The sequence below is a fragment of the Pedobacter sp. MR22-3 genome, assembly GCF_026240075.1.
Taxonomy (GTDB): Bacteria; Bacteroidota; Bacteroidia; order Sphingobacteriales; family Sphingobacteriaceae; genus Pedobacter.
In genome coordinates, this window is record NZ_JAPIVF010000001.1 from 1 (window position 1) to 115343 (window position 115343).

Sequence of the window (115343 nt, forward strand, 5' to 3'; positions counted from 1 at the left end):
CCTAAATAAAAAACCCGATGAATAGCCTTACAACTATCCATCGGGTCGAATTTTAGATGAGAATCTTAGTATCCAGGATTTTGTTCAAGTAAATTATTTTTATTCACCTCATCACGGCTAAATGGCCTGAAATAAAGCTTATTGTCCCAACTGCGATTTTCCTGTGCATTTTCAGTAATTGGGGTATAAGTATAGTCGTATACCGTAGCATCATAATGGTAAGGCGCCGACATGGTTTTACCTGCCTTAAATTTACCGGTAACCTTAATATAAGTAACTTTTCTGCCTAATGTTTCTTCTGCAATTAACCAACGGCGGGTATCGTGATAACGTTGTTCCTCATAAGCCATCTCAATACGGCGTTCGTGACGGTAAGCTGTGCGAAGATCTGCCTGACTGGTTGCAGTTACAGCCGGCATCCCTGCCCTGAAACGGATTCTATTTAACCAGGTGGTAGCATTGGTTAATTCTCCAAGTTCTATACTCGCTTCAATATAATTAAATACGGCTTCGGTGTACCTGAAAAATGGCCATGGAATGGTTTGAGGTGCAGAAGCATCTACAATATTCGGATCCGGATCAATAAATTTATGGTAGTAATAACCTGTCCAGCTGCCATTCCAGTTTTCAATTGAACTGGCCCTGGTATCTAAACCTTTAAAATCGATGACGCTGCCGTTGCTCACCAAATCATATACGCCGGTTTGAATCTGATTGGCCGGATCTACATTACCTGATGCTTTATCGCGTGGTTTCCAGCCAGCACCATCATATAAAATGGTGGCATAAAAGCGTGGATCCCTGTTTTGATAAGGGTTTGCCTTCTGTGCCGCATTGTTCCAGCTGAATTTACTTCCGTCGCTCATTTCATAATCATCAACCAGCAGACCAATCGGGGTATTACCGGCCCAGTTATGGTAACCGTTGGGGCCATTCTGCTGTGCATGCCTGTTATTGCTCAGGGTGATGAAATATCTTCCAAAAATCAACTCTGAAGCGGCTGATGCATCAATACCTGGTGCCTTACTACCTCCGCCCATGGCGATGCTTTTAAAGTTTAGCTGCCCGTCAGCAGCCGGAGCAGAAAGTGTTAGCTTATAACCTGTACCCGCATCCAACACTGCTTTTGCAGCTGTTTGAGCCAAACGATAACGCTCTGTTTGATTACCGGAAGCATAAGACAAAAAATCTAATTTCTGTGCTGGTATTCCATTGATTTTTGCTGTAATCTTTGCACGGTCATGAAGATCACTTGCTGCATAAATCAACACCCTCGATTTTAGTGCCAGCGCGGCTAAAGCATTTGTACGGCCCTTATCTAATGTTTTGCCGGTAAGTAATTTACTGGCTTCATCACAATCTTTAACAATAAAGTTAACACACTCTTCATAAGTATTACGCTTAATGTTAAAATCATCATTTAAGCCATAGGTTTTAGTGATAATGGCTACCGATCCATAATAGCGTAAAAGTTGCTGGTAAAAATAAGCCCTTAAAAAATAGGCTTCTCCTAATAATTGGTCTTTTAAATTCTGGCTGCTCAACCCGTTATCTCCACCAGTAATTCTTTCAATGGTGATATTGCAGGCCCTTATTCTATTATACATTTGTTTATATCCCCAGGTATCATCTACCCATCCTAATGTAGAGGGGTTAATGGTTGCATTATTGACCAGGTCGATTCCTCGGGTAGGATGTGTAAACAGGGCTTCATCAGATACTGATGCCAGCATTTGTTCAGAAAAACCACCGTTACTTAAACCGTTATAGATATCATTGACAAAAGCCTGGGCCAGCGCCGGATCCTTCCAGACAAGATCAGCAGATATTTTATCCGGTGGCGTGACATCCATAAAATCTTTTTTACAGGACAATGCAAAAAGGGTGATCAAAATTAATATATATAAAATTCTATGTTGACTGATTGTTTTCATATTTTTCATGATTATTGATAAACGGTATAGCTAAAAAGAGGCTTTTATACCCATATTGATTACCCTGGCCTGAGGATAATACTGTCCGCTTGAATTTCTCGATTCCGGATCCCAGATCTTAATTTTATCCAGTGTAGCCAGGTTAAGTCCGTTAGCATAAATTCTTACGGCATTCAACCCTATTTTTTCGACCAGCTTATTTGGAATGGTATAACCTAACTCCACATTTTTAAGCCTGATATAATTGTTGCTGCGTAACCAGTAGGTATTGTTTAAGGCATTATTACTATCGGTATAATAAGTAGCACCCCTGTTAGATAAGCGTGGATCTACCGAACTTGGGTGATCAATACTCCAACGGTTTTGGTAAGACCATTCCAAGAAATTCCCGATATCGCCGGATTCCGTTACACCTACAATCTGCATTCCTCCTGAGGCACCCTGAATCAATACTGATAAGTCAAATCCTTTGTATTGAACATTAAAATTTACACCACCTGTAAATGTAGGCGTATCATTTTTATCCAAACGGATTTTATCATCAGCATTTATCTTCCCGTCGCCATTAATATCTTTAAACCTCATATCACCCGGACGCAGATTATTGGTTAAAGCACTGTAGTTTATTGTATTGGCATTAATTTCTGACTGATCTTTAAAAACACCATCATAATCGTATACTAGCCAAGAACCAGTTACCCGTCCGGTAGAACGCTGCCATTCCGGGGCACCTGGGGTTTCATCCCAGAAAATAATTTTGTTTTTGGCATAACCCCCGTTAACACTTACACCAAAATTTAAATCGCCCACCTGATCATTGTAACTTAATTTAAATTCGAAACCTTTATTATTTACCTTCCCTAAATTTACAGGAGGCAACTGATCCGTAATCCCCGAACTTTCTGGAACTGAGCTACCACGACTAATTAAAATGTTTGTTCTTTTGTTATAGAAATAATCAAACTCCAGTGCTAATTTATTATCCAAGAAAGAGGCGTCTAAACCAATGTTGGTGTTATTCGCAACTTCCCATCCAAAATTTAAATTCGGAACCTTACCTTCATAAATGGATTTGGTTACTGCATCATTTAAAATATAACTTCCAAAGTTCATTAAACTTAAATACTGATACTCTTGCAGTACATCACCAAAATAGGCTTCCGCACCCATCTGACCATATGAAGCCCTTATTTTTAAGTTGTTAATGAAGCTGACATTGTTTTTAAAAAAATCTTCTTCTGATAAACGCCAGCCCACTGATACGCCAGGAAAGAAACCAAACCGCCTGTTGGTTGGAAAAATATAAGAACCATCTACGCGCCAAAGAAACTCAGCCAGGTATTTTTCTTTATAGTTGTATCCCGCTCTTCCAAAATAACTTAAACGTGCCCTGTTATATAAATTATTAGGATCACCAGGATTGTTACCTAATGATTGCTCTCTCTCATCGCCGCCTAATAATTGCTCAATAGCTGATGAAAGAAAATATCTTCTGAAAGCTGTAAAACCATCATTAGCAACTTGTTCTCTTGTAGTACCAGCCATTAAACCAATGGTATGTTCACCTATTTTTTTATCATAGTTAATCATTCCGGTTAGGTTAGTCGCCAGCTGCCCACCTGCGGTTTCTCTAAGCCTTGGATCGGTATACTGAGAACGTACCGATCCGGCTAAAACCGGTGTTACCCCATCTGCCTCGAATGTTTTCTTATCCCAATCATAAAGGGTCCATGGCAATTGCCAGTTTTTCTGCCGTCCGGAATATTTATCAATGGCAGCCGTTCCGGTTACTTTTAAGCCCTCTACTCCAGGTATTTTAACCTCTACCTTACCGGTAGTCTGGAAGTAATCTCTCACATCCTTGTTGTAACCGGTTAAATCGGTAGTAGAAACCACCGGGTTATAGCCATACTCAATATCTCTGCCCGGTAATCCGTTTGGCCATATGGCAATTTCAGTTGGCCTTCCCCGCATTAAAAATCTAAAGATATCTCCCGCACCAACTGTTGGAAAATTACGGTCTTCCTCTCTGGCAGTTACACCTAATGTAGTAGTAATGTATTTATTCAATTTTGCTTCCAGGTTAAAACGCATATCGTATTGCTTATAACCTGTGGCAGAATTCTTATAATAGCCATCCTGATTAAGATAACCTAAGGAAACCAGGTATTTTACATTTTCAGTACCGCCGTTGATCTGAACATTATGCCTTTGTTGCGGAGACCATTTTTGAAATGTAGTATCAAACCAATCAGTATTTGGGTAACGTAATGGATCTGAACCATCACCAAATTTTCGGATCTCATCAGGCTTATACGTAGCATTGATGGTTTTCCCTGCAGTTGATTGATAAGTACCCGTTGATTTAAAACTATTCCAGGCCGCCGACCATTCATTTGGATTAAGGTCAGAGCCAAAAATATTGAGTTCATTTAGTATTTCAGCATATTGAGTGGAATTGGCCATTTTTGGAATCCGTGTAGGCTGTTGCAGGCCATAGCTAAAATCATAAGAAAACTGAGGTTTCCCTGATTTCCCTAACCTGGTGGTGATGAGGATTACCCCATTTGCTGCCTGTGAACCATAAATAGCGGCAGAAGCATCTTTCAAAACGGAAACACTTTCAATATCGTTTGGATTAATCCTTTCAATTCCACCCGCACGGTTAGGAATTCCATCAATTACAATCAGGGCATTGTTATTCCCAAGGGAATTAATACCACGAATCCGGATCGTGGATCCGTCGTAACCAGGCTCACCACTACCTTGCAGAGCCGTTACACCGGGTAAACGTCCGGCCAATGAATTAGATAAATTTACAGACGATGATTTGGCCAGTTCTGTACCTTTTACAGATGCCACAGCACCGGAAACAACAGCTTTCTTTTGTGTGCCGTAACCTACTACAATTACTTCTGATAAGTTCTGATTATTTTCCAGTAAACGAACGGTAATACTGGTTTGATTTTTAACCTGCACTTCTTGATCGGTATAACCTACGTAGCTAAAGATCAAGGTAGCATCTTCAGGAACTTTTATACTAAATTTACCGGTGCCATCTGTTACCGTAGCTGCTGTACCTCCCTTTAGTTTGACACTTACACCTGGGATAGGTCCTTTGGCATCATTCACCTGCCCTTTCACTACAATATCCTGTAGTAAAGGCTTGTAAAGGTAGAGACGTTTTTTTTCCGGTAATGTCTCAGCAGAAAAAGTCATAAATGGTGAAAAAACGAAACAGCTACCATACGCAAGAAACATGCTTTTTCTGGCAAAATTCTTCCATAGATTTTTTTTCATGGGATTTGATTTATTTGGTTAGGGAATAGTTACAATGCAATCTAATATGAATGATTTGTTAATAAGCAAATGCCATTCATGACTAATTGATATAATTACTTACACCACACCACCAAAAAAATAAGCCCCCTTATAGAATTATATCAATCATCATTCAACCATATGATTTATTTGCAAACAGCTTTACACTGTATTTGGGTAGAAAAACTGATACATACCGAAGCAACTGTATCATATTCCCGACTAATAGTTCATATCTGGTTTTAACGCAAGGTAAACATATTATATATTAAATCGGAAAAGTAAGCGTAACTATTTTGCGAAAAAAATGAGATTGAAAGATACTTTCATTCAACTGCCAAACTAATCATACACAGACTTTTAATTATGTATAAAGCCTTAAGAAATGATGATAAGTATTAATAACTGATCAACTAATCTTATCAAAAGAAATGCCCTTTTCCAACTTATTCAGGTGAGTTTTCAGAATAGCATTTTCTGGCTTTTCCAGTTTTGGATCAGCTTCAAAAATTTCGATTACGGTATTTCTGGCTTCGGCTAATATAACTTGATCGGTTGCCAGATCAGCCAGTTTCAGATCGAGTACGCCACTCTGCTGCGTACCGGTAATATCACCAGGCCCCCGAAGTTGTAAATCAATTTCTGAAATTTCGAAACCATTATTGGTTCTCACCATGGTTTCCAACCTGACCTTACCTTCTTTACTAAGTTTATTACCACTCATTAAAATACAGAAAGATTGCTCCGCCCCGCGTCCTACACGGCCACGCAACTGATGCAACTGAGAAAGCCCGAAGCGCTCCGCATTTTCAATTACCATAACCGATGCATTTGGTACATTCACGCCTACTTCGATAACTGTAGTAGCGACCATGATCTGACTTTTACCCTCAATAAATTGCTGCATCTCAAATTGCTTGTCGGCATTGGGCATTTGCCCGTGTACAATGCTAATCTGGTAATCCGGACGCGGAAACTGATAACTTAACTGTTCGATCCCGGCTTCCAGATGTAACAAATCAAGTTTTTCACTTTCTTTAATCAGGGGGTAAACAATATATACCTGCCGGCCCTTGGCAATCTCCTGCTTCATAAATCCAAACATGCGGAGCCGCTGCCCTTCAAACAAATGCCTTGTTTCTATAGGTTTTCTACCCGCCGGAAGCTCGTCAATAATCGAAACATCCAGGTCGCCGTATAAGGTCATGGCCAGCGTACGCGGTATAGGCGTAGCCGTCATCACTAAGATATGTGGTGGGATAACATTCTTACGCCAAAGTTTAGCACGTTGTTCTACCCCGAAACGATGCTGCTCATCAATCACCACTAAGCCTAAATTACTAAACTTAACCTTGTCTTCAATTAAAGCATGTGTACCAATTAAGATATCAATTTCGCCATTTTCCAGCTGCTCATGTAGAATGGTTCGCTCTTTCTTTCTGGTATTTCCGGTGAGGATAGCCACCTTAACCAGATCATCTGTTACCAGTTCGGTAACAGATGCATAATGCTGACGGGCGAGGATTTCTGTTGGCGCCATCATACAGGCCTGATAACCATTATCATTTGCCAGAAGCATGCTCATCAGTGCAACAGCGGTTTTTCCGCTGCCCACATCGCCCTGAACAAGCCGGTTCATCTGAACGGCCCTTTGGGTATCTAAGCGAATCTCTTTAACTACTCTTTTTTGCGCATTGGTAAGTTCAAAAGGCAAAAACTCTTTATAAAACCGGTTTACCTTTTCTCCAACTTTATCAAAACGGGCACCCTTAAATTTCAACTGCCGAAGTTGCTTATTATGCAATAACTGGAGCTGGACAAAAAATAATTCCTCAAACTTTAACCGCCTTTCCGCATCATTTAATTCCTGCTGGTTTTTGGGGAAATGGATATTCAGCAATGCCCTTTTTTTATCAGTCAGTTGATATTTATCGATGATATATGCCGGTAAGTTTTCCTGAACCTGAGGGATCACCTGATCCAGCAGTCCGGCAATCAGCCTTTGGATACCTTTAGAGTCAAGTGTGAATTTTTTGAGCTTTTCCGTAGAGTGATAAACGGGTTGTAAAGTCAGATTGCCTCTTCCGGCAGGTTTATGCTGATACAGCTCCATTTCGGGATGCGAAATGCTGAATGTTCCATTAAAAAGAGTTGGCTTGCCGAAAGCAACATAAGCTGTACCCACTATAATATTTTCATCTACCCATTTTAAACTCTGAAACCAAACCAGTTCCATAATCCCGGTTTCATCTTTAAAGGCTGCCACAATCCGTTTGGCCCGTTTATCACCAATTACCTTTTTATGAATCACCCGACCAATAATCTGAATATAGGATGAGTCGGGGCTAAGCTGATTGATTTTAAAATACTTGGTACGGTCAATGTAGCGAAAAGGATAGTGCGACAGCATGTCCCGAAAAGTAAACAGACCCAGGTCTTTTTTCAAAACATCCGCCCGACCAGGCCCTACGCCTTTTATAAACTCAACAGGTGTATCTAAAATCGGATTCGACAAAACTTTTATACTTTTTTAGCCATCATGCCCTTTAACAAATGTGCATTAAAAATAACAATCGATAAGAGTAAAAGCAAATAGGCAAAGAGCTGGTGAACATCAATATCTTCTTTAAAATAAGCAAATGCCACAGCAAACGCAACGATGGGATTAAGATAGATTAAAATACCAAGCGCAGACGATGGCATCCCCACAAGTGCATAGGCATTCAAAAACAGCGGGATAATGGTAAATACGATTGCAATAAGAAAGATATGTAACCAAAAAGATGTTGCAGCCGGAAAAGGAGCTGAACTTGTGAAATATAGCGGTAAAATGATCAGACCTGATAAGATCAGCTGGATGCCTAATAAATTAAACTTATCTACATCCTTAATCACTTTCAGCAGGATAATATAAAAGACATAAAATGAGGCAATTAATATGGCCCATAAAACTTCATGAACAGAGCCTGCTGCCAGCAGGATGATGCTGATCAGCGCAACTCCAAGTGCAATCACCTTAATTCTGCTGAGTTGCTCCTTTAGCAGGATAAAACCACAAAGTGCTGTAATAAGCGGGCAAACCATATAGGCAAATGCGGCTGCCTTTAAGCTTACACTGTTTACTGCATAAATATAAGTAAACCAATTACCGGTAATGAGCACAGCAGAAAGAACGGTCAAGAGTAATAATCTGCGTTTTTTAGCAGATGGCAGCGCTTTGAAATGCAAGTAATCTTTTTGCAGGTTTTCTCGTCTAAAAAGTAAAATACTGGCCCATACTACAATGACAGATACAAATATCCTGTAGTATAAGATTTCCTGCGGAGGAAATGCTTTCAGGTTGCGAAGTGGAATAGACATTGTTCCCCATATGATATAGGGAACAATACCTGCTATAAAAAATCTGCTTTTGCCTTTTTCCAATTATCCTGCGATGGCAATGACTGAGATTTCTACATTTACATTTTTAGGCAATACCGATACCTGTACCGTTTCACGCGCAGGAAAATCTGCTGTAAAATATTGACCATAAATTTCGTTCACCTGTGCAAAGGTACCCATATCACTTAAGAAGATGGTTGATTTAACTACATGATCGAAAGTTAATCCTGCTTCTAATAAAACAGCTTTAAGATTCCGCATGACCTGATGGGTTTCCTCCTCCATATTTCCAATGTTTAATTCACCGTTTTCAGGGTTAATGGCAACCTGGCCGGAAACAAAGAGAAAGTTTCCTGCTTTTACGGCCTGGCTGTATGGCCCGATTGGTGCAGGCGCATTAGTTGTGGTAATAATTTGTTTCATAAAATAGATTTATTTAGCAAGCCATTGTATAAGCTTGTAGATGATCCCTGCAAGAAAGATGATAATGGCCAATGCATTAATAAAATGCATAATCCTGATGTTAATATTATCAGGTCGGTTTGGATCTTTTTTACGGAAGAAGTACATCACACAAACTTAATTAAAAAGCCTAACATCAAAAACTAAAAGGCACAAAAAAAGTCCCGATTTGCATCGGGACTTTTTTTTAAACTTTATATTGAAAGACTAGTTTCTAGCTGTTTCAACACGACGGTTTTGGATACGACCTTCTTCAGTATCGTTAGAAGCAATTGGATTAGCTTCGCCTAAACCTTTAGTAGCAACTTGACTAGCGTTAACACCAGAGTTTACTAAGTAAGTTTTAACAGAATTTGCTCTGTCTTTAGATAACTTCATGTTATATGCAGCAGTACCTTCGCTTGAAGCGTAACCGTTTACAGTTACTTTACCACCGTTTTCACGTAACACTGAAGATAATTTATCTAAAGTTGGATAAGATTCAGTTTTTAATACAGATGAGTTAAAATCGAAACCGATTTTTTCGAAACCTGTTACGTTAGTGTTAGTTGAATCAGCAGTGAATTTAGGAAGTGGACATCCTGAACCATCAACAGCAGTACCTGCAGGAGTTCCTGGGCATTTGTCGAATTGATCAGCAACACCATCACCATCAGTATCTTTTTTCAAATCTTCAACAGATTTTTCTACGTTAGATACACGGTTTTTCAATGCTTCAACTTCTTGACGTAAAGTTGGATCTTTTAATTCATCATACATTGTAGCTAATGGGTTAGACCACTCTAAGCTTGGTTTTGCAGAAGAACCTAAAGAGAACTCTAAACCAGCATAACCGTAAGAGAATTTATCTTTAGTAGTACCTTTTGCATAAACTCCATCAAAGTTATCAGCGTCAACAAAGTTCATTGTGTAACCTAAGTTAAAGTTAACACGCTCAGAAACTTTGAATTTAACACCAGCACCAACTGGAATGTAGAAACCTTTTACATAGTCTTTAGCTTCGTGTCTGTCACCTACTGGACCGATAGCATTACCTTTCCAGTCAATAGTTTGACCACCTGTAGTTACTTTTGGAGCATAAGCTAAATAACCAGCACCAGCTGTTAAGAAGAAACCTACTGAATTCTCACGACGTAAGAAATCGATAGAACCTAAGTTAACCACACCACGTAAATCAACAGCATATTGTAACTGAGTTTCAAAATCACTAGCAGTTGAAGCTACTGGACCTGCAGTTGCATCATTTGAACCAGAAACTTTACCACGTACACCAGCTAATTCTAATGCGAAAGAGTGACCTAATTGTTTACGGATATTTAAACCATAACCTAAGTTAACGTCCCATTTGTTAAAGTCATTCGAACCACCAATGGCAACAACCGGAGCTAATACACCAGCGTTAACACCAATTGACCAAGTTCTGTACTGTCCTCTTCCACCAAATACCTTGGTAGAAGAAGTAGTTGCAGGAGCATCCTGAGCGACAGCAAGAGAAGCAACTCCTGTTAATGCCACTAAAGAAAGTGCAACACTTTTCTTTAAAGTAGAATAATTCATAATCTTTTTTCTTTTTTAAGGGTTAAACAATTTAATTGATTAATTTTTTGTAATCGCAAAATTAAACAAATTTTTAAATTTTCAAACATTTACACAAACTCCGTTCCAAACTTCAGGAGAAATAGGGATTTTATTACATTTGATCTCTTTACAATTCTTAATGCAACATTTATGAAATATCCACAAATTGATCAGTCGCTTTTCATTTTAAACAGGAAAAACTTTATCAAACAGCTAAAAGACAATTCATTAGCTATATTTAATGCCAATGATGAATTCCCCAGAAGTGGCGATCAGAACTTTATCTTTAAACAAAATCCCGACTTATTTTATTTATCAGGAATCGATCAGGAGCAAACTATACTACTCATTTATCCTGATTGTCCTAATCCTTTGTATAGAGAAGTCCTGTTTTTAAGACAGACCAACGATCACATCAAAGTTTGGGAAGGCTATAAATATACCAAAGAACAGGCTAAATCGGCATCGGGCATCACCAATATTTACTGGCTGGAAGATTTTGATAATATATTGCACAGCATTGTACATTATGCAGACCATATTTATCTTAATTCTAATGAAAATGATCGCTATGCCCATACGGTGCCACATCGTGACCTGAGGTTTATTGATCAAATGCGTTCTAAATATCCTTTACATCGCTACGAACGATCCGCACCGATTATGCGTCATTTACGGGCCGTTAAATCTGATGTGGAAATTGAACTGACTAAAAAGGCCTGTGCCATAACAAGGGATGCCTTTATTAAAGTATTAAAGTTTACGAAGCCCGGCGTAAAAGAATATGAGATAGAAGCAGAAATCATTCATGAGTTTATTCGCCAGGGAGCAACAGGACATGCCTATACGCCTATTATTGCATCGGGGCATAATGCCAACATCCTGCACTATAATGATAATAACCAAACCTGCAATGCAGGCGATGTCATTCTTTTTGATTTTGGTGCGGAGTATGCCAACTATAACGCAGATATGAGCCGGTCAATTCCGGTTAGCGGACGTTTCACAGTGCGGCAGAAAGAAGTTTACAATGCGGTATTACAGGTGATGAAAGCAGCCACCAACTTATTAACTGCCGGTACCGTATGGAATACCTATCATGAAGAAGTGGGCGAACTGATGACAGAACAATTAATTAATTTAAAATTAATCTCTGCCGGTGATGTTAAAAATCAAAATCCCGCTTACCCGGCCTACAAAAAATACTTTATGCATGGCACCTCTCATCACCTGGGTATAGATGTTCATGATTTTGCTGGCAGATACACCCCATTTGCTGATGGAAACATTTTAACTGTTGAACCCGGAATCTATATTCCTGAAGAAGGATTAGGCATTCGTCTGGAAAATAACATCCTAATAACAGCAAATGGCAATATTGACTTAATGGCTGACATCCCGCTGGAAGCGGAAGAAATTGAAGATATCATGAACAGTTAAGCTGGTATATCCAATATGACTCATGAAGCTGTCCAACGAGATTAAAAATTAAAAAGCAAAAAAAAGATCCTGACGCGAATCAGGATCTTTTTTTATGCTAATTAAGTTTCTAACTACTGTGCCGGAAAGCTAAAGTTAAATGTACTCTGACCGGTTACACCAGACATGTAAACCATTCCATTTCTGGTTTGAGGCAAGGCTTTCTGAACATCGGTCACGCTGTTTACAGCTTGTCCGTTTACTTTAGTAATGATTAAGCCTTTCTCTACACCAATGTTATCAAATGCTTTTCCCGTAGTAACCGAAGTAACAACTACCCCGCTATTAATGCCCAGTTTGGATTTCTGAGCCGGAGTTGCAGGTGCAAACGTTGCGCCCAGTTTTGATATCTCTACAGATTTTGTTGCAGCAGTATTGGCATTAGGGTTTATACTCGCCTCTCCTTTTAAGGTTACCGTATAGTCTTTTAGTGAACCATCTCTCAATACCGTTAATTTAACTTTATCACCCGGATTCAGACGACCAACCCTTTCCTGTAAATCAGGAGAATCATTGATTACAATACCATCAACCTTTTTAATTACATCACCAGGTTTTAAACCAGCAGCCTCTGCAGCACCTTTTGCTACCACATCGTTTACATATAGGCCGCTAACTTCGCTCGTTTTGATACCTTCTGGTTTATCATCACCGCTAAGCGGAACGAAGTTTACACCTATATAACCACGTTTAACCGAACCATACTTCATAAAATCATCTACAATTTTACGTGCCAGGTTAACCGGAATAGCAAAACCATAACCCTGGTTGTAACCGCTTTGAGAGGCAATTGCAGAATTGATACCTACCAGTTCACCATTAGTATTCACCAATGCCCCGCCACTGTTACCCGGATTAATGGCTGCATCAGTTTGAATAAAGGACTCAATACTGGTGTTTGCCGGACGTTCTGGCCTTTTACCTGTACGCTGATATTCCCTGTATTCTTCTTCAGTAATCTCGTTTCCCTGTTGTTCTCTTCCTATGATACCAATACTACGGTTTTTTGCACTTACAATACCGGCTGTTACTGTCGTCTGTAAATCCAGTGGGAAACCAACGGCCAAAACCCACTCACCCACCTGAACATTATCAGAATTACCCATTTTAACAACAGGTAAACCAGTAGCGTTTACCTTGATTAATGCTAAATCTGTATTCGGATCGCGACCAATCACCTTTGCCTCAACTTTACGCCGATCGGTTAAAACCACCTCCACTTTCTCTGCATTTTCAACCACGTGATTGTTCGTAACGATGTAACCGTCCTGACTGATAATTACACCTGATCCTGAAGCGGCTCTGGGTTGACGCTGCATCTGACGGCCACCACCGCCAAAGAAATCTTCCATCATATCAAACGGCGAAGAACTTCCCTCACTTTTGCCGGAGGCTGAATAGGTGGTCTTAATGTGAACCACACCCGGAGCAACCGCTGCGGCAGCCTGCGTAAAATCAGTTGCACCGGCCGAAGTAACCTTAAGCGGGTTGTTTGCAAAATATAGATTCTGTTTTTCTGAAATCGTATTTCCGGTTTGGTTACGCTCAAATAGCTTATAACCTCCAATTGCTGCTGCCCCACCTATAAAAGCAGCTAACACGGTAATGCCTAATATTTTTTTCATGTGTTTATATATTGTTTTTAATGGCCATGAAGCTATCAAAAGCTGCCTTCTGAATCCTATCCAAAAGCTTTTAATGGTTTCATGAGTGTGTATATTGTTTCTTACTCCTCACAACTGATTATAAGTTCCATTGCCGGCAAATTGTTTGGTTTACCTATAACCACTTGTGCTTTAATGTTTGACAAGAGCGCTGTATTTTCTTTGTTTAAGCAGAACGCTCCAGCAGTTATTTATCTGCCTAAATTTTCTTTTGTAAGTTTATTCAAATTTAATACCATATCAACGATATTTGCATCACTAAAGCATTGACATCGGTGTTAAAAAATGTTAAAATGATTTACACCAGATTACTTTTAGCATCTGCAACTCAAATATTGCATTAAAAAATGAAGATCCAATGAAAATTAATTTCTTTAAATATCAGGGTGCCGGAAACGATTTTATTTTGATTAACCATATGGACAGTCCTTTAAAAAATATTGATAACGACCTGATTAAACAGCTTTGCCACCGCAGATTTGGTATTGGGGCAGATGGGTTAATGTTTATAACAAAGCACGATGACTATGATTTTGAAATGCACTACTTCAATGCGGATGGCCAATTGGGAAGTATGTGTGGCAATGGCGGAAGATGTATCGTTGCTTTTGCTAAACACCTGGGGATTATCAATAAGGAAACTAACTTTTTGGCAGTGGATGGTCCGCATTATGCCAGAATTTCAGAAAGCGGCGCGTGGATTGATCTTCAAATGATTGATGTAGAGATGATCACGCGTGATGGTGATGCCTATGTTTTGAATACCGGATCCCCACATTTTGTGAAAATACAGGAAGATCTAAAAAATTTCGATGTATTTAATGAAGGTAGAAATATTCGCTACAATGAAATTTATAGCGAGAAGGGCATCAATATAAATTTTGTAGAAGATTTTGGCAATTATTTGTTTGTTCGTACTTATGAGCGTGGCGTAGAAGATGAAACGTATGCCTGTGGCACTGGTGTAACTGCCGTAGCCATGGCTATGGCCAAACATAAAAATCAGCGCGGACATATTGAAACCAACATTAAAGTTTTAGGTGGAGATATTAAAATCGACTTCGATTATGATGGACAAAAATTTACGAACGTATTTTTATGTGGTCCGGCAAAATTGGTTTTTGAAGGAGAAACAGATCAATCAATATAAATTAATTACTTTTAAACTGATGTTGCTGAGGTGGTCAGATCAGTACCTTATTCTTTTATCGGATTGACCATAAATAATCAAATTATTACATGAATAAATAAGTGTGTACAATATACACTATTGTAGTGTATATTGGTGGCCAATTCAGCTACATGATTCGCTGAGAAATCATAAAATATACACTATTTAACATCTGTCTCAACATAATTACACAGCATTTATTTAAGTTCAAATAATGACTTAAACAGGCTTCTGACAGCGATTTAGGCCAATCAGAAACAGATTTAGCCTCAAAAATAAATCAATCGATTGATTAAATGACAGAAATTGGACAGATTTATTCTTTTTTAGGCGCTATTTTTGGGCATCAGTTGCAAATTCAAAATCTATATTTTGACAAAGCTTCAACCCGGAAATTTAATATTAAACACACACACGAATACTCCATGAGAAAAGGAACAACTCTCTTCTTCAGTTTGAGCATGGGAATGCTTTTGGCATCCTGCGGAAATAATGATGATGCCAAAAAAGCAGCTGCGGCTGCAGCGGCCGGCCCTCAGGCCTATCCGGTTTTTGCCGTTAAATCGCAAACTACAGAATTAAACTCTGATTACCCCGCAACAATCGAAGGCATTCAGAATATTGATATCCGCCCTAAGGTTGATGGTTTTATTGATAAAATATTGGTTGATGAAGGCGCTGTGGTTAAAAAGGGACAGTTGCTTTTTACGATCATGGCACCACAATATGAACAGGAAGTTAGAACAGCGAGAGCTGCCATCAGCAGTGCAGAAGCGGATGTACATGCCGCTCAATTGCAGGTGAACAAAACTAAACCGCTGGTCGAAAAAGATATCATCAGTAAATATGACCTAGATGCTGCTCAACTGACACTCCAAAGCAGAAAAGCAGCTTTAGCACAGGCAAGAGCTACCTTAGCAAACGCACAGGTAAACTTAGGCTATACATCCATTACCAGTCCTGTTAGTGGGATCGTAGGTAGCATTCCATTTAGAAATGGAAGCTTAGTAAGCAGCTCCAGCACAGAACCCTTGACAACCATTGCCAACACATCCAAAGTTTATGCCTACTTTTCTTTAAATGAGAAACAGCTATTGGATTTCTCTAAAACTTATAAGGGAAATACCCTGGCCCAACAAATGGCGAATATCCCGGCAGTAAGCCTGGTATTGGCTGATGGAACGGTTTACGCTCAAAATGGTAAAATTGAATCCATTAATAGTCAGATTAATACCAATACAGGTTCGGCCAGCTTAAGAGCAACTTTCCCCAACCCGATCGCTTTATTAAAATCCGGTGGAAGTGCATCGGTAAGGATTCCTCAGAAAGTAGAAAATGCCATTTTAGTTCCTCAGAAATCAACTATTGATTTGCAGGGTAAAAAATTCGTGTATGTTTTAGGCGATTCAGCTAAAATTGTCAGCACCGAAATTCAGATCATGGATTTAGCGAAAGATAAATTTTATGTGGTAACCAAAGGACTAAAGGCCGGCGATAAAATCGTACTGGAAGGTTTCCAATCCTTAAAAGACGGCGTTAAAATTAAACCACAGGAAACAAGTGCCGATTCAGTTTACGCGGAGATTAAGTAATAGTAATATCATCAGTGCAATCACACGATCATCAGTGTAATCAATATTAATTATGTTTAAGAAATTCATAGAAAGGCCGGTTTTATCAACGGTTATATCCATTATCATCGTTATTCTCGGTGTTTTAGGTTTAGCTACCCTACCGGTTTCACAATATCCCGAAATTGCGCCACCAACGGTGCAGGTTTCCACGTCATATCAGGGCGCAAATGCCGACGTGGTGATGAACAGCGTGGTTGTGCCGCTGGAAGAACAAATCAATGGAGTGGAAGACATGACTTACATGACTTCGACCGCAAGTAATGATGGAACAGCAGCCATAACCATCAACTTTAAACTGGGAACCAACCCCGATCTGGCTGCAGTAAACGTTCAAAACAGGGTGGCGCGCGCCACCAGTTTACTACCTGCAGAGGTTACAAAATCTGGTGTAATTACGGCCAAAAGACAGGCCAGTAACGTATTGATCTTTGGTCTTTATAGTGATGACCCATCTTATGATCAAAAATTCTTGCAAAATTATGCCAACATCAATATCATCCCGCAAATTAAGCGTATTAATGGTGTAGGTGATGCAAGTGCCTTCGGAACTCTTGATTATACCATGCGCCTTTGGTTAAAGCCTGATGTGATGGCTACTTATGGTTTAGTGCCAAGTGACGTGAATACGGCCCTTGCAGATCAGAACGTGGAGGCTGCTCCAGGCCAGTTTGGAGAGCAGGGCGATCAGGCATTTCAATACACCTTAAAATATACCGGTAGGTTAAAAGATGAAGCGCAGTTTGGTAACATCATTATCAAAACAGCAGCTAACGGACAAATCCTTCGGTTAAAAGATATTGCCCGAATTGAGTTGGGTGCACAAAGCTATGCCAGTGCGGTGAATTTTAATGGTAAGCCGGCATTGGGTATCGCCATTAATCAAACGGCAGGTTCAAATGCAAAAGAAGTAATCGAAAACTCTATTAAAACGCTGGATGAAGCCCAAAAATCTTTTCCAAAAGGCGTTCATTATTCAACACTGGTAAACGTTAATGACTTCTTAGATGCATCAATCGAAAAGGTTATTCATACTTTAATCGAAGCATTTATCCTCGTATTCCTGGTTGTATTTATTTTCTTACAGGATTTCCGTTCAACCTTAATACCGGCAATCAGTGTTCCGGTAGCAATTATTGGTACCTTCTTTTTCTTAAGTCTATTCGGTTTTACGATTAACTTATTAACCTTATTTGCCCTCGTACTCGCCATTGGTATTGTGGTGGATGATGCGATTGTGGTAGTGGAAGCGGTGCATGCTAAACTGGATGAGGGTTATACCGATGCCAAAAAAGCAACCATAGATGCGATGGACGACATCAGTGGCGCAATTATTTCGATCACTCTAGTTATGGCCGCGGTATTTATCCCGGTAAGTTTTATCCAGGGATCTTCAGGTGTATTTTATAAACAGTTCGGTTTAACACTTGCGATCTCAATTATCTTATCTGCAATCAATGCATTAACCTTAAGTCCGGCGTTATGTGCGTTGTTTTTAAAACCCCATGCGGATGACCACGGAAAAAAGAAAAACTTTTTAGAGCGTTTTTATGCCGCATTTAACACTTCATTTGATGCCGTAACCAATAAGTATAAAAAATCTGTTAGCTTCCTTTCCCATAAAAAATGGATTGTAGGTTTAGGTATTTTATTATTTACAGGAATTTTGGTTTGGACCATGAATACCACACCAAAAGGTTTCGTACCGAATGAAGATTTGGGAACGATCATGTCTGATATCTCTCTACCTGCAGGTACATCGCAGGAGGAAACCAATGTTGTAATTGCAAAAATTGACAGCATTGCACATGGAATTCCTGAAATCAAAAATACATTAAGGGTTGTTGGCCGGAGTATGATCAGTGGTTCTGGTAGTTCTTATGGTATGGTAATTTCCAGATTATCTCCATGGGATGAACGTAAAGGCCGCGATGTAAAAGTGATTATTGGCGAGCTATTTGCCAAAACCGCGAATATTAAAGGTGCAAAAATTATCTTCTTTGCCCCACCAACTATTCAAGGTTTCGGAACAAGTGGTGGTTTTGAATTCCAGCTGCAGGATAAAACCGGTGGGGACATCAAAAAATTCAATGATATTGGTAATGGATTCCTGGCAGCTTTAAGTAAAAGACCAGAAGTTCAATATGCTTCTACGTCATTCAACCCTAATTTTCCTCAATATCAAATTGATGTAAATGTGGCAAAAGTGAAACAAGCCGGCTTAACCGTTGCCGATGTTCTGGGTGTGATGCAAGGTTATTATGGTGGGGTTTATGCCTCTAACTTTAATAAGTTTGGTAAACAATTCAGGGTAATGTATCAGGCAGATGCGCAGTATCGTTCCAATGAGCAAACCTTGACCCGAATCTTCGTCCGTAATGGAAGCGGACAAATGGCGCCAGTATCTGAATTTATTACGCTAACTAAGGTATATGGTCCACAAGCCATTTCACGTTTCAACTTATTCACTTCGATTTCAGTTACGGGTAATCCAAATGCTGGTTTTAGTTCCGGAGATGCCTTAAAAGCAGTACAGGAAGTTGCAGCGCAAACATTACCTGCTGGCTATGGATATGAATTTTCAGGTCTGTCACGCGAGGAAATTAGCGGTGGAAGCCAGACGGTATTTATCTTCTTACTTTGTATTATCTTCGTTTACTTCCTGTTGGCGGCACAATATGAAAGTTATATTTTACCTTTAGCGGTACTAATTTCTCTTCCTATCGGTTTAGCTGGTGTATTTATTTTTGATAAGATTTTCGGTGTAGATAATAATATCTATACACAAATCACCCTCATCATGCTGGTTGGTTTATTAGCCAAGAATGCCATTCTGATTGTGGAGTATGCAGTGGATAGACGGAAAAAAGGCATGAGTATTGTTAATGCGGCCATAGATGGTGCTACCGCCCGTTTACGCCCGATTTTGATGACCTCTTTTGCATTTATCCTGGGTTTATTACCATTGATGCTTTCTTCAGGCGTTGGTGCATCCGGTAACAAATCAATCGGTACAGGCGCGGTAGGCGGCATGCTGATCGGAACATTATTCGGTGTATTTGTCATCCCGGCATTATTTATTGTTTTCCAAAGTTTACAGGAACGAATCAGCGATAAATCTCCCTTTGAAGAAGGAATTGAAAAGGAGCAAACACCAGAAGAATACGAATTGGCGACCAGTCAAAACAAACATTAATTTTTAAGAAAAATATGAAACTTAGATATAAGTATTCCATTTTAATCGGCTTCACCATCTTAACCTTAAGCGCTTGTGTGACTAAAAAATATGAGCGGCCTCAGGTTAAAAGTGAAGGATTATACCGGGATCAAAATACAACTGATACCACCACAATGGCAGATTTGCCGTGGAAGACACTGTTCTCTGATACCACTTTGCAATCTTTGATTCAGCAAGGAATAAATCAAAATCTAGATTTAAAACAAGCTATCGAGCGCATTAGAATTTCAGAGGCAACATTAAGACAAAGCCGTGCCGCATTTCTGCCAAGCTTACAGGCTGATGTTTCAGTTACTGATGCTAAACAAGCCGCTGCTGCATTAAATTTTCCAGCCGGGATTAACATCAATTTAGAAACACAAACCTACAGGGCACAGTTAAGCACAGCCTGGGAAGCAGATATTTGGGGAAAACTAAGTAGTGCCAAGCGATCTGCATTCGCTACTTTACTACAAAGTGATGCTGCAAAAAGAGCTGTTCAAACACAGCTAATTGCTACCATTGCGAACAGTTATTACACTTTACTGGCTTTAGACAAACAATTGGCCATTACTGAACAAACCATCAAAATCAGGGCACAGGATGTAGAAACCATGAAAGCACTGAAAGAAGGTGCAGTTGTAAATGGTGCGGCTGTTGTACAAAGTGAGGCCAATCTATATGCCGCCCAGGTGACCTTACCAGATTTGAAACGCAGTATTAAAGAAGCAGAAAATGCATTAAACATTGCGCTGGCGCAGGCACCCGGAACAGTAAACCGTACAACATTAGACCAACAAGTTGCATTTTCAAATTTACACACCGGAGTTTCTGCTCAGTTGTTGCAAAACCGTCCCGATGTTATTGCCGCTGAATTTGGTTTCAGAGCCGCATTTGAGAATACCAATGTTGCCAAAACATACTTCTACCCTGCCTTAACCTTAACTGCGGCAGGTGGCTTAACCAGTTTACAGTTGAGTAACTTCTTTGATAATTCCATTTTCTACAACCTGGTTGGTGGTTTAACACAACCCATTTTTGCCAAAGGGGCAAATAAAGCCCGTTTAACTACTGCACAGGCAAATCAGCAAATTGCATTTTACACCTTTCAACAAGCCCTTTTAACCGGCGGACAAGAGGTTTCAAATGCATTGTATGCTTATCAGACTGCAGAAGAAAAAGAAGCAACAAGAGCCAAGCAAATTGCTTCCTTAACTAAGGCCGTAGATTTTACAAAAGAACTATTACGTTATAGTTCAGCCACGAATTATACTGATGTATTGACTTCAGAGCAAAGTTTATTAACTGCTCAATTGAGTGGAATTAATGACAGATTACAAAAGCTACAGTCAGTTGTAAATTTATATCGTGCTTTAGGCGGCGGGTGGAAATAACTTATTTTAATATTTAGTTACGCAAAAAGCATCCTGAAAATCAGGATGCTTTTTGCGTTTATTTTAATTATTTTACTGATACATTCCTTTGCTATCGATGAAACTGATCACCTTATCCGGGAGAAAAAACTGTACGTTTTTCTTTTCTTTGATAGATTTACGAATAAATGTGGAAGAGATTTCCATTAGCGGCGTATCTGTAAACATGATGGACGGATGATCTTTCCATTCACTGATATCAGCGCCGGGTCGCGGATAAACATAAATCTGATAATTCTTCAAAAGCACCTCATAGTTTTTCCATTTTTTGAAAGAGACCAGGTTATCTGCTCCCATGATCAAAATAAAATCTTTTGACGGAAACCTTTCGTGAAGATAAGTCAATGTATCAATAGTATAGGATGGTTTAGGAAGCGTAAACTCAATATCGCTTACGCGAATATTTTCCGAATTCTCGGTAGCCAGATTGGCCATCTCTAGCCGATCGTACATGTTGGCTAGGCCACTTTTTTCTTTTAGCGGATTATGAGGTGAAACCACTAACCACACCTCATCAAGTTCGGTATGATTGGCCATATAGTTGGCAATAACTAAATGCCCGGTATGGATGGGGTTGTAAGAGCCAAAGAAAAGACCTGTTTTCAATTGACGGTTTTTAGTTGACATTTTTCAGTTAACAGTTTAATATGCAAATATTAGATGGATCCGTATTTCTCAGGATGATTCATCATATGATTTAATAATTTAGCCAGCCTTTTGTCTCCCTATTTTCCATATCACGATCAGAAATTTTACGAATAAAATGTGCTTTATACCTTCGCTTTCTGCAGGCTTCAACTAAACAAATATTTGTTGACCTTGAAGCTCTCCTGATTTGATCGGTAAGAGAGTACATTTCATCTCGGGGAAAAGATTTGCTCAACTCAAATATAAACATAGATAATTCAAACGATTTTTATAAACCAGTAAGTCATAGAAATCACCCATATATTTATAGCTTAAATTATCTTATCAGAATAATATACAGTTAGCTATTTATGTCCAAAACTGAAAGCTACAGATTGCTAACTGCTAGTGATTCAGAAATTCCTGCACCAATCTTTCGGCTTCAGCGCAAGCTGTTGCTAAATCAAAGTTTTTTAAGATCACATCAAACTTATCTGCGTAAAGCAATTCCTTTTCTGCTTTGATAAAGCGTTCCTGAAGTTTTTCCGGACTATCTGTTCCTCTACCACTTAAGCGCTCTTTTAACACCTCTAAAGATGGTGGCTGGACAAAAATAGCCAAAGCATCTTCTTCATATTTTCGTTTTAAACGAATGCCGCCTTCTACATCGATATCAAAAATAACATGCTGATTATTTTCCCAGATACGTTCAATTTCCGAACGCAAGGTACCATAGAATGTGCCGTTGTAAACTTCTTCAAACTCTACAAATTCCTGGTGGGCAACTTTATGTAAAAACTCTTCTTTCGTGATAAAGTAATAGTCATTTTCATGCGTTTCATCGCCTCTGAGTTCTCTGGTGGTGGCAGAAATGGAAAAGCTTAGCTCAGGAAACTTTTTGAGGAGGTGGTGTACAATTGTAGTTTTGCCAGCTCCTGATGGTGCCGAAAATATGATTAATTTGCCTTGCATTTTTAAAAGTTTTGCGATTGGCATTAGGCGTTAAGCGATTGGCGCTTTCCGCCTAACGCTACAACACGTTCAGTAATTGTTCTTTTATCTTTTCTAATTCTTCTTTCATGCCCACTACAAATTGTTGCATTTGTGCATCATTGGCTTTAGCACCCATGGTATTAATTTCTCTTCCAATTTCCTGAGAGATAAAACCCAGCTTTTTACCGTTGGCCTCTTTACTGCCCAATGTTTGAAGAAAATAATCACAGTGACTTTTTAACCTGGTTTTTTCTTCTGTAATATCAATTTTATCGATGTAATAAATCAATTCCTGCTCAAACCGGTTCTGATCGATATTGACCTTACCAACTGCATCATCCAGAAATTGTGCAAACTTATCACGGATGGCCGTAATCCTTTTAGGTTCTAATTCTTCAACAGATTTGAAGTACCCTAAGATATTTTTAATCCGGAGTTCAAGATCTGCTTTTAAAACAGCACCTTCATCTATTCTGAATCTATTAAAATTAGCCAGGGCAGTGATAAATATCTGATATAAATGATTCCATTCATCTTCACTTACGCTTTCTTCCTTATAGCTGATGACTTCCGGAAAAGTTAATGCCGTCTGAAGTAAATTGCTACTCCCGGCATTGAGTTCCTGATTGACAGCCACCAGCTGATTATAGTAATGACTAAGCAAAGCGGTATTGATGGTAGCACCGGTTACTTCTCCGCCTGTGCGCTCTACATTAATGCTGAGGCTAACTTTTCCGCGCTCAATATCTTTACTGCAAACATTACGTAAAATCAATTCCTTATCAGAAAAAGCTTTTGGATATTTTAAATTGAGCTCAAGAAATTTACTGTTAAGCGATTTGATTTCGACACTATACTTTGCATTCGCATAATCGGCTGTTGCCAGGCCATATCCTGTCATGGATTTTATCATGCGCAAAGATAGAAAAATTAGTTTACAGTTTGCAGACTGCCTTTTAGGTTTACCATTTACAAATTACATCAAATATGATGTTTCAAAGCATATCCTGACCTTATCTTAACTTTATTTAACAACTAAAAAGGTTAATAAATGCTAATTTTACAATCTGTTTTTAAAATGATCATTGTAATTTATGAAATGCACTGCTGGAGTGGTTATAACAAACAAGATAACTGATTAGCTGTTAAACCAGAAGAATAAAGGAAATATATTTTACAGCAGCCGAAAATAACACAACATACCCATAATGTATCATGCCACTGCAAAATCAATTGTTTTATACCGATACATTAAACATAATAAATTAACCTTAATGAAAATTTTAAAATTATTCTTATTTCTATTATTGTTCCTTTTTACCGGGAATATACTGAAAGCACAAGAACTGATCATTAAGGGTGTAGTTTTTGAAAAGGGAACTAATTTACGTGTAGCACTGGCCGAAATTACCAACCAGCGAACCCAATTGGGCGTTGGCAGCAATGACCTTGGTTTTTTTCAGATCAGGGCAAATATTGGTGATACATTGTTAATTACCAAACGAAATCTTATTGACCAGCAGATTGTGGTGAAGGGCACTCAGGATATTCTCATCTATTTGGTAAGAAACAGCACTATGCTTGAAGAAGTGACGATTGTTGGAAGCACCAAGAAACAAGATTTAGAAGACCTTAAGCGTGACTTTAGAAATAAAGGCGTTTATAACGGTGGTAAATCATCAGTTTTATCAGCTGTTTTTAATCCTTTAAATGGATTGTATAACTTAATTGGTAAAGATCCAAAAAATGCGCGAAGGTTTAACCGTTATGCAGATAATGAATTAAAGCAGACGCAGATTGACCAATATTTTAATGGTACCATCATTCAAAACAATACCGATTTAAGGGGAAAAGACCTCGAAACCTTTATGCTGAATTATCGCCCCGATTATGAAAAGGCGCAACACTGGAACGTGTACGATTACATTAAATACATTAAGGAATCTGCAAAGAAATTTAAAGAAAACCCGGTAAAAGCAAATGATTTAAAACCTTAACTAAATAGATAAGGCTTCGCAGGCTTTTTCTGCGGCTAATTTTTCAGCGTTTTTCTTATTGTAATCCCTACCTGTTCCAAATTTTTCACCTTCAACCAAGGCACTGATGGTGAATAGCTTTGCACTTTCTCCTTCCCCATTCTGAACCAGTTCAAACATGACATCTTTACCATGGCGCTGGCACCATTCGATGAGTTTACTTTTGAAATTCGTTTCGGTAAGTTCTAAGGTATGGATATCGATATGTGGTTTAACAATTCTACGCAGCAAAAATTCCTTTGTAAAATTATAGCCTTTATCCATATAAATGGCACCTACAATTGCTTCAAAGGCATCACCAAGCATAGAGTTATGTTTGGTTTGAATACTTACCGATCTTTGGTCAAACTGAATGAGTTTATCAAAGCCTATTTTCTTGGCCAGCTGGTTAAGATTTGCCCTGTTTACAATTTTCGACCGCATTTCAGTCAGAAAACCCTCTTCCTTATAAGGATAGTGCTTAAAAAGCAATTCGGCAATCACTGATCCCAGTACGGCATCCCCCAGAAATTCAAGACGCTCATTACTGCTTCTGCTCCCATTCTTTAAAACTTTCGCAACAGAACGATGCCTGAACGCCATTTTATAAAGCGTTACATTGCCCGGTACAAAGCCTAAAATATTTCGCAGCTTTTTAACAAACTCCTTTTCTGGAGAAAGATAAAGTTTATATAATTTTAATATCGGCATTAAATAAATAACACAATTAACGGCTAATGAGCATATTTAACTAAGTTATCTATTTTTACTTAGCATACAAAATTATATAACAATGCTGTTTTAATTATTCTTCGTATTTCTTGAAAATTACAGAAGCGTTATGGCCTCCAAAACCAAAAGTATTACTTAACGCGGCCCTTACTTCACGTTTTTGCGCTTTGTTGAAAGTAAAATTTAATTTCGGATCAAAAGCAGGATCATCTGTAAAGTGATTGATTGTTGGGGGAACAATATCATTTTTCACAGCCAGAATTGCAGCAATTGCCTCTACAGCACCAGCCGCGCCTAAAAGGTGGCCTGTCATTGATTTTGTAGAGCTGATATTTAACCGGTAAGCATCTTCGCCGAATAAAGTACCAATGGCCTTGGTTTCACTAATATCACCCAATGGTGTAGAAGTGCCATGCACATTAATATAATCAATATCTGCAGTAGTTAAACCGGCATCTTTAAGCGCATTTGTCATTACCATTCTGGCACCTAAACCTTCAGGATGTGGTGCGGTGATGTGATTTGCATCAGCACTCATTCCACCACCTACCAGTTCAGCATAAATTTTTGCACCTCTGGCTTTAGCGTGTTCAAGTTCTTCCAGGATAATGGTTCCTGCACCTTCACCAGCAACAAAACCATCGCGATCCTTATCAAAAGGACGGGATGCCGTTGCCGGATCATCATTACGTGTAGATAATGCATGCATGGCATTGAAGCCACCCATTCCTGCCTCATTAATAATGGCTTCTGAACCACCACTGATAATAACATCAGCCATACCCAGGCGGATATAGTTGAAGGCATCAATCATGGCGTTGGTTGATGAAGCACAGGCAGAAACGGTTGCAAAATTTGGCCCACGCAGACCATATTTAATAGAGATATGCCCTGGAGCAATATCTACAATCATTTTAGGGATAAAAAATGGATTATATCTTGGAGTTCCATCTCCTTTAGCGAAGTTGGAAATTTCATCCAGGAAAGTTTTCAATCCACCAATGCCTGCACCCCAGATTACGCCGATTCGGTTGGTATCTAATTTTTCAAAATTAAAACCTCCGTCCTTCACAGCCTCATCTGTAGCTACCAGCGCATATTGTACAAACGGATCAAGCTTGCGGGCTTCCTTTTTTTCCAGAAAATCTTCCGGATTAAAGTTTTTTACCTCACATGCGAATTTGGTTTTGAACTTCTCAGTATCAAAACCCTTAATAGGAGCAGCGCCACTCACCCCGTTAGTCAATCCTTCCCAAAACTCGGGAATATTATTGCCTATAGGAGTGAGCGCACCCAACCCTGTTACTACTACTCTTTTTAATTCCATTTATACTGAAAAAGCGTAATTCTATTTAACGTTTTTTTCCAAATAAGCAATTGCTTGACCAACTGTACCGATGGTTTCAGCCTGATCATCAGGAATAGCTACATTAAATTCTTTTTCAAATTCCATAATCAATTCTACGGTATCTAAAGAATCTGCACCCAAATCGTTGGTGAATGAAGCCTCTGGCGTAACTTCGCTTTCGTCAACACCTAGTTTTTCTACGATAATAGCCTTAACTCTTGAAGCAATATCAGACATAATTTTATAATTTAATGGTTAAATAATTCTGTGCAAAGAAAAATAAATTCTTACAATTTTCAAATGTTTTTATTTCTCTACCCTAATTTGGCTCTGAAATAACAAGCGAATATAGAATTAGTTTTTTAATTTCGTTCTGTAAATAATTTATTTCGACTTGAACAGAACTTACCTGAAATTAACCTTAGACCTTGATTTCATACTCATTGCGATTACCGCACCGCTTAAAGACTATGTATTGTGCCACAAAATTAATACGCGGTTAAACACCCAATTTGAAAAAATCGAAGACCATGAAATATTTTTTAACATTGATGAACCTGCCTGGTGTTTCTCTAAATATTACTTTTTTGTAGAGCAGGGCGAGATAGAATATTACCTGATCAGCAACCGAAGCAGCGACGGATTGCTGGTTCCGGAAATGGGAAATGTAGATTTTTTTATCATCATCAAAGAATTTATTGATCAGGAAGATTTGAATTATTTAATAAACGGCCTCAATAAACTACCTGATATTCAGGTCGCTGCAAAGATAGATCCAACCAAATTAAAGAGTAAGGAGAATTTGGTAATATAAAAATTATATACTTGGTGTATTAAATACACTATATTTGAGGGTTATAAACGACGAAACAAAGAACAAAATATATAAAACTTAATGCAGTTTAATTATTTTTGATAATAATTAGCGCTACAATTAACTGCATTGTTAAAATCAATTAATTAAATGAAACCTTTTCATTCGAGAACCAAAATTGTTGCCACGCTTGGCCCTGCATCGGCAAAACCAGACGTATTATATAGTATGTTTAACGCTGGTTTAGATGTTTGCCGTTTAAACTTTTCACACGGATCTCAGGCAGATCACCAGGCTGTTTTAGATACCATCAAAGATCTGAACAAAAAATATGACTATAATGTAGGAATCCTTGCCGATTTACAGGGACCAAAAATCCGTATTGGTTTAGTAAAAGAAGGCGGCATTAACCTGGTTAATGGCAAAACAACTGTTATTACAACTAATGAATGTATTGGTAATGAAGAAAGAATTTACATTACCTACCAAAACTTTCCTCAGGATGTACAGGCTGGCGAAATCATCCTTTTAGATGATGGAAAGCTCCAAATGAAAGTGATTTCAACCAACTTGAAGGATGAAGTGGTTTGCGAAATTGTTCACGGTGGGATTCTGACTTCAAGAAAAGGCGTAAACCTTCCAAATACAAAAGTTTCAATTCCATCTTTAACACCAGAAGACAGGGAAAACCTTGAATTTGTTCTTCAAAATGATGTAGAATGGATTGGTTTATCTTTTGTGCGTAAAGCGGAAGATATTATTGAGCTTAAAAAGATCATTGCTGAACGTGGTAAAACTGCGCGTGTAATTGCTAAAATAGAGAAACCGGAAGCCATTGCAAACATTGATGAGATTATTGCAGTGACCGATGGAATTATGGTTGCCCGTGGCGACCTGGGTGTTGAATGTCCGATGGAAGAAGTGCCATTGTTACAGAAAATGATTGTGGCTAAATGTAGAGCAGCATCTAAACCTGTAATTGTGGCAACTCAAATGTTGGAAAGCATGATTACGACTCCCCGCCCTACCCGTGCGGAAGTAAATGATGTGGCTAACTCTGTTTTGGATGGTGCTGATGCGGTAATGTTAAGTGGTGAAACTTCGGTTGGAGAATTTCCATTGATCGTTATCGAAACCATGCAGAAAATTATCCAAAACATTGAGCAAAACAATTATCCTTTTAATCCGGATAAATTCTTAAAACCAAAATCTCCGTCTTTCTTAAGTGACGCGATTTGTGACTCAGCTTGTTTCTTAGCTAAACAAACCAATGCCGTTGGTATTGTATCAATGACTTTAAGCGGTTATACTGCATTTGAAATTTCAAGTCACAGACCCGAAGCCTTAACCTTCATTTTCACCAGTAACAGATCTTTATTAAATGCAGTTAGCTTACTTTGGGGAGTTAGAGGTTTTTACTATGATAAATGGGAAAGTACAGATAATACCATCATTGAGGTTAACGAATTCTTAAAAAGCAAGAAACTGGTTAAACAGGGTGACATCATTATCAATACCGCTGCGATTCCGATCGATGCAAAAGGTAAAACGAATATGTTAAAAATTACCGTTATAGATTAAGTATAACTAATTTACTGCAGGGTGCTTCATTTAAAATGAAGCACCTTTTTTTATGCCCATCCTCTACAGATCCTGCGAATTGCTTATCCTTATCTACAGCTATAAGAGGGACTTAAGCCGGACTTTGGTCGGATATGATTGTCATAAGTCCGACGAAACCCCGACTTAAGTCCGTCTAAAGTCCGTCAAAACAGTTAAGCTTTTATAATGCTCTATATAGCAATAAGTTTATAATATGTCCGATACTATTTATACGGCTTTAGCTTTCCAAAAAATTAAGCAATTAAACAAACATCGCTTTACAGAAGAATAAGTTCATCAGATCGAATTTATTGTCATTAATTTTTGTGGAGATATGAATAAAAAAATTACTTTTGCAGTCCGACAGACATGGAGAGGTGTCAGAGTGGTCGATCGAGCACGCTTGGAAAGCGTGTGTACTGCAAGGTACCGCGGGTTCGAATCCCGCCCTCTCCGCATAAAAACGGTCAGTTTTGATCTGGCCATTTGTTCTTTTGAAACTATTTGTAATAACAATCAGGGAGTTATAGAAATATAACTAAAAAAACGGTTAGTTATGCGGATAAACGAGATATAGTTTCTATGTTTGCATCCCCGATAGGGAAATAAATGCCAAAACGGAGTGGTAGTTCAGCTGGTTAGAATGCCTGCCTGTCACGCAGGAGGTCGCGGGTTCGAGTCCCGTCCATTCCGCGAAAATAGTTTTAAATTCAACTAAAAACCTGTAAATTAAATATTTACAGGTTTTTTCGTTTTCTGGAAGCACCAAATTATTCATTTTTTCGCAAGAAAAAGGTGAGCAATTCGGTGAGCACATTAAACGGTATCAATACTCACCAATTATAGCTTAAACAGTTGTTTATAAGCTAGTTCAATCATTAAACATCTTGACTGTAAGTGACAGAATTAACAATTTTGTTTCATTTTATTCATTTGTCATGAGAACAAACATGAATCTGCTTTTTTATTTAAAAAAGCGCTCCACTTACAAAAACGGCCCAATAACCATTTACTTACGGTTTACAGTTGATGGACGACGAGCAGAAACCTCAACAGGAAAATCTTGCGATCCCAACCGCTGGAATGTACAGGCTGGGCGGGCCGCTGGTACCAAAGAAGATACCAGGGTTTTAAATGCTTATCTAGATAAGTTACAATCAAGGGCTCACGAGCTTCACCATTTAATGACATCAGGAGAAGAAACCGTATGAAATAGTTCACGCTGTGTCTTGACATGATTTTTTGCATATACATCTCTGCTGTTTAAGACCTTTAATTGTCTATCAACCATCTCAAAGAAATTTTTGAAGAATAACTCTTCAGTACTGTTATCAGTATTTTTTAGATAATAATCCAGATGGTGCTGATAAAACTCCTGAAATCTCAGCGGTGGTATTGCAAAAATTCTTTTGAAAAGATGCTTTAAAAAATGTGATCGGCTCCAACTTATTTGGTTTCCAATATCCAAAGTATTGACCGAAAAGTCAAAACGATCACGGGGTTTGAAATAAATGATGCTCATAATGTATCGATTTATTCAAATATAATATTTTGGATGATGTGATTATTTTTCTAAATGTCATGTCAACTTGTGGAAATTCTAAGCTGTCCTAATGTTTGACTCATACATTTTACCAAAATTGAGCTTTTGTATTTCGCGAGGTAAAAGTTTTTTAAGAGAGAGGATAGATTTGCTATTTAATTAATGATCTCGCAAATAGTCAAAACATTTTTGGGGATAGCTATTTATGTTCTAAATAAAATAAAGTTATTAACTTTTCTGATATAATCTTTACTTAATTAGACTGTTTGCTTTCAATAACTTACCTACGCTTAAAGGCATATTTAAGAAAGTGAATTTTTTAAGTTTTAACTATGGGTATGAAAAAAACATTTTCGCACTAATAAAAACGACTAAGCCAATGTGATCAACCCGACTGGCTAAATCTATTCCTGAGATATCAGGCATATTTATGTCAGTAAATATAATATTGGGCTTTAATTCTTTAATTTCGACTATTGCTTTTCTAGGATCGGTTGCAGCACCGATATCTTAAATGATTTTGTTTCCTTGATAAGATCAGTAGTTGAGGCGATACAATGATTTTCATCATCAACAATGTAGCAGGTTATTTCCATGATTAAGTCTATGTAAAAAACAACAAGATATTTTATAGCTAGTTGCAGGTAATGCAAACATTAATTTAAATATCATCAAACCCATCGGATTTTCCAATTGATACAACTATGATTGTAATTAAATGTGTGTACCACTATTTTCAATAGCTTAAGTTACAAAAATCATTTTTTAAATATAACATTTTTTACAAACCAGTCGAATTTCTGTTTGTAGGCTGAACTAACATTCAACTCCTTCCCATTAGACATTAAGATTTTATAACTTGATACCGACTTTATATGATTGGCAGATATGATATTAGACTTATTAATTCGTAAAAAATAGGGATGATCTTTGAGGTCTTCGTCGATTACTGATATTTTATAGTAAGGTACGTAGGTTCGAGCTATCGTATGTATTTGGATATAATTCGATGCACCTTCGATAAAGATGATTTCGTCTGTGTAAATTTTGGCCATATCATTCTTTGCGCCAAGTTTCATCATAATAAATGGCTTATCAATTATAAATCTTTGAATTACAGAATGGACCAGTTTGCTAAATTTTTTAAAGTCAAATGGCTTAGTCAAAAATTGCTTTGCCTCTAGTGAATAACCCTCTGGGGCATATTTAACATGGGCACTAACTAATATCAGATTTTTAAACTTAGAAAGGATTTGTTTTGATAATTCTAGCCCATTCAACTTAGGCATTTCTATATCAGTAAAAAGAAAGTCTACCTGACCATTTATCTTTTTTATTTCTGTTAAAGCCTCAACGGAATCATTAAAACAATATAAAAGTTTGAGAGCTGGTGTGTCCGAAATATACTCCTTAAGCTGTTCAGTAGAATAATGGTCATCATCAACAATAATGCAAGTGAAAGTGTTCAAAAAGAATAAATAAAGAAGTTAGCAATCGTTAAATTTTAGAATAAGGAGATCGATGCAAAGGTAAAGGTTTGTTTATTTAAATAAAGCGTGTTTTTCTTCGTTCACATAATATTTTGTGGAGGCTTACATAATAAATGTACTTCATTCATGAAAAAGCTACACCTTTATGCTCACAGTTTGCACCTTTTCGATATTGTGTAATTGTGTAGAAGATTCTGCTTCGACAAAAATCAGCCTAAAACGAGATTTTAAAAACAAACAAAAAAAGAATGGAAAAGAAACTTTCAAAATTAACACTCAACAAGGAGACCATTGAAACACTTGATGTTGCTGAAATGGCGCAGACCAATGGTGGTTTTACTTACTCATTGTCATGGGGAGAAATCTGTAGAAGGTCAAAAGAGCTTGGAGCTTCAAATGCTTTTGAATGCGGGCAAAAGGAACCGGTAGAGGAGGAAGTCGATCCGGAAACAGCTTACGCTTAGTTACTGCTATGTGTTTGTTGACTCTAAGGGGCTCTTCTACATAATCAAGGAATTCTTTAGATGTAGTGGGCTACGGTGTAACAATGATCGCAACACAAAGGGATTAAAATTTAAATTAACAAAAATGAAAAAAATGATTTCAAAACTATCATTAAACAAAGAGACTATTGAAACTTTGGATGCTCAAGAAATGAATGCAGCCAACGGTGGATTCACTTACTCTTTATCCTTAGGTACGGTTTGCAAACAATCAAAATACCTTGGAGCTGAAAATGCATACGAATGCGGAAAACTGACACCTTCTGTTGAAGAAGAAGTTGAAGAAGACAATAATTAAATCAAAAATTAACTTTCAAAAATCATTATGAGAAATAACCTATCAAAACTTGCGCTTAATAAGGAAACAATTGAAACTTTAGATAACGCAGAAATGAATCAAACTACAGGTGGGTTTACTTACTCACTTTCTTTGGGCGCTGTATGTAAACAATCAAAGTCTTTAGGTGCAGACAATGCCTTTGAATGTGGTAAATTGTCTGCCGAAGAGGAAGATCCAATCTACAATGAGGGCTAAAAGTAAGATAAACAAATTGGATATGAGAAATAAAATTTCGAAACTTGTTTTAAATAAGGAAACAATAGAAACGTTGGATAGTATTCAAATGGGACAAACTAACGGAGGTTTCACTTACAGTCTTTCATTAGGTTCCTATTGCAAAAACTCCAAATCATTTGGTGCAGAGACAGCTGAAGAATGTTCCGCACACCCACCTCATGTAGTTGACGAACAGGAATCTATTGAACCATAAGAATAGTTCTTGGAATTTTAGGCCGAAGAATATTTCTTTGCAGAATCTTAATACCCCATTTGCAATAAGGCAAATGGGGCTTTTGTATCATATGAGGTATCAAAATTTGCAGCGTACAATTAAAATTTGCTTTCTCCTATCTTTGCTACTAACTTTTAACGTAGTTCATGCTCAGGTACGCCAAATTGAAAGTATTGACCCGGATAACAAAGAATACAGTGATCTGAACTTCCTTAGACAAGAGCTTAGTGATAAAACCGTTGTTATGCTCGGAGAACCAAGCCATCGGGAGGGAAATGTTTTCTCGGCTAAAATTAGGATGATAAAATTCCTACATGAACAAATGGGCTTCAATGTGATTGCTTTTGAAAGTGGTTTCTTTGAAGTTCAGCAGGCACAGCAAAAAATCAACGGTGGTGGAGATGTCGTGGAAGCACTTGATCTTGCCCTTTTTCCGATATGGACGAAAAGCGCTGAGTTTCGCCCTTTGATGGAATATATTAAAGCGCAAAAGAATAGTTTGAAAATAATGGGTTTTGATCCCCAGATCAATCAACAGGTAGTTAACGATTTTCTCCCTGCCCTAAAAAAATATGTAGTAGATCGCAGAGTAAGCTATAACCTTAACGATATGCTACTTTCAGAGGTGTTGGAATCCCTTAGTGAGGGAGTGTTCCCTGATGGCATAACTTTTCCTGCATTTACTGCAGAATTAAAGAAAGCAAAGGAGATATTAAAAAATCTCTCGGCTTCTGATTCAAAATCAGCAGGATTTTGGCTTCAGAATTTGAAAAGTCTGGAAGCACTCGCAACAGATTACTATAGAAACAGACCTAGTGAAAAGTCTGCTGAAGATTTTAAAGCATCGGATAGCAATCCTAGAGATTTGCAAATGGCTGATAACTTATCCTACTATATCAGGCAATATCCAAATGAAAAAATCATTTGTTGGGGAGCAGCACTTCACTTTGCTATGCAACCCAGCACTTTGGAAAACAATGAGCTTAAGTCATACAAACCAATGGGCCAATCGGTAAGAGAGGTAGTTGGAAATGACCGGGTTTATACCTTAGCCACAACATCTGCTGCAGGAACCTATGCAAGCTGGTTTGACACAGATTCTAAACCTGTACCTAAAGCCGCGACGGGCTCTCTTGAAGAAATGTTCGTGGAAAATAACTTGGGAGATTATCAGTATATGGATGCAAAAACGCTAAATGGAATAGGCGTGAGGGAATCGACTATGTTCGACTATATACCGCTTAGGGGCGATTGGTCTAAAGTTGTTAATGGAATACTATACTTTAAAGCATATGCTCCGGTTCTGCCAGTTCTTCAGAAAACTTCGGATCAGGATGTTCCACAAGGTAATGAGCCATTAAAAAATATCAATAGGTTAATGCCTGATAGCAAAAGCTTATTGAAAATCAGAAAATCTGGTGCATTCTTCACCAGTGGGAATATAACCGATGCTGAGGATGGACAACCAATCGCATATGCAACTCTCAAATTTCTTCTTACTAAAGAAAGCGCAATCAGTGATCATCAAGGCAATTTTGTTTTTTCCAGTAATACAGTTACTAAAGGTGCAATGATTAGTGTTAGCAGTATTGGTTACATGGATACGACAATAAAGATTGGAGATACCCCCTTGTCTATTAAGCTAAAAAAGGCCAGTATAGACTTAGAAGATATCCAGATCAGACCAAGCGATGAAAATGCTGTTCAGATTATAAAAAAAACATTTGCAGCGATAGATACCCATCTGAACCAAGATGCATATGGTATGACTTTTTATGTCGATACAAAGGTAGCAGATTTGGACAGCACGACATATCACCTGGAATATACGGGCACATTTTATAAACAGAAAAAAAGCCGAGATAAATATTTATCTAAGGTACTTGAATTGCATTGGCTTAAAAAAAGTAAATCCTCTGATCGACAAATAAAAAACGGCATCCGCTATCTGGATGGATATCAGCACATCAATGGTGGCAATGTAGTTTTGCAGCACCCTATGTTCGATACAAAAATGGTTGGAAAGTATCGATATGAAATACTTGAGGATACTGGTGAAAATTATATTATTGGCTTTGAGAGCAGGACACGTGCTCATAGTGTCACCAATGGTTACTACCTAAAGCGTTTTTCGGGTTCGATTATTATTAGCAAGGCAGATTATGCCATCATGGAAACTACTTTGAATTATCAACTAGATACCACAACTTTAAATCGTTTTGCAAGAAATTTTGATAAAAGGAAAGGCGATAATGCTTCAATTTTCCTAAATATTTTAGATAATGATGAAGTTACTATTAAGACCGCATATAATAAATATCGTGATGGATACTATTATCCTGCTCAAACAACGGTAATTAGGAATCAAAAAGGCGTAGATATCGATACAACTAAACCGATTCTTCTAAAGTCAGAAACAAGGGTTTATTTCATGGATGCAAAACCAGAAGATGCCAGTATTGATAATTTCCAAAAAGTCATAAACTTCAATCAAGTTAAATACAACATTTCCTTTTGGAAGGGATTTCGAAGACCAGTTTAATATGAATAACGACGCTCTCAAAAGCAAAATCAGTATGTCTGATTCAAATACTGATATTAAAAAACGCATAAGCGACATATTACCAAGAATTTCAACTTTGCTTTCTGAATATCATGCTACCTACACAAAGACAGGTTTGTTTGAAGGTGAATTAGGTGCAGCTCTATATCAAAGCCATTATTATGTTATAACAAAGGATGAGAAAGTACTTAATCTTATCTATGAGCATCTAGGCCGGTCGATACACGCATTCAATAACGCTTCTCAATCATTTAATCTGGCTGATGGAATAGCAGGAATGATGTGGATATTTGCTCATTTAAAGAATCTTGGGATACTTTCAGCAGAGGAAATGGATGTCTTTGATGCTGATATGGGAAATGCATTTAAGCGGTCGCTTGATATTGATATCAAAAGAAATAATTATGACTTGCTATATGGTTACATAGGAAAAATAATTGCGCTAATTGAAATAGGTAGTCAAGATGCCGGACGAATAGAAAGGGCAATTGATATACTATGCCAAACTGCTATTTGGGAAGATGATGGGTGTTACTGGATTGATCCAGACTACAAAAAAGAAGGAATTGTAAATCTTGGTCTTGCACATGGACTGCCAGGGATATTAGTTTTCTTGTTGAAATGGGCCACAGAAAATCAGAAACAGTCAAATAAAATGTCTGTGTCAATTGCAAATTGGATAGCGTCTTCTGCTAGCGAAAGCTATTATTCACGTTTTTCTACCAGTGTAAGGCCTGGCGCAGAAACAACAGCTGGAAGCAGACTCGCATGGTGTTATGGCGATTTAGGAGTTACCTTGGCATTTCTAGCCATTGATCAAGTATATCCGAACAAAAAATGGAAGCATGAAATTTATTTAACAATAAATGCACTAAAAAAGCGCACAGTGCATAATTCTGGGATTGCTATTAATAAAAATACAGGCTTGATGGATATAGGTTTTTGTCACGGCACAAGTGGTATAGCACATCAGTTTAATAAAATCTATCATTTAACTGGGGAGATAGAGATGTTTAATCAAATGCATTACTGGATGGAACATACGATCATCAATGTTGAAGCAAATCTCGCCACTTATGATAAATTGAATAAATCAGAGCTTACAGAAGTAGATCTTGGTTTACTAAACGGAATTGTCGGGGCAGGTCTAGTATTGCTCTCCTTCCTCAAGCCAGAAGGACAAGATTGGGATAGAATTTTTCTTTTAAATTAAGAGTACAGTAGAATGAGTAAATTAAAGTATAATGGTTTCTTTTTGATGAGAAGTCCATTATTACCATATGAGAGCATCCAAAATCTTGGCGCAACCGAAATTAATACCCTGGTCAAAAAACATGATTTACTTAGGGAGGCTATTTTTTTATCTTCTCCAGATTTCTATGAGAGAATGCTAAAGTGGCTTGAAGGAAACTGCAGTATATCAGATAGTGATAAAGTTTTGGACACATTGCGAAAATACATCAGTAGGATGTCTTATAGATCCACTCCGTTCGGCATAAGCGCTGGAGTTAGTCATGGTACTTATTGTGACCGAACCCAAACAGAGTTTAAAACACATGGTACTGATAAAAGATTTTGTAGGCTTGATACGACTTTTTTAAATCGTTATGTCGAGTTTTTATTAGGGGAAGGAAAGGTTAACCAATTTTTAAAATTCTTTTCCAACAATACCCGAAGCGAACTTGGAAATAAACTACGTTATTTAGAATACATTAACTTAGGTAGTGGTCGAAATCATGAATTGGTTAGTGTCGACAGGACGGAGTTTTTAGATGAGATAATTTTAAAAGCTGAGAAGGGAATTTGTTATGGATCCATATGCGAAACTCTTACTGAAAGTGGAATCGATGTGGATGAGGCAACGGAATATGTGGACGAGCTTATTCGAGCAAAGATACTGCTAAGCGAGTTAGAACTTTCTCCAGAAAGTGAAAATGAACTAAACCGGATTGCTGCTATTCTAAAACAAGCCAAGCACCCGCATTTTCAAATTATTCATCGTATTGTGTCTTTACTGACTGATATCAACGGATCATCATTAGAGTCATTTGATGCGGTTCCCTATTACAAGAAGTTGATGTTAGAAGTTGAAAGCTTGGGGATAGAAATAGACAAAAGATTTATTTTCCAGGTAGATATGTTGCGGGACTTTGAGCAGCTTCAAATAGATCGTGATGTACCCGAAGCACTTTTTGAGGCATTGAGTTTTTTGGAAAAAATTAAAACAAAGCCTGAAAAATCTGAACTTGAAAGATTCGCTCGTGTTTTTTTTGACAGATATGAATATGGTGAGGTTCCTCTGTTAGAGGCACTGGATTCTGAAATGGGGATTGGCTATCCATATCGCATAGATTTGAGTCAAGATGCCAGTGAATTACTCTCGGGCATACCTTCTACTACTATTACTCAACATTATCCCACCTTTAAATGGACTCCATGGCAGAAGAAGCTACTTGAAAAGTACACGGAAGCTATAAAAAATGGCGATCAGGTTATAGAACTTACTGAATCAGATGCACTACCAAATGCTGGCTATATTAATAAATTACCACAAACAGCTTATTCAGTATGTAAACTGTTTCACGGGCCAAACCAGAACCTAGATAGGAAGAACTTTAAGTTGCTACACGTACTAACAAGCGGTCCATCTTCTATAGATCTCATCAGTCGGTTTTGCTATCTGGATAAGCAAATTAGAGAAGATGCGATCAAAGCTGTTGAGGTGGAAAGGGCAGACGAAAATGTTATTTTCGCTGAAATACTTCATATTAATCAGCCTCGTGCTGGTAATATCTCAAAACACCCGCGTTTTTATGATTACAATATTCCAATTTTGTCCTCCAATATTGCTGGTGGAGAACAAATTCCGTTAAGGGATTTGATGCTTTCGGTTGTAAATGGAAAACTTTTGATACGTTCGAAAAAGTACGGAAAAAGAGTGATCCCACGACTTAGTACGGCTCATAATTACACCCAAAATACGATTTCCTATTATCGATTTCTTTGTGATCTGCAATATCAAGGGAGTAGTGGTGATCTCTATTGGGACTGGGGTTTTCTTGGAAGTATGTCATATTTACCAAGAGTTGAGTACGGAAACGTTATACTATCAAGGGAAAGTTGGGGTTTGGAGAAATCTGATCTCCAAGTATTAACAGAGGCAAGAAATGTTTCAATGAACCATGTTAGCAATTTTTTCGATGAGCGAAAAATACCGCGCTATGTTACCATACGTGAAGAAGATTACGAAATGCCTATCGATTTACTAAACGAGTATTCATTGGAAATTTTATTGCAGCTGACTAAAAAAAAATCTTCGGTTCGTCTAGAAGAAAATTTATTTCATAAGGAAGGATTTCTACTTTCAAAGGCCAAGTCCTGTTTTACCAATGATTTGATAATACCTTTTTATAAAAATGGAAAAACTGAGTTCTCTTTTGAAAAGAAAATCAACATCGCGGTAAATAAACGGAACTTTGTACCTGGAAGTGAATGGATGTATTTTAAGCTTTATTGTTCGCCGAAGATTTCGAACAAAATACTTGGACACATCTTACGTCCGCTGACGGAAAAGTTAATAAAAACTGGTGTTATTGACTATTGGTTTTTTATTCGCTACAACGATCCGGAATATCATTTAAGACTTAGATTTCATATTGTTGGTGATCAACATGGTGTAGCGCTTCGTGCCTTATCAGTGGCGGTAGAAGAATATTTGGAAGCAGGAAAGTTAAGATCTTTTAAAATAGATACTTACAATCGCGAGTTGGAAAGGTACAGTTATGGGGCGATAGAGGGGTCTGAGCGTTTGTTTTTCGAAGATAGCTCACTGGTCACGGAGTGTCTAGCGATAGGTATTAAGGATTGGGTTGTAGCAATAAAGGGGGTGGACAAACTTTTGGAAGATTTTGGAATTAGTTTGGAAAAACGGATGAGTCTGACAGATAGTTGGCAGCAGGCTTTCAAGTTAGAATTTGGTATAAAAAAAAATCAAACCAATGCTTTCAAAATAAAATACAGGAAGCTCCGCTCGGAAATAGAACAAATACTAGAAGAGGAGACTCTGAATCTTCCTGAGCCTCTTTTTCGGAATAGAAGCATTCAAGTTGCGAAACTTCTTGAATCCGTTGTTTTATCAAGCGATTTTGATTATCAGATTAATAGCTACATCCATATGTTTTTGAACAGATTGTTTATGAACAATCAACGAAAAAAGGAAATGGTCGTTTATGACTTGTTACATCAACATTATAAAAGCAAGTTGGCTAGATTAAGATTTTTAAATAAAGAAATAAAGTGAGATACCCCTACTATATACAGCATGATTTGATGGACTGTGGTCCAACCTGCCTGAGAATGATCAGCAAGTTTTACGGCAAACGATACAGTTTACAGTTTTTAAGAGGCCTAAGTTCGATTAATAAGGCTGGCGTCTCACTGTTAGGGTTAAGCCAGGCTGCAGAGAAGATTGGTTTTCAAACCCAAGGCGTTCGTATTAGCTTTGAACAATTGAAAGAAATCCCTTTACCGTGCATCGTACACTGGCAACAGAAGCACTTTGTTGTGGTTTATGAAATAAAGAAAAATGAAAAGGTACTTATTGCAGATCCCGTAATAGGCCTCATTACTCATAGTAAAGATGATTTTGTTGACAGCTGGATTGGGAAAGACGAAGGAAGGCAAAAAGGGCTTTCCCTTGTAATGAAACCTACACCATTATTTTATGAGCAGGAGGATGACAAAATTGTAAAATCCAATTTTAGTTTTTTTTTCAGATATCTCTATTTGTATAGACGATTAGTCATCCAACTTTTGGTTGGACTTGGGGTGGGAAGTCTTTTACAACTTATATTACCCTTTCTAACGCAATCGATAGTTGATGTTGGAATAAACACAAGAAACTTAAATTTTATATATGTAATCCTAATCGCGCAAATCATGCTTTTCATCGGCAGGACCAGTGTTGATTTTATTCGGTCATGGATATTATTACATATAAGTACCCGAATCAATATTTCTATATTGACCGATTTCTTAATCAAACTGATGAAACTTCCCGTTTCTTTCTTTGATACTAAAATGACCGGAGATATTCTTCAACGTATGAACGATCAGAAGCGTATTGAGAGTTTTCTAACGGGTTCGACGCTTAATACGGTGTTTTCAATGTTTAACTTTGTGATTTTTGGCGCAGTTTTAGCATTTTATGACTATACTATCTTTATCGTATTTGCAGTAAGTAGTATTTTATATGGAATTTGGATTATTCTTTTTCTCCGTCGTAGACGGGAGTTGGATTTCAAGAGGTTTGATATCTCCGCTAAAAACCAAAGTCTTGTTGTTCAGTTGATTAGTGGTATGCAAGAAATCAAATTGAATAATTGTGAACAACAGAAGCGTTGGGAATGGGAAAGGTTGCAGACAGGGCTGTTTCGGTTTAGTGTAAAAAGCCTTTCACTTGGTCAAATACAGCAGGCCGGATCATCATTTATTAACGAAGGTAAAAATATATTAATCACCTTTATCGTTGCAAAGGCGGTAATTGAGGGACAGCTGACTTTGGGAGCCATGATGGCAATTCAGTATGTTGTGGGCCAGCTTAACAGTCCCATTGAGCAATTGGTGGGATTTATTCAGCAGCTACAGGATGCAAAGATTAGTATTGAACGACTAAATGAGATTCACGCAATGGACGATGAAGAGCCATTAGGAATAGAGTTTATCCATGAACTACCATTCGAGAAGGGAATAAGCCTCTCGAAATTGAATTTTTCTTACCCTAGTGCAGCCAACGAAAATGTGCTGACAGACATTAATATTTATATTCCAGAAGGAAAAACAACTGCTATTGTAGGTATGAGCGGTAGTGGAAAAACCACTATCCTTAAGCTGCTTTTACGATTTTATTCACCATCGAATGGTGAGTTAAGAGTGGGGAATATGCCTCTTGAAAATATCAGTTTTAAGATGTGGAGGAGCCTTTGTGGTGTAGTTATGCAAGACGGATTTATTTTTTCTGACACCATTGCAAAAAATATTGCAGTTGGTGATGAATATCCTGACGTGGCCAAACTTCAGAATGCTGTTACGGTAGCCAATATATCTGATTTTATTGAAGGTTTACCCATGGGATTGAATACCAAGATTGGACCAGAGGGGAACGGGATAAGCCAAGGGCAGCGTCAGCGTATACTAATTGCTCGTGCGGTGTATAAAAATCCTGAATACATTTTCTTCGATGAGGCTACCAATGCTTTAGATGCTAATAATGAAAAGGTAATTATGGAAAATCTTGAAACCTTTTTTAAAGGGAGAACAGTAGTTGTGGTCGCTCACAGATTAAGTACAGTTAAGAATGCTGACAATATAATTGTTTTGGAAAAAGGCAGGGTAATTGAACAAGGGACTCATGCAGAACTCACGCAGAATAGGGGGGATTATTTCAGACTTGTGCAGAATCAACTGGAACTGGGAGCATAATTTAAGACGCTAAATAACAATAAAATAGAGAATAACATGCCATCACAAAACTTTAGTGAACAGATCAATAGTGAAGAAGTACATGAGATCATCACTGCGGTGCCTTCATGGATATTACGCTGGGGAATTACGCTGGTTTTTTCAATATTACTAGGTGTTGTTATCTTTTCTGGATTTTTAAAATATCCTGATGTAGTTACAACAAATCTCAAAATCAATTCGCTTAATGCGCCGAAAACGGTAATAGCCAGACAAAATGGAAAATTAGTTCGTTTACTCGTTACAGAGGGACAAATGGTTAAGGTAGGTCAACCACTTGCTTATTTGGAAAGCACCGCAAATCCAGATGATATTCGTTTTATCAGCAATTATTTAAGAGATCTCAAAAAGAAGTTGCTTGCCAACATTCAAATTACAGAGACTATTCCATCCACCTTGAATTTGGGAGAGGTCCAGGCTAGCTATCAAGATCTTTTTCAAGAAAGTATGAATTATTTTTCTACGCTCAAAGGGGGATATCATCAGGATAAAATGGATTATCTTAAAAAGGATCTGTTAAATATCAATTTGCAAAAACAGCCCATATTGGCACAAAAAGAAATCAAAAAGCTGGAATATATAAATCAGGAACAGGAGTATCAAGCCTATAAACAGCTTTATAAAAATAAAGTCATCTCTAGAAGTGAGTTTTTAGCCCAGGAGAACAAATTCCTAAGTTCAAAATCTCCATTGGAAGATGTTGAGAGCTCGATCTTAATTAATAACTCAAATTACAATTCAAAAAAGAAGGAGTTGCTTGAAATACAGCATGTTATTTTGGATGAGAAGTCAAAGTTTCTTCAAAGCGTCAATCGCCTTATTAATGAAACCGATAACTGGATGATGCAACATATACTTTCGGCTTCAATCTCAGGAAAGCTTAGCTTCGCAGGAATTATTCAGCAGAATCAGAACGTGGCCTTAAATCAAGAAGTTTTCATAATTAATCCAGGAAATAGCATTTTTTTTGGCGAGGTGGAAATTCCGCAATATAATATGGGGAAAATTCGTAAAGGTGAACGGGCATTGATTAAGCTTAAAAGTTTTCCATATCAGGAATATGGATTGATTAGAGGGCATCTCAGCTATATATCAGATGTTGCGTATAGAGATAGTGTCTTTATCGGAAAAATTTCTTTTGACCAAATTGAAAATAAACACCCTGTACAAAAGATTTTACTGAAAAATGGAATGCAGGCAGAGGCAGATATAATTACAGAGGAAAGCTCTTTGTTGAAGAGACTATTTAATAAGCTTTACAAGATGACAGGGAGCGATTTGAACTAGCCAATTATGGAGAACTGATTATTTTACTGTTAGCTGTTTATATTAATATTTATTAATGAGCGAACTTTAAAAATTTAGAAAGCTTTAATTTTGGTAACGGATATTGGAATTTCATTAGCTCAAATAGATGGATATTTCAGGTGAAATGGTCGCTCGTTCGACTTCTAAACAACTGTCCAACCTGGATTTACTTATCGTTTGGTCTGATACGTTTTTCTCTTTCCTGTTAGTTGCCTTAGAATCATCTTGGTGACTAATAGGAAAAGAAACATGGAAGCTTTCTATCTCTAGCTTATATACTAGCTGATAATAAGTAAATTATGCAAATTAATCCCTATCTTTCAATAGTCAATTACAGTCAAATAATTGCAAAAAAATGATAAGCATATAGTGAGCATCTCGCTTTAGTGTGATTTAAAGCACTTATTTTCAAAGATATATGAGATTGGTTCGAGTCGCGTCCATTCCGCAAAGCGGAAGATTTGAAAAAGTCTTCCGCTTTTTTTGTATAATATATCATGGTGTTTATGGAATAAGACGAAGCTGTACCCTTCATATAAGCCAGAGTCATTGATCCGTTTGGCCAGTTCACCTGTTGATGCTTCAATGTAGAAACGTTCTTTATGGTTAAACGGATAATTAATCTCCCAAACGCGCAGGCGCTTATCTGTAAAATTATATTCGTCTGTGAGCTGAATTGCTCCGCCAGGCTTTTTGCATATTATTCGTCTCCATCAGGCAACCGGGGTAGTCTCCGGCATTCACATAAGCCACATCTGCCGCTTCGGCACCCATCGCTTTAATCAGATCTTATGATTTTTTTGTAGTGGCTAACCTTTCCCCATATTATTAAAGGCTTGAAAGAATCCGGGATTTCTGAAATAAAATGACTAGCTGTTATTCTCTATTCAGGATTCATGAAGATTATTGACGGGCTGTTTGAACCGAATCGGAAAAGTCTAATTTTCTGTTTGATCAACCTTCGAAATATCCGATACCTGAAACTGAAAGAGAAAAATTATCTGTTTTATAGAATCTTAGCAACAAGAAAAAGAATAATTATCTACAAAACATCCATTAAAAGAACAATTATCTGATTTTAAGATAAATCCGTTTGAATCATCTTTTATTTTAAGATTTGCAGGATGAATTAACTGTTTATAATGCTATAAAAAGCGATCAACCAGAACACTCAAGAATTAACGAAAAGAAATGTATGGAAAACACCCGGGATACCTTCAAGTATGATTTTGCATTCAAGCTGGAGAGCACTTGTTTAGATGAAAACTATCACCCCTCTAGTCAAACGCGTCTGACAACCAATTTTGCAAACCTGGCCAGGGGAGACAATCGTCAGCAAAACTTACGCAATGCCTTAAATATGATCAACAACCGGTTCAATGCATTGGCCCATTTGGATAATCCCAGAGCTGACCGTTACCTTGTAGCACTTGAAATCATCACCGTAACGATGCGTATTGATGATAAGAATGGCATCAACAACCTGCCGTTGATCGAAGTTTTAAAAACGAATATTTTCGACCGGAAAACTAACCAGCGTATCGAAGGTATCGCCGGAAATAATTTTTCCTCTTATGTCCGGGATTATGATTTCAGTATTTTATTGACCGAGTACAATAAAGATAAACCCAATTTCTCTATTCCTGAAAATTTTGGTGATCTGCACGGAAAACTTTATAAGTGCTTTGTGAATTCAGCCACTTATAAAGAACATTTTAAAATGTCACCGATCATTTGTCTGAGTGTATCTGGCAACAGAACTTATACACGCACTGATTATCAGCATCCCGTTCTGGGCTTTGAGTATCTGCAGGATCAGTATTCTATCACTGATGAATATTTCTCTAAAATGGGTTTAAAAGTTCGTTTTTTCATGCCTCCGAACAGTGTGGCACCGATGGCTTTTTACCATTCCGGAGATCTGCTTGCTGATTATACTGATCTTGGACTGATCAGCTCGATCAGCACGATGGAGACTTTCCAGAAGATTTATCGCCCTGAAATCTACAATGCAAATGCTGTGGCAGGGAAAATCTATCAACCTAGTCTTAAGCACGAAGATTATTCACTGACCCGCGTGGTATATGACCGCGAAGAGCGGAGCCGACTGGCTATTGAACAGGGTAAATATGCGGAAGAGCATTTCATCAAACCTTACCAGGATATTCTTGAGCAATGGACTGCTGAATTCGTTAGTTAATCAATCATAAAAAAAGGAACAACAATGAAAAAACTATTACCAACCTCAATTGTGGGAAGTTTGCCCAAACCTGCCTGGCTTGCACCACCCGAAAAACTCTGGTCACCCTGGAAATTAGAGGGCGATGAGCTGATTGAAGGGAAACAGGATGCCTTGCGTATTGCGCTGCAGGAACAGCATCTGGCAGGGGTGGATATCATCAGTGATGGAGAGCAGACACGCCAACACTTCGTAACGACTTTTATCGAGCATTTAAGTGGTGTAGATTTTGAAAACCGTAAGGTCGTAAAAATCCGTGACCGTTATGATGCCAGTGTTCCTGTTGTGGTAGGTGAGGTTGCCCGTCAAAAGGCAGTTTTTGTTAAGGATGCCAAGTTTTTGCGTACACTGACGGATAAACCGATCAAATGGGCATTACCGGGACCGATGACCATGGTAGATACCCTGTATGATGCCCATTACAAAAGCCGGGAAAAACTGGCCTGGGAATTTGCAAAACTACTCAATGAGGAAGCCAGGGAATTGCAGGATGCAGGGGTGGACATTATCCAGTTTGATGAACCGGCATTTAACGTATTCTTTGATGAGGTAAACGATTGGGGAATGGCAGCGCTGGAAAGGGCCAGTGAAGGTTTAACCTGCGAAACGGCAGTGCATGTGTGCTACGGTTATGGCATAAAAGCCAATAATGACTGGAAAAAAACACTGGGTTCAGAGTGGCGCCAATACGAAGAAATCTTCCCTAAGATCCAGAAATCAAATATCGATATCGTGTCCCTGGAATGCCATAACTCGCATGTGCCATTGGACCTGATTGAACTTGTACGTGGTAAAAAAGTAATGGTAGGCGCAATCGATGTGGCATCCAATACGATTGAAACACCAGAAGAAGTAGCGGATACGCTGCGCAGAACGCTTGCGTTTGTCGATATCGAAAACCTCTACCCCTCTACAAACTGCGGTATGGCACCCTTGTCCCGAAACGTGGCAAACGGTAAGCTGCGTGCGTTAAGCGCAGGGGCTGAAATCATACGGAAAGAATTTGGGATGTAATTTTTCTGAGCAATAGAAATATATTAAAATCAAATTGAAAAAGTTATTCGCATTATTGAACAAGGTAGGTTTCGACGGTTTCCTGCTGATGATAGCCACCATGATCCTGCTGGCCTATTTTCTGCCGCAGCCGGGCCTTGTTAAAGAACCCGTTTCGCTCGAGGAGATTGCTAACGCAGGCGTATCGCTGATTTTCCTGTTTTATGGACTGCGTTTGAGTGTAGAGAAATTAAAAGCCGGACTTTCCAACTGGAAAATGCATATTGTTGTCCAGTTGACAACCTTTTTGTTCTTCCCACTCCTCGTTTTGGCATCTCGCCCCCTGTTTATTGGCACTGATTATGAGCTGCTCTGGCTGGGTGTATTTTTTCTGGCAGCCCTGCCGTCTACGGTTTCCTCTTCGGTGGTCATGGTTTCCATTGCCAAGGGCAACATCCCGGCCGCCATTTTCAATGCGAGCATTTCAAGTCTGATCGGGGTAGTGGTCACGCCGGTCTGGATCGGGCTGTTCATCGCTTCAGCAACCGGTGGTTTCGATGTTTCTGCTATCGTGATCAAACTGGTATTTCAGGTCCTGTTACCGGTCATCATCGGCATCAGCCTCAACGCCCGTTTTGGCGCCATTGCCGAGAAGTATAAAAAACAGCTTAAATATTTCGATCAGGCGGTTATCCTCACCATCATTTATACCTCGTTCTGTAAGTCATTCTCCGAGCATCTTTTTGATGGCTTCAGTGCCCTTGAACTTGCCGGACTTGCAGCGGCGATGATTGCCCTGTTTTTTGCGGTGTTCTTTTGCGTTGGACTGCTCAGCCGCTTGTTTGGCTTTTCTGCTGAAGACCGCATCACGGTTTTGTTCTGCGGATCCAAAAAATCACTGGTTCACGGCACGGTCATGTCAAAAGTGCTTTTTCAGCACAGTACCATCACCGGCATCATATTGTTGCCGCTCATGCTTTATCATGCCCTTCAACTGATTGCCGCCAGTATCATCGCCCAGGGGATGGCTAGGCGAAAAGAGGCATCATCTCCAATACAGGGGATAAAAACAGCAACATGAAACTTTTAGAAAAAATACAACTGGGTAATGCCAGCTTAAAAAATAGAATGGCCATGGCAGCGATGACCAGGGGCCGTACTGACAGCAATGGCCTGGTGGGTGATATAACAGCAGAATACTATGCCCAGCGGGCAAGTGCAGGTCTGCTCTTTACCGAGTCCATCAGGATCAGTGAAGAGGCCACCGGCAGTCCGCTCACGCCGGGTATTTTCACCAAAGAGCAAATAGCAGCATGGAAGAAGGTAACCACTGCGGTACATGATAGCGGTGGCGTTATTGTAGCCCAGCTTTGGCACACCGGCCGTATTGGGCATTCTATAGACAGGAATGGGAAGCTCCCTATTGCACCATCACCCCTGCCCATCCGGGGGATGCGGCATTATACCTCCCAAGGCATGAAAGATTTTGAGATCCCCCGGGAAATGTCCACCATGGAGATCATGCAGACGATAAAAGACTTTGGCCAGGCCGCAAAAAATGCTATGGTGGCATGCTTTGACGGAGTCCAGCTCCACGCGGCCAACGGCTATCTGCCCAGCCAGTTCCTGGCTGAAAGTGCCAACCAGAGGACGGACAATTATGGCGGCAGTATCCCTAATAATACCCGCTTCACAGTGGAGGTGATGCAGGAATTGATCAGTGTAGCAGGAGGTGAAAAAGTGGGCATTAAAATATCCCCATTCCATCCCTATGGCGATATCGTATTGGAGGACCCCGTAGCTAGCTATACCCACCTGATCGAAGAACTGAACAAACTGGATTTTGCCTATGTGGAACTCATGCGGCGCAGCCCACATTTCCCTTCACCTGAACATTATGTCTGTGAAGACGAGATTGCGTTCTTTGGCAGGAAGATCCGCCAGAGGGTTATTGCAAATGGAGGCTATGATAGGGATTCCGCCGAATCTGAACTTGAAAAAGGTATTGCGGCACTTGTTTCCTTTGGGAACTTGTACATCGCCAACCCCGACCTGCCCGAGCGCTTTGAAAAAAATGCCGCGCTAGGCAAGCCAGACAGGGCAACCATGTTCGGGGGCGGGGAACAGGGGTATATTGATTATCCATTTTGGAACGGATAAAAATTAGGTCTATAATTCTTGATTTTTTTTTACCTTACGTCGCTGTTCTTTGCATAACATCAATCGGAAAGGTTTTGCTTAACTGCAGATTAATAGGGAATCGTGTGCAAATCACGAGCTGTCGCGCAACTGTAAGTAACAAACAAGGTTTTCATTAAGCATATCCACTGTTCTAATATGAATGGGAAGGGTGATGAGAACTGTTACAAGCCAGGAGACCTGCCTGTTCCGAATGGACGATGCTTTCGCGGTCTGAAGCTTTTGGTCTGAAAGGTGGTTGTTTCCTATGTGGTACATTTCCCTGTGTGATTCGTGTGGCCCCGCCTTTTCCTATTTTTTTCCAAGATCTTCTCTCCAGCGGCATTGCGTTAATAAGCCGGCCGGCAACTGTAAATAAAATTTTGGACCCGTTGGTCAAAAAAACGTTTGAAATGAGCTTTAAAAGAGAAAAATTGGAACTGCCGCATGGCGGAAAAAAACTGCTGCTGCATTCCTGCTGCGCACCCTGTTCGGGAGAGGTGATGGAGGCCATCATTGCATCCGAAATAGATTTCAGCATCTTCTTCCACAATCCCAACATCCACCCAAAAAAAGAGTACGAACTGCGCAAGCAAGAGAATATCCGCTTTGCGAAGAAGCACAATATCCCCTTCATCGATGCGGACTATGACGTGGACAACTGGTTTGAAAGAGCAAAGGGGATGGACATGGAACCTGAACGCGGGATACGCTGCACGATGTGCTTTGACATGCGCTTTGAGCGCACGGCCCTTTACGCCTTTGAAAACGGCTTTGATGTGATCTCAAGTTCGCTGGGCATATCGCGCTGGAAAAACATGGAGCAGATCAACGGTTCGGGCATCAGGGCGGCATTCCACTATGAAGGTATCACTTATTGGACCTATAACTGGCGCAAGGCAGGGGGATCCTCACGCATGCTGGAAATCAGCAAGGCTGAGGAATTCTATATGCAGGAATACTGCGGATGTGCGTATTCGCTCAGGGACACCAACAAATGGAGGTTGGAGAACGGAAGGGAAAAGATAAAGCTGGGTGAAAAATACTATGGTAGAGACTAGCGTCTGTGCCGTCCAAAAGGAGGATGTCCGCGAAAAACTGGCAAGCTTTGGTCAGGACAATCCGAAGCTGCCCCTTATTTCCCATTTGGAGCGGATGGATTATTTTTCATCCCTTGTGGCTGGTATTGCCAATTCCTTTGTCGGCATTTTTGAAACCGGGCGCAGTACACCCGCCTTGAAGAAGGGAAGCCCGGACATTGCCGGCTTTGATCCCCTTGCCCTCGCTTTTGCCTGCAACCTTCGCAGGGATACAGGAGAAGCTTGTTGGCTGCTATTCCTATCAAGCTATTTCGGAAGGCATCCGAAGCATCACTGGGACCTTATGGAAAAGGTCTATCTTGGCCCTGGAATGGGCGACGGATGGACATGGGAAAATGCCAGTGCGGATCCTGTTGCCTTTGCAGGTTGGCTAGTGGAAAATCAGCCTGAACTATCGCGGTATGGGAACATGGCCAGGGCACACAAATACGTTTCCTTTGGAAGCTATAAAGCGATGAAAACGGCCGGCGATATCCAGACCTATATCTCTTGGGTAATAAATGCGGGAGGCCACCGGGAACTTTTCCCTGCAAGTGCACTATCAGAAGGCGGATCACCTTCACATATTTTTGATAGGCTGTACGCCGCCATGAACATGCAGCTGCGCTGTAAAAAGGCCATTACCTTTAATTACCTCTCGCTTTTGGGCATACTTGGCGTGGCAGGGATAGAGCCGGCAAGGCCATACCTCAGCGACCATCTCCCTTCAAAGCTGGGTGCAAATTGGCTGTTCGGTGGGAACGCCGTACCAAAGCGCCGGGCAAATGAACTCGAACCGATCGTAACGGCTCTTGCCCACCACCTGGAACTACCTTTCATCATCCCTGTGCTCCGCCAGGCCTTCGCACAGATTGCCGCGGGTAGTCATGCTGAGGCTATTCAGCGGTTCAGGTGGCGACACAACAGATGACCATCAAAAAACAGATGATGAACATAGCAGAAAAAACTGAACAGTCCGAAACCCATGTGTTCAAAGTGGTGTTTCCCGAGACCACCAACCACCACAACACGATGTTCGGCGGAAGGATTTTGATGATGATGACCGAAACCGCTTTCATCACAGCAACACGTTTCAGCAGGCGAAACTTTGTACTAGTGAGCAGCGGAAAGATCGATTTTGAAAAGCCCATTCCGGCCGGCACGCTCGTAGAGCTGGTAGGCAGGGTTACCCGTGTGGGCCATACCAGCCTGGAGGTGACCGTTTCGGTATACCTGGAAAAGATGGGAGAAGAATACCGTGAAAAGGTGGTGAGCGGGGCCTTTACGCTGGTGGCCATCGGAAGCGACGGCCGCCCCGTGCCGGTTATATACTGATGTTGTGCGTGTTCTTGATCTCGGCCATGACGAAGGTACTGTGCGTACTTCCGATACTATCTACTGAACCGAGCTTGTTGAAAACGAAATCCTGGTAATGCTTCATGTCCCTGGCATAGACCTTCAGAATGAAATCGTAGTCGCCGGAAATGTTGTAGCATTCCACCACCTCATCGATTTTCAGGATGTCGCTCACAAAATTGTGGCCGATCTTTTTGTCATGCTGCTTGAGCCGGATGTTGCAGAAAACGATAAACCCGTGGTCGAACTTCTCTGCGTCAAGGATAGCGATGTATTTTTTGATGTACCCACTGTTCTCCAGCCTTCTTACTCGCTCGAATACGGGCGAGGCGGAAAGGTTGACCAGTTTGGCCAGTTCCTTGGTCGTATGTTTTGAGTTGGCTGCCAGCAGTTTCAGCAGGGCGAGGTCGATTTCATCGAGGTTGTTCATGGGTTAATTTTTCTTTGGCCATCCAAAGATATAGGTTAAAATCAGAAAAATATATCGAAAATATGGATATTTTCAGATGCATCAACTGATAATAAACTGATGAAAAGTCATATCAACTTTACCAGCTAACATAAAGCGATCTCGTTTATTTGATGAATACAATCATATTATTTCATCAGAATAACCTGATCCGTAATTTATGCTTCCGCTGCATGCGTTTTAAAAGATATTTTATACAAACTGGAAAAATATCCCGATTGAATTGAACCACTTGCCCTACAGAACATTTCATATTTCTTTATTATTCTGCTCAATAAGGTTTGCCACATTTGAATTAAAGGTTTTTAGGTTTGCTCCGAGGCCGACAAAAAATTCCAGATCGGCAGTTTCTACACTGATAATGGCTTTTTGCAGGATCGTCTCCCCGGTAGCCGTAAGTCTTATTGTTTTAGCCCTGGTATCCGTAGGGTGCCCGTGTCGGGTAATAAATTTTTTATCTTCCAGGGTTCTCAATACTTTAGATACCATCATCCTGTCAGCATTACTCTGGTTGGCAATATCAATTTGCGTGACTGTACTGCTTTCTCCCGAAAGCCAGGCTAATGCACAGAGTAAGGCAAACTGCGTGTGCGTCAGATCTAGAGGATCTAACACACGCTTTAACCTCCTTTGCCACAACATGGTCAGCTGACCAAGAAGGTAACCCGGACTGTCTTCAGGCTTTTTAAAATGAAATTCAATTTTTTTGCTCATCGTCTGTTTGTTGCATCTGTGAAGAAATCAGGTCAAAATCATTCCGTTTTATCTCGAACTTACTATTTGGCTTTAAAAATTATTCAGTTGGGTTTTGCCTGAAAATTGCTAAAAACCTGTTTTTATTTAGCGTTCAGGAAAGTAAGTTTATAACCATCAAGATCCTTAACATGGAAAGCCCTGCCAAAGGGTGTTTCTATAATCGGTCCGGCTGTTGTAATGCCATTGGCTGTAAATTCCTCTTTCAGTGCGTCTACATGTTTATCAACGGCAAACCACAGCGCAACGCCGGTGCCTAACTCTTTTCCTTCAAGAGGTTCAAGCGGGGTGCGGATAGCAAAACTGGCCTCTCCCTGATTGTATTTGAAAACGCAGGCCTGCGGGTTCGTTTCACCAATTTCAAAGCCTAGTTTTTTTTCATAGAAGTCTTTTGATGCCTCTAAATTTTTTACCTGTAGTGATGCAAATGTCAGTAGTCTCATGATCCATATATTTAATTGTTGTCACAAATATAGTAATCACGACAACAATATACAAATATTCTATAAATTATCTGATATTTACCTTAATCGGTATGCCGATCAGAAACTTAATACCATGTAAGAAATATTGAATTAGCGGAATACTTTTGCTTTTTTACAAATGGTAATGTCATCTTCGGTAAATTCACAAAAGATTTTATTTTTCCTTAGAGATGCCGAGTTTTATATAGCTATCCGTTGACCATTTTATCTTAAGGGGTTCTCCCGCATCATGAATGTTTTCCTGGCTTACGACCTTACCGCTTCCATAGTTAATTTCCGCAAACGGGTTTTTATTGATGTTAAGCGCGACAACCAAACGACTGCCCTTAGCCAGCTTTTTGCTAAAAACCCTTGAACGGCTAAAAGGTATCTGTTCGAGCTTGCCCGGAACGAGCAGTTTACGTTTACTCCTATCCTGCGCATAGCTTGCCCGGCCGAGGTAGTAAGAAAGCTGAAAGTAATCTCCCGATGATGTGAGTTCATATAAAATCAATCCCACATCCATGTCTTTTTTATTGATGATGGCCTGGAGTTGCCCCTCAAAGTTTCCGCTGACCGTTACCGCCTGCTCAAAGGGCTTGCTAAAGAAAAACAATCCGTTGCTGCGGTCGAGCTCCTTTTTTATAATGGGATCAGGGTAATAGTCATTGTAATATTGCGTCCTGTCAGCTAAATCAACTACCTGCTTATTGTAATTTACCTTTTTAGGCTTTATCCCGGACAGTAAGAAATCTTTTCCAACAGGATTGGTCAGGTAAAACTTCACCTCCCTGCTTTCCATATGCGCAAGTGAGGATGCGTGCCTCCACCGGTTTGTACCCATGGTCTGATAATTTACCCGGTCCTGGATCAGCTCCGGCCTTGGTCCGCCTTTTAAGATGTAATCGAACCACTTAAAGGTAATCTCCCTGGTATTGATCAGTGACACCGGATCGACCTTGTAGCCCCGCAGGATAGGCGTTCCTCCTTTCTGCGCACCGAAATGGTCGTAAGGACCAATGATTAAATAATGCTGTGCATGGGGATTGTAGCGGTAATGTTCCTTAAAGTATTCCATTGCGGATACTTGTCCATCGTCATAATAACCCGTAATGCTCAGCACAGGGATGTTAATTTTAGAAAAGTCATTTTTATAGGGAACCATCGCCTGCCAATAGCCATCATAATCGGGGTGGCTTAGCCATTTCTGCAAAAATGGGTTTGGCTGTCCATCTATGCTATCCATGCGGTTATAGGCCGCTCCGCTAAGCCACCATTTCTCTCTCATATTTCGCCAACGCTGGCGGTCTTCATTTACCGCGTCATCGGTAAACCGGTTTCCGGTAACATAAAAAGCCCACTGGTAATTTGCCGTCTGAAAGATATTATTTTCCATTGGCAACCCAAGTCCGGGTATGGCGGCCACATAGGGGACAATGGTTTTCAGTGCCGGGTGCAAATGCTTGGTTGCTGCCCACTGCGCAAAACCCGAATAACTTCCACCATACATCCCGACCCTTCCATCGCTCCAGGGCTGTTGGATGATCCAGTCAATTACGGTGTTTACATCCTCCACTTCATGCTCATAAGGTTCTATTTTATCCTGACTAAGCCGTTTACCACGGGTATCGGCAACAATACCAACATAGCCGCGATCGGCCGCATCCATCGCCTCAGAAAGGCTCCGTTTTATATTGGTATAAATGAAAAATAATAAAGCGGCCGGAAGCTTTGCCGGATTGCTTTTCTTTCTGACCACGACAGCGGAAAGCGTAACGCCTTGTTTTGACGTAATCAGCACATCTTTATCGATGAGGTAAGCACTGGTGTCTACCTGAGCCACAGTATTTTGGGCATTCGCTCGCAAGCCGTAAAAAAAGCACAGCAAGCCTATACCAATAATTTTTAGTTTCATTTTTTTAATCTGTTATATGAATTTATTTTAAAAGCAGTTGCCTGAGTTTCGGGGCTTGCCTGGTGGAAACAAATACCAGCTCACCTGAAAGGAGCTTTACAAATAGTCCACTTTCGTTGTTATCGATTTTATCTATATAGTTTCTGTTGATAATCTGGGAGCGGCTTGTCCTGAAGAATACATCGCCGGGCAATTTTTGCTCGAGTTGGTTGAGTGAGGTTTTATGCAGTACAACCTGTTTATTGAAAAAGATCCTGGCATAATTATCCATTGATTCTATGAGGTGGATGTCCACGAGTTTGATCAGGTGGTATCGCCCGGAATCTTTGACGAAGAGCCTTTCCTCAACTCCAGGTCCACGTACTTTGAGCAGGTCAATTGCCTTTCTCAGCCGCTCCTCCCGTATTGGTTTCATCAAATAATCCACAGCGCTCACTTCAAAAGCCTTTAGCGCATAGGTATCGTATGCCGTGACGAAGATTACGGAGGGAACGCTCGCTAAAGATTCCAGTAAATCAAAACCCGTGCGTTCCGGCATCTGTACGTCGAGAAAAATTAACTGAGGATCTAACCTGCGGATCAACTCCTCCGCTTGATCCGCGTTGGCCGCCTGTCCGACAAGCTCAATGTGATCAAATGCGCTAAGCATCGCACTGAGCTCATCTCTGGCAGGTTTTTCATCATCAACAATTAAAGTTCTGATCTTGTTCATATAAGGGTAACTTCAGCTTTGCCTGCGCATATGCGCCAGGATTTATGTTTATTTCAAATGATGCTTTTTCATGATAAGCCGCTTTCAGCCGCTCCCGCAGGTTTTTCAGGCCTAGTCCGGAGGTACTCTCTTTTTGTTGCAGCGGAACCGGGTTTTCTACCTTTATTTCCAGGAAGTTTCCCAGGTTGCGAATTAAAATGGAAATTTTCCCACCCTGGTTCAGTTGCGAAATACCATGTTTCACCGCATTTTCAACCAAAGTCTGAAGACTAAGGCGCGGAATGAGGCGGGTCAGGGCAACCGGACTTACTTCGATTTCAAAACTTAACCTTTCCTGCATCCTCAGGGTTTCAAGTTCCAGATAATCCCTTACCAGGTCCAGTTCCCGATCCAGCCGACAAAAGCCTCCCGAATGTTCATAGAGGCTACTGCTCAGCAGTTCACTCAGCAAGTCTACCGCCCGGCGGGCAAGCTTTGGAGAAGTGTTGATCAGTGATTTAATGGTGTTGAGGGAATTGAAGAGAAAATGTGGGTTGAGCTGCGCGGTAAGCTGGCTAAATTCGGCCTGTTTTGTGGCGAGTTTCAAAAGGGTATTTTCGCGGGCAATGCGGATTTCACGTTTAGCATAATAATACAGGTGGAAGGAGAGCATCCAGATGGCCATCAGGCGAATACCTGCCATAAAAATTCCGATTCCTGTCGGGCCTGTCAAAGTCTTTAGATCGGGAAAGGTGCCTATCGAAAATACAATCCTGATGCCGTACACTTTGATGGTTGTTACCAGCGCATATACAATCGCCATAACCAGGATTGCGGGAATAATCCGCTTAAATAAATCCGTCAGATTTAAATCCTGCCAGTAGTTTTTCAGCGCAAAAATCCGGTACAGATGGGTGATGAAAATATAAAGCACCACATCGCTAAAAAACTGAACCAGGCCGATGCTGATTTTAAATTGTCCTCCGATAAGCCCTAAAATGCTCCAGTATAAAGATGCAAGTGACCAGCCGATGAGCTGACACTTCCAATACAGGGATAAGGTTGTTTTTCTTCTGAATTTCATCTGTGCGCTAAAGGACCTTCTGCAAATGAACGCAAAGAGAATCTTTTAAAAAAGAAAAAATACAGGAACGTCGTGATTTTGGGGATTAGCGCCCAGTGTACTATAACCTGTGGTGATGTTAATGCAGGGAATAGGTTCGAATCGTCTAATTCACGTATATGTAGGTGTACCAATAATATGTTTAGGAAAATATTATGCATCTTTTTACAGGATGGAAATAGTAACGGAACCCTGTCGAAGTGGCTACCTTACGTTGCCTTGTTCACGAAGGGTTCTTTAATTGTGGTTATTCTGAGACAACAATTAACAGTGGTTGTTCTGTAATGCAAATTATCAAAAACTAAAATTTCGATTTGAATAATGAAATGAGTTTATGATAATCACCTAAAAAAATATTCCAGAGTTAATGTGGATAGGTTTGATTTTTACATCGTACTGGTATTTGATCCAGTTTAATTATTGAGAAACGAATAATGATAGATACATCAAGAAATAAATACTACTCATTACAGCTTCTATTATTTTGTACGATACTAAAAAACATTGATGTCATTGGCAATTATTATACTTCTAACTGATAAATTCTGGATTCTTCCTCCCATGGGTGATATCCTTGTCCAATATACTTAAATCCGTATTTCTCGTAATAACCGATGTGATCTGTGCATAAATTGAGGTGCTTAAATCCAGCAGCTTTAGTGTCTGCTTTCGCTTTATCAATCAATAATGCTCCATAAGCATTCCCTCTATGTTTTTCTTCTATAAATATCGCGCAAATCCAAGGATATAAATCCATTCTGCTAATAAAGTCGTTTGTTATTAATCCCGCGCAGCCAATTATTTCTCCACCTTTTTCTAATAAGTACCATTGAGGTAAAAACTGGTTTGCGCTTAAACAATTTGATATACAATTTTCATAAATAATAGGCGAAATATCCGGCCAACTTTCTTGTAAATATTTTATTGCGATCTCTTTATATTCTGGGTTATGTCTAACTGATAGTATTCTCATTTCCAATTGGCTATTCATTATCTATTTCTAAAAAAATTAAGAGATGTTGTTTAGTAAAGGACAAATTTTATATGTGCTACGAGCAAAATTAGAAAATTCTTCCATATTCCCTTTTTACTTAAAACGGTGGAATAACGATAATGATTACAACATCAAGTCTAGCTTTACCAGGATCGCCTTATGTGGTTTGTTTTCCTCCAGTTCCCAGCTACAAACTGTAGCTCCATCAACGCCGAGGATTTTTCCTAGTTGTTTTTGGCTAAGCCCATTAATATATCTATGTGCTTTTAACTTCCCTGAAAGAGTCGTCAAATCAACATTGAATGGCAAGTATCCTAAAAAATTACTAATACGGGGATAATATTGAATTTGAGGCGTATTCCTGTTTTTTTCCCAATTTGTAATACAATCTTCACTAACTCCACAAATTTTTGCCACATCCTTCTGAAGTAGATCTAATTCCATTCTTTTCTTTCTTATATGATCACCTATCGATACGGGACTTTCAGGATAGGAAATAGGCATTGGTTTTCCGGTTTGGCGTTCAAAACGCAAACAAGGCAACGCAGGAATGTCAAAGTGGCTACGTTAGATCATGAAGTTATAATATTGAAAAGTTGAGATAATTAAGAAATCAATTTATAGATAATCAGATATCACCCTTAACCTTCATAATCCCTTAATGGTAAATACTTCTATTATAATACCGAAAATCAGCGTTCTTATCTCCTACTGGTTAAGAATTACAGTTTTGATTAAATAAATATATTCACACCAGGAACATGTCTGCTTGCAGTAAACCTAAACAGGTTGCTCACCAATCAATTTTTTGTGGCTTGTGCCCCAAGCTTCTAATTCCATGATAACTGACTTCAATCCGTATCCAATTTCTGTCAGCTCATATTCTACACGTGGCGGTACTTCTGCATAAACAGTGCGGCTGATTATTTTATGCTCTTCGAGTTTACGCAGCTGCAAGGTCAACATCCTTTCCGTAATACCAGGTAATTTCTTTTTTAGTTCGCCAAATCTAAGTTTACCACTTAATAACCACGAACATATTACCAATGTCCATTGTCCGCCGATGATATTTGAGGCATATGCTTCTGAACATTCATCGCTCAGCGCAAGCTTATTTGAAAAGTTGGTTGATGATTGCTTGATCTCAGTCATTACTTACATTATTTATAGTACCTAACAATTAGTGTGCAATATACAAAAGTTTAGATACAACCTTAACTTTGTCTTAGATATCGTAATCATTGAAATATGAAAACTTTAATCTGATTGAGTTGTGATCAACTTCACACTTAAAATAAATGTACAGTTATATAGTTTAAAATTTTTAATATGGAATTACAGAGAAAACGAGTCTTAATTGTAGGTGGTTATGGAATGGTTGGAAGTAACATCGCCCGACTAATCAGACAAGCTGATAAGCATATCGAACTTGTTCTTGCAGGTAGGAATCCGCAAAACGGAATATCCTTAGCGGAGGAATTAAATCATTCTGAAACAGCCTATATTAATCTTGAAGAAGGCTTCGACCTAAGTGAATTTAAGAAAATTGACCTGATTATATCAGCGGTGGATGATCACAGTAATATACTAAGAGAAACTGCTATCTCAAATGGCATTGCTTGTATTGCTGTAAGCGAATTAGCAGATCAAATTTCTCCCACAGCATTTTTGGCCCTTCACAAAACGATTGATGCGCCTGTTGTATACGCTGGTCATTGGCAAGCAGGAATATTAACACTTGTTGTTAAGCAAATGGCGAATCAATTCAGCCAGATAGAAACCATCGAACTTGCAGGATTATATGACCCAAAGGATAGCGTAGGGCCACTGGTTGCAAATGAAGTTAGTGGTTTTGTTGGTGAGGCACTAATTCGTAAGGGAGGAAATTGGTTATCGTTACCAGCAAAAGAAAACCCGAGGACAATTGATTTGCACAACCATTCATCGGCAATAGGTTACCCACTCAGCACGCTGGATGTCCCAAGTATAGCCGCTTTTACGAGTGCGAAAAATATTCGTTTCGACTTTATTACAGGGGAATCTATAGGGACTAGCAGAGGCGTGGAAGCTTCCCATGAATTATATATTACTATTGAAGGCACCCTCCTATCCGGCGAAAAAAGAAAACTCAGCACGATCGTATCCGGCCCAAAAGGAAATTCCCATCTCACCGCTGTTGGCGTATACCTGATTGCAGAAAAAATATTAGGCCTGAATGGACAGCCTGAACATCAGACTGGAGGTTTATACCTTCCAGAAACGATTATCCCAAGTCATCATATCAGCAACCGCTTAAAAGACTTCGGCATCGAAATCATGGAGGAAACCCTGGAAAGTTTGTAGAACTTAATCATTAAAATAATAAAGTGAAAAAACTAATATTGACAACATCCGTCTTACTGTCAGTTGGTATCGAAATCATAGCACAACCGGTAAGTTACCTTCCTAATCAAAACACATTTCAGCCTATTATAAATCCTCCATATACAAGCACACCAGGTTCAAGCATTACTGAATCGATTCACATTCAAAAACAAATAAAAATGAAAAACGCAACGATATTACACCAAGCCAACGAATTTGTTAAAAAGGGAAACTATGAAAGCTTTCTGGCCTATTGCACAGAGGATACCAAATGGGTTTTTGTCGGCGAACGTATCCTTGAGGGTAGAGATAAAGTACGCGCATATATGAAAGAATTCTATTTGGAACCGCCCGTATTTACCGTCGAAAAAACCATTGAGGATGGTAGCTATGTAACCGTGACAGGTGTAATCACCTTGAAGGCTGCAAATGGAACCTATAACCACTATGATTACTGCGACATCTGGCGATTCGAAAATGGAAAAATTGCAGAATTGAAAGCTTTTGTCATAGAAAAGAAACCGTAGATGTAATTCTTTTCACATGTTTCGTTAACTGTCATCTAAACGAACCTGAGATGCTAATGCATTATTGAAAAAATAGATAAATTAGCGGCAACACGATCAGATATTATTAAGTGGTTACGACTTTAAAGAAATGAATACCCATGAGTTTTTTAGAAAATAAAACAGTATTAATTACCGGTGCTACTTCAGGCATTGGCCGGGCAGCCAGCATAGCCATAGCTTCACAAGGGGCTCGGATCATTATACTGGCCCGAAATCCAGCGAAAGCAGAAAAACTTTTAGCAGAACTTCCCGGCCAGGGCCATTTATTTTTTTTATGCGACATGATGTCCATAGGTGACATTAAGCGTGTGACAGAACAGATAAAATTATCGGTTAGCCGGCTCGATATTTTAATAAATAATGCCGGAACCTGGTTTAGCGAAAGGCAGCTTACCGCAGAAGGGCAGGAAAGAACGTTTGTTGTCAATTATCTTTCTTATTTACAGCTGGCTTTACAGTTAAAAGACTTATTGCTAAAAAGCCAACACCCACAAATCATTAATACCGCTTCGTTTTATCATCAGCAGACTTTCCATATTAATAATATTCAATTGCAGCATGGGTACTCCATGAGTAAAGCTTACGCCTTGTCCAAACTTTACGTCATTCTTATGACCAGAGCGCTGGGCCAAAGGTGGAAAGCCAATCAAATTGTGGTGAATTGTTTCGATCCGGGATCGGTCAATTCTAACTTTGGAAGCGGTCAGGGCGGCTGGATGGAGCCATTGCTGCGATTTCAGAAACGGTTATTCGGGAAAACCCCATTGGAAGGTGCAAAGCCACTTATTCATTTAGCATCATCAATTCCTGATTTGGCTGTAACCGGGCAATATTTCCAGGATACAAATGTGGCAAAGCCGTCAAAAACCGCACAAAATGATACGTATGCCCGTCAGCTATTGGATTATAGTCTTGAATTGCTGCGAGAAATTGACATTAAAGTACCCGAAAAATTGTAACAGTATTTGGCGGAAAATGGATCAGTACTCGCAAATACTTAAAATCAATTTCAATTTTTATAATTCCTGTTATCTTGTTTTTTTGAACGAACAAAAAAGATAAGTAGGAAAATAAGGTAAGGAACGCAAAATAATACGCCTGGCCAGGGCTCATCCCAACTTGCAAACAATAAAAATAATACAAACATGCATGGTAGCAGAAAAAAACTTAGCGCCTTATATAGGGTGTTAGTTCTAATATGTTCCTGAAGATTCAATAAAATGGTAAAGCTTGAAAGAAAAAAACAGAAATTAATACCGATAGCGATACCATAGGGTAGGTTTTTAAAATCTGTATCTGCTTTACCAATCAAACCGGTGGATTGCAGCACAAACACACCAATCAGGCTAAGCACTGAAGCTATGAAAAAACAGAACACAATTATCTTAAAGTATTTCATGGTTTGACGATTAATTTTAATTCGATATCGGGCAAGCGGCAACTTATGGAAGCGCTACCACAAAACAGATATTTTGAATTGGAAGGCAGATAATGATTTCAGGCATACATGCTTAAAGCAAAGGTAGGAGTTTCCGCTCTAAAAACTGCTCGAAAGTGGTAGCTGTAGATGCCTCTATGGTGCGAGGTGTGGCATATGCCCCATTTGGATCACCCAAGGCAAAAAATAAATCCATTAATTCCTGCTGTACACGCGCAGACAGTCCCCAGCTGTTTAGCTGCGCTTTAACTTCTTCACCAGATTGCTTTACATACTTAACTGGCTTAGCTATCCGGGCGGATAAGCGAGACGCTGCCTGCGTTAAAGTGATATTTTCAGGTCCCATGAGGTTTAATTTCCAATGTCCTGCCCAGGTTTCGTCAAGCAGGTAACGCGTGGCCACCTCAGCAATGTCATCTGTACTCACGAAAGGAATATCATGCTCGCTATCGTAAGGAAAAGTAAAAGTTCCTTTCTCAAGGATATCTTTTGCCTGTAGTATAAAATTTTCCATGAAATAACCTGGCCTTAAAGCCAATACATTAGCGTCCAGCTTGTCAAAAGCAACTTCCATCTCACCACAATAGCTTACAGTTCCCAGGTTTGGCGAAGTACTTGCACCAAGCGATGAAACAAGAACAACCCTTTTAATTTTGTTTTGATTAACCGCAGCAACCCCTGCATCAGTCACCTTTTGATACCATTCATTTAAACCAGGTTTATTAAGTACGGGAGGAACAAGCCAGAACAAAGCTTCCGCTCCCTCTGTTGCCGCAATTACCTGTTCCGTATTGCTGATATCTGCCACCATCGAAAATCCACCACTAATGTTCAAATCATCTAATCTTTTCAGGTTTTGACCTAACAACAAAGGTGTTGCCCCATGCGAGGCTGTTTGTCTGGCCACACTGCTGCCAATATTACCTGTAGCAGCCGCAATTGCTATTTTCTTCATCTTATTTAGTATATATGTTTGTCGATGATCTGTTGAGCCTGCTCTTTTCTCATCAAAGTGCTTAAAACAGGGAGCACGTTCCAATATTCCTTATAGTAAATGAACTTTCCGTTTTCTAATCTGAAGTTGACCACATAATCTTGTTGATACAATGCCCCCGTTGCAGGAACTGTTGTTTCACCGTGAAATTCTGCCCAATAGGAATCTGGTTCTTTTAATGGATAAACATTTAATGCGGTGAATATAATATCCGGCATATCTCCAAGGATATGATCCAGATGTTTTCTATAGTCATCCATTGTCAGTTGGTAAGCCGAACCTAATGATTTTGCATAAGGATATTCTACTGTTGCCTTTGGATCAAAAAGCGATAAAACAGTTGCTGTATCCTGGTTAAAAGCACTCAATAAACTCAGCAAAATCTGGTGACCAGTTGTATTTTCCGATGTCATAATTCTTACGTTTATGTACAAAAGTAACGTCCAAACTATATATTTGCAATAAGGTACCTGTAAGTGGCATAAGCACTTTAAAGTAATATATGGACGGAATAATCAAAGAACAGCGAGAAAAAAATGAAAATTATTTTAAGTTACAGCAATCTTTATTGTTGAAATCCAGTTTGGATGAAAGTTGTATCCTGAATCAGTCATTAACGCTCATTGCCAATAAGTGGACATTACTGATTTTGATGGCATTAATGCAAGGCAGTAAGCGTAGCAGCGAATTACTACGGCAAATTCAGGGTATATCGCCAAAAATGCTCAATCAAACGCTAAAAATTTTAATAAATTACGGCATGGTCGTTCGGACAGCATTTCCAGAGGTTCCACCAAGAGTAGAATACGAATTAACAGAATTTGGCATCAGCACCGCAGATCCATTAATGGCCCTGTTAAACTGGTCTGTCTCCTGGGAGCCCCAACTCACAAAGTTGTATAAACAAAATTTTTAAGGTCCACAAATGCCAACAAGGTAGCGCAGGAAGGTGATTGGCTACCTTATGTTGCCTTCTTCACAAAGGATTGCTCTTTAAGTATGGTTATTTGGAGACGCCATTTAACAGTCTGCGTGCTGTTAAGCAAATTGTCAAGAACTTATTATCAAAGCTGAATTTTGATGAGAATAGTGGAATGATTTTAATTATACGCTGACAAGGTTCAATTTTGGAGAATATGTTAAACCGGGCTAATATTTTGCGGCAAGTAAATTGAGCTTGGGTATGGCGATGTTTTTTGGATAATAATTACGGCGACGTCTCACTCATGATTTTTATTAGCAGTTTGTTGTCAGGATCTATCTTAATTGACTTAATATCATTCTTTGAGAACCCATCCAACTGAAAACTTTGAAGGTTTTTACTGATATTAAACGTTTTTCTCACTATCCGGTTATCCTGTAACATAAAAGCGATATCAATAGGAAAAACGAAAACGTCACCTTCCTGACTAATCGATAATTCCTTTTCCGTTATAAGGGCGCCAACATGCGGGACCTGTTTACTTTTTATCCAGGGCTCAACTACATGCTTAACATCGGTACCAGCAGCTTCTGAAAGACTTTTTATAAAGAGACTGATGTCCATTTGTTTTTTCGACTGAATGAAAGCTTTTAAACCTTTATCAAAAACAGCCTTGCCCAGCTGATCTCTAAGCATATAAAGAACCCAGACGCCTTTATAATAAGATACGCCATTATTAGACGCATCGTCCCATAATGATGACTTACCATCGAAGCCGCCTTTGAAGTAGAGCGACTTGTAACTGGCCATAAAGCGACTCACTGTAGTATCTCCGAAACTTTTCTCCAATAAATAGGCTTCAGCAAACGAAGCCCAGCCCTCCCTCAAAAAATTTGTAGCTGGCCCTACAGGTCGGGTCCAGGCGTGTGCAACTTCGTGACCAAAGGGAGCTAAAGGAGACATAGCCCTATTTGTTATAATGAAGCCACCATGGTTTCCGGCAACAATCATATCATTACTTCTGTTTAACCAGATGGGAAAATCTTTGGAACGGTTCTGTACAATGCAAAGATAGTTGCCTTGCGGTTTTCCGAATTTTTCAATCAGCAAGTCGTTTGTCTTTGAAAAGCTCTGATAAAGCGTGTCAGGAGTAGGTTTAAAGGTCTTATTCCCAAAGATTTGAAACTTATAATTCCCCTTATCTAATGTCTTTACCTCCCATTCCTTATCATAGTACAGGGATAGCGCAAAAGTAGCATATGGTGATTTAGCGGTTATTATTCTTTGATCATCAACAATACGATCGGTCTGCCGGAGACCAGTGGTGATATGATATGCAGATGGAATTGAGGCGCGTAACTGGAAATCTGCCAGGTCATTGCTACTTGAAAAATTAAAGAACGGATGCCAATAGAACTGCTCCCGAACATGTCCGAAGTTCGAATCAAAATATCCGGAATTCTCATTCTTCGGGTCATTGTCCACTTTTAATGTATAGGCTAATATCAGTTGTTCTTTCATGCCTGCTGAAGACTTTACCCAGAGAATGCCTCCATCAAACACAAAATGAGCCTTTTTCCGGTTAAGTTGTACATTTTCTATCTTCGCCCTGTGGTTAAGCGCCAATAAAAAACCATATTTTTCCCTGGTCAGGATCTCCATGGTATCCCTAACAGCTATTGTTCCATCAACAGGAGCTATCTTCAGGCCGATCCGATGTGCTTTCAAATGGTTTAATCTGTCGACCGGAAGTTTAGATGTCATTACCCAGGTGCCTTTTACAGGTTTGAATACGTATATACCAGAATAAATATTAGAATAATCGGTTTCATCACCGGAATTACCAATAACAAAGGTGCCGGTTAACAATACGAGTGCACTATCTCTGTAAACCTTTACAATCTGGCTTTGGCCTTTTTTCCTTTGATACTTACCCTTTTGCATGGCTAAGATTATTCCTTGCTGTTCGACTAAGGGAAAATTAAGTTTAATATCTTCAATGGTTCCACTTTCAAATGCGTCATTACACCGTTCAACATCATGCTGCAGGTTATTTGCGGTCGACTGGGCGAGGGAAATACTGGAAAGAAAAAGAATAACAATCAAAGATAAAACGGGCTTCATATTTTTGGTGATCAGGCTTTTAGTTTAACCTCATCATAATACAACTATTTTTATAATTAAAAGGGAGAAATCAACAAATATGAAGGTTTCATCCAATTGAAAACCATTAGCTAACTGGATCTAAGATTCGCCGTGGCCTCATCAGATGCATGTTACTTTATCGCAGACGGGTTTATCCTTTGTTAACCTCCTGGAGAAAAGTCGTTTTTTTTGTATCAGCATTAATACTGAACAGTTCATAAAACAGTGCTAATTTTATCAGCAGAGACTAACTAAGATGATGAACAAATATTGGCTTACCGTAACCGCTTGTGCAGTGGCATTTACAGTCAACGCGCAGCAAAAAGCACTTACCCCTCAAGACTATCAGAAAGCAGAAAGTTTTATGGGCTACAATACCGCAAAATTTATTGATAATACAATTTCTCCTCCCAACTGGCTGGCTGGCGATCAATTCTGGTATACCAAAAAAACAGCCAAAGGATTAGAAACCTATTTGGTAGATCCTGCTAAAAAAACCAAGACCTTAACCACAGCATATAGTAATACTTCTGCACCGGCAGCGAGACGAAGAAGAGATGGTGGAAATGAAGTGATCTCACCCGATGGCAAAAAAGCCATTCTCATTAAAGATTATAACCTTTATGTTAAGGATGTAGCCAGCGGAAAGCTAATACAACTCACCACTGATGGCGTAAAAGATTATGGTTATGCCACTGATAATGCCGGCTGGAAGCACAGTGATGCGCCTATTTTGCGCTGGTCGCCTGATGCTAAAAAAATCGCCACCTTTCAACAGGATCAGCGGAACTCGAAAGACATGTACCTGGTGACCACGAATGTGGGTGCGCCCAAATTAGAAGCATGGAAATATCCTTTACCCGGCGACAAACAAATCCCTACCATCAGAAGAGTAGTCATTGATGTCGAAAACCCAAAGGTAATTGCTTTAAATATACCTGCTGATCCACATCGTGCGACATTAAGCGACGACATTTCCAGCAGCGGAACATTTGATGATATCGACTGGAAAGCCGATGGTACAGAACTGGCTTTTGTTTCCACTTCCCGTGATCATAAAAATGAAAAATTCCGCATTGCAAATGCATCTACCGGAGCCGTTAGAGAAGTTTTTGAAGAAACGGTTAAAACACAATACGAATCCGGCCAGGGTGAAATTAACTGGCGGTACTTACCTGATTCAAAAGAAATTATCTGGTATTCTGAACGTGATGATTGGGGTCATCTATACCTTTATGATGCCACAACGGGTAAATTAAAAAACCAGATTACTACAGGCAATTGGGTGCTGACCCAATTAATTAAAGTTGATCCTAAAAGTCGCAACCTTTATTTTATGGCCAATGGCCGAGATAAAATCAATCCTTATTTTGCACATTTCTATAAAATTGGCTTTGATGGAAAAAACTTAACCGATTTAACGCCTGAACCGGGCAACCACGTGGTAAATTTATCGCCATCTCAAAAATATTTTATTGATACTTATTCTCAGCCTGATGTTCCTGCAAAAAGCATTTTCCGCAGCATGGATGGTAAATTAATTACCGAATTAGAAAAAACTGATGTATCCAGGTTAACCGCAACAGGTTGGAAAGCACCAACCCCAGTTTCTGTTAAAGCAGCCGATAAGAAGACCGATATTTACGGTTTGGTTTTTACACCAACTAAAATGGATGCTGGTAAAAAATACCCGGTAATTGATTACATTTATCCCGGCCCGCAAGGGGGTAGCGTAGGCAACTGGGGCTTTGTAGCCTCCAGAGGAGATCATCAGGCACTTGCCGAACTAGGCTTTATTGTGGTTTTAATGGAAGGAACCAGTAATCCCAACCGTTCAAAAAGTTTTCACGATATGAGTTATGGGAATATGGCCATCAACACGCTGCCTGATCAAATTACAGCCATCAGACAATTGGCTGCAAAATATCCGATTGACACTGCCAGAGTAGGTATATGGGGCCATTCTGGTGGTGGTTTTGCCACAGCAACAGCCCTATTTCGCTATCCTGATTTCTTTAAGGTGGGCATCTCAGAATCAGGCAATCACGACAACAGAAATTATGAGGATGATTGGGGCGAACGCTATAATGGCTTGGCAGAAAACGCGGATTATGAAGCACAGGCCAATCAGAACTATGCCAAAAACTTAAAAGGAAAATTAATGCTTGTTCATGGTATGATGGATGATAACGTACCGCCATACAATACTTTACTGGTTGTGGAAGCATTGGAAAAAGCCAATAAATCTTTCGATTTGGTTATCTTTCCAAACAGCGCACATGGTTATGGATCTTATTCACCATACATGATGAGACGCCGCTGGGATTATTTTGTTCAGCACCTATTAGATGCCACGCCACCTAAAGATTACAAAATGCAGGGCACCGTTGTTCAATAAAGTTTTAAAGTCCCGATTCCTTCGGGACTTTTTTTATTGCCCTTAAAATAAAACCAATTACCGGCTAATGAGTTTATCTGATAAATAATCAAGCCGATTCAATATGGGAAAAACGAGAAGTATAAATAAGGTCATCATTACAGGCACCACCGGCATGGTTGGCGAAGGTGTGCTGATTTGTTGTTTAAACAGTCCGGAAATTGATTCCATTTTAGTGATTAACAGGAAACCATGCGGATATACACATCCAAAACTGAAAGAAATTATACACCAGGATTTCTTCAACCTTGCTCCCATTGAAAATCAGCTTTTGGGTTACAATGCCTGCTTTTTTTGTTTGGGTATTTCATCCGTTGGCGTAGCGAAAGAGCCCTATTATAAAATGACCTATACCTTGACCATGCATGTGGCCGGAACGTTAAGCAGGCTAAACCGGGAGATGACTTTCTGTTATGTTTCCGGTAGCGGCACCAATCCCGATGGCCAACTAAGCTGGCAGAAAGTGAAAGGTAAAACGGAAAATGAATTGACCATGCTTCCGTTTGCACAGGTATATCATTTTCGCCCAGGTTTTATCAAGCCCATAAAGGAGCAGAAATATGCACACACCTTCTATACATTTATCAACTGGCTATTTCCTCTTGGAAGGGCCATTTCGAAGAATGGATTTTGCACCATGCAGGAACTCGGAAATGCCATGATCAATACCCTCAGCCATCATGGCGGGAGAAAGGTATTGGAAGGAAGCGACATCATCAGGCTGGCGAATGAACCCGCTTAAATAAAAAAATGGATAAGGGCTTTTAAACCATTATCCATTTTCGTTAAACCCCGGGTATACTACTTCTTATTGTCTACCTTACGCTGGTTATCTTTGTTTGAGGTTTGATCAGAACGCTGCCCACCACCGTTGGTGATGCCCTGAATTTTCTTATCCGTTTTAACATCGTGGTTTGCCCGGTCTGCAATTGAACTTCCCTGAACCGTCGAATTGTTTTTTGGTGTTCCTGTATCTTTCATAACTGTAATATTTAGTAAATAATCATTTACAGAGCGCTATTATATTAACCAAGATAAAATCGATAGGTTTTGATTTTTTTCGATTGCCCCCAATATTGATGAAAATTTTATTGTTATTTCTCCATTATTTTCAGTTTAATAATCGCTTAATTTCAAATTCCTTCCCAGCAAATACCTGCTCACCCCCAGCTAGCTTTACAACACCACCAACTTCCACCTGAAGAACTTACTTCCTAAACACCTTCCAAACTCAAACATAATTGTATTAAAACGATTACTTGGATTGGTTTTTGTTTAATTCAGGTTTTGATTATTAATTTAGCAGTTCAACAAAACACATCCGTGAAAAAAAATTTATTCTCCCTTGCCATTCTCTGCGTGATTACTTTTTCTGCAGTTGCACAAAAGCAAACCTATTTACAAATGTTAACCAATCAACCTAAATGGGTTGACTCTGTTTTTAATAAACTCAATCGCAGGGAACGGATTGCACAAATGTTTTTTGTACGTGCCCATACCAATCTAGGACAGAAATACACTGATTCGGTTGGACAGGTTATAAAAAGGGAACAACTGGGGGGTGTAATCTTTTTCCAGGGAGGCCCGGTAAGGCAGGCCCTTGCTACCAATGCCTATCAGAAACTAAGCCATGTGCCCTTAATTATTGCCAATGATGGAGAATGGGGTTTGGGCATGCGTTTAGACAGCACCATTTCTTTCCCCTATCAAATGACATTGGGTGCCATCCAGAATAAAGATTTAATTTATAAAATGGGTCAGGAAGTGGCCAGAGATTTTAAGCGGATGGGCATGCAGATGAACCTGGCTCCTGATGCTGACATTAATAACAACCCTAAAAACCCGGTTATTAATTACCGTTCGTTCGGAGAAAACAAATACAATGTGGCCACCAAAACCGGTGCTTACATGAAAGGGATGCAGGATGCAGGTCTTTTAACCACCCTTAAACATTTCCCGGGGCATGGCGATACGGATGTTGATTCCCATTATGATCTGCCACAGCTTACTTTTGGCGCAACCCGACTGGATACCCTGGAAATGTATCCTTTTAAAGAACTGATTAAGCAGGGCGCATCAGGCATTATGATTGCCCACATGAATATCCCATCGCTGGATACCACTAAAAATTTGCCGTCAACTTTATCAAAACCAATTGTAACGGGCATTCTAAAGCAGAAACTCGGCTTTAAGGGCTTGATCATTTCTGATGCAATGGATATGAAAGGTGTGGTTAAATATTTTAAAAACGGAGAAGCTGATTTAATGGGGATTATTGCCGGAAATGATATTCTGGAACTTTCTGAAAACAGCGACAGGGCCATTAAGCTGGTTCGTAAGGCTGTGCGTCAGGGAAGAATTGATATCAAAACCATTGATGAAAGTGTGCGTAAAATTTTAACGGCAAAATATTGGGCAGGTTTATCGCAACGCGACACCGTTGTAACGAAAGGACTCATTGCAGGTATTAACCGAAATGCCAGCAATGCCCTGGTTCAGGAACTTGCCAATGCCTCTGTTACACTGTTAAAAGGGAAAGACCATATCAAAAACCTGATTCCGATTAGGAGGACAGCGATTATCAGTATTGGTGTACCAACAGTAACCCGATTTCAAAAAGAAATTTCAAAGGGATTTTATAATTCTGTTTATTACGTATTGGATAAAGACGCAACTGCCACCCAGATCTCTAACATTGCCAGAGAGATCGGTGCATTTGATCAGGTGATTGTAGGCATACATGAGGCCCGTGCAAGACCTGGCAACAACATTCCGCTTAATGCCGGCGTTAAAAATTTCATTAAAGAATTAAGCGCAAAAAATGCCGTATTTGCCTTATTTGCCAATCCATATAACCTTGCCGGCTTACCTGGTTTAGAAAAGAGCAAAGGTTTGTTGGTGGCTTATCAGAAGGAAGATTACATGCAGATTTCTGCCGCAGCCGTATTTAATAACAGGTTAGTCCCTGCCGGAAAATTACCGGTAAGCATTTTACCGAACTACAAATATGGCGACGGATTGTAAAACCGCCTGCCAGTAGCAGGTGGCTATAATAGTTGAAAAGCCGCAGACGCACTGATTAAATTTTGTGCTTTTGCGGCTTATGTTTTTTCATTTGGGGCGGAAGGACAGTATATCGACCAGACTGACGAAGTTTCGCAACCCGTAATCACGATGAAATTTTTAAGTTGGTTTGGAGGACAGGCACACTGCTTCCTGCATTTTATTCTTTAAGTTTCTCCTTACTTCCCAAACAGTGTCTTATAAATCGAATATTTATAATTGTCTTCCACAGCACTGGCCACAAAATAAGGAGCCTCAAATAATTCCGTCAGCTTTTTTCTAAGTTCCGCTAAAAATTCAGGTTTGATTTCTTCGAGGTATTCTCCAGAAAGCGTTTGCCTTCCTGACTTAAACCATACACCATCCACAGCCATGGTCTTCACCACATACAGGTTAGGTTCTACAAAAGTTTTACCTGAAAACTGCTCATAAGCATAAGTGTACAGTAAGGTTTGAACCAATGCTTTATTAATGTGTTTACCATCGGAATTAAAAAGTTCGGCCACGTCTTTAAAGGTTAACTTATCACTTCCTGTTTTATAATCCACTATTTTAGTTATGCCATCCTTTACATCAACCCGATCGATATAACCGAAAATTTTTACGCTGGCATCTCTGCCATTTAAAGGGAAAGTAATTTCTGCCTCAACCTTTTGTTCTAAACTGATGATATGGAAAGGTGTTTGCGATTCATCCTGGTTAAGAATGATGTTTACATAAGCCGCTACAATAGACAAAATTACCTTCTGCATCCCCTTATATTCCATTACCTTATCCGGATGGTTAAACATTACCGCGTTAAAAGCCTTCTGAATGAGTGCCGGAACCTGCTTTCTTTTCTCCTTCATTCGTTCAGCCGTAATTTCTGCCTTCATCAAATCCTGGTAAAAGTATTCCATCACTTTGTGCAGGATAGAACCAATTTCGTTCGCCTCTACCACAGCACTTACCTCTTTCGGCTCTTTAATTCCGGCAATGTAGTTGAAGAAAAAATCGATGGGATTGGAAATGTATTGCGTGAGTGCCGATGGTGAAAGCACTTTCTTTTTATCCAGGTATTTTTGAAGAGTTTCCCGGATAAATACATTATTGGTTTTTTCGATCCGGACTTCTTTAAAAGGTTCCGTTTTTACCTCTAAATTAAGTTCATGATAAGTAAAATCAAAGCTGCTTTCATACTCCAGCTGTTTTAAAATTCTGCTGGCCTCACCTGTTGTGCTTTCATCGGTTAAACTGTTATAAACAAAGTTGATGTTTTTTGCCCTTTGCATCAGGCGGTAAACCATATAGGATGAAATGGCATCAAGGTTTTCTAAAACAGGTAAGCCATATACCCGGCGAATAGAATCAGGAATAAAACTGTTGCCGATGGAAGATTTTGGAATAATACCTTCATTGAAGCCTAAGATGACGACCTTATCGAAATTTAAATTCCTGGTTTCAAGTAGACCCATTAACTGGATCCCACGGATCGGATCACCTGAAAGTGGAACTGCAATGGCCTGTAAAGATTTTTGAACCAGATAGATCACGAACTGGATTTCTTCATCTCCAATATGTTTGCCAAAGGTATCATGCAGGCGGTTTAATTCCTGGATGGTTTTTACAAAGAGCTCTGCATCAATTTTCTTGAGTGTTTTGGCGTTTGATAACCTGGTTAAAATAAAATCAAGCACTTCCAGCAGGTAAGGAACAACCTGTTTCGGATGATCAATTTTCTTGTAGAAAACTTCAAATAATCCACTTTGCCTGATCAGCCTTTCATGTGCAATTTCAACCTCATTTTCTTTCAAAATAGCGGTCAGGATTTTATCACGCATTTTATGGCTCAGGCCGGTGAGCGGGTGAGTTAAAAAGGCTTCGACATTTTTGTAGGAAATCTTTCCGGTATGTGTAATTTCCAGCTGGGAAGAAAACCATAAATCAGCCAGGCCAAAAATACTGGAAGTAGATAAAGCAAAACCCATGGTCACATTCAGGTCGATTTCCTTTCCGTTATAAGAGGTAGGGATGGTTTGTAACGCTGGCAGCAGCAAGCTTTCATCAGCCAGCACTACGACGGTATTACCTATTTCATTGCTCTCGGCATAATCATCTTTCAGGATGTTATTGAGGATTTTAGCCTGTGCCGATTGCCCCTGAACCTTAAAAACATTTACCTCATGCGCTGCTGTTTTCATCAGGCTGGGTTTGTTTTCGAATACATTTTTCAGGCCGAGTTGATGCAGGTTTTTTCTCAAAAACAAACCTGCTTCCTGCAAGTGGTCAGCTACATAATATTCATCCGCATCAAAATAAAATAAGGCTTTTCCTGCTTCCTGAAGCTGTGTAAAAATTTTAGCCTCCGCACTGGTTAAAGCATTAAAACCAACCAAAATAATTTTTCCCTTTTCAAAGTTAACCGGTAAATCTGCAGTGTTGTCTTTTTCTTCAGCCAGGTGACGATACACATAACCATTGGTTAGGTAGCCCTGTTCTTTCAGCGATGCATGAAACAGATGATAAAGTTTAGGCATGCGCCGCCACATTTTAATAAAAAGTTCCTGTTGCTTTTTGTGCTTGCCTTCAGAATAAGATGTCCAGAATTGGGCCAGGAACTGATATTGTTCGGGACTGAGGTAATCAAAATCTTTGTTGATGACAGAAATATCTTCCAGATCGCGGTAGAGTTTCCCTGCATCAACCAGATCATTATCTATTTGCGTAAAGTCGCTTAAAATGATCTTCGCTAAGGGAAAAAACTTATGGCTGGAAATCGGCTCCAGTTTTTCTTCGGCCAGTAACTGGTTATAGATTTTATGAAGGGTAAAAAACTGCAGGTAAAAATCAGCAATTTTAAACGATGTTGCCGTTGCAAAAAATTCCTGTATGGTATAAAATGACGGACTAAAAAAAGGCTTTTTAATGATATCCGCCAGGTATTTCTGCATATAGGCAGATGGACGTTTATTATTAAAAACGATTGCGCAGTATTGCAAATCCGAGCCAAATTTTTCTATTAAGTCTTCAGCAACTTCTTGTAAAAAGGGTTTCATATTATTATTTAAATATTACTCGTTACTTTCGTTTTTTAGTTGAGCTTCGATTATTGCTTTATCTTTATAAATCCAGTCTGCTAATTGTTTTTCGGTTGGTAAATACATTTGATATTTGGAAGCAAATAATTGTTTGCTATCATTTAACATAGAGTATTTTACAACAGTTTCTTCAGTATCTGTGCAAAGAATTATGCCGATTGTTTGATTATCATTTTCTTGTTTCTTTAGATCGTCGAACATTTTAATATACATATCCATTTGCCCTACATCTTGATGTGTTAATTTGGTAGTTTTAAGTCAAACAGAACGAAACATTTTAAAATGTAGTTGTAAAATACTAAATCTATATAAAAGTGACTTGTTTCTGTACTTATTCTAAATTGCCTTCCAACAAATGAAAAACCTTCCTAGCTCCAATAGAAATTGTTGTAAGTGGTTAATTATTCTCGCTTCTATTTCTTTTTCATTTGTAGAGGATGATTCGTCAATTTTCAAAAATTCTAAAACATATGGATCTTTTATAAAATCTTCCGAAGACTGATTGTTAAGATCTGATTTTTTCACTTCATTTTGATGAGTTAAAATTCGTTGAAAATATGAGGAGTTTATATTTCGCTCCAATTCTCTTGTACTCCAATTTTGCCTTTCTGCTTCTTTGAGATAATATTTTCTTGCCTGTGCATTCTCAACTCTCATAATTAAGCGATGATGTGTCCAGCTCAGATTACTACGAAGTACATAATTTAAATGATTGTCTTGAACTTCTGTGTTTTCAGATTTGCTACGCACTGCGTAGCAAATCTGATCATCTTGATAGGTCAGATAAAATTGTCGGAAATTTCTTAGATTGGAATAAGAAAAACCTTTACCAAAGTCAACACTTAATTTTTTTGATAGCAATTGTAGAATCTTATCACCATATGATACTTTAACATTTCCACCTTGCTCATTTTCAACTATTGTTTTACCTATTTGCCAATATGAAATAACCATGGCTGTATTAATTGCTTTGTAAGTATAGGTTCTATACTTATTCAGTATATCAAGCACATTTCCATATAAAGCGTTTATTTCTTCCATCTTACACTAATTTTAATTTACCGCTAACGGCGTAAAACAAATAGGTTTTTACCTGGATGTGTCCCATCTCCATAAGCAGATTTTTATAATTTTCAACCTGTTCAATATGTTTATCGCTTTCAGTCTGCGTAAATTTATAATCCAGAATGATTACCTCATCCTCATGAAATAAAATACGGTCGGGCCGGTGAAGCTTACCTTTGGTGTCAATAATACCTTTTTCAGAAATACTTCCGGTTGCCCTGCTTAAAACAGCTTTTAAATCAGGATTTTCCAATACATCCAGCACTTTCGATTTCAGTTGTTCCTTTTCTTCTTCCTGTATAATGCCATCCAGTATCAGCGTGGTCATGTATTTGTCTGCTTCTGTTTCATTATTGGCATTGGCCAGAATATCATGCAATAAAGAACCTTTTCTACCTGATTTTTCAATATTAACTAAATGTCTTAAGTGCTTTTCCTCTGAAGGAATATAAAGTTCAGACAAGCGTGTGGTAGTGGGGTAATGTTTTAAATCAACGAAGTTGTTTTCTTCGCTTTTGTCTGCTGTTGAAATATAATCTACGATTTCATATGTGCCATTTTCATCAAACTCATGTTCGAAAGTTAAATTGATAACATCTCCCATATTTGACAGTTTTAATTCTTTTTTGGCCATGGTAGCAATGTAAAGGTAATCTTTGGAACGTGTAGTGGCTACATAGAGCATATTTAAAGCATCCATATTATTGTACAACAATTCCTCAAAATATGCTTTGGCTATTGCCGAATCGGCCAGGGCTTCATTATACTTGAGCGGAATACCTTTAAGTTCCTGATAAACCGTTTCTTCCGAAGATACCCAGAAGGTTCCATTCGCTTTCCCTTTGATTTCCCAATTACAGAAAGGAACAAAAACAGCCCGGAAAGCCAGTCCTTTTGATTTGTGAATGGTAATGATCTGGATGGCATCTGCCCCTTCCGGCGATGGGAGCGATTTTTTAATGCCATCTTCTTCCCACCAAGTTAAGAAGGCAATAATTCCTTTTTCGCCTGATCTCCCTGCTAATGCAGTTAAATCACGGAAGGCCAATAGATAGGGTAAATGAGCGGTGAGTGTTTTTAGTCCGTAACTTTCTACTAAAATCTCTATCAGTTCCGGCAATGGAAGTTGAAGCCAGCTTTGCCAGTTTTCGCATAAAGAAGGTGGTAATACCGCAGAGAGTTGATTCAGTGATTTGCTGGTAAGGTTAATATAATGGTTGGCATCAGGTATTTTTTCCTGCAAAGCATGATAAAGTGCGATGCAGTTTGCCTTATAAAGTGCACTTTGTGCTTCCAGGCCAATTAATACTTTCAGGGTATTAATAATAAGCTGAATGGCTGAGTTATTTGAAATTAATAAAGCATCGCCCGATAAAACAGGTAAATGGTGTTCCATCAGTTTACGCACCGTAAGTAAAGCTTCACTATTTGACCGCACCAATATGGCAATGTCTTTTAAGGCATAATGTTGCTGGTCTTTTAAAATGTTGATCTCTTCAATCACGTCATTTAAAGCAACATCCCTGAAAACAGTTTCCGTAAAGCGGACTTCATCCGGAGCATGTTCCTTACCAAATTTTTTAATTTTGATGGTACCACCCTTTAAGGTATTGCCGGCGAATTTTTGTGTGGAAGCACTATAAATATCTGTAATAATGCTCGTATAATTTTCAGTCGCCCACCAGTTTGAAATGCTTTCCGGTTTAGCAGACAGGATTGTATTCAGTTCGTTTTGAAGGGTTAAGGGAATGGAACGATAAAGCACATTATTAAATGTGATGATATTTTCTGTGCTGCGATAGTTTTCTTCAAGGCTTTCTTCCAAAACATTTTCAACGCCTACTTCGCGTTTGGCATGTTTGTGCAGGATGTTCCAATCGCCGTTTCGCCAGCGGTAAATGGATTGTTTGGTATCGCCAACAATTAAATGATCAATTAAATCTTCGCTTGGTGTGGCCATGGCATTGGTCAGTAAAGATTTAAAACTTCCCCATTGGCTGGTAGAGGTATCCTGAAATTCGTCAAAGAGAAAATTGCGGTACCGGTTTCCTACTTTTTCCCAGATGAAAGAAGGATTGTCGCCAGCATCTTCCGTAATGCCGGAGATTAATTTTTGGGCATCACTGATCAACAGGTTATCATTTTCTGCACGATACTCCTTTAACAGCATGGCAATCTCCTGCATCAGCCTCAAATAATAAAGATTTTTATTAAAGGCAATGGCGAGGCTGTAATTGGGTAAGTGCGTTAAATAATGGTTTTTTATTTGATGAAGAATCGGATTCACCACTTCAAAGGCTTCCGGAAAATCAGCGTTTTTCTGAAACCACTCCTCAGGTTCGTCTATTAAATTAAAAAGCGGTTCAATTTTAGAAAAGTCGCCACGGGCCACCAGGATTATTTTAGCCAGGGCACTTCTTGATTTCCCTTTAAGGTGTTCATTTTCCACCCCTAAAACATTAAGAGCCTCATGGGCTTCTGTGGCCAGGCGAATGATTTCTTCTTCAAAATTTTTAACTTCGGCCCTGGTCAGACTGATGTATTTTTTAAAAAGTTCATCAATGTTTTCGAGGCCCAAAGCGGTTACCGCATCTTCAAAAACCTGGAAGCGTTCGGAGAAAATCTCTCCGATTAAGTTGTAAAGTTCAAATTTATAATTCCAGCTTTTATTATCACTGATGCGCTCAATAGCCAGATCAATGATCCACTGTAACAGTTGCTGATTGGTATCTAAGGCTTCATCCAGTTTATTTACCAGGTCATCTTTCACCTTATCATAATTCATTTCTAAATTATAATCAGCATTCAGGCCTAGTTCAAAGGCAAAACCACGAATCACTTTTTGTACAAATCCATCAATGGTACTCACTGAAAAACGGCTGTAATCGTGCAGGATTTTACGGTAGATTTTGTCTGCTTTAAACTGAAGTTCCTGCGCACTTAACTGCGGGTAAGCAACCAGAACTAATTTTCGGTAGTCGTCAATTTTTTTTGAAGGATTACCCTTTGCCAGCCCGAGCAGTACCTCCAGGATTCGGGTTTTCATTTCTTCCGTGGCTTTATTGGTAAAGGTTACCGCCAGAATTTCACGGTATTTATTCTCCCCGGAAAAAAGCAAAGTCAGGTAGTGTGCCGTTAAACTGAACGTTTTACCGGAACCGGCAGAGGCTTGAAGAATTTTTAGTGGTTTGGGCATCGTGTTCTTTTAAATTCTGCTTATTTTAATTTCTTGTCCTCAGGGCACAACCTGATCGCTAATGGGTATATAGTGAGGTTATTTCTCATTTCATCCGTATATTTTACCTTTCTCTTTTTGCTGATTGCCTGTTAAGGCATGGCATTTATTCAGCAAGATCATTTAGGGCTTGGCAAATCATAATTACACCTAAGCACCTTTCTTTTTCTTCTTTGCCAGTGTTTTATGGCTAATCCTGGCCGGTCTTTCGGTCATTTCTATTTTAAGCCCCAGCAAATCACGAATGACAACGGATGCACAGGCACCGCCAAAGGCAGCCGGCAAATAAGAAATAGTACCATAGGCTGATCGTTTAAAATTACTGCCATCAGTCATGATCATCGAATTTTTATCCATTTGCTCTGTCGAAAAAACAGCTTTGATTTTATCAGCGTTTGCCAGTTTATTTAGCCTTTTACGCACATAACTCGCAAAAACGCATTGATAAGTATCCGGCAGCATCGCAATCCTTAACCTCGTAGGATCCATTTTACCTCCTGCACCCATCGAACTGACAATCGGGATATTCTTTTCCAAAGCTGTTGAAAGCAACGTAATTTTTGGCATCACACTGTCTATACAATCCATAATGTAATCGAATTTCGCCTCCAATATTTCCCTGCACTTCTCCGGGGTAAGGAAAGTGTTGACCACATGAAGCTTCAATTCGGGGTTGATGGATAGCAATCGTTCCTGCATTATTTTAGCTTTACTTACGCCATGATTCGTTGCTAAGGCGGGCAATTGCCTGTTCCGGTTAGTAGGATCTACCACATCCCCATCAACAATGGTCATTTCACCAATGCCGGAGCGGCATATAAATTCTGCCGCAAAAGAGCCTACACCTCCCAGACCGATTACCAGGACGTGTTTATTTTGTAATTTTTCAATTCCATCATTACCGACCAGCAGGGCAGAACGTGAAAGCCAAGAAACATCTGACATATGATTGTATATGAGTTTACAGTAAATCTAATTTTTTCCAATCAGCAAAAATACGTGCTTTAAGGTCATCAACCTTACGGTTTTTCAAATTTGCGGCAGCAGTATAAATTTTAGCGATGGTGATATCTGAATCATCTGTTTCCAGAAAGAAGCGATCTGTTTGCTGAATCAGCTTTGCTGGACCCGAATTTTCCCGCAAAAGTGCCTCACCAAATGAAAGCCAGAAACCCTTATCCAGTAATTGCTGACCTAATTTCTCATTTTTATTAAAACCATGAATAATCATGGGCACTGAGACTTTTAACTGATCTTTCATTTTAATCAATTCTGAAAAAGCCTTGACACAATGTAAAATCAATGGTTTATTTAACTTTTCTGCCAGGCTGATCTGTGCTTGTAAAACAATGTTTTGATTGTAGAGACTTTCTCCTTTAAGTTGATCTAAGCCACATTCTCCGATCAGCTTCACATTCGGTTGACCCGCCAGGACGTTTAAATATTTCATCTGTACTTCCAGCTGATTAAGCGTGGCATACCAGGGATGAAGCCCCACAGATATGGGTTTGGTTTTGGGCATTGCCAGAAAAATATCACTCGTTAACGACAAACTCTGGATGCTGATCACACCCTTTTCTTGCGCCGCATGATGCGTATGTATGTCTAAGAAATCCATTCGTTTTTCAAAGATAGGCTTTGGAGATAGTATTTATACCGTAAAGAATTTGTAATTACATGATTAAAAAGATTTGCTTTAGTACTTTGCATCATTATTTATTATGATATGAAAAGATTACTCATTTTAATTACGGCTATATTGATTTCTACATCCGTATTTAGCCAGACGAAAAACGAAGCTGTTCAAATATACAATCCTGAAGCAAATGCAATGGCCGATCTAAAGGCTGCAACTGTGAAAGCAGCAAAAGCGAAGAAGCATGTATTGGTGCAGGTAGGTGGAAACTGGTGTTCATGGTGTATCGCTTTTCATCAGCTGGTTGAAAAAACGCCCGCTTTAAAACAAACTATAGATGATAACTATGAATACGTTTTGGTGAATTGGGATAAGGAACACCATAATGATGAAGCAATGCGGTATTTAGGTTTCCCCAACCGTTTTGGCTATCCGGTTTTTGTAGTACTGGACGGAAAAGGAAAGGTACTTCACATCGAAAACTCTGCCTATCTGGAAACAGATGAGACCGGTGCCGATGGCAAAAAGAAAGTTGGACACGACGTAAAAAAAATCACTTCATTTTTAAAGGGCTGGACCGTTGCCGCTGTAGATCCGGATACGTATCAGGCAAAAGGTTAAATATTAAATACAATAGCGCCGCAGATTTGGGTGTCTTAACATTCAAATCTGCGGCATGATTTTAATCTTTTGATCCTTCATCTTCCAGGTCATCAACATTTAATTCATATGACGGTCTGGATGCTTCGTCGGCTTGTTCCAGTTTATCTTTATCATATTCAATACTGGGATCATCACCACCCATTTCATTTATGTGATCCACATCATCTTCCCTGCGTAAGGCATCGTTCGGATCTTCTGAGTAATTATCTTTTGGGTCTATCATCATTTTAGGTTTTATATTTAGATAATGACTTTCAGGAAGAAATTGTTTTAGTTTTATGTGAAGAAGGGTAAAGATGAAGTTTAAAGACAGCTGAATAAATCCTGCAAAGTGGCTTTCAGCCCCCAAGGCCAGCGACCATAAACATCTTACCCAAAATACTACCCTCTGCACTTCTGCATCATAAAATGTTCGTGTTTCTTTGAGGTTAAGACCTTAATGCCTAATTTTAAAAATGCTCACCCTCCAATTCACCACATTTCCCGCGCTCGAAACTGAAAGGTTGGTTTTAAGAGAACATCACCTTTCTGACGCAGAAGCCTTATTCGCCATGCGCACCAATGAAAAGATCATGAAATACATCGACAGGGAAAGACCTCAAAATGTAGAAGCTGTGAGAGCGGTTATCACCAGATTTAACGAAGGCTTTGAAGAGGGTTATAACCTGGCCTGGGTGATTGCACTAAAAGAAAATCCGGCGCAAATGATTGGAACGATTGGCTACTGGCAAGCAGATTATGCCAATCATCGGGCTGAAATCGGCTATATGCTCCATCCTGATTTCTGGAGAAAGGGAATGATTTCTGAAGCCTTGAAAAAAACCATCAGCTTTGGTTTCGAAAACATGAACCTGCACACCATTAAGGCTAATATTAATACGGGTAATGATGCATCCCGGCAAATGTTGCTTAAACATGGTTTTTCAAAAGAAGCACTATTCAGACAGGATTATTACTTTAATGGAAAGTTTTTAGACAGCGAAATTTATGGACTAATTAATCCAAATCATTAAATTCTAATATCTTGAATCCGTCTGCATTCTGATACCAATTCGGGTCTGTAATATGATTATTTCGGAATACTCCTGATTTTAAATACTATAAAAGCAGAAAAGATACCATTTCGAAATTATATTTTAATTTTCTGATCATCATCTAAAAAATAAATTTTGCCTAAAAAAATTGCAGCTTCATCCCATTCGCATTATTACAAAATACACGCTGAATTGCCTTTGGTTTGGTAGCGATTAATAATTATATTTGCCACCGTTATTAAAATTTACAATGAGAGAAATCCAATTTAGAGAAGCACTACGCGAAGCCATGAGCGAAGAAATGCGTAAAGATGACCGCGTTTTTTTATTAGGTGAAGAAGTAGCAGAATATAACGGTGCATACAAAGTAAGTCAGGGTATGCTTGATGAATTTGGTGCAAAACGTATTATCGATACCCCTATTGCAGAATTAGGTTTCGCCGGAATTGCAACTGGTGCCGCAACTGCTGGCCTTATTCCAATTGTAGAGTTTATGACATTTAACTTCTCATTGGTTGCTATTGATCAGATTATCAATGGCGCAGCAAAAATTTTATCAATGAGCGGTGGTCAGTTCTCTTGTCCTATGGTTTTCCGCGGACCAACCGGTAACGCAGGTCAGTTAGGTGCACAACACTCACAAAACTTCGAAAACTGGTTTGCCAATACTCCAGGTTTGAAAGTTGTTGTTCCTTCTACACCTTATGAAGCCAAAGGTTTATTAAAACAAGCCATTATCGATCCGGATCCGGTTATTTTCATGGAATCTGAGGTGATGTATGGCGATAAAGGTGATGTTCCGGCTGAAGAGTATTACATTGAATTTGGTAAAGCCAACATAACCAAAGAAGGTACTGATGTAACCATCGTAACTTTCGGTAAAATGTTAACCCGTGTGGTTAATCCTGCTGTTGAAGAGTTGACTAAAGAAGGAATTAATGTTGAAGTAATCGATTTGCGTACTGTTCGTCCGATTGATTATGATACAATCATCGAATCTGTGAAGAAAACAAACCGTTTGGTTGTTGTTGAAGAAGCATGGCCATTGGCATCACTTTCTGGTGAGATTGCTTTCATGGTACAAAAGAAAGCATTCGATTATTTAGATGCCCCGGTTTTACGTATCACTTGTGCTGATGTTCCACTTCCATATTCTCCAACTTTAATTGCAGCCAGCTTACCTAACGCTGAAAAAGTAATTAAAGCGGTTAAAGAAGTCATGTACGCCACAAAATAAACCCCGACGTTTAGTCTGGTTCAAAATATAAATCCTCCAAAGCAATTCGGGGGATTTTTTTTTGCTTCATTTTCTTTACGTAAGTACACACCGCTTAAACACATAGGCCATTCAAATAACATTTAAGCCGATATGAACCTTATCCTTCTTATATGGTAATCATCTAAGCGCTACTGTGATTTCTACCAGTTAAAGGCAGATGGAAAACAGATAAGCTTAGATGATCTTTATCAACGCAGTGAAAAATTATTTTTATCTTCGTTTGTTCAAATTATACAAGCCATGTCTGAATATTTAGCCGACCAAACCTTTGAAAAGGCAGATTTTACTTTAAACACATTGAACAAAGGAGAATATGAAAACTGCAAATTCATTTATTGCGATTTCTCCAATTCTGATTTAAGTGGTATCAGATTTTTAGATTGCGAATTTATTTCCTGCAACCTAAGCCTGGTTACGTTAACAAAAACATCATTCAATGATGTAAATTTTAAAGATTGTAAAATGCTGGGCTTACGTTTCGAAAATTGTAACGAATTTGGTTTAACCTTGAGCTTTGACAGCTGCAAATTAGACCATTCTTCTTTTTATAAACTTAAACTGAAGAAAACCATTTTTAAAAATAATCAGCTTCATGAAGTAGATTTTACTGGATGCGACTTAAGCAGTTCGACTTTTGATTATTGTGATTTTCTAAATGCAACCTTCGACAGAACAAATCTGGAAAAAGCAGATTTCAGGACCGCAACCCATTATAGAATCGATCCTGATAAAAACAGCATCAGGAAAGCCAAGTTTTCGCAGCCGGGTTTAGCAGGTTTATTAGCCAAATACGATATCCTGATCAGCCAGTAATTCTTTTATTTTCATAATCCATTAGATCAATTATGTTATGGAAAGTGTGCCACAAAGCATTGATGATTATATTGTTCAGTTTCCGCCAGAAACACAAAAAATTTTGCAACAGGTAAGAGAGACCATTAAACAGGCTGCGCCACAGGCGAAAGAAGTAATCAGCTATAAAATGCCTGCCTTTAAACAAAAAAGCATTCTGGTTCATTTCGCGGCTTATACAAAGCACATCGGTTTTTATCCTACGGGTTCCGGAATTGAAGCTTTTAAACAGGAATTTGAAAATTTTAAATGGAGCAAAGGTGCTGTTCAGTTTCCAATTGGCCAACCCATGCCACTGGGTTTAATTGCCAGAATAACAAAGTTTAGGGTAGAGCAAGACAGCATAAAAAAATAGAAAATAGCAATTAGCCAAACATTGCAATCAGTTCAACTCCTGAACAGGACATCTTCATATATTTTTCACTAAAATTGTTACAATCTTTTGATGTAGTACCAAAAATATTGTAAGTTTAAATTTTTTAAGATGCTAACTCTTAATTCTTTTTTTAAACCAATCAATGTTACGCGTAGATAGCTCAAAACCTTGTAAAATTGTATACTCTTTGTGTAAACATGAGTTTCTGGGCTATTTAATTGAACCTCATATTGTCCAGCTCAATCCGAACGGAGATTTTTCTTTTACATATCAACGAATTTTCACCCATACTGCAGCAGAATTTCAGGCTTGCCTAACTGAAATTGATTATAAACTGATCAAAATTTTAGACGATATTGAGCAGGATTCGATCATTAAAAAGCATTATAAAAAAGTAATCAGACCTACTGAGTTTTTCACCAAAGTTTTTGATGAGAAGTTTTATGAAAGTGTTCGCCCTAAAATTGAAAAAAAATTAGCGGAGGCATTGGAGATGCTCAAGATTCAGGATGAACTTTACATCATGGATAAAGATGGATGGCCGGTGGAACGCAAAATAGAACTTGCTGCAGAACCCGCTTCAATTTTATTTCACTTCCGTAGAAACGAAACGGAAACACGTTATTTCCCAACCATAAAATACCAGAATCTTCGTATTGAATTCATGTTCAAAGAAGCGCAAATTATCAGCAATAAGCCAGCCTGGTTACTTTTAAATGATGTTTTGTACTTTTTTGATCAGGATATTGAAGGAAAAAAGCTTCAGCCATTTTTGGCTAAACGTTATATTGCCATTCCCAAATCAACAGAGGCTACATATTTTGAAAAATTCGTAGCGCCGCTGATAGAAAAGCATCATGTTTATGCAGAAGGTTTCGAAATCAGAACAGAGCAGTTTGAAGCTATCCCGGTTATTAAAGTTTTGTATGTAGACGGCGGAATCTCTCAGATTCAACTTTATTTCAAATATGGCGAATATCATTTTCCTCTTGAAAATGCCCATAAGGTGACTGTACGTTTGGAGAAAACGGAGGATAACTACATTTTCCACCGCATTAAACGTTCGGCGGAGTGGGAAAAGAAGCAGTTTAATTTACTACTCTCACTTGGCTTGAAAAAGACCAGTGCACTTTTTAGTAACCTGGAAGTAGACAGTAGCGAAGAAAACCCAAGTTATGCGGCCATCAATTGGGTGAATGAGCATATTGAACTGCTAGAGTCACTGGGCTTTGAAATTGAACAGGCTACCGGCCAGAAACGCTTTGTATTTGGGACCAGCAAAATCGATCTGGAAGTTAAAGAAAGCAATGACTGGTTTGATATCAATGCCGTCGTATGGTTTGGGAAATACCAGATTCCCTTTCTTTCGCTTAAACAGCACATTCTTCACAAAAGAAGAGAATTTATGTTACCGGATGGTGAAGTTGCCATTATTCCTGAAAAATGGTTTACTCAATACGGCAGTTTGTTCAGCCTGGCCGAAACAGGAAAAACCCTGCAACTTAAAAAACATCATATCGGCTTGCTGAATGATTTAGCTGAAGATAGTCTGGCAAATGTAACTTTAGAACGTAAGCTGCAACGCCTGTCGGATTTTGAAGATATTGCCGATACACAAATGCCTGTACATTTCAAGGGCAGTCTCCGCGATTATCAGAAAGCGGGTTACAATTGGTTCAGTTTTTTACGGGAATATAATTTTGGTGGCTGCCTGGCAGACGACATGGGTTTGGGAAAAACGATCCAGACACTCGCCATGTTGCAGAAGGTGAAAGAGGATGACCAATTGCTGGCCACGCCAACCACTTCTTTAATTATTATGCCAACCTCTTTAATTTATAACTGGTTAACAGAGGCTAAAAAGTTTACACCAAATCTTAAAATCTACGCCCATACCGGTAGCAACCGGAATAAAGATGTGGCAGTTTTTGCCAACTATGATATTATTATTACCACCTATGGCGTAACAAGGGTTGATGTGGAAGAATTAAAAAGTTTCTACTTTAATTATGTAATTCTGGATGAAAGTCAGAACATTAAAAATCCGGCTTCCAAATCTTTCAAATCGGTCAGAAGCCTGAAGTCGAGACATCGGCTGATCCTGAGTGGTACACCGGTAGAAAATTCAGTGGGCGATCTCTGGTCGCAGCTAACCTTCCTGAATCCTGGTTTGTTGGGTACGCAGGCTTTCTTTTATGAGGAGTATGTGCAGGCGATTGAAAAGAAAAAAGATGAGGAAAAAGCACGCAAGCTTCAAACCATTATTAAACCCTTTGTACTGCGCAGAACGAAAGAACAGGTAGCAGCAGAATTACCCCCCAAAACGGAACAGGTAATTTATTGCGACATGAGCGAAGATCAGGCAGCTTACTATGAAAAAACCAAATCAGCCTACCGGAATGATCTGCTGCAGAGCATGGATGATGGTACTTTTGCGCAAAAACAGGTTCAGCTCCTGCAGGGATTAACTGCTTTACGTCAATTGGCCAACCACCCGGTGATGATAGATGGCACCTACCTTTCTGATTCAGGTAAATTCGAAAATGTAATCCATACCCTTGATAATGTGCTTAAAGGTGGACATAAAGTATTGGTTTTTTCTCAGTTTGTGAAACACCTTGATATCTTTAAAAAACATTTTGAGGCCGAAAATATTCCATTTGCCTATCTGGATGGATCTACCCGTAATCGTGGCGAAATTGTAGCTGAATTTCAGCAAAACAGCGATTTAAAGGTTTTCCTGATCTCCATTAAGGCCGGTGGCGTAGGATTAAACTTAACGCAGGCAGATTACGTTTTTATTTTAGACCCCTGGTGGAATCCTGCAGTAGAGCAACAGGCTATCGACAGAACACACCGCATTGGTCAGGACAAAAAGGTTTTTATCTATAAATTTATAGCTAAAGATACCGTGGAGGAGAAAATTCTGGCCCTGCAAAACCGAAAAAAATCATTGGCCAATTCATTAATCACTACGGAGGAGAGCTTCTTTAAATCGCTAAGTAAAGATGATATCAGGGATATTTTAAATTAGCATCCGGATTTTATCCACATCATTTTAAAACTGTATCATTTTCCAGTTGTTATTAAATCACATTAAATCTACCATCATGGAAAACGAAAATTTAAATAGAGCTATTGACAATGTAAAAGAGGCCTGGAAATATCCTGAATTGTTTCAAAATATCTCCAGATCAGAACGTTGGCTATCTGGTGCAGCCGGAACTTATTTGCTTTTTAAAGGATTAACCAATGTGTTTTCTCACCCGGTTATTGCTTTAACGGGAGCTGCTGTAGGTGCAGGATTACTTTACAGGGGTTTAACCGGATATTGCCCGCTAAAAGATTTACAGGAACAACGTGAAGAACTCATCCCTGATGAAATCGTAATCAAAGAAACGTATTTAGCTGATGATCTGGCGTAATAAATTGAATACGAAATTTCTATTTCTTAATAAACTGGTTAACTTTAAAAAAGATAACCTATAATTATGAGCAAATACGCATTACTTTTCATTCCAACACTATTTGGTATGTCGGCATTAGCGCAGGATAAAAAAACAGATCCGGCAAAAGAAGCGGCCAAAACAGAAGTCTGGGAACCTGTTCCAAAAACGGTAACCCCAGGTAACCTGCCTCAGGATGCACCTTCTGATGCTATTATTTTGTTTAACGGCAGAAATCTGGATGCCTGGCATTCTGTTAACGATCCGTCAAAACCTGCAGCCTGGACGATAGATGATGGCTTCTTTACGGTAAAAAAAGGCACCGGTAATATTGAAACCAATAAAAAGTTTACAGACTATCAGCTTCACATGGAGTGGAGAATCCCGGCTAACATTACCGGAACAAGCCAGGCCCGAGGAAATAGTGGTGTATTTTTGGCATCTACAGGTCCAGGCGATAGCGGATATGAAATCCAGATTATGGATTCCTATCAGAATAAAACATATGTTAACGGGCAAACCGGAAGTGTGTATAAACAGGGGATTCCACTGGCGAATGCCAATAAAAAACCCGGTGAATGGCAGTATTATGATATCATATGGAATGCCCCACGATTTAAGGAAGACGGATCTGTGCTAAAGCCTGCAACAGTTACAGTAATGCTTAACGGTGTTTTATTACAAAATAATTTCGTGGTAAAGGGCGAAACCAGATGGATTGGTGCACCCGAATATAAAAAACATGGCGCCGCATCAATTAAACTTCAGGATCACGGCGACCCCAGCCCAGCTATTAGCTTTAGAAATATTTGGGTTAGAGAACTTTAACACTTAAGACCTGCAATTTATTTTGCAGGTTTTTTTTGCTATCTGAAGCCATGACCGGCTTGAAGAAATTCCATATACACTTCTCTTGAGATCATTTCAGCACCTAAACTCATTAAATGATCATTAGGTAACTGACAATCAATCAAATCAATATCCAGTCGGCTTAAATAAATTAATGCCGCCTTTGATGCATTACTGACAGTACTAAACATGCTTTCCCCGCAAAAAACGCGGTTTATTTTCAGTCCGTATAATCCACCGGCCAGCTGATCATGATGCCAAACTTCTACACTGTGTGCATAACCATGCCGATGAAGGTTAATGTAGGCTGCCTGCATTTCGTTGGTGATCCAGGTTCCATCCTGCCCTTTCCTCGGTGTTTTAGCACAGTTCGAAATCACTTCTTCAAATGCGGTATTGCATGTAATTTTAAATACGTCATCCCGAAATATTTTGCGCATGCTCTTACTCACTAACAGGCGTTCAGGATAGATCACACAACGTTCATGAGGCGCATACCATAAAATGGGTTCTCCCTCACTAAACCATGGAAAAATTCCGCTAGAGTAGGCCAGTAACAATCTTTCCAGACTCAAATCGCCACCAATCGCAAGTAAACCATCATCTTCAGCAAGGGCTGGATCAGGAAAGATCATTTCATGATCTGGTAATTGAAAAAACATCCTCAAAAATAAGAAAGAAAAATAACGATTAAACCCGGGCGTTTAAATCATGTCCTACAACTAAACTGTTTATTATGAGTGCAAAAGACAATTTCATCAAAGTAAAGCATCTTTACAATAGGGCCGGATTCGGAATTTCATATGCTGATTTACATAAACTAAGCAAAAAAAGCATCGAAAAAAATGTTGCCGGATTATTAAAAGAAGCTAAAGATGATTCGATCAGCCTGGTGAGTGATACCGAATCCAGACGCCAGATGCTTGTTCAGGCTGGCTTATATGCTAAAAAAGACCTCACCGATGAAGAAAAGAAAATTCGTCAGGAAATTACCCGCATGCAGAATGAAGTGAGTAAGGACCTGAATATTGCCTGGATTGATAAATTGATTAATACCACCTCCCCTTTGCGAGAAAAGATGACGCTTTTTTGGCATGGCCATTTTGCTTGCCGCAGCAATGAACCTCTACACGCACAACAGCTCAATAACATCCAGAGAACACACGGATTAGGCAGTTTCAAAACACTATTGGTTGAAGTGTCTAAATCACCGGCGATGTTACAATACCTGAACAATCAGCAAAACAGAAAGGGCAAACCCAACGAAAACTTTGCCCGTGAATTGATGGAACTTTTTACGCTGGGCAGAGGAAAATACACCGAAAATGACATTAAGGAATCGGCAAGATCTTTTACCGGATGGATGTATGACAAAGACGGAGCATTTATTTTCCGTCAAAACCTGCATGATGAGGGTACCAAAACATTTTTTGGAAAAACAGGTAATTTTGATGGAGAGAATATCATTGACCTCATTTTAGCAAAACCGGATACTGCTGAATTCATTTCCAGAAAAGTTTATAAATTTTTTGTTAATGATCAACCCAATGAAGTACATGTAAAAGAATTGGGTGATCATTTTTATGCATCTAACTACGATATTTCAGCATTGATGCAGAAGATGTTTACTTCTGAATGGTTTTATGCTCCGGAAAATGTAGGGACTAAAATCAAATCGCCGATAGAGTTTCTGGTAGGTTTAAGCCGGGAATTTTATGTCACTTATAATAAACCACAAATACTGATTCAGCTACAGAGCAGCCTGGGCCAGTACCTGTTTAACCCACCCAATGTAGCGGGTTGGCCTGGAGGGCAAAACTGGATAGATAGTTCGTCTCTCATGTTGAGGATGCGGATTCCTTCTTTAGTTTTGAATGATGGTGAGATTGATTTTAGTGGCAAAGCAGATCCGGAAGATGAGGCTGTAATCGCCCTGAACAAAAATACTGCGGCAAATAAAAATTCGAAGCCAAAATCTTATGTAAATGCCAATGCAGATTGGTCAAAATTTTTAAGCACCTTCCCTAAAGGGATATCGCCCACTGAACTTACTTCGTTTCTCTTACAGCCAAAACTGAATGATAAAATCATAAAAATGGTGAGCAACAATAAGGGCCTTCGAAGCACTGCAGTTGAAATTACCAGTATGCCGGAATATCAGCTTGTTTAAATCTCAAATCATAAGGACATGAACAGAAGAAATTTTTTAAGAAACACAGGTTTTGTTGCCGCAGGTTCCCTATTTGTACCCGCATTTATGAAACCTTTTGAGGCTTTAGCACTTGATGAACTGAGCCTTTATAAAAACCTGGTGGTGGTACAACTATCCGGCGGGAACGATGGCTTAAATACCGTAGTGCCTTTTGGAAATGACATTTATTATCAGAAAAGAAAAAGTATTGCCATTAAACCACAGGAAGTCATCAAACTTAACAATATGCAGGGACTAAATCCTAACATGGCAGCTTTACAAGAGATTTATGACCAGGGCTGGATGACCATCATCAATGATGTCGGCTATCCCAATCCGGATCGTTCGCACTTCCGCTCTATGGATATCTGGCAAACGGGTAGCGACAGCCATCAGTTCCTGTCAACCGGCTGGATTGGCCGCTACCTCGACAGCAACTGCCAGACCTGCAAATTCCCTTATACAGCCATTGAAGTAGATGATTCATTATCACTGGCCATGAAAGGACAAACTAAAAAAGGCATTGCCCTGAAAGATCCTGCATCACTATTCAACAACACGAATAACCCTTTTTTTAAGGCGGTATTGCAAAATGACCAGGAACATTTGGATGAAGATAATTTAGGTTATTTGTATAAAACCATGATTGAAACGCAATCATCAGCCAGCTACATCCAGAATACTTCAAAGATCTACCAATCTAAATTCACCTATCCTTCCAGCGGCTTCGCCAACCAGCTGAAAACGGTATCCAAATTCATTTCTTCGGGATTAAAAACCAGGGTTTATTATGTATCGCTCAGCGGTTTTGATACCCATGTGAATCAAATCGGCCAGCAAGGCAATTTATTAAAACAATACAGCGAAGGCATGGCTGCTTTTATAAAAGATCTTAAAACCAATAATAAGCTGGAAGATACACTGGTTATCACTTTTTCAGAATTTGGCCGCCGCGTGGAACAAAATGCAAGCAGCGGGACAGATCATGGTACGGCGAATAATATGTTCGTATTTGGTGGCCGGCTTAAAAAACAAGGCATCTTTAATGATGCGCCAAACTTAAGCGATTTGGATAGCGGTGATTTGAAATACCAACTCGATTTCCGCCAGGTTTACGGCACCATACTAGATAAATGGCTGGATGTAAACAATGGTGAAATCTTAAATAAAAAATTCAACACACTGGACTTCATATAATTTCAAACACCCGGGTTTTGGCTGTGAAGAGTACTGCCATTCATTACAACGCCGGCAATAGAAAAAATTGCCGGCGTTTCTATCCTGATGTGATTGACCTACAAGTGCAGCGAAAAAGAACAACCTTCCTGCAATTTATCGGTATCTATTTTCGCTTTAACAGATATACCACATCCCTTTTTTCACCTTCGGTAAAAACCTGGAAAAGCTCATAGCCATAGGATTTCGCCTTGTTAATAAAGTCTAACGCAGAATTAAATTGTATTTTCTTTCCGTCGTCATCCTTTAATACAGTATTCTCCCAATCGTTTGTTAGTTGTCCATATTCAATGGTGATAAAAAAGGTTCGCGCTAAAACCCTTTCATCTGCCCTGACCTGGATATAGTCAGCTTTGATATCTGTCAACCGAATGCCATTTACAATTTGTGCTTTAACATCGACCGATGCAAAGCCAGCCATGAGTGTGGCTAAAATTAATAATTTTTTCATAACCTGTTTCTTTTGTGTGTGCTTGTAAATTAAGAAAAAACATTTTTTGAAAAGAGAAGAATCAATTAACAATTGTAACATTTACAACTAAAAGCTATCTTAAACTAAAAAATAAAATGAACTTTTTAGGCAATATTATCTGGGTTATTTTTGGCGGGATTTTTATTTTCTTCGAATATATTATAGGCGGTTTAATTCTTTGCCTGACCATTGTGGGCATTCCCTTTGGCATTCAATGCTTTAAATTTGCAATTGTTGGCCTTGCCCCTTTTGGGGTTAAAATCACTGATACATCTTCAAATACCGGCTGCTTATCAACGATTATGAATATACTCTGGTTAGTGTGTGGCGGGTTTTGGATTGCCTTAACACATCTGTTCTTCGGAATTTTATTTTGCATCACCATTATAGGCATTCCCTTTGGCAGACAACACTTTAAATTAATGAACCTGGCTTTTACACCTTTTGGAAAATCAATCGCATAAAATTTAAGAATCCAGGTTTACTGAATTAAACCAATAGCATTTGAATGTTTGATGGCCTCATTACTATCTTTAAACAGGCAGGTGCGAACGTTATGCGTTTCGATTCGTTGCATCAGTAATTGTGTTTCATCTTCTTTTTCAGGCCTGATGTTGCGGATGTAAACGGCCTCAATATTCTGTGGGTATCTTTCTACAATCTGCGTATAGATAATAGGATCATGCTGAGAATTATCACCAAAAAAAATGAATTTCTGGTTTGGAAAAGCATCCAGAATGCGCATCACCCGCAGTAACTTCCCTTCGTGTCCGGTTTTACCGGTTTTAAGCAAATCGCTCCACTTCTTTAAGGTATTCAGCAGAAATGCCCCATCCGGAAGTTTGTTAAAACGAAAGGTTTCAATTAGGTAATCATACAGGTTCCATTCACTGCTGCTGACATAAAAAAAGGGATTAGGCTGATTTTTATCCGTATGCGATAAGGCCAGTTGCCGGTAATGGCTTGCCGCATCCGGGAAGGTTTTCCGGGTATGTGGATTTTTAATAGAAAGTTCACGCAGCCTTCTCCCAATGGTTGCAGAATGCGAAATCATCACCGTATCATCCACATCAGAAATAAAGGCGTATTGCGTAATATGCGGTACGTAAACTTTGCCTTCACCAGTATTCAATACATTTCCGTCCTTATCAACAGCCGCTACTTTTACATGATGCCAGCCTGCCTGAACATCTTCATCAGCCGCCCATTCAAATTTAAAGAAACCATCGTGTTCAGTTTTCTGATATACGGTTTGTCCGAAAAACTGAAGCCTGACCTCAACCAAAGGATAGGGCTTCAAAATAAAAAGCTTTAACAGGTGGATAACATTGACCAAAATGTTGTTGCTGTAAACCTGTTTACTTTTTGCCTTACGTTTAAATACATGACCATAAACAACAAGGTTATGTTTGTGCCCGTAACCATGATAAACTTTTACACTAACAGATTTATTCATTGATATTAAAACAGAGTTTCATAAAAGTTGTTTGTTGTTGTAAGCCATTAGGTTAAGCACATGAAATTACTATTTGTTATAAATCCGGGCTCCGGTAGTCACGATCTCAATTTAAAGGATGTAATTTCTGCACATTTTTCTTCAAAAGACATCACAACCGAACTATTTGAGCTTCCTAAAGATTGCTCGCTTAAAAATATAAAGGAAAAAATCAATCAGGAAAAAGCAGACCGGGTGGTGGCCGTTGGTGGAGACGGAACCCTGAAACTTGTTGCAGAATGCCTGCTGAACACCGGCATTCCAATAGGCATTATCCCTGCCGGATCTGCAAATGGAATGGCAAAGGAATTGGGTATTCCGACAGATATTGAATTGGCACTTGATCTGGTTGTCAGCGGCAAACCGCATCAAATTCATGCTATTAAACTAAACGATGAGCTTTGCATTCACTTATCAGACCTTGGTTTTAATGCCTACCTGGTAAAGAAATTTGATACGATGCCCGAACGTGGCATGTGGGGTTATGCCAAAGCGACCTGGCATGCCTTGTGGAACCACAAACGTATGCAGATTGAACTCAATATTAAAGGAGCAACCATTAAATCTGCTGCAGCTATGGTGGCTATTGCCAATGCAACCATGTATGGTACAGGCCTGAAAATAAACCCTGACGGGAAACTTGATGATGAATTGTTTGAAATTGTGGTGGTGAAAGATTATTCCTACCTGGAAATCTTAAAAATCTGGCTGACCAAACTTCCTTTTAATCCGAAAAAAATAGAAGTTTTTCAAACCTCACGGGTGAAAATATCTTCCAAACACAAAGCCCATTTTCAGGTAGATGGAGAATACATAGGTAAAGTAAACGAAGTTACTGCTAAAATTTTACCTGCCTCCGTAACCGTAATTTTATAACCTGAACTATTGAAAATAATGAATAACAGAGATATGCAGCGTTTAGCGCAACCTTATCTATACTTATGTTTTTATTTGTGTTTAAAACTAAAGAATTTTTTCAGCATCCAGATCTGCTAATCCCTGTCATCCGCAGGAAACGATGATTAGAAATTTAAGCCATGAGGACAATGATTTTAAAAATACCGTTTATGAATTTGAACAGTATAATATAACCTAAAGAACTCTGCAATAAAGCATACTTTAAAAAGAGCGTTAAACCAGGCATTACTTAAGCTAAATAATTCAGGCAAAAAGGTAATGAAACCTATTGAAAAAACCCACACGATTAACCGAAAGGGAAACTGCACATAGTAAGCGATAAACCCAAATTTGCGAGATAGGAATAACCCTATTGCAGAAACAAAAAGCAGCACAAATAAAAACAAAGTAAGCCACACTTTAACCTGGGAAACCAGCTGATCGGGAATTTGATTGAGGTGTGTAATCATTCCCCAAAATTGTTTGGCCAGTAAAAAAATGCTAAGAAGATCGAGAAAGGCGAAAAATCGGACAGTATTTTTCATTTATTTACAATATTTAGCCAGGTAAGCATCCGCCATATTGCTCCCCATATTCTTAACAAAAAAGAAATCCTCGCAAGCCCCCTGACGATCACCCTGCTTAATTTTTTTCAGTCCCGTTTCTATTCTCGAATTCAGGTAATCATCATCAATCCCCAACTGTTTTTTAATGGCAATAAACTGGACTTCCTGCCCGGGTTTCGCCTGATCTATATTTTTATAGAAATTAATCACCGAATTGGTTAATGCTTCTTCTGATTGATAGGCCCTGATTGCAGCAGCCATATCTGATTTAGATTTCCCTTCACATTGATAGCCTTCCAGCCGGAAGTTTACCGGAATAATTACCGCTGTTGTGGTATCATAACCGGAAGGCACCTTCCATTTGCCACTACTCAGGCGTACCAGCCTCAGGGCTTCTTCATCCAGATCTGTAAGAATACCCTTAGTAACTTTGGAAGAGTATATTTTACCTTGCTGATCTAATTTAAAGCTGATGCTAACTGTACCCTGTATGCAATTTGCCTTGGAGAAGGCCGGGTAAATGGTATGTTCTCTTAAAAAATCAGCAAAGTTGCCCTTTCCAGCTTCGAACTGAACCTGTGCGGAAACAAATACACTAAAAAAAACAAAGCAAATGGTTGTGAGCACTTTCATATTTTCTAATTTACGTAAAAAATAACTGCTGCGTTTCAGCATGCATTAATCAGATCCCATATGATGCAGGTGGAGCGCCAGTATGATATTCGGATCAGGGCAATTTTCCAGGTATTCTTCCCTTTCACTAAACCGGCATACACCGGGATAATCACCTTTCCACTTCCCCATATCCCGAATCATCTGAAAGTGTAAATGTGGTGGCCAGTTCCCGTTTTCTTCCTTTACGCCTAATGTGGCAAATTTGCTTCCTGCAGCAATAAAATCTCCTTCCTTCAGGCCGTTCAAGGATTCCAGACTTAAATGCCCATACAACGCATGAAATGTATAACCAGCCATTTCATAAGCAAGTACAATGGTTGCACCATAATCTCCAAAGTGATTATTGTTGGCGAAACTATGTACCCTTGCCTCATAAAAATTGCAAATTGCTGTTCCGGCAGGGGCCCAGATATCGACACCCAAATGCAATCTTCGTGGTTCTTCTTCGGTATCGAAATGAGCACTGCGGGCATAAATGGTCCGGTGCTCATTATAACCTCCAATGCCATAACGGGCCTGATGCTTTACAAGTTGCTGATCTACCCATCTGGAGAACATCTCTGTATCTGCTAATGTTTCATTGGTAAGTTCAACATTATTCGCTGTAAAATCCAAGAACAAGAGCTGATCGGTATCTGCATTAAAATCAATTATACTTTGAATATGTGCTGCATTTGCATGAATAACCTGCTCAAATGTTTTCATTTTCATGTTAATAGGTATGGTGATACGTGTTGGGTTCTGGCAAGCATTTTTTCAACAGGAAACTTAAACTATTGGCTCCCATCTTCAGGCTGTAAAAAAATACCCGCAGGTAGGTTTACCATGCGGGCATAAATCTTTTTCGAGGTACAATACCCTAATTCAGCTTGAATTATTCAGCTTCCTCGTCTGGTTGTCTTGGTTCCTTTGCTATTTTCTCAAACAGGTGATCCATGCGTTCCACGTACTCATTGGTATCATCCACAAAAAAAGTAAGTTCCGGCACCACCCTTACCTGGTGGCGAATCCGTGCACCCAGTTTATACCGGATCTCGCCGGCATGTGAATTAACGGTATTAATGGATAATGTGGTGTTGCTGGTATTAAAAAAGCTCAGATACACTTTCGCTACAGCTAAATCCGGCGATACCCGCACACGGGTGATGGTTACCAATGTGTTTGGCAAAAATGCTCCACCCTCACGTTGAAAAACCTGTGCCAATTCTTCCTGTAGTACTCCTGCAAATTTTTGCTGACGTTTACTTTCCATATCTTTTATTATTAATAAAGTAAATTATCATACGGGTATCTGGCGGTATGTGCAGCCTTAACTTTATCGTATAATAAATTTTTAAACTCTTCTATGTTCTCTTTTTCCGTTGCTGAAATAAACAGTACAGGGGCCTTGCCATGGCTCATCCAGCTTTTTTTGAAATCGTGAAGACTTAATTTGCCATCGTCATCATCTCCTTCAGTTTCCGGCGATACATAAGCATCAATTTTATTGAACACCAGTATCATATCTTTATCAATTGCACCGATATCCTTCAAGGTTTCATTCACAATATGAATCTGATCTTCAAAATTCGGATGTGAAACATCTACCACATGAATCAGGATATCTGCTTCACGCACTTCATCCAGCGTAGATTTAAAACACTCGACCAGATGATGGGGCAGTTTGCGGATAAACCCAACGGTATCAGACAACAGAAAGGGTAAATTTTCAATCACCACCTTTCTTACGGTCGTATCCAGCGTGGCAAAAAGTTTGTTTTCAGCAAAAACCTCAGATTTTGACAGCATATTCATGATGGTTGATTTACCCACATTGGTATACCCCACTAAAGCCACACGAATGAGCTGACCACGGTTTTTGCGCTGTGTTTCGTTCTGTTTGTCAATTAATCTTAAACGCTCTTTTAGTAAAGAGATTTTATTAAGGATAATCCTTCTATCACTCTCTATCTGTGTTTCACCTGGTCCGCGCATCCCGATACCACCTTTCTGGCGTTCAAGGTGGGTCCACATACCCGTTAACCGGGGTAAAACATATTGCAGTTGTGCTAACTCTACCTGGGTTTTAGCCTGGGCAGTTTGTGCTCTCCCGGCAAAAATATCCAGGATCAGGTTACTGCGATCCAAAACTTTTACCCCAAGTTCACGATCAATATTACGCAGTTGAGATGGGGATAATTCATCATCAAAAACCACGGTATCAATCTCCTCCGATTTTACATATGCCTTGATTTCTTCCAGCTTTCCGGTACCGACAAAAGTGGCACGCTCCGGCTTCAACATCTTTTGGGTAAAATTCTTTTCCACTTTACCGCCAGCTGTTTCAACCAGAAAAGCTAATTCATCTAAATATTCTTTTGTTTGTTCTTCCTTTTCGCCCGGCGTAATTACACCAACCAATATGGCCCGCTCCTGCTTGATCGCAGTATCATAAAATTTCTGTTTTCCCATGTAATATGTACAAAGATACAAATTTTGCAAAATGTAACTTTCATTTACAACCCATGAGGTGACAGGAAAGTTTGCCTTTAAGATGGAAGCTTACATTTGCTCCATAAATTTAAATATTCTCATCCGCAACAATCAATTATTCCTGCCCGGAAATGTTTATAAAAATAAAAGCACAATCACGCACTAAAGGTTAAATTCGTATTCTAAAATTGAAAGCAATTGGCAAAAACTAAAACAGCATATTTCTGTCAGAGTTGTGGTTATGAATCAGCAAAGTGGTTAGGAAAATGTCCTTCATGTGGGCAATGGAATACATTTGTTGAAGAAATTATAGAGAAAAGCACCACATCTGTACCCGCCTGGAAAACCGAAACCAGTTCGAGAAAATTAAGCAAACCCAGTAAGGTTGATGAGATACAGTCATCCGTAGAAAGAAGGATCTTAACCGGCGATAAAGAACTTGACCGTGTTTTAGGTGGTGGTTTGGTAGAAGGATCACTGGTGCTGATTGGGGGCGAACCGGGCATTGGTAAATCTACCCTCATGCTACAACTGGCCCTAAATTTAAAGGGTAAAAAGCTTCTTTATATTTCTGGTGAGGAAAGTGAACAGCAAATAAAAATGCGGGCAGAGCGGATTAAAGAAAGTCCGTCTGCAGACTGCTATATCCTGACTGAAACATCCACCCAAAATATCTTTAAACAAATCGAAATATTGCAACCAGAGATACTGGTGGTAGATTCTATTCAAACCTTACATTCAGCTCATATTGATTCTACTCCGGGAAGTGTGTCACAGGTAAGGGAATGTACTGCAGAGTTACTTCGTTTTGCGAAAGAAACCGGTGTACCGGTTTTTCTGATCGGCCATATTACCAAGGACGGCGCCATTGCCGGACCGAAAATCCTGGAACACATGGTAGACACTGTTTTACAGTTTGAAGGCGACAGGCATCATGTTTACCGGATCCTGAGGTCGATTAAAAACCGTTTCGGGGCCGCAGCTGAGCTGGGAATATATGAAATGCAGGGAAGTGGCTTAAGGGAAGTATCTAATCCTTCTGAAATACTCCTCTCGCAGCGCGATGAAGAATTAAGTGGCATTGCGATATCAGCTATGCTGGAAGGTGCACGTCCGATGTTAATTGAAACACAGGCATTGGTAAGTGCGGCTGCTTATGGTACGCCACAACGATCGGCTACCGGCTTTGATACCAAACGAATGAACATGCTTTTAGCCGTACTGGAAAAACGTTGCGGCTTCAGGTTAAGTACCCAGGATGTTTTTTTAAATATTGCAGGTGGCATCCGGGTGGAAGACCCTGCAATTGATCTGGCTGTGCTGATTGCGATTATCTCCTCCCATCAGGATATTTCCATTTCATCCAAGAATTGTTTTGCCGCTGAAGTTGGCTTATCAGGAGAAATCAGGGCAGTAAACCGGATTGAACAACGTATTGCCGAAGCTGATAAACTGGGTTTCGAAACCATTTACATTTCAAAATATAACCTGAAAGGAATTGACATTGCTAAATATCACCTGGAAATTAAAGCCGTAAGTAAAATTGAAGAAGTTTTCGGGATGATTTTCGGTTAAGTAATAGGTATACGATAGTGGAATTTATGCAACGAATTTTCCACATTTTGATCATCAAATTCCCCAGATTTTAATTTTTAAAAATCCATAAACTCCTTTAAGGAATAAATAAAACATTAATAATCAATTATTTAAAAAATATATAAATTATTTTTATGGTTCTGGTTTAACCTTTGCCTGAGTTGTTTTGTTGTTCATCATGGGATGTGATTGATAACACTAGGGATGATTTTCCCCGTTAGCCATACCTAACGGGGATTTTTTTATTTATACAATTCCACTAAATTTTAGATAACTTTAAATCAGATAAATAACCGCGTCAAACTTTAAAAATATTCCCAATGAAAAAAATTATTTTAGGCCTGGGTTTTTGCCTTTTCGCTCTTACCGGCTTTTCACAAACAGCATATACAGGCCAGAAATTTGGAGCTGAAGTAACAATGGGTAACGTTAAACCTGCTGCCAAAATGGAGGCTGCAATGGGAAATAAAACTACAGCAGACATGAAGATTCAGGGCAAAGTGGTTGATGTGTGCAAGAAAAAAGGCTGCTGGATGACTTTGGAAATGCCTAATGGTGAACCCATGCGTGTGACATTTAAAGACTATGCTTTTTTTATGCCAATGGATATTATAGGTAAGAATGTAGTGTTGGATGGTTTAGCCAAAAAACAAACCATCTCTGTAGAAACTTTACGGCACTATGCTGAAGATGCTAAAAAATCGCCCGAAGAAGTAGCGAAAATTACTGATCCTAAAAAGGAACTGGCTTTCGAAGCGAAAGGTGTAGTCATTTTGGATAAATAATTGAAGCTGGAAGGCGCAAAAAATAATCCCGGTACAGATGCTGCTTCGGGATTATTTTCCTGGTGATGAATGGAATTATAAAACCCAGTTCCAACCAAATTTATCAGGTGCCAAACCATAACGGATATCATTCAACTGTTTAGCAATGCCATTTGAAACCGATCTGGTTGATGGATCAGTTAACTGGTAGATTTCTCCTTTATAACCGATCTGTCCTACATGTGTTACCGTAGCCGCAGTTCCTGCAGCAAAGGCTTCTGTTAAACTCCCGTTCTGAATACCTTCAATCACTTCCTGAACTGAAACCCTGCGTTCTTCTACCTCAATCCCCGCTGCTTTAGCCAGTTTAATGATGGTATCGCGGGTAACGCCGTCTAAAACCGTGCTTCTTACCGATGGTGTAACCAGTTTACCATCCATTACAAACATTAAGTTCGCTGTTCCGGCTTCTTCAATATATTCATGTGCAATAGAATCCGTCCAGATTAATTGATCAAAACCTTCTTTACGCGCCTGTTCGAATGGATATAAAGAACGGGCATAATTTCCGGCAGTTTTTGCGAAACCAACTCCGCCTTCATCTGCACGGGTAAATTCATTTTCAATTTTAACTTTCAGCGCAGAACTGTAGTATGGTCCAGTTGGGGTGGTTAATAAAGCAAATTTATAAGAATCAGATGCCCTTACGCCCAAATAAGGATCTGTGGCGAACATTACCGGACGAATATATAGCGCATAATCTTCCTGATCCGGCACCCATTTTTCGTCAACGGCAATTAACGCAGCCAGGCCCTGCATAAAAATCTCTTCAGGGATGGTTGCCATAGACATTCTAGCGGCAGATTTATTAAAACGTTCGAAATTTTTATCAGCACGAAAAACACTGATTTTTCCATCCGGCTGTCGATAAGCTTTTAAACCTTCAAAAATGGCCTGGCCGTAATGAAGCGCAGAAATTGCAGGGCTCATCGGAATTGGTCCATATGGAAGAATTTGTAAATTTTTCCATTCGCCATCTTCATAATCGGCTGTAAACATGTGATCGGTAAAAACCTTACCGAACGGTAATTGGGAAAAATCGGTAACGCTCAAACGTGTTTGATCCGTCTTGGTGATTTTTATATCTAAGGTCTCGGTCATATTATTGAATTTTGAATGCATGAATTTTGAATGAGTGAATGATTGGATCGTGCAGGTTCCATCATTCCATCAACCAATAATTCAATTATTGTTGAATTTTAAATGATTGATTTTTGAATGAATGACGGTTTGCAACAGGCAAATTCAATCATTCAGGCATTCTCTAACGCAATCATTATTTATTTTGCGCAAATTAAGAAAAAACGGGCTTTTTTAATAGCTTTTCAAAATATTAATCTTTGTTTTTGAGTGTTTTAAGTACACTAAGCACCCAACCTTTACCCCACTCTTCCATTTGTTCGTCTGTCCATAAGAAGGGATAAAAGATTCTTTTTTGAAAACGCGGAGGCAAATATTTCTGCCAGTTGGTTCCTCCAGTTGCCGCCACATCAACCGGGTCTTTTTCCAGGTAACGAACAGCAGATTTATAATGCGACAGCGGCCATTCTACATTGACATACAAATCAAGTTTGCGCAATTCTGCTGCCAGTGCAGAAACATCGGCACCGCTGGCTTGCAGCTGTTGAAATAAGGCAGAGAAATTAGTCAATGACCGATCTTTAGCCAGCTGTAAAAACTGTGCTGCATATTTTTTGATAAATTGTTTCAATGTGAGGGTCTGTTTTCCGGATGCCAGTTCTGTTGCGCCGAATTTCCAGTAAATATGTTCAAACTGCGCTTCAATGGTGGCGCTACTCAACTCCTCCCGTTTACTTTTATCTACCAGGCGAATAAAATCTGTGGCGCAAATTTCAATCATTCTGTATTGCCCCGACTGGAAACCACTCGCAGGCAAAAGCGACATCCGGAACTTCAGGAACTGCTCCTTCTCCATGCCATCTACCATCACTTCAAAAGAAGTGGTTAAGGCATTAAAATAAGCATTTATTCTTTTTACCCGCGCAGTAAAAAAATCTACGGTTAAATGTTCATGCTCGGCTATTTGTCTGCATTCATGCAGGGAAAGTTTAAAATAAAGCTCCGTAATCTGATGATACATGATAAAGATTTCTTCATCAGGAATTGGCGTCTTTGGGTTTTGTAAACTCAACAAAGTATCCAGATGGATATAATCCCAGTAGGTGAGGAAATCAGCATAAAGCAATCCGTCCAGGTAGGAAGCCATGTCCTGGCCCATTGCAGTATATTTTTCCTGAAGCTGATGCAGTTTATCTTTAATTTCTGGTGTAAATTCCATTATTTTGGTTTATTACTACAAAGGTGATAAAGATTTTTGTAGAAATGAGCAAATTTTATACTTTTGAGCTTAAGGCGATGGGGTACCGCCAAAACCGCCCAGACAGGCTGATGACTCCTACGATTTAATAAAATTGAATTCAAATGCCTGTTAAAAATTTAATAGATGGATTTCTGCTGTCCGTCAATCGTTTCATAAAGCAAGATTTTAATTTAATGTTCCTGGATATTGCCAGATGGATATTTTTTTCTGCAGTTATCGGTATAACGGCAGGATCTGCATCAGCATTGTTTTTAGAAACATTGAATTGGGCGACAAATTTCCGTGAACAGCACTTATGGATAATTGCCTTCTTACCTTTAGCCGGTTTACTTATTGGCTTCACGTATCATCACTGGGGAAAAGAAGTGGTTAAAGGGAACAACCTTCTGATAGAGGAACTCCAAAGCCCGAAAAAAGTTATTCCATTAATTATGGCTCCGCTGATTTTTGCCGGAACCATTGTGACCCACTTGTTCGGAGGTTCAGCCGGAAGAGAGGGAACGGCAGTACAAATAGGCGGAGCCTTTGCCGATCAGCTGACAAGGCTGTTCAAACTAAAAACGGGCGACCGAAAAATCATTCTCATATGTGGCATCAGTGCAGGCTTTGCATCTGTTTTTGGAACGCCATTGGCGGGAGCAATTTTCGGACTGGAAGTATTTGTATTGGGTGGTTTAATGTATCGGGCTATTTTACCGTCTTTTATTACGGCAATCATTGCCAACTATGCCTGTAAAGCCTGGGGTGTGGGCCATACGCATTATTTAATGACATCAGTGCCTGAAATGAATTTCACAAATGTGATGATATCACTTGGATCAGGAATAATTTTTGGATTAGTAGCCCGAAGTTTTTCTACGCTTAACCATATGGTATCCCAATTATTTGGTAAAATAAAATATCCGCCTCTTAGGCCATTTATTGGAGGTGCTTTATTGGTAGTGATTATTTTCCTGATCGGAAATACCAGATATACAGGGCTCGGTATTCCTGTAATTTCAGAATCATTTACCCAACAGGAGCCATATTATACCTTTGCCATTAAACTTTTTTTAACGGCTTTAACGTTAGGCTGTGGTTTTAAGGGAGGTGAAGTTACGCCGCTGTTTTTTATCGGAGCTACATTAGGAAGTTTTTTAAGCCTTTTTATGCCATTACCTGTTGGATTATTAGCGGGAATGGGCTTCGTTGCTGTATTTTCCGGCGCGGCCAATACACCGCTGGCCTGTATTTTCATGGGCGCAGAATTATTCGGCTTGCAATCTGCGGTTTATATTGTCTTTGCCTGCATTACTGCATATTTCTTTTCCGGGCATGCGGGAATTTATAAATCACAAGCCATTGGCTGTTTTCAAAGATTTCCCATTAAGAAGCATCAGTTTTTAGGATAAAATACCTGTAAAGCCTCATCAACATGCGAAGGGCAACGGCTTAGCGATGGTGTGAAGCAATCTATTCAGAAGAAAAGATTGCTTCTTCGTTCCTCCTCGCAATGACGATTTTTAGTTTCAGCTTTGACAAATTCTTTCTTAAGCCATAATTAGCAAAACATGAAACTACCCTAATACAACACCCTGAATTTTATAGTATGTTCAATTTTCTTAAGCGATTTAAATAATTGTTTATCATATTGGGCATTGATATCGGTAATGGCATATCCGATTTCCGGATTGGTCATTAAAAACTGTCCGACAATATTAATATCGTGTTTTGCGAAAACCGTATTGATCTGCGCCATAATCCCGGGAACATTTTTATGGATATGGATTAAACGATGGGATTTATCAATTTTCGGCAACTGTAAATTAGGAAAATTGCTACTGAGATAAGTTGCCCCGGTGTTCATGAAATCTGCCACCCGTTTAGGGATAAAATCGATATTGCGTGGATTATTTTTAGGATCATCAAATACCACAATACCCTGCCTGGTACAAACATCAAAATCTATCTTGTTTTTCGCACTGCCTAAATATCCAATAGTTTTGAGTTTAACAGCGTCCCTCAACTGTTCTTTAGTCAGCCTTTCGCCATTTGCCAGGATCATCATCCCCACATCTTTCACATACTTTTCTTCAAAAGATGTTTTCTGCCGGATAGAAAGTCCGTCATTCTTTAAGATGGTAATGGTTGCCGGATCAACATCCCCGATAACCAGGCAAAGGATTCTGTTTTTTGGATAAGAAATTGCACGGGGCAAATCGTTAACATATAAAAACTCGTCGAAACTTGGTGTTACATGATCCGCTTTTGCCACGATACTTTCACGGGCGATATTCTCAGTAAAGGCAAAGAATTTATTAATCAGCCCGCTTTCCCGCAATTGAAAATCGGAGTAGCCATCGCCAATGCCAAACAACATACCTTCTAATTTCAGATGCTGCAACAACTTTACCTTCCCTCCTTCTTCACTTAAAGGGTTGGCATGATCGTAGTCAATAATTTTTCCGTCACCTGTAGTTACAAAGGTATTGGCATAAATATTTTCCTTTTTGATATGGTACTGACTTACCACCGGCGTGATGAACTCTTTAAAACCACCAGAAACGATTAGTACATCATCAGCATGCTTTTTAAAAAATTCGGCATTGCGGGAAAAAGACGTAGATACTTTTTTCTTCAGGTGTTTGATCAGCAATTTAAGGTGCTCTTCATTGGCTTCCAAAAGCTTTACGCGTTGTGCCAGGCTTTCTGAAAACGACAGTTTTCCTTCCATAGCAAAATTAGTATAATCTTCTATTTTTTGGAAAATAGCCTCTTTATCCGGGTGGTTCTTTAAAGAGATCCTGGCGAGTTCATCTAATGCTTCTACCTGGGTAAAAGTGCTGTCAAAATCGATAATGTAGTATGCTTTCTGTTTAGGCATTATTTTAAAGATTGGGTAATTTCAGTGATGATCTGGTTTACAGGTTTGAAATGTATGCCGGTTTGCTGCACCACTTTATGATTATCATAATAACTTAATGTTATGCTGCTGCTGGCGGTATCTTTGGTAATAGATGGTTCCTGCCTGGTAAATACGGATACCAGACGGAGCGCTCTCCAGGCCAGGCCAAGCATCCATGGCTTAGCTTCCTTAGCAGGAGGCTTTACGCCAAAACCCTGTGCAATCTGCGTAAATAATTCCTGGTAATGCATATTGCCAGAAGAGATAATGAAACGTTCGCCGGAAACTTCAGCAGCCATTAACAAGATCATCGATTGCGCTACATCTTCTACATCTACAAAACCTGATGCACCATTGGTATAAAAAGGAAACCCCTCCTTTACCAGTTTAAAGATAGCGCCGCTGCCTTCGAAACCTGCATTTTTCCCCATAATTACAGAAGGATTGACGATTACAGCATCAAGTCCTTCGTTAATGCCCCGCCACACCTCCATTTCACTTTCATATTTGGAAAGCCCGTAAGCATGTGTTTTGGAATCATATGCCCAGAAATCCTGTTCAGCAATCTGCTTTCCCTTTTTGGCAATACCTAAAGCTGCAACGGAGCTGACGTGCAACAGCCGGCACTTATTCTCCATACAAAGATTGACCACATTTGAAGTACCATCTATATTAACATGAAAGAGTTGCTTTTTATGTTTCGAATTAAGTGATACAAATGCAGCGCAGTGGTAAACCTGGGTAATACCTGAAAATGCCTCCTCAAGGGTAGATGGCTCATTGATATCTGCTGTAAACCATTCAACCCTTACATTTTCTTTTAGTGAATCAGGAATTTTAGACTTTTCTCTTCTCAAAGCACGAACAGCCAACCCCTGATGGGTTAACTGTTTGATTAATTCGGCGCCTAAAAATCCTGTTCCTCCGGTTACCAGTATCATTTTATTTTTTTTGAGCTATATGTGGAAATACGCATTCAAAAATAGATATTTGGGGCGAGAGTTTTAAATATATGTCGTTAACGGATTTCTTTTCCCCGGTAAACCCCGATAGTTTCACCCCCAAACAAGGTTTTTTTACCAGCCAGCTGGGATTAAAAGCACATGTTTACACCACTACCTTTCCTGATGTTGAAGCACAGACCTATGATTTAGCCATTATTGGTGTGCTTGATGGAAGAGGGGCAGTAGACAATGAAGGTTGTGCCCTGGCACCTGATTATTTCAGGGAGAAATTCTACAAATTAAACGAAGGTGCATTTGCCAGCAAAATAGTTGATTTGGGCAACATTAAACATGGTGCAACCATCGCCGACACCTATATTGCCATTAAAATGGTCGTTTCCGAGTTGATCAAAAAGGATATTATTCCTGTTATTATTGGTGGCGGGCAGGATTTAACCTATGCGCAATATTTAGGTTACGAAGACCTGGAGCAAAAGGTAGACCTGGTGGTGATTGATAATCAATTCGACATTGGTGATGATGAAAGTGAGGGCATTGAAACCCGCTCTGATTGCTATCTCAATAAGATTTTTCTACATCAGCCTAACTTTTTATTTAACTACAGCAATATAGGTTATCAAACTTACTTTGTTAATCAGGAAAGCCTAAGTGTGATGGACAAATTATATTTCGATGTACACCGTTTAGGTGAATTTGCCCAGGACATTACTTTAACTGAACCGATTATCCGCAATGCGAACATGATCAGTTTTGATTTGGGTGCCATACGCTCTGCCGATGCGGCAGCCAATGCGAACGCCACGCCAAATGGCTTTGATGGTGAGGAAGCCTGCCGGATTTCGCGTTATGCAGGCATGAACGATAAGCTCACCTCTATTGGCTTTTATGAATTTAATCCGGCCTACGACAATAACGGACAGACGGCCTTTTTACTGGCGCAGATGGTTTGGTATTTTGTAGATGGATTTTATGCCCGCAAAAAAGATTTTCCGCTTACCCCAAAATCACAATTCATGATTTACAGAACCAGCCTGAAAGATGGCTCGGGTGAAATGATGTTTGTGAAGAGCAAAAAATCCGACCGCTGGTGGATGCAGGTACCCTATCCATCGGGCCAATCTAAAAATGAACGCTATCATTTAGTGCCATGCCGCTATGATGATTACCAAACTGCAGTAAACGGAGAAATGCCCGATTTATGGTGGAGAACCTATCAAAAGCTATCATAATTTTATTTACCCCTTTTCGTTTAAAGAATACAATATCACTATATTTGAATTCAGTTGAACCAAATTAACTTATGAAAAAAATACTATTTTCTGCGATGGCATTATTGCCACTGGCAGCACTTGCGCAAAAACCATTTGCGTTGAATGGCGAAATTAAAAGCCTGAAAACCGGCGATAAAATCTATTTGATTTATCAGAATGACGGCAAAAACATTACCGATTCTACTACGGTAACCAATGGTGCTTTTGCATTTAAGGGAACAGTTGCCAGCCCGGCACAAGGAAGTTTATATCTGAATAAGAACCCTTATGTTAACCGTCCGGCACAAGGTGAAAAACTAGATGGTTTATCTATCTATGTAGAACCAGGAAACATCAAGCTAGCTGCTGCAGATTCTCTAAAAAACGCAACCATCAGTGGTTCGCCTGTTAATGATGATGCAAAGAAATTAAAGGCATTGACAAAGCCCGTGAATGATCAGCTGATGGCGATTAATGCAGAATACAATGGCTATACTGCTGAAGAAAAACAGAACAAAGAAAAAATGGAAGCTTTAAGCGCCCGCTATGATAAAGCAGCTGCAGGCTTAACACCACTTTTATTACAGTTTGCAAATGCAAATCCAAAATCATATATCAGTTTAAGTGCCATCGGTCAATTATCTGGCGACCCTGATCAGGCAGCCGCCGCAGAGAAGGCATTTTCTACTTTATCACCAGAATTAAAATCAAGCCCTGCCGGTAAAAAACTTACACAGTTATTTGAAGCTGGAAGAAAAACTGCTGTTGGTGCAATGGCGATGGATTTTACACAAGCAGATACTGCCGGCAAACCGGTGAAATTATCAGATTTTAAAGGTAAATACGTACTGGTTGATTTTTGGGCATCATGGTGTGGTCCTTGTCGTCAGGAAAATCCAAATGTAGTAGCTGCTTACAATAAATTCAAGGATAAAGGATTTACTGTTTTGGGCGTTTCATTAGATCGTCCAGGCAAAAAAGAAGCCTGGTTAAAGGCCATTGCTGACGATAAACTAGCCTGGACTCAGGTATCAGATTTAAAATTCTGGGATAACGAGGTGGCTAAAATGTATGGCATTCAATCCATTCCGGCAAACTTCCTGATTGATCCTACTGGAAAAATTATAGCAAAAGGATTAAGAGAGCAGGCCTTACAGGATAAGCTTCAGGAATTACTGGGAAGCAAGTCTAAATAAGTTTTTCGGCTTCAAAACTAACCCCAACTACACAGATTTAAATTGAATGACCTGGGTAGTTGGGGTATTTTATTTTAAAGGGTTAAACTAAATCGAATCCGATATCTTCCCTGAAATATTTCCCGTCAAAGTAAATTCTACCGGCATCAGCAGTGGCTGATTGTAAAGCAGTAAATAAATCTTCCTGCAAGCTGGTAATGGCAATTACCCTGCCGCCATTCGTTTTTACGACATCGTTATCTAAAAGCGTTCCAGCATGAAAAGCAGTGGAATGACGTAGGTTTTCAATGCCGCTGATGGCTTTGCCTTTTAAATATTCTCCAGGATAGCCACCGGCAACAATCATTACAGTTGCAGCCGTTTGCCCGGAAATAATCAGATCAACCTGGTTTAACTGTTTGTTGGCCGTTGCCAGGAATAGTTCTACTAAATCATTCTCAATGCGGGGAATAACACTTTCGGTTTCCGGATCTCCCATGCGGGCATTGTATTCAATTACAAATGGATCATCACCTACTTTAATTAATCCGAAGAAAATAAAGCCTGTATAATCGATATGATCCTTTCTTAAGCCTTCAACAGTAGGCTTGATAATGCGTTCTTCAACTTTTTGCAGAAAATCAGGCGTGGCAAATGGAACGGGAGAAACTGAGCCCATACCACCTGTATTTAAGCCGGTATCAGCCAGGCCAATTCTTTTATAATCTTTCGCTGAAGGCAGGGTGATATAATGTTCGCCATCGCTTAAAATAAATACGGAGAGTTCAATGCCGCTTAGAAATTCTTCGATCACAACAGTTGCACCGGCAGCACCAAATTTACCACCAAGCATTAATTTTAACTCTTCCTGAGCTTCAACTGTTTCTGTGCAAATCAGAACCCCTTTACCCGCAGCCAAACCATCGGCCTTTAAAACCACAGGCAATGCATGCGTTTCCAGGTAGGCTAAACCTTCTGCTAAAGTTTGGGGGGTAAAAGATTTTGAAGCGGCCGTTGGAATACCATGGCGCTCCATAAATTGCTTAGAAAAATCTTTGCTTCCTTCTAAAATTGCACCTTCCTTTTTAGGCCCGATAACCGGGATATGTGCAATGGCCTGATCAGCCAGGAAGAAGTCATGAATACCATTTACCAAAGGTTCTTCCGGACCAACTACCACCAATCCGATGTTTTCAGTCAGAACAATCTTTTTTATGGCATCAAAATCATTTACGTTGATGTTGATATTAGTACCATAAATTCCGGTACCACCGTTTCCGGGTGCAATAATTAATTTATCGCAGTGCGCAGACTGGCTCATTTTCCAGGCAAATGCACTTTCTCTGCCGCCTGAACCTAAAAGTAAGATATTCATATGGGCAAAGATAATATTTTAGCAGCAAGATGTGCGTATCAGTATATGAGTATAAAGTATTAAGATTTAAGTATCGGGAGGTAAGTATTTAGTCCATTTTTCCGAAATCAGATCTCTTCCTCACCACACATAAAAATAAACTTTCAGCTTTTCGCTTTAGTCATAAAGCTTAACTTCCTTTAGCGCTTCTGGTCATTTGTTCCAGCATGTCCCACATTTCATTTGGAATGGCTTCCAGGCCGTTCATTTGTCCGGCACCCTGAAGCCATTCACCACCATCAATAGTAATCACTTCCCCATTAATATAGCCAGAAAAATCACTGACCAGGAAGGCAGCAAGATTAGCCAGTTCCTGATGTTCCCCTACCCTTTTAAGTGGTACCCTGTTTTTAAAATCAAACTTTTTAGCTAAATCGCCAGGCAACAATCTTTCCCATGCGCCCTTTGTTGGGAATGGTCCTGGCGCAATAGCATTTGTTCTTATACCATACTTTCCCCATTCTACCGCGAGCGATCTGGTTAATGCCAAAACACCACCTTTTGCACAGGCAGAAGGCACTACATAGGCCGAACCGGTGAAGGCATAGGTGGTTACAATATTTAAAACCGTAGCCGCTTGCTTTTCTTTGATCCAGTGTTTCCCGAAAGCCAAAGTACAGTTTACGGTACCCTTTAAAACGATATCAATAATTGAGGAGAAAGCATTGGCTGACAGACGCTCTGTAGGTGAAATAAAATTTCCCGCAGCATTATTTAGTAATACATCAACAGACCCAAACCGTTCCAGTGTTTTCGCCAGTACATGATCTACCTGTTCTGTATCACGAACATCGCAGGCAACAGCTAACACCTTTCCGCCGGTTTTTTCTTCCATCTCATCAGCTGTTTTCTGCAAAACTTCCTGCTTCCGGCTGGTGATGACCAGGTTAGCACCTAACTTAAGAAAATAAATGCCCATTGCTTTCCCCAAACCTGTTCCGCCACCGGTAATGACAATGGTTTTTCCTTTTAAAGCATCTTCTCTGAGCATGGGTGAGTTGTAGTTTAACATATGAGGGTAAGTTGGTGAGGTGAGTTTTGGTGAGTTGTTTTTTGAGATTGTTTAATCGCTAAATTGTTTGCACTGGTAAATTGCCAAGGTGGGGAATCAATCATTGACACCAAACACCTCAAATCCAGGCTATTTACGCTGTAAATTGGCCAGAATGGTCTCTAAAATATGTCTTGTACCAGGTGACCACCATTGTGCCAAGATCTTTTCTAACGTAACAGATTGATCGGCAGTCATCGTTGCAATTAATTCTTCACGGATATTGAGCTTGCTTTGCGACCAGGTATTGCTTTCCTGTTCCATAAACTTTTTAATTTTCCGCTCAGCCGCAGTAAGCAGGCTTTCATTCTTAACCAGCTCATCAACCAAGCCAACCTTTAAAGCTTCTTCCGGACTAAATAACTTCCCTGTTAATAAACTGCGGGTAGCTTCTCCTTTTCCAATCCAAAAGGAATACAATTGAAAAATGCTATTCGGAACGATAATGCCTACAGGCACCTCATTCAGTCCGATGATGTATTGACCTTCAGCCATTACTCTTGCATCGCAGGCCAAAGCAATTACACAACCTCCTGCGGGGCTATGTCCACTAATTGCGGCAACCATCGGCTTTTTAAAGGCCACCAGATTTGCTGTAAATTTAAAAAAGAGTTGAAAAAATGATTTTGCTTCGGCTTCATTGTAACCATAAAGTTCCACTAAATCTAAACCTGCAGAAAAAAATGGTGCTTTTCCGGTTAAGATGACACCACCGATATTGTCATCAGCAGCAATATTTTTAAGCATATCATCCAGTTCGGAAATTAATTCCCGACCCAGTGCGTTTGATTTCCCCTTATCGAGGGTAATGGTAGCCAGACGGTCTTTTACACTTACTTTAATTGTATTCATATTAATAGTATCAGGATTTGAACATCAAGCACTGAAAAAATAAACTATGCTTGCATAATAACCAAATTTATCTATTTTTATTTATTTAACCTCATAAGTATACACTTTTCTTGCCAGATGACCGGAGGCATCTAAACCTTCAATGACCATTCGGTATGATCCGGGTTCATCAACATTGTAAAACTCAAACCTGGCTTTTCCATCCTGCTGTGCGATGACCTGAGGATTCCAATAAATAGTTGTTCTTAAATCTTTGTTATTTGTTGCATCCTCATTATATTGTGGAGAATAGAACACCCGCGAAACCGAGAATCCCTTTGGATTTAAACTTACGATTCCAGGTGCATAACGGTTGTAATTGGATGTTCCCCCGCCTCTTTTAGTGGTAATAACCAGCACACCGCCCCCGCCTTGCGAACCATAAATTACCGTGTTGCCGATACTTTTTAACAATTCTATAGATTCCACATCATTCGGAACGATATTATCCAGAAATTCGGATTCTACCCGCATACCGTCCAAAACAATTGACATGGGCGTATTCTGGCTTCTCATCAGGTATGGCACACTTCCCCTGAAAATCACCCCTGGCAAACGGCCCTGCAAACATTGCGATAAGGTAATACAGGTTGATAAATTTTCACTGGTTATGATAAAATCTGCACGACCTGCACCATTTAAATTAGCTGAATTTTTAGCCGGATTTTTCTTTTCTGTAATCGTCACTTCATCCAGTTTAATGGTTCTGCCCAATAAGCCTAAACGTGTCATTTCATTAAAGTAGTTATCGCTTTCTTTAATGTATTTCATCAGGCTGTTATTGACATTGATTTCTATATCAGGGCTGTTTTTGCTTTTTGTAACCACCTGACCTGGCACCATATCGATGTTAATATCTACAAATTTCCGCTCTGTTTTAGTGCGGGCCTGTACCACAAATTTGGTGCTGTCTCCAAAACTCAGGTGATCAAAAACAAACTTACCTTCTGCATTGGTTACCGTATCTATGATAAAAGTTGAACCTTTAGTAGCCATTAACATCACCTTTCCACCGGCAACCGGTTTGTTTCCCTTCATAATGGTACCGGATATGGCTAAAGATTTTTCTGCACCGTATGTTATGGAAGGACCAATTCCACTGATCACATTTTTCCATAAAAATCTTCTCCA

At 39.4% G+C, this 115343-nt stretch carries 99 protein-coding genes, 2 tRNA genes, 2 pseudogenes and 2 riboswitches (1 of these 105 running past the window's edge); of the genes and pseudogenes, 51 read left to right on the plus strand and 52 right to left on the minus strand.

What is annotated here, in order from left to right:
* Positions 1-65: 65 nt before the first annotated feature.
* The 7 genes from OQ267_RS00005 to OQ267_RS00030 all read right to left on the minus strand — a co-directional run bounded on the left by OQ267_RS00005 (position 66) and on the right by OQ267_RS00030 (position 10655).
* Complete coding sequence (locus OQ267_RS00005) at positions 66-1853, minus strand: RagB/SusD family nutrient uptake outer membrane protein (protein WP_265834442.1); 1788 nt, start codon at positions 1851-1853, stop codon at positions 66-68.
* Between the two features lie 111 nt (positions 1854-1964).
* Complete coding sequence (locus OQ267_RS00010) at positions 1965-5234, minus strand: SusC/RagA family TonB-linked outer membrane protein (RefSeq protein WP_265834443.1); 3270 nt, start codon at positions 5232-5234, stop codon at positions 1965-1967.
* Positions 5235-5664: 430 nt separating this feature from the next.
* On the minus strand, positions 5665-7770 hold the full coding sequence (gene recG / locus OQ267_RS00015) for an ATP-dependent DNA helicase RecG (protein ID WP_265834444.1): 2106 nt from the start codon (positions 7768-7770) through the stop codon (positions 5665-5667).
* Between the two features lie 5 nt (positions 7771-7775).
* Positions 7776-8678 (minus strand): EamA family transporter, encoded by a 903-nt coding sequence (locus OQ267_RS00020; RefSeq protein WP_265834445.1) that lies wholly within the window; start codon positions 8676-8678, stop codon positions 7776-7778.
* A complete protein-coding gene (locus tag OQ267_RS00025; protein WP_088299546.1) occupies positions 8679-9059 on the minus strand; it encodes a RidA family protein in 381 nt (126 codons plus the stop codon).
* Positions 9060-9068: 9 nt separating this feature from the next.
* On the minus strand, positions 9069-9206 hold the full coding sequence (locus tag OQ267_RS22395) for a DUF6728 family protein (protein WP_308424134.1): 138 nt from the start codon (positions 9204-9206) through the stop codon (positions 9069-9071).
* A 99-nt stretch (positions 9207-9305) separates the two neighbouring features.
* Complete coding sequence (locus OQ267_RS00030) at positions 9306-10655, minus strand: OmpA family protein (protein WP_088299547.1); 1350 nt, start codon at positions 10653-10655, stop codon at positions 9306-9308.
* 171 nt (positions 10656-10826) lie between these two features.
* On the opposite strand from OQ267_RS00030, the gene OQ267_RS00035 reads away from it, so the two are divergent.
* Entirely contained in the window at positions 10827-12116 is a 1290-nt protein-coding gene (locus tag OQ267_RS00035; protein ID WP_265834446.1) for an aminopeptidase P family protein, read from the plus strand.
* 113 nt (positions 12117-12229) lie between these two features.
* On the opposite strand, the gene OQ267_RS00040 is transcribed toward OQ267_RS00035, so the two are convergent.
* Positions 12230-13780 (minus strand): trypsin-like peptidase domain-containing protein, encoded by a 1551-nt coding sequence (locus OQ267_RS00040; RefSeq protein ID WP_265834447.1) that lies wholly within the window; start codon positions 13778-13780, stop codon positions 12230-12232.
* A 397-nt stretch (positions 13781-14177) separates the two neighbouring features.
* Here OQ267_RS00040 and dapF point away from each other — a divergent pair, with 397 nt between their 5' ends.
* The 4 genes from dapF to OQ267_RS00060 all read left to right on the plus strand — a co-directional run bounded on the left by dapF (position 14178) and on the right by OQ267_RS00060 (position 21232).
* Complete coding sequence (gene dapF, locus OQ267_RS00045; protein WP_265834448.1) at positions 14178-14969, plus strand: diaminopimelate epimerase; 792 nt, start codon at positions 14178-14180, stop codon at positions 14967-14969.
* 317 nt (positions 14970-15286) lie between these two features.
* Positions 15287-16582, plus strand: coding sequence for an efflux RND transporter periplasmic adaptor subunit (locus OQ267_RS00050; protein ID WP_265834449.1), 1296 nt, complete (start codon positions 15287-15289; stop codon positions 16580-16582).
* Between the two features lie 52 nt (positions 16583-16634).
* On the plus strand, positions 16635-19817 hold the full coding sequence (locus OQ267_RS00055) for an efflux RND transporter permease subunit (protein WP_088299551.1): 3183 nt from the start codon (positions 16635-16637) through the stop codon (positions 19815-19817).
* Positions 19818-19831: 14 nt separating this feature from the next.
* Complete coding sequence (locus OQ267_RS00060; RefSeq protein WP_265834450.1) at positions 19832-21232, plus strand: efflux transporter outer membrane subunit; 1401 nt, start codon at positions 19832-19834, stop codon at positions 21230-21232.
* A gap of 72 nt (positions 21233-21304) precedes the next feature.
* Here the strand turns inward: OQ267_RS00060 and nadD are convergent, their stop codons facing one another.
* The 4 genes and pseudogenes from nadD to OQ267_RS00075 form a co-directional block, all read right to left on the minus strand.
* Positions 21305-21898, minus strand: a complete 594-nt coding sequence (nadD, locus tag OQ267_RS00065) for a nicotinate (nicotinamide) nucleotide adenylyltransferase (protein ID WP_265834451.1) — start codon at positions 21896-21898, stop codon at positions 21305-21307.
* 70 nt (positions 21899-21968) lie between these two features.
* Positions 21969-22175: pseudogene (locus tag OQ267_RS22520) on the minus strand (four helix bundle protein); the annotation flags it as partial.
* A 128-nt stretch (positions 22176-22303) separates the two neighbouring features.
* The gene (gene gmk, locus OQ267_RS00070; protein ID WP_088299554.1) at positions 22304-22870 is read right to left on the minus strand and encodes a guanylate kinase; all 567 of its coding nucleotides are present in this window, start codon (positions 22868-22870) and stop codon (positions 22304-22306) included.
* Between the two features lie 58 nt (positions 22871-22928).
* Positions 22929-23792, minus strand: coding sequence for a YicC/YloC family endoribonuclease (locus tag OQ267_RS00075; protein WP_265834961.1), 864 nt, complete (start codon positions 23790-23792; stop codon positions 22929-22931).
* Between the two features lie 373 nt (positions 23793-24165).
* On the opposite strand from OQ267_RS00075, the gene OQ267_RS00080 reads away from it, so the two are divergent.
* Entirely contained in the window at positions 24166-24888 is a 723-nt protein-coding gene (locus tag OQ267_RS00080) for a hypothetical protein (RefSeq protein ID WP_140418618.1), read from the plus strand.
* Here OQ267_RS00080 and rnc read toward each other — a convergent pair whose 3' ends face one another.
* From rnc to OQ267_RS00095, 3 genes are all read right to left on the minus strand, one after another.
* Positions 24889-25617, minus strand: coding sequence for a ribonuclease III (gene rnc, locus OQ267_RS00085; protein WP_088299557.1), 729 nt, complete (start codon positions 25615-25617; stop codon positions 24889-24891). It lies immediately after the preceding gene.
* A gap of 94 nt (positions 25618-25711) precedes the next feature.
* The gene (gene fabF / locus OQ267_RS00090) at positions 25712-26965 is read right to left on the minus strand and encodes a beta-ketoacyl-ACP synthase II (protein WP_265834452.1); all 1254 of its coding nucleotides are present in this window, start codon (positions 26963-26965) and stop codon (positions 25712-25714) included.
* Between the two features lie 21 nt (positions 26966-26986).
* Positions 26987-27223, minus strand: a complete 237-nt coding sequence (locus OQ267_RS00095) for an acyl carrier protein (RefSeq protein WP_008508386.1) — start codon at positions 27221-27223, stop codon at positions 26987-26989.
* 157 nt (positions 27224-27380) lie between these two features.
* Here OQ267_RS00095 and OQ267_RS00100 point away from each other — a divergent pair, with 157 nt between their 5' ends.
* From OQ267_RS00100 to OQ267_RS00120, 5 genes are all read left to right on the plus strand, one after another.
* Entirely contained in the window at positions 27381-27800 is a 420-nt protein-coding gene (locus tag OQ267_RS00100; protein WP_088299559.1) for an IPExxxVDY family protein, read from the plus strand.
* A gap of 150 nt (positions 27801-27950) precedes the next feature.
* Entirely contained in the window at positions 27951-29381 is a 1431-nt protein-coding gene (gene pyk, locus OQ267_RS00105) for a pyruvate kinase (protein ID WP_088299560.1), read from the plus strand.
* A gap of 392 nt (positions 29382-29773) precedes the next feature.
* Positions 29774-29858, plus strand: a tRNA-Ser gene (locus OQ267_RS00110).
* Positions 29859-30021: 163 nt separating this feature from the next.
* A tRNA-Asp gene (locus OQ267_RS00115) sits at positions 30022-30095 on the plus strand.
* A 245-nt stretch (positions 30096-30340) separates the two neighbouring features.
* Positions 30341-30613, plus strand: coding sequence for an Arm DNA-binding domain-containing protein (locus OQ267_RS00120; RefSeq protein ID WP_265834453.1), 273 nt, complete (start codon positions 30341-30343; stop codon positions 30611-30613).
* A gap of 662 nt (positions 30614-31275) precedes the next feature.
* Here the strand turns inward: OQ267_RS00120 and OQ267_RS22525 are convergent.
* Positions 31276-31452 (minus strand): response regulator, encoded by a 177-nt coding sequence (locus OQ267_RS22525; protein WP_416348652.1) that lies wholly within the window; start codon positions 31450-31452, stop codon positions 31276-31278.
* A 251-nt stretch (positions 31453-31703) separates the two neighbouring features.
* Entirely contained in the window at positions 31704-32414 is a 711-nt protein-coding gene (locus OQ267_RS00125) for a LytR/AlgR family response regulator transcription factor (RefSeq protein WP_265834454.1), read from the minus strand.
* A gap of 269 nt (positions 32415-32683) precedes the next feature.
* On the opposite strand from OQ267_RS00125, the gene OQ267_RS00130 reads away from it, so the two are divergent.
* The 16 genes from OQ267_RS00130 (at position 32684) to OQ267_RS00205 (ending at position 51943) form a co-directional block, all read left to right on the plus strand.
* Entirely contained in the window at positions 32684-32899 is a 216-nt protein-coding gene (locus OQ267_RS00130) for a class I lanthipeptide (protein WP_265834455.1), read from the plus strand.
* 124 nt (positions 32900-33023) lie between these two features.
* Positions 33024-33236 carry a class I lanthipeptide gene (locus OQ267_RS00135; protein WP_029287197.1) on the plus strand — a complete coding sequence of 71 codons (213 nt, stop codon included), beginning with the start codon at positions 33024-33026 and terminating at the stop codon, positions 33234-33236.
* Positions 33237-33263: 27 nt separating this feature from the next.
* On the plus strand, positions 33264-33473 hold the full coding sequence (locus tag OQ267_RS00140; RefSeq protein WP_029287199.1) for a class I lanthipeptide: 210 nt from the start codon (positions 33264-33266) through the stop codon (positions 33471-33473).
* A gap of 22 nt (positions 33474-33495) precedes the next feature.
* Positions 33496-33708 carry a class I lanthipeptide gene (locus tag OQ267_RS00145; protein WP_157263342.1) on the plus strand — a complete coding sequence of 71 codons (213 nt, stop codon included), beginning with the start codon at positions 33496-33498 and terminating at the stop codon, positions 33706-33708.
* Positions 33709-33799: 91 nt separating this feature from the next.
* Positions 33800-36271, plus strand: coding sequence for an erythromycin esterase family protein (locus OQ267_RS00150; RefSeq protein ID WP_265834456.1), 2472 nt, complete (start codon positions 33800-33802; stop codon positions 36269-36271).
* A gap of 1 nt (position 36272) precedes the next feature.
* Complete coding sequence (locus OQ267_RS00155) at positions 36273-37505, plus strand: lanthionine synthetase LanC family protein (protein WP_265834457.1); 1233 nt, start codon at positions 36273-36275, stop codon at positions 37503-37505.
* A 12-nt stretch (positions 37506-37517) separates the two neighbouring features.
* Positions 37518-40592, plus strand: coding sequence for a lantibiotic dehydratase (locus OQ267_RS00160; RefSeq protein WP_265834458.1), 3075 nt, complete (start codon positions 37518-37520; stop codon positions 40590-40592).
* A complete protein-coding gene (locus OQ267_RS00165) occupies positions 40589-42772 on the plus strand; it encodes a peptidase domain-containing ABC transporter (RefSeq protein WP_265834459.1) in 2184 nt (727 codons plus the stop codon). Before OQ267_RS00160 ends, OQ267_RS00165 begins: the two co-directional genes overlap by 4 nt.
* A 36-nt stretch (positions 42773-42808) precedes the next feature.
* Positions 42809-44098 carry an HlyD family efflux transporter periplasmic adaptor subunit gene (locus tag OQ267_RS00170; protein WP_265834460.1) on the plus strand — a complete coding sequence of 430 codons (1290 nt, stop codon included), beginning with the start codon at positions 42809-42811 and terminating at the stop codon, positions 44096-44098.
* Positions 44099-45314: 1216 nt separating this feature from the next.
* A complete protein-coding gene (locus tag OQ267_RS00175) occupies positions 45315-46319 on the plus strand; it encodes a DUF1852 domain-containing protein (RefSeq protein ID WP_265834461.1) in 1005 nt (334 codons plus the stop codon).
* Between the two features lie 24 nt (positions 46320-46343).
* Complete coding sequence (locus tag OQ267_RS00180) at positions 46344-47372, plus strand: methionine synthase (RefSeq protein WP_265834463.1); 1029 nt, start codon at positions 46344-46346, stop codon at positions 47370-47372.
* A gap of 34 nt (positions 47373-47406) precedes the next feature.
* Entirely contained in the window at positions 47407-48432 is a 1026-nt protein-coding gene (locus OQ267_RS00185) for a bile acid:sodium symporter family protein (RefSeq protein WP_265834464.1), read from the plus strand.
* Positions 48429-49511, plus strand: coding sequence for an alkene reductase (locus tag OQ267_RS00190; RefSeq protein WP_265834465.1), 1083 nt, complete (start codon positions 48429-48431; stop codon positions 49509-49511). Before OQ267_RS00185 ends, OQ267_RS00190 begins: the two co-directional genes overlap by 4 nt.
* Before the next feature lie 52 nt (positions 49512-49563).
* Positions 49564-49753, plus strand: a riboswitch (cobalamin riboswitch).
* Positions 49754-49942: 189 nt separating this feature from the next.
* A complete protein-coding gene (locus tag OQ267_RS00195) occupies positions 49943-50590 on the plus strand; it encodes an epoxyqueuosine reductase QueH (protein WP_265834466.1) in 648 nt (215 codons plus the stop codon).
* Positions 50577-51539 carry a hypothetical protein gene (locus OQ267_RS00200; RefSeq protein WP_265834467.1) on the plus strand — a complete coding sequence of 321 codons (963 nt, stop codon included), beginning with the start codon at positions 50577-50579 and terminating at the stop codon, positions 51537-51539. The genes OQ267_RS00195 and OQ267_RS00200 overlap by 14 nt, the downstream gene beginning before the upstream one ends.
* Positions 51536-51943, plus strand: a complete 408-nt coding sequence (locus OQ267_RS00205) for an acyl-CoA thioesterase (protein WP_253248936.1) — start codon at positions 51536-51538, stop codon at positions 51941-51943. Before OQ267_RS00200 ends, OQ267_RS00205 begins: the two co-directional genes overlap by 4 nt.
* Here OQ267_RS00205 and OQ267_RS00210 read toward each other — a convergent pair.
* The 9 genes from OQ267_RS00210 to OQ267_RS00250 all read right to left on the minus strand — a co-directional run bounded on the left by OQ267_RS00210 (position 51933) and on the right by OQ267_RS00250 (position 59525).
* On the minus strand, positions 51933-52394 hold the full coding sequence (locus OQ267_RS00210) for an Lrp/AsnC family transcriptional regulator (protein WP_088299571.1): 462 nt from the start codon (positions 52392-52394) through the stop codon (positions 51933-51935). The genes OQ267_RS00205 and OQ267_RS00210 overlap by 11 nt on opposite strands.
* A 288-nt stretch (positions 52395-52682) precedes the next feature.
* Entirely contained in the window at positions 52683-53147 is a 465-nt protein-coding gene (locus tag OQ267_RS00215) for a MarR family winged helix-turn-helix transcriptional regulator (RefSeq protein ID WP_265834468.1), read from the minus strand.
* A gap of 122 nt (positions 53148-53269) precedes the next feature.
* The gene (locus OQ267_RS00220; RefSeq protein WP_265834469.1) at positions 53270-53629 is read right to left on the minus strand and encodes a VOC family protein; all 360 of its coding nucleotides are present in this window, start codon (positions 53627-53629) and stop codon (positions 53270-53272) included.
* Between the two features lie 196 nt (positions 53630-53825).
* Positions 53826-55565, minus strand: coding sequence for a CocE/NonD family hydrolase (locus tag OQ267_RS00225; protein ID WP_265834470.1), 1740 nt, complete (start codon positions 55563-55565; stop codon positions 53826-53828).
* Positions 55566-55587: 22 nt separating this feature from the next.
* A complete protein-coding gene (locus tag OQ267_RS00230; RefSeq protein ID WP_265834471.1) occupies positions 55588-56277 on the minus strand; it encodes a LytR/AlgR family response regulator transcription factor in 690 nt (229 codons plus the stop codon).
* Complete coding sequence (locus OQ267_RS00235; protein ID WP_265834472.1) at positions 56249-57340, minus strand: sensor histidine kinase; 1092 nt, start codon at positions 57338-57340, stop codon at positions 56249-56251. The genes OQ267_RS00230 and OQ267_RS00235 overlap by 29 nt, the downstream gene beginning before the upstream one ends.
* Positions 57341-57902: 562 nt before the next feature.
* Entirely contained in the window at positions 57903-58370 is a 468-nt protein-coding gene (locus OQ267_RS00240) for a GNAT family N-acetyltransferase (protein ID WP_253248937.1), read from the minus strand.
* A 126-nt stretch (positions 58371-58496) separates the two neighbouring features.
* Complete coding sequence (locus OQ267_RS00245; protein ID WP_265834473.1) at positions 58497-58877, minus strand: helix-turn-helix transcriptional regulator; 381 nt, start codon at positions 58875-58877, stop codon at positions 58497-58499.
* Between the two features lie 276 nt (positions 58878-59153).
* Entirely contained in the window at positions 59154-59525 is a 372-nt protein-coding gene (locus OQ267_RS00250) for a winged helix-turn-helix transcriptional regulator (protein WP_088299578.1), read from the minus strand.
* A gap of 177 nt (positions 59526-59702) precedes the next feature.
* Between OQ267_RS00250 and OQ267_RS00255 the strand changes: the two genes are divergently transcribed.
* From OQ267_RS00255 to OQ267_RS00265, 3 genes are all read left to right on the plus strand, one after another.
* Positions 59703-60716 (plus strand): hypothetical protein, encoded by a 1014-nt coding sequence (locus OQ267_RS00255; RefSeq protein ID WP_265834474.1) that lies wholly within the window; start codon positions 59703-59705, stop codon positions 60714-60716.
* A gap of 200 nt (positions 60717-60916) precedes the next feature.
* Entirely contained in the window at positions 60917-61264 is a 348-nt protein-coding gene (locus OQ267_RS00260; RefSeq protein ID WP_088299933.1) for a nuclear transport factor 2 family protein, read from the plus strand.
* A gap of 140 nt (positions 61265-61404) precedes the next feature.
* On the plus strand, positions 61405-62265 hold the full coding sequence (locus tag OQ267_RS00265) for an SDR family NAD(P)-dependent oxidoreductase (RefSeq protein WP_265834475.1): 861 nt from the start codon (positions 61405-61407) through the stop codon (positions 62263-62265).
* A 50-nt stretch (positions 62266-62315) separates the two neighbouring features.
* Here OQ267_RS00265 and OQ267_RS00270 read toward each other — a convergent pair whose 3' ends face one another.
* The 3 genes from OQ267_RS00270 to OQ267_RS00280 all read right to left on the minus strand — a co-directional run bounded on the left by OQ267_RS00270 (position 62316) and on the right by OQ267_RS00280 (position 64151).
* The gene (locus tag OQ267_RS00270) at positions 62316-62705 is read right to left on the minus strand and encodes a hypothetical protein (protein WP_265834476.1); all 390 of its coding nucleotides are present in this window, start codon (positions 62703-62705) and stop codon (positions 62316-62318) included.
* A 112-nt stretch (positions 62706-62817) separates the two neighbouring features.
* The gene (locus tag OQ267_RS00275; protein ID WP_265834477.1) at positions 62818-63699 is read right to left on the minus strand and encodes an NAD(P)H-binding protein; all 882 of its coding nucleotides are present in this window, start codon (positions 63697-63699) and stop codon (positions 62818-62820) included.
* 5 nt (positions 63700-63704) lie between these two features.
* Positions 63705-64151 (minus strand): nuclear transport factor 2 family protein, encoded by a 447-nt coding sequence (locus OQ267_RS00280; protein WP_088299583.1) that lies wholly within the window; start codon positions 64149-64151, stop codon positions 63705-63707.
* Positions 64152-64240: 89 nt separating this feature from the next.
* Between OQ267_RS00280 and OQ267_RS00285 the strand changes: the two genes are divergently transcribed.
* Positions 64241-64654 (plus strand): winged helix-turn-helix transcriptional regulator, encoded by a 414-nt coding sequence (locus OQ267_RS00285; RefSeq protein WP_088299584.1) that lies wholly within the window; start codon positions 64241-64243, stop codon positions 64652-64654.
* Positions 64655-64945: 291 nt separating this feature from the next.
* Here OQ267_RS00285 and OQ267_RS00290 read toward each other — a convergent pair whose 3' ends face one another.
* Positions 64946-66784 (minus strand): M1 family aminopeptidase, encoded by a 1839-nt coding sequence (locus OQ267_RS00290; protein ID WP_265834478.1) that lies wholly within the window; start codon positions 66782-66784, stop codon positions 64946-64948.
* Positions 66785-67061: 277 nt separating this feature from the next.
* Between OQ267_RS00290 and OQ267_RS00295 the strand changes: the two genes are divergently transcribed.
* Together OQ267_RS00295 and OQ267_RS00300 are read left to right on the plus strand one after the other, a co-directional pair.
* On the plus strand, positions 67062-69203 hold the full coding sequence (locus OQ267_RS00295) for a S9 family peptidase (protein WP_265834479.1): 2142 nt from the start codon (positions 67062-67064) through the stop codon (positions 69201-69203).
* 103 nt (positions 69204-69306) lie between these two features.
* Positions 69307-69984, plus strand: coding sequence for an epimerase (locus OQ267_RS00300; protein WP_088299586.1), 678 nt, complete (start codon positions 69307-69309; stop codon positions 69982-69984).
* A gap of 59 nt (positions 69985-70043) precedes the next feature.
* Here OQ267_RS00300 and OQ267_RS00305 read toward each other — a convergent pair whose 3' ends face one another.
* The gene (locus OQ267_RS00305; RefSeq protein ID WP_088299587.1) at positions 70044-70223 is read right to left on the minus strand and encodes a hypothetical protein; all 180 of its coding nucleotides are present in this window, start codon (positions 70221-70223) and stop codon (positions 70044-70046) included.
* Between the two features lie 342 nt (positions 70224-70565).
* Between OQ267_RS00305 and OQ267_RS00310 the strand changes: the two genes are divergently transcribed.
* Positions 70566-72266, plus strand: coding sequence for a glycoside hydrolase family 3 protein (locus OQ267_RS00310; RefSeq protein WP_265834480.1), 1701 nt, complete (start codon positions 70566-70568; stop codon positions 72264-72266).
* A gap of 218 nt (positions 72267-72484) precedes the next feature.
* On the opposite strand, the gene OQ267_RS00315 is transcribed toward OQ267_RS00310, so the two are convergent.
* The 5 genes and pseudogenes from OQ267_RS00315 to OQ267_RS00335 all read right to left on the minus strand — a co-directional run bounded on the left by OQ267_RS00315 (position 72485) and on the right by OQ267_RS00335 (position 81300).
* Positions 72485-75340 carry a PD-(D/E)XK nuclease family protein gene (locus OQ267_RS00315; RefSeq protein ID WP_265834481.1) on the minus strand — a complete coding sequence of 952 codons (2856 nt, stop codon included), beginning with the start codon at positions 75338-75340 and terminating at the stop codon, positions 72485-72487.
* Positions 75341-75355: 15 nt separating this feature from the next.
* Positions 75356-76423: pseudogene (locus tag OQ267_RS00320) on the minus strand (PDDEXK nuclease domain-containing protein).
* A gap of 1 nt (position 76424) precedes the next feature.
* Positions 76425-79643, minus strand: coding sequence for a UvrD-helicase domain-containing protein (locus OQ267_RS00325; RefSeq protein WP_265834482.1), 3219 nt, complete (start codon positions 79641-79643; stop codon positions 76425-76427).
* A 189-nt stretch (positions 79644-79832) separates the two neighbouring features.
* Positions 79833-80627: a tRNA threonylcarbamoyladenosine dehydratase gene (locus OQ267_RS00330; protein WP_265834483.1), complete on the minus strand. Its 795-nt coding sequence runs from the start codon at positions 80625-80627 to the stop codon at positions 79833-79835.
* Positions 80628-80643: 16 nt separating this feature from the next.
* Positions 80644-81300: a TatD family hydrolase gene (locus tag OQ267_RS00335; protein ID WP_265834484.1), complete on the minus strand. Its 657-nt coding sequence runs from the start codon at positions 81298-81300 to the stop codon at positions 80644-80646.
* Positions 81301-81408: 108 nt separating this feature from the next.
* Between OQ267_RS00335 and OQ267_RS00340 the strand changes: the two genes are divergently transcribed.
* Positions 81409-81939 carry a thioredoxin family protein gene (locus tag OQ267_RS00340; RefSeq protein ID WP_088299593.1) on the plus strand — a complete coding sequence of 177 codons (531 nt, stop codon included), beginning with the start codon at positions 81409-81411 and terminating at the stop codon, positions 81937-81939.
* Positions 81940-82000: 61 nt separating this feature from the next.
* Here OQ267_RS00340 and OQ267_RS00345 read toward each other — a convergent pair whose 3' ends face one another.
* Positions 82001-82207, minus strand: coding sequence for a hypothetical protein (locus tag OQ267_RS00345; RefSeq protein ID WP_265834485.1), 207 nt, complete (start codon positions 82205-82207; stop codon positions 82001-82003).
* 229 nt (positions 82208-82436) lie between these two features.
* Here OQ267_RS00345 and OQ267_RS00350 point away from each other — a divergent pair, with 229 nt between their 5' ends.
* The 7 genes from OQ267_RS00350 (at position 82437) to OQ267_RS00380 (ending at position 89796) form a co-directional block, all read left to right on the plus strand.
* The gene (locus OQ267_RS00350) at positions 82437-82994 is read left to right on the plus strand and encodes a GNAT family N-acetyltransferase (protein WP_265834486.1); all 558 of its coding nucleotides are present in this window, start codon (positions 82437-82439) and stop codon (positions 82992-82994) included.
* A gap of 271 nt (positions 82995-83265) precedes the next feature.
* Positions 83266-84252 carry a pyruvate dehydrogenase complex E1 component subunit beta gene (locus tag OQ267_RS00355; RefSeq protein ID WP_088299596.1) on the plus strand — a complete coding sequence of 329 codons (987 nt, stop codon included), beginning with the start codon at positions 83266-83268 and terminating at the stop codon, positions 84250-84252.
* A gap of 282 nt (positions 84253-84534) precedes the next feature.
* Complete coding sequence (locus tag OQ267_RS00360; protein ID WP_265834487.1) at positions 84535-85107, plus strand: pentapeptide repeat-containing protein; 573 nt, start codon at positions 84535-84537, stop codon at positions 85105-85107.
* A gap of 37 nt (positions 85108-85144) precedes the next feature.
* Positions 85145-85501, plus strand: a complete 357-nt coding sequence (locus OQ267_RS00365; protein WP_265834488.1) for an iron chaperone — start codon at positions 85145-85147, stop codon at positions 85499-85501.
* Between the two features lie 163 nt (positions 85502-85664).
* Positions 85665-88556: a DEAD/DEAH box helicase gene (locus OQ267_RS00370; RefSeq protein ID WP_088299599.1), complete on the plus strand. Its 2892-nt coding sequence runs from the start codon at positions 85665-85667 to the stop codon at positions 88554-88556.
* 76 nt (positions 88557-88632) lie between these two features.
* Positions 88633-88947: a DUF2892 domain-containing protein gene (locus OQ267_RS00375; RefSeq protein WP_265834489.1), complete on the plus strand. Its 315-nt coding sequence runs from the start codon at positions 88633-88635 to the stop codon at positions 88945-88947.
* Between the two features lie 66 nt (positions 88948-89013).
* Entirely contained in the window at positions 89014-89796 is a 783-nt protein-coding gene (locus OQ267_RS00380; protein ID WP_265819123.1) for a 3-keto-disaccharide hydrolase, read from the plus strand.
* A 38-nt stretch (positions 89797-89834) separates the two neighbouring features.
* Here the strand turns inward: OQ267_RS00380 and aat are convergent, their stop codons facing one another.
* On the minus strand, positions 89835-90479 hold the full coding sequence (gene aat / locus OQ267_RS00385; RefSeq protein WP_265834490.1) for a leucyl/phenylalanyl-tRNA--protein transferase: 645 nt from the start codon (positions 90477-90479) through the stop codon (positions 89835-89837).
* A 74-nt stretch (positions 90480-90553) separates the two neighbouring features.
* Here aat and OQ267_RS00390 point away from each other — a divergent pair, with 74 nt between their 5' ends.
* Together OQ267_RS00390 and OQ267_RS00395 are read left to right on the plus strand one after the other, a co-directional pair.
* A complete protein-coding gene (locus tag OQ267_RS00390; protein WP_265834491.1) occupies positions 90554-91987 on the plus strand; it encodes a DUF1800 domain-containing protein in 1434 nt (477 codons plus the stop codon).
* An 18-nt stretch (positions 91988-92005) separates the two neighbouring features.
* Entirely contained in the window at positions 92006-93205 is a 1200-nt protein-coding gene (locus OQ267_RS00395) for a DUF1501 domain-containing protein (protein ID WP_265834492.1), read from the plus strand.
* Positions 93206-93350: 145 nt separating this feature from the next.
* Here the strand turns inward: OQ267_RS00395 and OQ267_RS00400 are convergent, their stop codons facing one another.
* Entirely contained in the window at positions 93351-93695 is a 345-nt protein-coding gene (locus OQ267_RS00400) for a hypothetical protein (protein ID WP_265834493.1), read from the minus strand.
* A gap of 116 nt (positions 93696-93811) precedes the next feature.
* On the opposite strand from OQ267_RS00400, the gene OQ267_RS00405 reads away from it, so the two are divergent.
* Complete coding sequence (locus OQ267_RS00405) at positions 93812-94180, plus strand: YccF domain-containing protein (protein ID WP_265834494.1); 369 nt, start codon at positions 93812-93814, stop codon at positions 94178-94180.
* A 17-nt stretch (positions 94181-94197) separates the two neighbouring features.
* Here the strand turns inward: OQ267_RS00405 and OQ267_RS00410 are convergent, their stop codons facing one another.
* A complete protein-coding gene (locus tag OQ267_RS00410) occupies positions 94198-95172 on the minus strand; it encodes an App1 family protein (protein ID WP_265834495.1) in 975 nt (324 codons plus the stop codon).
* 60 nt (positions 95173-95232) lie between these two features.
* On the opposite strand from OQ267_RS00410, the gene OQ267_RS00415 reads away from it, so the two are divergent.
* The gene (locus OQ267_RS00415) at positions 95233-96087 is read left to right on the plus strand and encodes a diacylglycerol/lipid kinase family protein (protein ID WP_265834497.1); all 855 of its coding nucleotides are present in this window, start codon (positions 95233-95235) and stop codon (positions 96085-96087) included.
* Between the two features lie 566 nt (positions 96088-96653).
* Here the strand turns inward: OQ267_RS00415 and OQ267_RS00420 are convergent.
* The 4 genes from OQ267_RS00420 to hflX form a co-directional block, all read right to left on the minus strand.
* Entirely contained in the window at positions 96654-97307 is a 654-nt protein-coding gene (locus OQ267_RS00420; RefSeq protein WP_265834498.1) for an energy transducer TonB, read from the minus strand.
* Between the two features lie 45 nt (positions 97308-97352).
* Positions 97353-98060, minus strand: coding sequence for a peptidoglycan DD-metalloendopeptidase family protein (locus OQ267_RS00425; protein ID WP_265834499.1), 708 nt, complete (start codon positions 98058-98060; stop codon positions 97353-97355).
* Between the two features lie 163 nt (positions 98061-98223).
* On the minus strand, positions 98224-98601 hold the full coding sequence (gene rbfA / locus OQ267_RS00430) for a 30S ribosome-binding factor RbfA (RefSeq protein WP_088299610.1): 378 nt from the start codon (positions 98599-98601) through the stop codon (positions 98224-98226).
* 11 nt (positions 98602-98612) lie between these two features.
* On the minus strand, positions 98613-99800 hold the full coding sequence (gene hflX, locus OQ267_RS00435) for a GTPase HflX (RefSeq protein ID WP_088299611.1): 1188 nt from the start codon (positions 99798-99800) through the stop codon (positions 98613-98615).
* A 219-nt stretch (positions 99801-100019) separates the two neighbouring features.
* On the opposite strand from hflX, the gene radA reads away from it, so the two are divergent.
* On the plus strand, positions 100020-101396 hold the full coding sequence (gene radA, locus OQ267_RS00440) for a DNA repair protein RadA (protein ID WP_088299612.1): 1377 nt from the start codon (positions 100020-100022) through the stop codon (positions 101394-101396).
* Positions 101397-101737: 341 nt separating this feature from the next.
* The gene (locus OQ267_RS00445) at positions 101738-102202 is read left to right on the plus strand and encodes a DUF4920 domain-containing protein (RefSeq protein WP_265819135.1); all 465 of its coding nucleotides are present in this window, start codon (positions 101738-101740) and stop codon (positions 102200-102202) included.
* A 75-nt stretch (positions 102203-102277) separates the two neighbouring features.
* On the opposite strand, the gene OQ267_RS00450 is transcribed toward OQ267_RS00445, so the two are convergent.
* A complete protein-coding gene (locus OQ267_RS00450) occupies positions 102278-103342 on the minus strand; it encodes a branched-chain amino acid aminotransferase (protein WP_265819136.1) in 1065 nt (354 codons plus the stop codon).
* 232 nt (positions 103343-103574) lie between these two features.
* A complete protein-coding gene (locus OQ267_RS00455; protein ID WP_088299614.1) occupies positions 103575-104540 on the minus strand; it encodes a tryptophan 2,3-dioxygenase family protein in 966 nt (321 codons plus the stop codon).
* A gap of 64 nt (positions 104541-104604) precedes the next feature.
* Positions 104605-104667: riboswitch (Fluoride riboswitch) on the plus strand.
* A gap of 16 nt (positions 104668-104683) precedes the next feature.
* On the opposite strand from OQ267_RS00455, the gene OQ267_RS00460 reads away from it, so the two are divergent.
* Complete coding sequence (locus tag OQ267_RS00460) at positions 104684-105973, plus strand: voltage-gated chloride channel family protein (protein ID WP_265834500.1); 1290 nt, start codon at positions 104684-104686, stop codon at positions 105971-105973.
* Positions 105974-106143: 170 nt separating this feature from the next.
* Here the strand turns inward: OQ267_RS00460 and OQ267_RS00465 are convergent, their stop codons facing one another.
* Both OQ267_RS00465 and OQ267_RS00470 read right to left on the minus strand, forming a co-directional pair.
* Positions 106144-107445 (minus strand): HAD-IB family phosphatase, encoded by a 1302-nt coding sequence (locus OQ267_RS00465; protein WP_265834501.1) that lies wholly within the window; start codon positions 107443-107445, stop codon positions 106144-106146.
* A complete protein-coding gene (locus OQ267_RS00470; RefSeq protein WP_265834502.1) occupies positions 107445-108407 on the minus strand; it encodes an NAD-dependent epimerase/dehydratase family protein in 963 nt (320 codons plus the stop codon). The genes OQ267_RS00465 and OQ267_RS00470 overlap by 1 nt, the downstream gene beginning before the upstream one ends.
* 71 nt (positions 108408-108478) lie before the next feature.
* Here OQ267_RS00470 and OQ267_RS00475 point away from each other — a divergent pair, with 71 nt between their 5' ends.
* Positions 108479-109660, plus strand: a complete 1182-nt coding sequence (locus OQ267_RS00475; protein WP_265834503.1) for a formimidoylglutamase — start codon at positions 108479-108481, stop codon at positions 109658-109660.
* Between the two features lie 71 nt (positions 109661-109731).
* Entirely contained in the window at positions 109732-110877 is a 1146-nt protein-coding gene (locus OQ267_RS00480; RefSeq protein WP_265834504.1) for a TlpA disulfide reductase family protein, read from the plus strand.
* An 82-nt stretch (positions 110878-110959) separates the two neighbouring features.
* On the opposite strand, the gene purD is transcribed toward OQ267_RS00480, so the two are convergent.
* From purD to OQ267_RS00500, 4 genes are all read right to left on the minus strand, one after another.
* The gene (purD, locus tag OQ267_RS00485; RefSeq protein WP_265834505.1) at positions 110960-112231 is read right to left on the minus strand and encodes a phosphoribosylamine--glycine ligase; all 1272 of its coding nucleotides are present in this window, start codon (positions 112229-112231) and stop codon (positions 110960-110962) included.
* A 169-nt stretch (positions 112232-112400) separates the two neighbouring features.
* Positions 112401-113282: an SDR family oxidoreductase gene (locus tag OQ267_RS00490; RefSeq protein WP_265834506.1), complete on the minus strand. Its 882-nt coding sequence runs from the start codon at positions 113280-113282 to the stop codon at positions 112401-112403.
* Positions 113283-113411: 129 nt separating this feature from the next.
* On the minus strand, positions 113412-114173 hold the full coding sequence (locus tag OQ267_RS00495) for an enoyl-CoA hydratase/isomerase family protein (protein WP_265834507.1): 762 nt from the start codon (positions 114171-114173) through the stop codon (positions 113412-113414).
* Positions 114174-114254: 81 nt separating this feature from the next.
* Positions 114255-115343 carry the 3' end of a TonB-dependent receptor plug domain-containing protein gene (locus OQ267_RS00500; protein ID WP_265834508.1) on the minus strand. The gene runs 1599 nt beyond the window's last position, so only the last 1089 of its 2688 coding nucleotides appear in the window; the start codon falls outside the window, past its right edge; its stop codon occupies positions 114255-114257.

Bases quoted from the DNA above. Each gene is read 5' to 3' on its own strand.
- OQ267_RS00455 (WP_088299614.1), bottom strand. From the start codon at position 104,540: ATGGAATTTACACCAGAAATTAAAGATAAACTGCATCAGCTTCAGGAA.
- OQ267_RS00295 (WP_265834479.1), top strand. From the start codon at position 67,062: ATGATGAACAAATATTGGCTTACCGTAACCGCTTGTGCAGTGGCATTT.
- hflX (WP_088299611.1), bottom strand. From the start codon at position 99,800: ATGGGAAAACAGAAATTTTATGATACTGCGATCAAGCAGGAGCGGGCC.
- fabF (WP_265834452.1), bottom strand. From the start codon at position 26,965: ATGGAATTAAAAAGAGTAGTAGTAACAGGGTTGGGTGCGCTCACTCCT.
- OQ267_RS00290 (WP_265834478.1), bottom strand. From the start codon at position 66,784: ATGAAGCCCGTTTTATCTTTGATTGTTATTCTTTTTCTTTCCAGTATT.
- OQ267_RS00035 (WP_265834446.1), top strand. From the start codon at position 10,827: ATGAAATATCCACAAATTGATCAGTCGCTTTTCATTTTAAACAGGAAA.
- OQ267_RS00350 (WP_265834486.1), top strand. From the start codon at position 82,437: ATGCTCACCCTCCAATTCACCACATTTCCCGCGCTCGAAACTGAAAGG.
- nadD (WP_265834451.1), bottom strand. From the start codon at position 21,898: ATGTCAACTAAAAACCGTCAATTGAAAACAGGTCTTTTCTTTGGCTCT.
- OQ267_RS00175 (WP_265834461.1), top strand. From the start codon at position 45,315: ATGGAAAACACCCGGGATACCTTCAAGTATGATTTTGCATTCAAGCTG.
- OQ267_RS00095 (WP_008508386.1), bottom strand. From the start codon at position 27,223: ATGTCTGATATTGCTTCAAGAGTTAAGGCTATTATCGTAGAAAAACTA.
- OQ267_RS00250 (WP_088299578.1), bottom strand. From the start codon at position 59,525: ATGACTGAGATCAAGCAATCATCAACCAACTTTTCAAATAAGCTTGCG.
- OQ267_RS00050 (WP_265834449.1), top strand. From the start codon at position 15,287: ATGACAGAAATTGGACAGATTTATTCTTTTTTAGGCGCTATTTTTGGG.
- OQ267_RS00345 (WP_265834485.1), bottom strand. From the start codon at position 82,207: ATGATGATAGACCCAAAAGATAATTACTCAGAAGATCCGAACGATGCC.
- OQ267_RS00340 (WP_088299593.1), top strand. From the start codon at position 81,409: ATGAAAAGATTACTCATTTTAATTACGGCTATATTGATTTCTACATCC.
- OQ267_RS00360 (WP_265834487.1), top strand. From the start codon at position 84,535: ATGTCTGAATATTTAGCCGACCAAACCTTTGAAAAGGCAGATTTTACT.
- OQ267_RS00215 (WP_265834468.1), bottom strand. From the start codon at position 53,147: ATGAGCAAAAAAATTGAATTTCATTTTAAAAAGCCTGAAGACAGTCCG.
- OQ267_RS00300 (WP_088299586.1), top strand. From the start codon at position 69,307: ATGGGAAAAACGAGAAGTATAAATAAGGTCATCATTACAGGCACCACC.
- rnc (WP_088299557.1), bottom strand. From the start codon at position 25,617: ATGCCGATATTAAAATTATATAAACTTTATCTTTCTCCAGAAAAGGAG.
- OQ267_RS00280 (WP_088299583.1), bottom strand. From the start codon at position 64,151: ATGACATCGGAAAATACAACTGGTCACCAGATTTTGCTGAGTTTATTG.
- OQ267_RS00475 (WP_265834503.1), top strand. From the start codon at position 108,479: ATGTCGTTAACGGATTTCTTTTCCCCGGTAAACCCCGATAGTTTCACC.
- OQ267_RS00365 (WP_265834488.1), top strand. From the start codon at position 85,145: ATGGAAAGTGTGCCACAAAGCATTGATGATTATATTGTTCAGTTTCCG.
- OQ267_RS00040 (WP_265834447.1), bottom strand. From the start codon at position 13,780: ATGAAAAAAATATTAGGCATTACCGTGTTAGCTGCTTTTATAGGTGGG.
- OQ267_RS00375 (WP_265834489.1), top strand. From the start codon at position 88,633: ATGGAAAACGAAAATTTAAATAGAGCTATTGACAATGTAAAAGAGGCC.
- OQ267_RS00470 (WP_265834502.1), bottom strand. From the start codon at position 108,407: ATGATACTGGTAACCGGAGGAACAGGATTTTTAGGCGCCGAATTAATC.
- OQ267_RS00460 (WP_265834500.1), top strand. From the start codon at position 104,684: ATGCCTGTTAAAAATTTAATAGATGGATTTCTGCTGTCCGTCAATCGT.
- OQ267_RS00200 (WP_265834467.1), top strand. From the start codon at position 50,577: ATGGTAGAGACTAGCGTCTGTGCCGTCCAAAAGGAGGATGTCCGCGAA.
- OQ267_RS00400 (WP_265834493.1), bottom strand. From the start codon at position 93,695: ATGAAAAAATTATTAATTTTAGCCACACTCATGGCTGGCTTTGCATCG.
- OQ267_RS22395 (WP_308424134.1), bottom strand. From the start codon at position 9,206: ATGTACTTCTTCCGTAAAAAAGATCCAAACCGACCTGATAATATTAAC.
- OQ267_RS00445 (WP_265819135.1), top strand. From the start codon at position 101,738: ATGAAAAAAATTATTTTAGGCCTGGGTTTTTGCCTTTTCGCTCTTACC.
- OQ267_RS00160 (WP_265834458.1), top strand. From the start codon at position 37,518: ATGAGTAAATTAAAGTATAATGGTTTCTTTTTGATGAGAAGTCCATTA.
- purD (WP_265834505.1), bottom strand. From the start codon at position 112,231: ATGAATATCTTACTTTTAGGTTCAGGCGGCAGAGAAAGTGCATTTGCC.
- OQ267_RS00230 (WP_265834471.1), bottom strand. From the start codon at position 56,277: ATGAACAAGATCAGAACTTTAATTGTTGATGATGAAAAACCTGCCAGA.
- OQ267_RS00270 (WP_265834476.1), bottom strand. From the start codon at position 62,705: ATGAAATACTTTAAGATAATTGTGTTCTGTTTTTTCATAGCTTCAGTG.
- OQ267_RS00450 (WP_265819136.1), bottom strand. From the start codon at position 103,342: ATGACCGAGACCTTAGATATAAAAATCACCAAGACGGATCAAACACGT.
- gmk (WP_088299554.1), bottom strand. From the start codon at position 22,870: ATGCAAGGCAAATTAATCATATTTTCGGCACCATCAGGAGCTGGCAAA.
- OQ267_RS00335 (WP_265834484.1), bottom strand. From the start codon at position 81,300: ATGGATTTCTTAGACATACATACGCATCATGCGGCGCAAGAAAAGGGT.
- OQ267_RS00030 (WP_088299547.1), bottom strand. From the start codon at position 10,655: ATGAATTATTCTACTTTAAAGAAAAGTGTTGCACTTTCTTTAGTGGCA.
- OQ267_RS00210 (WP_088299571.1), bottom strand. From the start codon at position 52,394: ATGAACAACCTCGATGAAATCGACCTCGCCCTGCTGAAACTGCTGGCA.
- OQ267_RS00195 (WP_265834466.1), top strand. From the start codon at position 49,943: ATGAGCTTTAAAAGAGAAAAATTGGAACTGCCGCATGGCGGAAAAAAA.
- OQ267_RS00370 (WP_088299599.1), top strand. From the start codon at position 85,665: ATGTTACGCGTAGATAGCTCAAAACCTTGTAAAATTGTATACTCTTTG.
- OQ267_RS00225 (WP_265834470.1), bottom strand. From the start codon at position 55,565: ATGAAACTAAAAATTATTGGTATAGGCTTGCTGTGCTTTTTTTACGGC.
- OQ267_RS00080 (WP_140418618.1), top strand. From the start codon at position 24,166: ATGAAAATTTTAAAATTATTCTTATTTCTATTATTGTTCCTTTTTACC.
- OQ267_RS00315 (WP_265834481.1), bottom strand. From the start codon at position 75,340: ATGAAACCCTTTTTACAAGAAGTTGCTGAAGACTTAATAGAAAAATTT.
- OQ267_RS00010 (WP_265834443.1), bottom strand. From the start codon at position 5,234: ATGAAAAAAAATCTATGGAAGAATTTTGCCAGAAAAAGCATGTTTCTT.
- OQ267_RS00235 (WP_265834472.1), bottom strand. From the start codon at position 57,340: ATGAAATTCAGAAGAAAAACAACCTTATCCCTGTATTGGAAGTGTCAG.
- OQ267_RS00055 (WP_088299551.1), top strand. From the start codon at position 16,635: ATGTTTAAGAAATTCATAGAAAGGCCGGTTTTATCAACGGTTATATCC.
- OQ267_RS00155 (WP_265834457.1), top strand. From the start codon at position 36,273: ATGAATAACGACGCTCTCAAAAGCAAAATCAGTATGTCTGATTCAAAT.
- OQ267_RS00415 (WP_265834497.1), top strand. From the start codon at position 95,233: ATGAAATTACTATTTGTTATAAATCCGGGCTCCGGTAGTCACGATCTC.
- OQ267_RS00265 (WP_265834475.1), top strand. From the start codon at position 61,405: ATGAGTTTTTTAGAAAATAAAACAGTATTAATTACCGGTGCTACTTCA.
- OQ267_RS00380 (WP_265819123.1), top strand. From the start codon at position 89,014: ATGAGCAAATACGCATTACTTTTCATTCCAACACTATTTGGTATGTCG.
- OQ267_RS00150 (WP_265834456.1), top strand. From the start codon at position 33,800: ATGAGGTATCAAAATTTGCAGCGTACAATTAAAATTTGCTTTCTCCTA.
- OQ267_RS00390 (WP_265834491.1), top strand. From the start codon at position 90,554: ATGAGTGCAAAAGACAATTTCATCAAAGTAAAGCATCTTTACAATAGG.
- dapF (WP_265834448.1), top strand. From the start codon at position 14,178: ATGAAAATTAATTTCTTTAAATATCAGGGTGCCGGAAACGATTTTATT.
- OQ267_RS00260 (WP_088299933.1), top strand. From the start codon at position 60,917: ATGAAAAACGCAACGATATTACACCAAGCCAACGAATTTGTTAAAAAG.
- OQ267_RS00120 (WP_265834453.1), top strand. From the start codon at position 30,341: ATGAGAACAAACATGAATCTGCTTTTTTATTTAAAAAAGCGCTCCACT.
- rbfA (WP_088299610.1), bottom strand. From the start codon at position 98,601: ATGGAAAGTAAACGTCAGCAAAAATTTGCAGGAGTACTACAGGAAGAA.
- OQ267_RS00405 (WP_265834494.1), top strand. From the start codon at position 93,812: ATGAACTTTTTAGGCAATATTATCTGGGTTATTTTTGGCGGGATTTTT.
- OQ267_RS00005 (WP_265834442.1), bottom strand. From the start codon at position 1,853: ATGGATGTCACGCCACCGGATAAAATATCTGCTGATCTTGTCTGGAAG.
- OQ267_RS00220 (WP_265834469.1), bottom strand. From the start codon at position 53,629: ATGAGACTACTGACATTTGCATCACTACAGGTAAAAAATTTAGAGGCA.
- OQ267_RS00245 (WP_265834473.1), bottom strand. From the start codon at position 58,877: ATGCCTATTTCCTATCCTGAAAGTCCCGTATCGATAGGTGATCATATA.
- OQ267_RS00130 (WP_265834455.1), top strand. From the start codon at position 32,684: ATGGAAAAGAAACTTTCAAAATTAACACTCAACAAGGAGACCATTGAA.
- OQ267_RS00490 (WP_265834506.1), bottom strand. From the start codon at position 113,282: ATGTTAAACTACAACTCACCCATGCTCAGAGAAGATGCTTTAAAAGGA.
- OQ267_RS00190 (WP_265834465.1), top strand. From the start codon at position 48,429: ATGAAACTTTTAGAAAAAATACAACTGGGTAATGCCAGCTTAAAAAAT.
- OQ267_RS00355 (WP_088299596.1), top strand. From the start codon at position 83,266: ATGAGAGAAATCCAATTTAGAGAAGCACTACGCGAAGCCATGAGCGAA.
- pyk (WP_088299560.1), top strand. From the start codon at position 27,951: ATGAAACCTTTTCATTCGAGAACCAAAATTGTTGCCACGCTTGGCCCT.
- OQ267_RS00180 (WP_265834463.1), top strand. From the start codon at position 46,344: ATGAAAAAACTATTACCAACCTCAATTGTGGGAAGTTTGCCCAAACCT.
- OQ267_RS00325 (WP_265834482.1), bottom strand. From the start codon at position 79,643: ATGCCCAAACCACTAAAAATTCTTCAAGCCTCTGCCGGTTCCGGTAAA.
- OQ267_RS00285 (WP_088299584.1), top strand. From the start codon at position 64,241: ATGGACGGAATAATCAAAGAACAGCGAGAAAAAAATGAAAATTATTTT.
- OQ267_RS00330 (WP_265834483.1), bottom strand. From the start codon at position 80,627: ATGTCAGATGTTTCTTGGCTTTCACGTTCTGCCCTGCTGGTCGGTAAT.
- OQ267_RS00025 (WP_088299546.1), bottom strand. From the start codon at position 9,059: ATGAAACAAATTATTACCACAACTAATGCGCCTGCACCAATCGGGCCA.
- OQ267_RS00060 (WP_265834450.1), top strand. From the start codon at position 19,832: ATGAAACTTAGATATAAGTATTCCATTTTAATCGGCTTCACCATCTTA.
- OQ267_RS00135 (WP_029287197.1), top strand. From the start codon at position 33,024: ATGAAAAAAATGATTTCAAAACTATCATTAAACAAAGAGACTATTGAA.
- OQ267_RS00140 (WP_029287199.1), top strand. From the start codon at position 33,264: ATGAGAAATAACCTATCAAAACTTGCGCTTAATAAGGAAACAATTGAA.
- OQ267_RS00420 (WP_265834498.1), bottom strand. From the start codon at position 97,307: ATGAAAGTGCTCACAACCATTTGCTTTGTTTTTTTTAGTGTATTTGTT.
- aat (WP_265834490.1), bottom strand. From the start codon at position 90,479: ATGTTTTTTCAATTACCAGATCATGAAATGATCTTTCCTGATCCAGCC.
- OQ267_RS00395 (WP_265834492.1), top strand. From the start codon at position 92,006: ATGAACAGAAGAAATTTTTTAAGAAACACAGGTTTTGTTGCCGCAGGT.
- OQ267_RS00075 (WP_265834961.1), bottom strand. From the start codon at position 23,792: ATGACAGGATATGGCCTGGCAACAGCCGATTATGCGAATGCAAAGTAT.
- OQ267_RS00305 (WP_088299587.1), bottom strand. From the start codon at position 70,223: ATGAAAGATACAGGAACACCAAAAAACAATTCGACGGTTCAGGGAAGT.
- OQ267_RS00145 (WP_157263342.1), top strand. From the start codon at position 33,496: ATGAGAAATAAAATTTCGAAACTTGTTTTAAATAAGGAAACAATAGAA.
- OQ267_RS00495 (WP_265834507.1), bottom strand. From the start codon at position 114,173: ATGAATACAATTAAAGTAAGTGTAAAAGACCGTCTGGCTACCATTACC.
- OQ267_RS00255 (WP_265834474.1), top strand. From the start codon at position 59,703: ATGGAATTACAGAGAAAACGAGTCTTAATTGTAGGTGGTTATGGAATG.
- OQ267_RS00170 (WP_265834460.1), top strand. From the start codon at position 42,809: ATGCCATCACAAAACTTTAGTGAACAGATCAATAGTGAAGAAGTACAT.
- OQ267_RS00410 (WP_265834495.1), bottom strand. From the start codon at position 95,172: ATGAATAAATCTGTTAGTGTAAAAGTTTATCATGGTTACGGGCACAAA.
- OQ267_RS00275 (WP_265834477.1), bottom strand. From the start codon at position 63,699: ATGAAGAAAATAGCAATTGCGGCTGCTACAGGTAATATTGGCAGCAGT.
- OQ267_RS00465 (WP_265834501.1), bottom strand. From the start codon at position 107,445: ATGCCTAAACAGAAAGCATACTACATTATCGATTTTGACAGCACTTTT.
- OQ267_RS00480 (WP_265834504.1), top strand. From the start codon at position 109,732: ATGAAAAAAATACTATTTTCTGCGATGGCATTATTGCCACTGGCAGCA.
- OQ267_RS00425 (WP_265834499.1), bottom strand. From the start codon at position 98,060: ATGAAAATGAAAACATTTGAGCAGGTTATTCATGCAAATGCAGCACAT.
- OQ267_RS00240 (WP_253248937.1), bottom strand. From the start codon at position 58,370: ATGAATAGCCAATTGGAAATGAGAATACTATCAGTTAGACATAACCCA.
- OQ267_RS00205 (WP_253248936.1), top strand. From the start codon at position 51,536: ATGACCATCAAAAAACAGATGATGAACATAGCAGAAAAAACTGAACAG.